This is a genomic window from Streptomyces sp. BBFR51, from assembly GCF_044591655.1.
Taxonomy (GTDB): Bacteria; Actinomycetota; Actinomycetes; order Streptomycetales; family Streptomycetaceae; genus Streptomyces.
In genome coordinates, this window is the sequence record NZ_CP172448.1 from 1,296,622 (window position 1) to 1,409,904 (window position 113,283).

Sequence of the window (113,283 nt, forward strand, 5' to 3'; positions counted from 1 at the left end):
CCTCGACGACCTCGTGGACGGCGAGTTCGTGCTGACCACCTACGGCACCATGCGTCTGGACACCGACCGGCTCTCCGCCGTGTCGTGGGGCATGGTTGTGGCGGACGAGGCCCAGCACGTGAAGAACCCGTACTCCGAGACCGCGCGGCAACTACGGGCCATCCGCGCACGCGCGCGCGTAGCGCTCACCGGCACCCCGGTGGAGAACAACCTCTCGGAGCTGTGGGCCATCCTCGACTGGGCCACCCCGGGACTGCTGGGCCGGCTCGGCACCTTTCGCCGGCACTACGCCCAGGCCGTCGAGGGCGGACAGGACCCGGCCGCGGCGGAGCGCCTGGCCCGGCTCGTACGGCCCTTCCTGCTGCGACGCCGGAAATCGGACCCGGGGATCGCACCCGAGCTGCCGCCGAAGACCGAGACCGACCACCCCGTGTCGCTGACCGCGGAACAGACCGGCCTGTACGAGGCGGTGGTGCGCGAGGCACTCGCGGAGATCGCCGGAGCCGGCAGCATGGCGCGTCGCGGCATGATCGTGAAACTGCTGACGAGCCTCAAACAGGTCTGCAACCACCCGGCGCAGTTCCTCAAGGAGGACCGGCCGAGGATCACCGGCCGCTCGGGGAAGCTGGAGCTGCTGGACGAACTGCTGGACACGATCCTAGCCGAGGATGCGAGCGTGCTGGTCTTCACGCAGTACGTGCAGATGGCCCGGCTCCTCGAGCAGCACCTGGCCGCCCGCGGCGTGCCGTCGCTGTTCCTGCACGGCGGTACGTCCGTCACCGCGCGGGAGTCGATGGTGCGGCGGTTCCAGGACGGCGAGGCCCCGGTCTTCCTGCTGTCGTTGAAGGCGGCGGGCACCGGACTGAACCTCACGCGCGCGGAGCACGTCGTGCACTACGACCGCTGGTGGAATCCGGCCGTCGAGGCGCAGGCCACCGACCGTGCCTACCGCATCGGCCAGACCCGCCCCGTGCAGGTGCACCGGCTGGTCGCCGAGGGGACCATCGAGGACCGCATCGCCGCCCTGCTGAACCGCAAGAGGGAACTCGCCGACGCCGTTCTGGGCACGGGCGAGGCGGCACTCACGGAACTGACGGACGCGGAACTGGCCGACCTGGTCGAGCTGCGAGGAGGAACGCGATGACCCGGTACGACGACGACACGGAACGGACGTTCGCCGCGCTGCCGCCCGCGCAGGGACGGGGCTTCGCCCAGACCTGGTGGGGTCGGGCCTGGCTGCAGGCCCTGGAGGACGCGGCGTTGGACAACGCTCAGGTGAAGACGGGCCGTCGGCTCGCGCGCGCGGGAGCGGTCGGCGCGGTGTCGGTACGGCCTGGGCGCATCACCGCGGTCGTCCAGGACCGGGACCGTACGGCGCATCGGGCCGATGTCCTGCTGGAGCAGTTGTCCGACGCGCAGTGGGATCGTTTCGTCGATATGGCGATCGAACGGTCCGGGCATGTCGCCGCACTGCTGGACCGCGACATGCCGCCGCATCTCGTGGAGGACGCCGCGAACGCCGGCATCGACCTGCTGCCGGGCATGGGCGACTTGGAACCGGAGTGCGACTGCGGCGCCTGGGACCACTGCGGTCACACCGCGGCGCTTTGTTACCAGGTAGCCAGGTTGCTGGACCAGGATCCCTTCGTTCTGCTGCTGATGCGGGGACGCGCCGAGGGCGCCGTACTCGACGCCCTCCAGACGTACGGCTCCGCACCCGCGGAAGAGGCCGCTTCCCGCCCGGAGGGTGTGGACGCCGCCGAGGCGTACGCCGCGGGACACCTGCTGCCTCCCCTGCCCGCGCCGCCCGGTCTCGGGCAGGGCCCGGGTGCACCGCCGTCCCTGGACACCGAGACGGCGCCCCCTCCCGGCGTCGACCCGTCCGCACTGGCCGTCCTTGCCTCCCAAACGGCGGCGGAGGCCCACCGTCTGCTCGCCGAGGCCCTGCGCAGCGGCCACGACCGGCGGGCCGCGGGCACCGAACCGACCGTGGCGCAGGACGCGGTGCGCCTGGCCGCGGAGGATGCCGGACCGGACGTACTGGACCGCCTCGCCAAGGGTTCGGGACGCACGAGGGAGGCACTGGACGCCGCCGTACGCGCGTGGGGGCTCGGCGGCGCGGCCGCTCTGTTGGTGCTCGAGGAGGAGTGGGCGGTGGAGGGCGACGCGCTCGCACGCGCGCGTGGGGCGCTGGAGTCGGCCTGGGAGGAGGACGAGCGGCCGTCGTTGCGGGCGCGGGCCAACCGGTGGAGCGTCGTGGGCGCACCGCACCAGCTCCGCCTGGACCGCGACGGGCGTTGGTGGCCGTACCGCAGGGAGCACGGCCGCTGGGTACCCGTGGGCGGCGCGACCCAGGACCCCGCGACGGCCCTGGCCTCGGCGGCGCTCGCCACGGGGGACGAGCTCTGACGCCCGACGCTGTTCTGCACCGACGGTAGGGATGTTGGGGGACGGGGTGAGTGCGGCGGAGTAGGCGGCGAGGCGGGGCGGGGCAGGCTCCGGGACGGAGACTGACGCCGGGGCAGGCGGACCCTCGCGGCATCTGCTCCCGGCGGCGGGAAAGGCCCCGCGAGCCGCCGGTTGCGGTGCGCTGACGACCGGTCGCCTCGCCCGTCCAGCACGATCGGTCGCCTCACCCGTCCAGCGCGAACGGGCGCCTCACCCGCCCGGCGCGAACGGGCGCGGCGGCTGACCGGCCCGGACGGGCTCCGGCCCCGTCCGCGAAGGAGGGGGCCGGAGCATTCACACGGGGGTCGACCGATCAGCGGGCGCCGAGGAGGTGGTCCATGGCGAGCTGGTCGAGGTGCTCGAACGCCATGCCGCGGGCGGCGGCCGCGTCCACGTCGAAGGTGTCGTAGGCGGTCGCGTCGGCCAGCAGGGCCGCGAGCCCGTCCTCGGCGGTCGGGCGGGCCAGCTCGTCCAGCCGGGCCGCCGCCAGGGCTTCCTGCACCTGCGGGTCGGCCCGGAAGGCGGCCGCCCGGTCCTTGAGGATCAGGTAGTTGCGCATGCAGCCGGCCGCCGACGCCCACACGCCGTCGAGGTCCTCGGTCCGCGGCGGCTTGAAGTCGAAGTGCCGCGGGCCCGCGTACCCGGCCCGCTCCAGCAGGTCGACGAGCCAGAACGCGGCCCGCAGGTCGCCCGCGCCGAACCGCAGGTCCTGGTCGTACTTGATGCCCGACTGGCCGTTGAGGTCGATGTGGAAGAGCTTGCCCGCCCACAGTGCCTGCGCGATCCCGTGCGGGAAGTTGAGACCGGCCATCTGCTCGTGGCCGACCTCCGGGTTCACGCCGTACAGCTCCGGCCGCTCGAGGCGCTCGATGAACGCCAGCGCGTGCCCCACCGTCGGGAGCAGGATGTCGCCGCGCGGCTCGTTCGGCTTGGGCTCGATCGCGAACTTCAGGTCGTAGCCCTGCTCGGTGACGTACTCGCCCAGCAGGTCGAAGGCCTCCTTCATCCGGTCCAGGGCGTCCCGCACGTCCTTGGCCGCGCCGGACTCCGCGCCCTCGCGGCCGCCCCAGGCCACGTAGACGCTCGCGCCCAGCTCGACCGCGAGATCGATGTTGCGGATCGTCTTGCGCAGCGCGTACCGGCGCACGTCGCGGTCGTTCGCCGTGAAGGCGCCGTCCTTGAACACCGGGTGCGTGAACAGGTTCGTCGTCGCCATCGGCACCTTCATGCCGGTCGCGTCCAGCGCCTGCCTGAACCGCTTGATGTGCGCCTCGCGCTCCGTGTCGCTCGATCCGAAGGGGATCAGGTCGTCGTCGTGGAACGTGACGCCGTGCGCGCCCAGCTCGGCCAGACGCCGCACCGACTCCGCCGGGTCCAGGGCCCGCCGGGTGGCATCACCGAACGGGTCACGGCCCTGCCAGCCGACCGTCCACAAACCGAACGTGAACCTGTCCTCGGGAGTGGGCTGGTAGTTCATTCCGCGGCTCCTCACTCGCTGCCGATCAATCGCTGCCGACTATTTCGTCATGGCGCTTTACAAATTAGTATGCACACACGGTCCTGGGAAGGGACAAGGTGTCCCCGAAGGAGATGAGTCCGGGTCCCAGGACCCGCGGAAGAGGGAGAAGCCCGATGTCAGCAGCCGAAGGTCCGCTCGTCGTCGGCGTGGACACGTCCACCCAGTCCACCAAGGCGCTGGTCGTCGACGCGGCCACGGGACGGGTCGTCGCGAGCGGCCAGGCCCCCCACACCGTCTCGTCCGGGGCCGGCCGCGAGAGCGATCCGCGCCAGTGGTGGGACGCGCTGGGTGAGGCCCTGAGTCAGTGCGGCGAGGCCGCCCGCGAGGCCGCCGCGGTGTCCGTCGGCGGGCAGCAGCACGGCCTCGTCACGCTGGACGCACACGGTGAGCCGGTGCGCCCCGCCCTGCTGTGGAACGACGTGCGCTCGGCCCCGCAGGCCCGGCGTCTGATCGATGAGCTGGGCGGCGCCAAGGCCTGGGCGGAGCGCACGGGCAGCGTGCCCAGTGCGTCCTTCACGGTCACCAAGTGGGCGTGGCTGGCCGAGCACGAGCCGGACGCGGTCCGCGCGGCGAAGGCCGTACGCCTCCCCCACGACTACCTCACCGAGCGCCTCACCGGCGAGGGCACCACCGACCGCGGCGACGCCTCCGGCACCGGGTGGTGGTCGTCCGGCACGGAGGCGTACGACGAGGAGACCCTCGCGCGCGTGGGGCTCGATCCCGCGTTGCTGCCCCGGGTGGTCCGGCCCGGCGAGGTGGCCGGGACCGTGCGCGACGGTCACGGCCTGCCGTTCTCCAAGGGCACCCTGGTCGCCGCCGGCACCGGCGACAACGCGGCCGCCGCGCTGGGACTCGGGCTGCGTCCCGGTGTTCCGGTGATGAGCCTCGGCACGTCGGGCACGGTGTACGCCGTGTCGCAGCACCGGTCCGCCGACCCGACCGGCACCGTGGCGGGGTTCGCCGACGCACGCGGCGACTGGCTGCCGCTGGCCTGCACTCTGAACTGCACGCTCGCCGTGGACCGCGTCGCGGCTCTGCTGGGTCTGGACCGGGACGCCGTCGAACCCGGCACGCAGGCCACGCTCCTGCCCTTCCTGGACGGGGAGCGCACGCCGAACCTCCCGCACTCCTCCGGGCTTCTGTACGGGCTGCGCCACGACACTACGGCCGGCCAACTGCTCCAGGCCGCGTACGACGGTGCGGTCCACTCGCTGCTGGGCGCGCTCGACCTGGTGCTCGACTCCGACGCCGACCCCGCCGCGCCGCTGCTGCTGATCGGCGGCGGCGCACGGGGGGCCGCCTGGCAGCAGACGGTACGGCGGCTGTCGGGACGTCCTGTCCAGATCCCCGAGGCGAGGGAGCTGGTCGCGCTCGGCGCCGCGGCGCAGGCGGCCGGCCTGCTGACCGGCGAGGACGCGGCCGCGGTCGCCCGGCGCTGGAACACGGCGGCCGGGCCGGTGCTCGACGCCGTGGAACGGGACGAGGCGACGCTGAACAGGATCACCGGGGTACTCTCCGACGCGGCACCGCTGCTGGAGCGGAACGCGGACTCCCGCTGAGGACGCGCTCGCACGGGCGGCGCCACCGACGGACACGGCACAGGAGGACCGCTTCCGCGGAGCGCCGCGCAGGGGGCGTGTCGGAGGCGACTACGCCCGACACGCCCCGCCGACGGAGGGAACGCGCATGGACCGCGACCAGTGGTCGCCCACCGCGCCCGTTCCGGAGTGTCCGCCCGGCCCCGCTTCGGCGGTGCCGCGGTCGACGGACCGGACCGAGCGACGACAGACCAAGGACTGACGGAGGCATGACCGCACCGCCGCACGAAGCCCACCCGGCCCGCCCCGGGCGCCCGCTGCCGGACACCCAGCAAGGCATGCGCCGCCGCAATCTCGCACGGGTGATGCACACCGTCAGCGCCGAGGGTCCGCTGTCCCGGGCCGCCGTGGCCTCACGGATCGGGCTGACGCGTGCGGCGGTGTCGACCCTCGTGGACGAACTCATCCGCTCGGGCCTGCTGGAGGAGCTGGGCCCCGAGCGTCCCGGCCGCGTGGGCCGGCCCGGCTCCGCGCTCGCCGTCAGCGCGCGGGGCCCGGCCGGCATCGGGGCGGAGGTCGGCGTCGACCATCTCGCGGTCTGCGCGGTCGACCTGCGCGGCCGGGTACGCGCGCGTGCCGTGCGGTACGGCAGCAATCGGGACCGCTCGCTGGAGCCGGTGATCGAACAGCTCACCGGCCTGGTGCGGCAGGTCGTCTCGGAGGCGGAGGCCGAAGGGCTGTGGCCGGCCGGTCTCGCGGTGGCGGTGCCCGGTCTCGTGGCACGGGACGGCCGGACCGTCGTGCGTGCCCCGAACCTGGACTGGCACGACGCGGACCTCGGCGCGCTGCTGCCCGCGGATCTGCCGCTGACCGTGGACAACGAGGCCAACTTCGGGGCGCTCGCCGAACTCTGGCTGGGTGACGGCACCCCCCGGGACTTCCTGCACGTCTCGGCCGAGATCGGTATCGGTGCGGCCGTCGTCTTCGACGGCCGGCTGCTGCGCGGTACCCGCGGGTTCGCCGGTGAGCTGGGTCATGTGCCGGTCCGTCCCGACGGGCCGGACTGTGCCTGCGGCGGGCGAGGGTGCCTGGAGCAGTACGCGGGCGAGAAGGCGGTGCTGCGCGCGGCGGGCGTGGAGCCCGGGGAAGATCGCGTCGGTCTGCTCGCCGGACGTGCCGCCGAGGGCGACGAGGACGTACGGCGTGCCCTGCGCCAGGCGGGCACGGCGCTCGGCATCGCGCTGACCGGCGCGGTCAACCTGCTGGATCCCGAGAGCGTGGTGCTGGGCGGCGCACTGGCCGGACTCGCACCCTGGCTGCTGCCGTCGCTGCGCGACGAACTGGCCCGGCGCACGGCCGGCCCCGCCTGCCCGGTAGCCGTGTCGGAGCTGGGCCCGCAGGGACCGCTGCTCGGAGCCGCCCACTCGGTGGTGCGGGCCGTCCTGGACGACCCGGCGGTGGTGGCGGAGCGGGCCTGACGCCCAGTCCGCCGCCGGCCGCGGCGTGAGCGCACACCCTCCCCCACCCCCGCGACGGCCGCGGTGGACTTGGGCGAATGCCCGTCCGGGGACGCTCCGAGGGCCCGGCCCCGCACACCCCCTTTCACTCGTTCGAGTGAGCGCGGTGTCCACAAGGCGGTGGCTGTCCACGGAACGGCGCGGCGCTCTTCTGCGCAACCCCCGCTCCCCGTACGGTGATTCACGCGGACGCACCTCGCACACAGGGCGGGCAGACGTCCGCGTCGGCGTTCTCCGCCTCAGCCGTGTCGAACAGCTGAGCGCCCACCCCCCACCGGGCCCCGGCCCCACCGACGAAAGGGCAATTCCCATGGAAAGGGAAAGGACAGCACCGGTTCCGACCAGGCGGCGGCTCCTGAAGGGCGCCGCGCTCGCCACCGTCCCGTACGCCCTGCTCTCCGGCACTCGGGCCGCCGCCGAGGCCCGCGCCGTCGACTACCCCTCCGCCGAGTGGCAGCCCGCCAGCGCGTCCAACTACAGCCGGTCGAGCCGCCCCACGGCCTACCCCGTCGACTACGTGGTCGTCCACGTCACGCAGGAGACGTACGCCGACACCCTCTCCATCTTCCGCGATCCCGAGCGGCAGGTGTCCGCGCACTACGTCGTCCGGTCCACCGACGGACACGTGGCGCAGTGTGTCCGTGAGACGGACATCGCCTGGCACGCGGGCAACTGGGACTACAACACCCGCAGCATCGGCATCGAACACGAGGGGTGGGTGGACCAGCCCGCCTACTTCACGGACGCGATGTACGAGCAGTCGGCCCGGCTCACCGCGGCGATCTGCACCAGCTACGGCATCCCCAAGGACCGCACGCACATCATCGCCCACCACGAGGTACCGGGCAGCGACCACACGGATCCGGGACCCTTCTGGGACTGGACCCGCTACATCAGACTGGTCAACTTCGCCTGACCCCTCCCCCCGACCCGCCCGGAACGCCACATTCGGGTGATCCGGCTGGTCGAAGTGGTTGTCCGCGCCCCTCCGCGGAGTGACGATGTCCCAAACCGCAACACCGCCCGGGGAGGCCGAGTTGACAGATGCATGGCTGGCTCTGGAACCGGGCACCGACCCCGTCGAGCGCGCGCGGACACTGCGTCGGGCGCACGCGACGTTCACCGAGGCGGGGACGGTGCCGCGGCCCGTGCGTGCCGTGGTGGCGGAGTCGTGGCGGCGCTCGGTCCGCGCCGGTGTCGGCCCGGACGGCACCGCGAGCGTCGAGCTGATGGACGCGGACCTCGGCGCCTACCGGGCCGAACACCCTCTGGCGCGGGTGATGCCGCTGGTCCGGGAGCTGCTGGGCACCTTCGCCGCCGACGGCGAGCATCTGCTCGCGGTGTGCGACGCGCACGGCAGGCTGCTGTGGGTCGAGGGCCATCCGGCCACCCGGCGCCGGGCGGGACGGATGAACTTCGTGCCCGGGGCCCGGTGGGCGGAGTCGGCGGTCGGGACGAACGCGCCGGGCACCGCGGTGGCGGTGGGCCGTGCGGTGCAGGTCTTCGCGGCCGAGCACTTCATACGTCGGGTCCAGCCCTGGACGTGCGCGGCCGCCCCGGTGCACGATCCCCGCACGGGACGCGTGCTCGGCGCCGTGGACATCACCGGCGGGGACGGTCTGGCGCATCCGCACAGTCTCGGGTTCGTCCAGGCGGTGGCGCGCGCCGCGGAGTCGCAACTGGCGCTGCTCACCCCTGAGCGACCCGGGACCGGGGCGGCCGAGCTGACCACGCTGGGCCGTGACGAGGCCCTGCTGAGCGTGGACGGTCGCGGAGTCCGGCTGAGCCGGCGGCACAGCGAGATCGTCGTGCTGCTGGCCCACCACCCGGAAGGCCTGACCGGCGACGCGTTGCTGTGCGCGCTGTACGAGGACGAGATGGTGCCGCCGGTGACACTGCGGGCGGAGCTGGCCCGGCTGCGCGGGATCCTGGGACCCGGCCGGCTGGCCTCACGGCCGTACCGGCTCACGATGCCCGTCGAGTGCGACGCCGTCGTCGTGGAGCGTCGGCTGCGGGCCGGGGCGGTCATGGCGGCCGCGACGGCGTACGGGGGTCCGCTGCTGCCCGGCTCCCAGGCGCCGGCGGTGGTGCGGCTCAGGCGCCGGCTCGCCGACGGTCTGCGTGCCGCTCTGATCGCCTGCGGCGATCCCGATCTGCTGGCCGACTGGGCACACGCGCCGTGGGGGGAGGACGATCTCGACGTCTGGCGCGCACTGGCGGCGGCCCGGCCCACGGCCTCGACCAGCTCCCGGCTCGCGGCGCTGGAGTCCGAGCTGACGGCACCGAACACGTGGTGACCGCGTGCCGCTGAGCCGCCCTCCGGGGGACCGGGCGGCGCCCGGCGCGCACGCAACGTCTCTGCAACGTCCCGCTTCCTAGCCTCGCGCGCAGAGCTGTCCAACGGCGGGCAGCGCTCGATGAGGGAGGCACACAGGATGACCCGTTACGCGGCGCCCGGCACCGAGGGCGCGATCGTCTCCTATCAGTCGCGCTACGACCACTTCATCGGCGGCGAGTACGTACCGCCGGCGCGCGGGCAGTACTTCGAGAACCCGTCCCCGGTGAACGGGCAGCCGTTCACGGAGATCGCGCGCGGCACGGCGGACGACGTGGAGCGGGCGCTCGACGCCGCGCACGAGGCGGCTCCGGGCTGGGGCCGTACTTCGGTGACCGAGCGTTCCGACATCCTGCTGAAGATCGCCGATCGCATGGAGGCGAACCTGGAACCCCTGGCGGTCGCCGAGAGCTGGGAGAACGGCAAGCCGGTACGCGAGACGCTGGCGGCCGACATCCCCCTCGCCATCGACCACTTCCGCTACTTCGCGGGTGCGCTCCGCGCCCAGGAGGGCTCGCTCGGCGAGGTCGACGACGACACCGTCGCGTACCACTTCCACGAGCCGCTGGGTGTCGTCGCGCAGATCATCCCGTGGAACTTCCCGATCCTGATGGCGACCTGGAAGCTCGCCCCCGCCCTCGCCGCCGGAAACGCGGTGGTCCTCAAGCCCGCGGAGCAGACCCCGGCCTCGATCCACTACTGGCTGAGCCTGGTGGCGGACCTGCTGCCGCCCGGAGTCCTGAACGTCGTCAACGGCTTCGGCGTGGAGGCGGGCAAGCCGCTCGCGTCGAGCCCGCGGGTGGCGAAGGTGGCGTTCACCGGGGAGACCACCACCGGGCGGCTGATCATGCAGTACGCCTCGGAGAACATCAAACCGGTCACGCTGGAGCTGGGCGGCAAGTCGCCGAACATCTTCTTCGACGACGTCTGGGCGCAGGACGACGACTTCCGCGACAAGGCCCTCGAGGGCTTCACGATGTTCGCGCTCAACCAGGGCGAGGTCTGCACCTGCCCGTCCCGGGCCCTCGTCCAGCGCGGCAGCTACGCCGAGTTCATGGAGGCCGCCGTCGCCCGCACCGAGCTGATCAAGCCGGGCCACCCCCTGGACACCGACACGATGATCGGCGCGCAGGCCTCCAACGACCAGCTGGAGAAGATCCTCTCCTACCTGGACATCGGCCGACAGGAGGGCGCCAAGGTACTCACCGGTGGTCAGCGCATCGAGCACGACGGCGAGTTGAAGGGCGGCTACTACGTCCAGCCGACGATCTTCGAGGGACACAACCGCATGCGGATCTTCCAGGAGGAGATCTTCGGCCCGGTGGTGTCGGTCACGCCCTTCGACGACTTCGACGACGCGATCAAGACCGCCAACGACACCCTGTACGGCCTCGGCGCCGGGGTGTGGACCCGCGACATGAACACCGCCTACCGCGCGGGCCGCGCGATCCAGGCGGGGCGCGTGTGGACGAACTGCTACCACGCCTACCCGGCACACGCCGCCTTCGGCGGCTACAAGCAGTCGGGCATCGGCCGGGAGAACCACAAGATGATGCTGGAGCACTACCAGCAGACGAAGAACCTTTTGGTTTCATACAGCCCGAGGAAACTTGGGTTCTTCTAGAGCCTCAAGCCGGCTGCCTGGAGGCGCCGTTATGCTCCGGGCAGCCCGACACCGGAGTCACTCCAGGTAAACAACATGCTGCCTCAAGTCGATGGTCGACCCGACAAGGACCGCCCCCGGACCAGTCACGGACCAGACTATCGAGTAATCGCCAAGACCTGTGGATCGGTTGATCTCACTTTCGTTCAGGTGCGTTGATCGAGACGAGTTCGGTTTCGAAGCCGTCGTCGTTCTCCAGGTGGGCGGCGCAGTACTGTCCGCCGCCGGCGTAGGGATGCCGTTCGGGGGACATCAGCTGCCAGCCGGGCTGGGCGGAGGCGGTCGTGATCTTCGCGGTGAGAGCCGACGACTGCTCGATGGCCGGGTAGGTCGGTCCGAACCGCCAGCCGCGTCCGCCTTCCCAGTTCTGGAACAGCGAATATCCCAGCACCTCCAGCAGCCGGCCGAGCGCGCGACGGAGGTCCGGCACCCACAGCTTGGAGTCGAGGACGTTGGCCGTTTTGTGGACCCAGCACGTCTGCTCGCGGGTTCGGGGAACACCTCGGCCAGGGCCTTCCAAGAAGCCCAGGGCGCCGTCGCCGACCGCGAGGACCGGGGTGCTTCGGCACGGACCCCGATAAGTACCAGGACGAGGGCTTTGGCCTCCTCCAGGCGGACGTTGAGATCGAGACGGAGATGTCCGGCCGCAGGACGGGCGCCGATATCGACCTCCACCATGGATTCCCAAACCGCGTTCCGGGCCGCTTCTTCCCGGTTCCGTGGCGCCATGACCGCGTTGCCTGCCCCGCAGTCTCGGCCCTTTCCCTCACAAGCCACCCCTCGACGGGGCCAGTTCCGCGGGCCGTCCTGATGCGGCGCCCGAAGTTGTGCACCACTGACAAAGCTCCTGGCACAAATGACAAGGTTCGAGACCAACGACGCCGCTAGGGTCCATGACCGAGGCCAGCGGAGGGAGAGCTGCGTGACGCTGCGCGTGGCGCCCTACAGGCTGCGTTCTGGGAGGGTACTGGTTCTGCTGACTTGCCAGGCGCTGAACCAGCCATCGATGAACCTTGCTCGTCAACCCGTCACGGAGCTGGTCGGGGTCTCACGCGGGGGACAACTCGACTTTTATCACAGAATGGAAGAAATCGCACATGAAGCCTTGGATACGAAAGTTCGTCGGCGTGATCGGTGCGACCGCCGCCGCTGTCACGATTCCGATGGTGGTCGCGCCGTCGGCGCACGCCGACAGTGCGTACCGTTGCAACTACCCCGAGGTTTGCTTCTACGCCGATCCGAACGTGCAGTCCTCGATCGTCGCTCGCTTCCAGGTGGTGACATCTTCCTGGCAGTACTTGAAGTACCCGAACACCGGCTACGCCGTCGTGAACACTCGCAACGACGATGTCGCGTACGTCCTGCAGAGTGACGGAAAGGTGTTGTGCGTGAAGCCGAACGGAAGCTTCGGCTCTGGGGAGAGAGTTGTAGCCGTTCGCATCGACTCACGATCCACCTGCTGAAGACGGTCACTCCTGGGCATTTCCGTACGAGAGTGGCCCGACTTCCCCGGACATAGGCCGGGGGAACAGGGCCACTCTCTCGTGACGGATTGTGTCGCTCAAGAGGTCCTGCGAAGGTTGAAGAGTAATTGTCAATCCCTGTGGATCAGTTGGTCTCAGGTTCCTTCGGGTGGACTGATCGCGACGAGTTCGGCCTCGAAGCCGTCGTCGTTTTCCAGGTAGGCGGCGTAGTGCTGTCCGCCGCCGGCGTAGGGATGCCGTTCGGGGAACATCAGGCGCCAGCCGTGCTGGCCGGCCTCGACGGCCGGCTTCTCGACAGCGGCGGCGTCCTCGATGTGGAACGCCAGTCCCGCCGGCGCGCCTGCCCACCGCCCTGCCGCGCCGCCTCACCGGCTGAGGTTCGGATGAGATGTGTGTGTGAACCGAACGGTGATGGACAGGCCGCCTTCGGGGGGTGCAGCGGTGGTGAGGGTGGCGTGGTGGGCCTGGGTGCCGGCGTTGACGACGGCGAGACCGAGACCGTAGCCCTCGCGGTGGCCGTTGCGATTGGGTGCCAGTTTCTCGAAGGGGTGAAAGAGTCGCTGGATCCGGTTGTCGGGGATGACCGGCCCGCTGTTGGTGACCGTAAGGGCAACCTGGGTGCCGGAGTTCTGGGTGGTGATCTCCACGTGCCCGTGTGGGTGGTTGTGGCGGATGGCGTTGTCGACGAGGTTGGCGACCAGGCGGTCGAGGGCGGCGGTCCCGTCCAGGACGACGTCGACGGCCATGCCCTCATGGCGCAGCCCGGTTCCGATGGAGCGGGCGAGGACCTCGAAGTCCTCGACGACGAGGACCCTCACCGCCCCTCACCGCCGGTTGTCGTGCGGGCGGGGCGGGCGAACCGGCCCCCGGGGTCGAGGTGGCATGCGTCAACGATGCCAGATCCCAGGTCTCAGCCGGGTCGCAGCGGCTGCGACCGGGCTGGAACCGGGCGCCGCGTACAACCGTTGGCATGAATCCATTTCGAACCGTGAGCTCGCCACGATGAGCGCCCCAGGGATCGTTGTCGCCGGACTGCGCAAGCGGTATGGCCGTCCTGGCACTCGACGGCATGTCCTTTGTCGTCCGTCCGGGTGTGGTGACCGGCTTCGTGGGACCGAACGGGGCCGGGAAGTCCACCACGATGCGGGTGATCCTGGGCCTGGACGCGGTCGATGAGGGCACCGCACTCATCGAGGGCCGGCCGTACCACAGCCTTCGGCATCCGCTGAACCATGTCGGTTCACTACTGGACGCCGCGGCGCTGCACCCCGGGCCGCAGCGGGCGTAACCACCTGCTGTGGCTGGCGCACGCGCAGGGCCTGGCCGCGCGGCGGGTGGACCAGGTGATCGAGCAGGTCGGCCTGACCCCGGCAGCCCGGCGCAAGGCCGGCGGTTACTCGCTCGGCATGCGGCAGCGGCTCGGGGTCGCCGGGGCTCTGTTGGGCGACCCACCGATCATCATGCTCGACGAGCCGTTCAACGGCATGGACCCCGACGGCATCATCTGGATGCGCAGATTCCTGCGGTCGTTGGCCGCTCAGGGCCGCGCCGTGCTGGTCTCCAGCCACCTGATGAGTGAGGTGCAGGAATCGGCCGATCATCTCGTCGTGGTCGGGCGCGGCAAGGCCGTCGCCGTCGCCGACATGGCCGACCTGATCGCGGCCGCCTCGCAGAATCGGGTGGCCCTGCGGACCACGGCCGGGACGGACGCGATGAGGGTGCTCGCGCACGCCGGCGCTTCGCGGTGACCGCAACGCTCACGCCGTCCCATTCCGGGCAGCAGGCCGGGCGGAACGGCCTTGCTCATGTAGTGCACGCGGAGTGGACCAAGTTCCGAACCGTCCGCGGCTGGGTGACCGGCGTGATGGCGGCGGCACTGATGATGGTGCTGTTCGCCCTGTTCGTCGGGGTCAGCGGCAACCGGAAGGGCTCACCACCCGTTCCGATCGGGGATCTTCGTACCCAGGGGGGCTGGGCCGATGGCGACTGGGCAGGCGATCAAGTGGGAGCCAAATCCCCCAGCTTCGCCGGCTACCCGGAGAACGCCTCGGGTTCGTTCAGGGGATCCGACGCCCGGTTCACGGTGACCGGTGCCGGCGACATAGCGCCTGCTGTCCGCGACAGCCTGCCGACCGGCGGCCACCTCCGGGGCCTCCTCGCCGGCACGTTCGCCGCGCTGACCGCAGTGATCGTCGTAGGGTCGCTGTTCATCACCGGTACTACCCGCCGGCGCCATGGGCCGGGTTCGCCGTCCTGGCCGGCTACGCGGTGGCGAGCCTGGCCGTGGCCGCCGTCCTTCTCAACAGGAGGGACGCATGAAACCGGCCCTGCACGCGGAATGGACGAAGATCCGGACCGTTCCCAGCCCGCTGTGGCTGCTGCTCGGTACCGTCGCGGCGACAGTGGCCCCGAGCGCCGGGGCCGCCTTGGTGGTGAGTTGCACGTCCACCGGCTGCGGCGGCGACATGACCAAGGTCAGCCTCATGGGTGTCTGTCTCGGCCAGGCGCTGGTCGCCGTCCTGGCCGTACTGGTCATCAGTGGCGAGTACCGCTCGGGCATGATCCGCACCACCCTAACGGCGGTGCCGCAGCGGGCCACCGTCCTCGCAGCCAAAGCCATTACGCTCACCGGCGTCGTGGCCGCCGCCGGAACCGTCGCTGTCTTCGGGTCGCTACTTGCCGGGTGCCGCATCCTGGCCGGCCCCGATGACCAGGCCCTGTCCCTGGCCGACGGGCCGACGTTGCGCGCGGTCGTCGGGGCGGTCCTCTACCTCGTTTTGATCCCTCTTTTCAGCCTCGGTATCGCGACCGCCGTGCACGACTCCGCCACCGGCATCGGGGTTGTCCTCGGCCTGCTCTACATCCTGCCCATCGTCTCCCAGACCATCAACGATCCGCACTGGCAGAGCCTGCTTCAGAAGATCGCGCCGATGAGCGCCGGGCTTGCCATCCAAGCCACCACTGATCTCTCTGGCCTTCCCATCAGCCCTTGGGCCGGCCTCGGCGTGACCGCCGGGTGGGCCGCCGCGGCGCTGTTGGTCGGCGGCCTGTTGCTGCGCATGCGCGACGCCTGAACGCCCTCTCCGGCCAGTCAACCGCTCGTCGCGCGCGCTGTACATCACCGGCACCGATCTGCTCGTCGACGGTGGGCAGTAGTCGGCAGAGATCGCTGGAGACCCACACGTCCCCCAACCGTCGAATCCGATGACGGCGAGAGCCTCCGGTTCCCGCAGGCCGATGTGCCGCAGAGCGGCGAGTGTCACGAGTGCGAGCATCGCCTGGCGCAGGGCTCTGCCGCTGAGGCTCTGCATCCATCCGGGTTGCTGGGAGTGCCAGGCCAGGGTGTGGCCGCGCACCTGCTTGCCGTTCTGCACCGCCTAGTTGTAGACGCGGTCGGCGGAGCTGAAGTTGAACTGGCCCCGCTGCGGTTCGGTGGCGTCGATCTTCATCTCGTTCTCGGCCGTCACCATGTTGAACTCGCGGCCCGCGATCGACGTGTACGTCGAGTCGCCCAGCCTGCCCGAGGCGATGGCGGTGCCGAAGTAGCGGCCGCTCTGCGCCGCCGCGGCGCCGAGGGTGCTCTCGGCGGCGTGGGCGGGCGGTGGCGCCACCAGTGCGGTGGCAGTACCGAGGACGCCGACGACCAGTGCCAGGAGCAGGCCGCGTGCCTTCAGGCGTATATCGGGTCTGTGAAGGGCGTAAGAGCCCATGACTCCCATGACTTTGCCTCCAAGGTGTTACCTTGTTCGACATGTCGAACTGTGGCCGGTTGCCCAGACAGGGATGTTCGAGGCATCGACGACGCAGCCCCAACTCCGGTGGTGACTACGGCCTCCTGTCCTACCGTCCAGGTCTGCTGACCCTCCAGCGCTGACGGCGTGACACGAGTCCGACCCCGACAGTGCCCAGACGCCGCCGTCAGCGCCCAGGCGCCGCCGTCGAGGCGCGTACCACCAGTTCGGTGGCGAGCTCGATGTGGTGGGACTCGACCTTCTCGCCGTTGGCGAGTCGAAGGGCGGTGCGCAGAGCGGCACCGCCCATCTCCCGCAGTGGCTGGCGCACGGTGGTGAGGGGAGGTGAGGCCATCTGGGCGAGGCTCGTGTCGTCGAAGCCGACCACGCTCAGGTCTTCCGGGATGCGCAGACCTCGGGTGCGGGCGGTCTCGATGACACCGACGGCGATCTCGTCGTTGCCTGCGAAGATCGCCGTCGGTGGCTCTTGCAGGCCCAACAGCGCCGCGGCTCCGAGCAACCCGGTCTCGTAGGTGAATTCTCCCGGCCGGACATAGGCCTCGGGCACCTGGGCTCCCGCCGCCTCCATGGCGGCGCGGTAGCCGTGCATACGTGCCTGGTTGCATACGGCCATGGTGGGTCCGCCGAGATAGGCGATGCGGCGGTGCCCCAGGGAGAGCAGGTGCTGGGTCGCGGCCAGGCCGCCGGCGAAGTTGGTGGCCCCGACGCTGTTGACCCGGCTGTCGGGCAGGTGCATCGGGTCCAGCACGACCAGCGGCAGCCCGGACCGGGCCAGTTCGTTCAGGTGTGCCGTGGTGTACACGCTGGTGACCGCGATGACGGCGCGACGCCCGGCCGAGACCAGGTCCCGGGCCCAGTGTGGGGCACGGGAGGCCTTGCTGATCACCACCGAAGCCCCCAACTCGGAGGCGGAGTCGATGATCCCTTCCAGGGTTTCGGCAACGTAGGACTTCAGTCCGCCCTTGAACTGCACCTCGATGGTCGGGCTTTCGACAGTCTCGGTGTGGCGGAACACAGGGGCGAGGTAGTCGTGCTGGTGCAGCAGTTCCTGCACCCGGGTGCGGGTCTGCGGCGCCACGTCACCGCGGCCGTTGACCACTTTGGACACGGTTGCGACCGAGACCCCGGCCGCTTGGGCGATGTCCGCCAAGGTGGTGCGCCTGGCGTTCGGTCGCATCGGTTCCTCCCACGTGTACGTCCACCGGTGTGGTGAGTCGCCGGTCGCGCCGGCAACGCGGGTGGAACCGGTCAACAGTACGGCAACCCGTCACCGGGCTTGTCCGGGTAGGCACCGACAAGGCCTTCAGCCCCACCTTTCGAAACATTTTCGGATCTTGCCCACGACCTCATGGGTGTCGATGAAGCCGGGCGCCACACCGTTGATCGCGTCCAGTGACCCGCTCGTGCACATACCTTGACAGGGCATCAGCTCGAAACCTAATTTGCACGCACAGAGCTCGGAGAAGGTTGTTTCGAAAATCTTTCACCATGACTCACGAGATGCCGGTGGCTCTCGAGTGCGGAGAAAAGACATGGCGATCTCCCGACGTACCCTCCTCGGCCTGGCCGCCGGTGTGCCGGTCTCCGCGGCGCTGGCGGCCTGCGGCTCGTCCGGACCCGGCAAGAGCGATGGTGGGGCCACGTACTGGTACCTGAACGGCCAGCCGCAGGAAGGCGTCCGGGCCGGCGCGGTGGACGCGTTCAACAAGGCCCATCCCGACGACCAGATCAAAGACACCACCTTCCAGAACGACGCGTACAAGACGAAGATCAAGACCGCCATAGGCGCCGGGCAGGCGCCCACCATCATCTGGGGATGGGGCGGCGGGACGCTGCGCACCTACGCGGAAGCAGACCAGGTCGAGGACCTCACCTCGTGGTTCGACGAACACTCCGAGGTCAAGAAGGCGCTGTTTCCGGCCTCATTCGGCGCGGCGACCGTCGACGGCAAGATCTACGCGATGCCGTGTGAGACCGTGCAGCCGATCATCCTCTACTACAACAAGAAGGTCTTCGACCAGGTCGGCGTGAAGCCACCGGAGTCCTGGGACGACATCATGGCGCTGGTGCCCAGGTTCAACGCCAAGGGCATAGCTCCGTTCTCCCTCGGTGGCCAGTCCCGGTGGACGAACATGATGTGGCTGGAGTTCCTGTTCGACCGCATCGGCGGTCCCGAGGTGTTCCAGGCCGTCATCGAGGGCGAGAAGAACGCGTGGTCCAACCCGGACGCCATCACCGCGCTGACCAAGGTGCAGGAACTGGTCAAGGCCGACGGGTTCATTAAGGGTTTCTCCTCCATCACCGCGGACTCCAACGCCGACCAGGCGCTGCTGTACACCGGCAGGGCCGCGATGATGCTGCACGGCGCATGGTCGTACGGCATCCAGCAGACCGACGGCGGGGACTTCGTCTCCGGCGGCGGGCTGGGCTACATGAACTTCCCGCCCGTCGACGGCGGCAAGGGTGATCCGAGCAACGCGGTCGGCAACCCCGCCCAGTACCTGTCCATCTCCTCGAAGGCCACCGCCGAGGAGAAGAAGATCGCCAAAGACTTCTTCGCGACCGGTGTCCTCCAGGATGCCGAGGTGAAGGCCTGGATCGACAACGGGTCGGTTCCGGTCCGGCTGGGCACGGAAAAGCTGCTCGCCGCCTCCAAGAGCGCCGACTTCCTCCAGGTCAATTACGGCATCGCCAGCAAAGCCGAGACGTTCGTTCAGTCCTGGGACCAGGCGCTCAGCCCCACGGCCGCCGAGACCCTGCTGGACAACATCGTCAAGTTGTTCCAACTCTCCGTCTCACCCCAGCAGTTCGCCGACAACCTCAACGCGGTCATCGGCAAATGAGCTCACTCACCGGCCGTCCGCCGCGTCGCCCACCGCGCAGCATCCTGCCGTGGCTGGCGGCACCGGCACTGGTGGTCTTCGTCGGCTTCGCCGTGATTCCACTCGTCGGTGTCTTCGCGCTGAGCTTCACCACCTGGGACGGAATCGGCACGATCCACCAGTCGGGGCTGACCAGTTGGCGTGCGGTGCTCACCGACCCCGGGCTGCCGCACGCCCTCTGGGTGACGTTCATGGTGATGGCCGTGTCCTGGGCCGTTCAGACACCGCTGAGTATTCTGCTCGGCACGTTCCTGGCGGGCCGGCAGCGCTACCGTGCGGTGCTGGGCGTGGTGTACTTCGTACCCCTGATGCTCAGCTCCGCTGCCATCGCGATCGCGTACAAGGCCCTGCTGGACCCCAACTTCGGGCTCGGGGCCGGGCTGAAGCTTCAACTGCTCAGCCAGGACTGGCTGGGGCGGCCCGGGCTCGCGTTCGGCATCGTCGTCTTCGTCGTCTCCTGGCAGTTCATCCCGTTCCACTCCCTGATCTACCAGGGTGGCGTCCAGCAGATTCCGAAATCCCTCTACGAAGCAGCCCAGTTGGACGGGGCCGGACGGATCCGGCAGTTCTTCAGCATCACGCTGCCGCAGCTGAGATACACCATCATCACCTCGTCCACGCTGATGGTGGTCGGGTCGCTGACCTTCTTCGACCTCATCTTCGTCCTGACCGAGGGCGGTCCCGGCGACGCCACCCGGGTCCTCGCACTGGACATGTACAAGCGGGGATTCCAGGCCAGCCTGATGGGACCGGCCAGCGTCATCGCGGTCATCCTGGTCCTGGTGGGTCTTGCCCTCGCCCTGCTGCTGCGCCGGCTCGGAGGCCGGGACGCCGGCGCGAGCCAACTCGAGGGAGCCTGAGGTGACCACCACGCCGCCCGAGGCGCGACGACCGCACAGGACCGGCCAACACGAGCGGCAACGCCGCTCCCCCCAAGCGGCGCGCCGCCGCAACTGGGTCGGCGGCCTGGCCGGATGGTTGTGGCTCGTCGTAGTGGCCGTACCCCTGTACTGGACCCTCATCACCAGCCTCAAGGCCCAGAGCCGCTACTACGCGAGCAACCCACTGGTGCCTTCGGCCGACCCGACACTGGACAACTACCGGCTGGTCATCGAGTCCGACTTCCTTCGCTACTTCGTGAACAGCGTCGCGGTCACCGCCGGCGCCGTGGTGCCGGCGGTCGTGTTCTCCTTCATGGCGGCTTACGCGATCGTCCGAGGCCGGCGCATGCGGGTCCTCCGCGCGATGAACGGGCTGTTCCTCATGGGTCTGGCCATCCCGCTGCAGGCAACGGTGATCCCCGTCTACCTGATCATCATCAAACTGCATTTGTACGACAGTCTGCTGGCGCTGATCCTCCCGTCGATCGCCTTCGCCATCCCTCTGTCGGTGCTGGTGCTCGCCAACTTCATCCGCGACGTGCCCAAAGAACTGTTCGACTCGATGCGGGTCGACGGCGCCACCGAATGGACGACGCTGTGGCGGCTGGCGGCACCGCTGACCCGACCGGCCATCCTCACGGTGACCATCTTCAACGCACTGACCATCTGGAACGGATTCCTGTTGCCACTGGTGCTCACTCAGAGCCCGGAGCGCCGGACCCTGCCGCTCGCGCTGTGGACCTTCCAGGGCCAGTACGGGGTCAACGTCCCCGCCGTCCTCGCCGCCGTCGTCCTCACCACACTGCCCGTCCTGATCCTGTACGCGTTCGGTCGCCGCCAGCTGTTGAGCGGTCTGACCGCCGGATTCAGCCGTTGATCGACGCCGACGCCGACGGCGGAGCCCTGCTTGCCGGGCCTCACCGCGCCCTGGGAGGAAAATGAACGCCGAAGTGGCCGAAGAGAAGACCCCGACAGTCCCCCTCTGGAACGACCCCGCCGTTTCCGTCGCCGCGAGAGTCGATGCCCTGATCGAAGCGATGACCCCCGAGGAGAAGATCGCCCAGCTGTACGGAGTCTGGGTGGGTGCCTCCGCTCAGGGCGGTGAAGTGGCCCCGCATCAGCACGACATGGAGGAGGCGGTCGACCTCGACGCACTCCTGCCCACCGGCCTCGGCCAACTCACCCGGCCCTTCGGCACCGCCCCGGTCGACCCCGCCCTGGGTGCGCTCTCCCTCATGCGCACGCAGGCCCGGATCGCCGCCGAGAACCGCTTCGGCATTCCGGCCCTCGCGCATGAGGAGTGCCTGGCCGGTTTCGCCGCCTGGGGGGCGACCGCCTATCCGGTCCCGCTGTCCTGGGGCGCCACCTTCGATCCGGACCTGGTCCGGCGGATGGCTGCCGCCATCGGCCGTGACATGCGGTCCGTCGGCGTCCACCAGGGACTCGCGCCCGTCCTGGACGTGGTGCGCGATGCCCGCTGGGGCCGGGTCGAGGAAACCATCGGCGAGGACCCGTACCTCGTCGGCACCATCGCAACGGCCTACGTGAAGGGTCTCGAGTCGGCCGGGATCGTCGCCACCCTCAAGCACTTCGTCGGCTACTCGGCCTCCCGCGCCGGACGCAACCTGGCCCCCTCCTCCGTCGGCCCGCGCGAACGCGCCGACGTCCTGCTGCCCCCCTTCGAGATGGCGATCCGCGAGGGCGGCGCCAGGTCGGTGATGCACGCCTACACCGACACCGACGGCATCCCCTCCGCGGCCGACGAGGACCTGCTCACCGGACTGCTGCGCGACACGTGGGGCTTCGACGGAACCGTCGTCGCCGACTACTTCGGCATCGCGTTCCTGAAGACCCTGCACGGCATCGCCGCCGACTGGGCCGGCGCCGCCGGGGCCGCACTGCGGGCGGGCGTCGACATCGAACTGCCCACCGTCAAGACGTTCGGGCCGCCCCTCGCCGAAGCCGTCGCCGACGGCCGTGTCCCGGAGGGCTTGGTCGACCGGGCGCTGCGCCGGGTACTCACCCAGAAGGCGATGCTCGGACTGCTCGACCCGGACTGGAACCCCATGCCCTCCGCGCTGCAGGACAGCGACCCGGGCGACCCGGACGCCCTGCGCGGCCGGATCGACCTGGACGGCCCCGCCAACCGGGAACTGGCCCGCACGGTCGCCGAGGAAGCGGTCGTGCTGCTCAGCAACGACGGCACCCTCCCCCTCGACAGGCCCCGCCGCATCGCCCTGATCGGCCCCAACGCCGACGAACCCACCGCCGTACTGGGCTGCTACTCCTTCCCCCAGCACATCGGCGTCCGACACCCCGAAACCCCGCACGGCATCGAGTTGCCCACCCTGCGCGACACCCTCGCCACCGAGTTCCCCGACGCCGAGATCACGGTCGCTCGCGGCACCGGCATCGACGACGGGGATCTCACCGGTCTCCCCGAGGCCACACGGGTTGCGGGCGCGGCCGACGTCGCCCTGGTGGTGCTCGGGGACCGCGCCGGGCTCTTCGGGCGCGGCACCAGCGGAGAGGGGTGCGACGTCGAGTCGCTGGCGCTGCCCGGCGCGCAGCAGCAGCTGCTCGACACGCTCCTCGACCTGGAGACACCTGTGGTCACCGTGCTCCTCGCGGGACGACCGTACGCCGTCGGCCGCGCTGTGGAGGAGTCCGCCGCTATCGTGCAGTCGTTCTTCCCCGGCGAGGAGGGCGCTCACGCGATCGCCGGGGTGCTCAGCGGCCGTATCAACCCCTCCGGACGTCTTCCGGTCAGCGTGCCGCGCGGGCCGGGCTCCCAACCGGCCACCTACCTCGGGGCGCGGCTCGCTCACGTCGGCGAGGTGTCCAACATCGACCCGACACCCGCGTTCGCCTTCGGTCACGGCCTGTCCTACACGCGGTTCGACTGGACCGACCTGACCGTGGATGTCCGGGAGGCGCCCACGGACGGCGAGTTCACCCTTACCTTCACCGTCCGCAACACAGGCGGACGGTCCGGAACCGAGGTCGTCCAGCTCTATGTGCACGACCCGGTCGCCTCCGTCGTCCAGCCGGTGCAGCGCCTCGTCGGCTACGCCCGCGTCGAACTGCAGCCGGGCGAGGCCCGGCGCCTGCGTGCCACGGTCCCGGCCGACCTCGCCTCGTTCACCGGACGCGACGGGCGGCGTGTGGTCGAACCGGGCGGGTTGGAGCTGCGGTTGGCCGCCTCCAGCGCGGATCCGCGCCTGACCGCCAGGGTCACGTTGACCGGAGCCGAACGCCACGTGGACCACACGCGGCGCCTGCACTCCGTGGTCGGGCAGGAGCCGGTCTCCCGGTCGTGAAGCGGGCGGGCCGTCCCGGCGGCCGGTTGTGGTGCTGCGGCGCCGGGGGCCCTGCACACCGGGCGAGTTCAGGTGCAGCACCCTGGCGGTGTCACGGCCGGTGTCTCACAGCACGCCGCGCCGGGCGAGGTTGCGCGTCAGCGCTCGTACGCCGAATGTCCACGGCGCGGCCTGCTCGCTGGGGACGACCGTGTTGACCAGTGCGCCGAGTCGCGGGCTGGAGATCCGCACGACGTCGCCGTACTCGTGGGTGAAGCCCGCGCCGGGTGCCTGTCGGTCCTCGGTGGGGGCGAACAGCGTTCCCGTGAACAGCACGAAGCCGTCCGGATACTGATGGTGCGGACCGTGCGTGGCGGCCACCAGGTCCAGTACGTCGCGGCTGATCTCGCGCATGGAGCTGCTGCCATGCAGTACGTAGCCGTCCGTGCCGTCGATCCGCAGGCCGACGTCGAGCCCGCGTACGGTGTCGAGGTCGAAGCCGTCGTCGAACAGGCGGATGAACGGGCCGATCGCGCAGGAGGCGTTGTTGTCCTTCGCGCGGGCCAGCAGCAGGGCGCTGCGTCCCTCGATGTCGCGGAGATTGACGTCGTTGCCGAGCGTCGCGCCGCGTACGCGGCCGCGTGAGTCCACGACGAGGACGACCTCGGGCTCGGGGTTGTTCCACACGGAGGTGCCGAGCACTCCGATGTCGGCTCCGGGGCCGACCGCGGACAGTACCGGGGCCTTGGTGAACACTTCCGGGTCCGGCCCGATTCCGACCTCGAGGTACTGCGACCACAGTCCTTCGGCGACGAGCAGTTCCTTGGCCTTGTCCGCCTCGGGCGATCCGGGACGGATGCCGTCGAGCGCGCCGCCCACCAGCTGCCCGACGCGGGCCCGCACCCGCGCGGCCTGCGCGGGGTCGCCGCCCGTGCGCTCCTCGATGACGCGTTCCAACAGGCTCCGGGCGAAGGTGACTCCGGCGGCCTTGATCACCTGTAGGTCGACGGGGGCGAGCAGATGGGGAACGTCACGGCGCCCGGTCGGTGCTTCGAGCAGTTCGTCCAGGTGCCAGGTCCGTCCTCCGTCGGCCTCGCGGACGACTGCCGCCGCGTCGTCGCGCTCCATGAGGTCGCAGACGGTGGGAACGATGGACGTCAGGTCGACGACATGCTCGCCGCGAACCGCGGCCACACACGGCCCGTCGCATTCCGGGGCATGCACGCGTGCGACGAGGGCGGCACGGTCGGCGTCCTCCGGCAGGACGGAGCCGGTGGTGAGGACCGGACGAGGGTTCGCTGCTGCCGGTTCCACGATCGGTGCTCTCCCGGGTTCGAGGGCGTGCGGTGACTTCTGGGGCGGACTCAGTGGGAGTCGCGCGGAACCTCGTGTCCACGGGTTCCGCGCAGGAACCCGAAGTCGGCGCCCTGGTCGGCCTGTTCCACGTTCTGCGTGTACAGCCAGGTGTAGCCGCTGTCGTACCGCTCGGCGGGTGCCCTCCACGCCTGCCGGCGTCGGGAGAGCTCGGCGTCGTCCACGTCGAGGCGCAGAGTGCGGTTCGGGACGTCGAGGACGACGGGGTCCCCGTCGTGCACCAGGGCGAGGGGGCCGCCGACGGCGGCCTCGGGCGCCACGTGCAGGACCACCGTCCCGTACCCGGTGCCACTCATCCGGCCGTCGCAGACGCGCACCATGTCCTTGACGCCGGCCTTCAGCAGCTTGGCGGGAAGCGGGACGTTGGAGACCTCGGGCATGCCGGGGTAGCCCTTGGGGCCGGCGTTGCGGATGACGACGACGGTGTTCTCGTCGATGTCGAGTTCCGGGTCGTCGGCCACCTCGTGGTAGGCCTCCGGGGAGTCGAAGACGCGCGCGGGGCCGCGGTGGGTGAGCAGGTGCGGTGACGCGGCGGACTGCTTGATCACGGCGCCGTCGGGGCACAGGTTGCCGCGCAGGACGGCGATCCCGGTGCCGGCCGGCTGGAAGGGGGCGTCGAGGCGGGTGATGACGTCGGAGTCGAGGCGTTCTGTGTTCCCGGTGGTCTCGGTGTTCTCGGCGACGGTGCGTCCGGTGACCGTGATCTGGTCGCCGTGCAGCAGCTCGCCGCCGAGCAGCTCGGCCAGGACGGCGGGCAGGCCGCCCGCGTAGCAGAAGTCCTCCATGAGGTACTTGCCGCTGGGCATCAGGTTGACCAGCGTCGGCACCTCTCGGGCCAGCTCGTCGAAGTCCGGCAGGCTCAACTCGACGCCGACGCGACCGGCGAGGGCGGTGAGGTGGATGACGGCGTTCGTGGAGCCGCCGATGGCCGCGTTGACCCGGACGGCGTTCTCGAACGCCTCCCGGGTCAGGATCCGCGAGGGGCGCAGCTCTTCCTCCACCATGCCTACGACGCGCTGCCCGGCCGCCTGCGCGGTCTCCATCCGCCGGGAGTCGACCGCGGGCCAGGCCGCCGAGCCCGGCAACTGCATGCCGAGCGCCTCGGCCATGCAGGCCATCGTCGAGGCGGTCCCCATGGTCATGCAGTGCCCGTTGGAGCGGGCCATGCAGCCTTCCGCGAAGAAGCACTCCTCCTCGGTCATCCGGCCGGTCTTCAGGTCTTCCTCGAACTTCCACACGTGGGTGCCGGATCCCACGTCCTGGCCCCGGTACTTGCCGTTGAGCATCGGTCCGCCGGTGACCATGACGGCGGGCAGGTCGACGCTGGCGGCGCCCATGAGCATGGCGGGGGTCGTCTTGTCGCAGCCGGACAGCAGCACGACACCGTCGAGCGGGTTGGCCCGGATCAGCTCCTCGACCTCCATGGCCATCAGGTTGCGGTACAGCATGGCGGTGGGGCGCATCAGGGTCTCGCCGGTGGCCATGGTGGGGAACTGCAGTGGCAGGCCGCCCGCCTGCCACACGCCGCGCTTGACGGCTTCGGCGACGCGGGTGAGATGGGCATTGCACGGGGCGAGTTCGGAGGCACTGGTCGCGATGCCGATGACAGGACGCCCGTCGAACACCTCGTGCCCGAACCCCTGGTTGCGCATCCAGGAGCGGTACAGCATCCCGCTGCGGCCCTGTGCGCCGAACCAGGCCTGGCTGCGTCGGCTCGTCTTCCGACCGTCGGTCATGCGGTCACTCCCGTGGCTGTGGCGTCGTCCGCTTCGCGATGGGGCGTTTTCGGGTGCGGACCCGCAGGTCGTACCCTGGTGACACAATCATTAAATGATTCGATGAATGGCGTCCAGGGGGCGAACAGAGATCGTGGTGCACTTCCTGACCATGCACCAGCGCGTGGTCGACGAACTCGGGCAGCGCATCGTGGGTGGCGCCTGGGAGCCGGGGGACGCGTTGCCGGTCGAGGACATGCTCGCGGCCGAGATCGGCGTCAGCCGGGGGGTGTTGCGGGAAGCGGTCAAGGCGCTGGTGGCCAAGGGGATGCTGCACGTACGCCCGCGCACCGGCACGCGCGTGCTGCCCCCGGAGCACTGGAACCACCTGGACCGTGACGTACTGCGCTGGAAACAGGCCCGGGACGCCACGGCCCTGCTGCGCGACACGGGTGAACTGCGCCGGATCGTCGAGCCCGAGGCGGCCCGACTCGCCGCCGACCGGGCCGGGCCCGACGACGTACGCGTCCTGTACGACTCACTGGCGGCCATGGAGGCCGCGGCGGCGACACCCGGCCGCAGCGGCTACGTCGAGGCCGACATCGCCTTCCACCGGGCCCTGCTCGACGCCAGCGGCAACCGTCTCCTCGGCTCACTGGGCCGCGCTGTGGACATCGCACTGGAACACAGCTTCCTGGTCAGCACGCGGACCCCCGGCGCGGTGGAGGCCTCGTTGCCCGGTCACCGTGCCGTCGTGCAAGCCGTCGAGGCCCGCGACCCCGCGGCCGCGGCAGCCGCCGTACTGTCCATCATCGAAGCCGCCGAACAAGAAATCACCCGGTCACCCGGAATGCCGAGCGCCACCCCGGGCGATGCCGTATGACCGGGTATCCGTCTCACGCGCCCAGGACTTCGGTGTTCTGGCAGGCGTGCAGCAGCCAGCGTCCGTCGTCCTGCTTGGTCATGACGTACAGCGGGGCGCCCTCCGTGTCGCCCTCCGCCGAGTGGTAGACCTGCCGGACCTTGACCGCCGCCACGTCGGGCCGCAGGAACTGCGTGTGCACCACCTCGTAGGTGACCTCGCCGTCGAAGACGGCGTTGGGCAGCACCTCGCGGGTGAACGCGCCGATCGCGTCGAGGCCCACAAGGACCTTGCCGTGGGCGGTCGTCCACAGCGCGTCGGGGTGGAAGAGGGCGAGGAATCCCTCGGCGTCCCTGGCACGCTGGGTGCGTTCGACGGTGGCCACGACGCGTTCCAGGGCCCTGAGGTCGGCGGCGTCGGCAGCGGCCTGCCGGGGTGAGTCGTCGGTGTTCACGGGTGAGGCATCGGCCTCGTTGGGTGAGCCCTTTGTGTTCATGCGGATCACCGTGACACCTCAAGCGCGCTTGACGTCAAGGACCGAGGGCCACGGCGGGGGCCGGACGGGCGGGGCGGCCCAGACGGACCGGGACTCCGGGTGAGTACAGGACGCTGACCGGGGCGTCCGTCGGGGCCGGTAGCCCGGCCCCCACGACCAGGTCCTCGTCGCACGAGATGAGCTCGGCCCGGTGCAGGGGCCAGCGGGGATGGTGGTTGGGGAGGTACGCCGCCCCGCCGAAGAACATGTTGTGCATGCCCCAGCGGGCGGTGAGGAAGTGCTCCAGGCCGGTGGGCTCGTGGATGGGTTCACCGGTCCGCAGGGTGATGCGGCTGTAGGCGCCGCGCGGGCCGGGCCAGCGACGGGAGCTGGTGTAGGTCACCGTGTCGCCGCTGGAGCGGACGGTCATGCGGGACCACAGGTAGGGCAGCCGGAAGCCGACCCGCCCCATCACCACCGGTATCAGCCGCGAGGCGTCCATCGACCGGAAGACGACGCCGCGTCGCCCGTGCGCGTCCACGCTGTACAGGCGCACGTTGGTCTCGGGGAACGAGCCGAAGTACGGGATCCCGGGCAGCCGGAACCATCCCACCCGGTGCATTCGAAAGGCGACGAGCCCGACGTACGTCAGCCCCTCGTGGGTGTCGGGAACGGTGCCGCGCGGCATCAGCCCCGCGACGGCCGCGGGCTCGACGGCCCAGTGGATGAAGGCAAGGTCGAGCCACTCCTGGGTGAGAAGCGGCATCCGTATCGCCGCGGGGGCGTCGGGGGTGACGGCGCTGGGCTGGTGCACGGCGCAAGAATGGCAGACCGGCGGGGCCGGAGGCGTGCGGGGTACGTCGATGCGAGGAGGATCACGGCGGGTGACGGACGGGACATGAGGTCCGGTCGGGGCGGCCGGGATTGACCCTCGACCTGGTCGAGGGCACAGGGTTTTGGACGTGGAGAGCGAGATGCACAGCATTGGGGAGACGGCCCGCGCCAGCGGACTGGGCGTGAGCGCCCTGCGGTTCTACGACCGTGCCGGTGTACTGGTCCCCGCCCGGGTCGATCCGGTGAGCGGCTACCGCTGGTACGCCCCGGAGCAGGTCGACGAGGCCAGGCTGCTGGCCCGGCTGCGGCGGGCCGGCATGCCTTTGGCGGACATCCGGCTGGTGCTCGCCGGCTGGTCCGGCGCGGACACCGACCTCGTGCGAGGGCTTCTTCAGGCGCACCTGCGCCGTCTCGAACTGGGGCTGGCCGGGGCCCGCAGCGAGGTCTCCGCACTCCGAGCGCTACTCGATCACAGGGAGAATCCCATGACCGCTTCGCCGCGTACCGCCGCCGTCCGACTGTCCCTCCACGCCCCCGAACTGGCGGCCGCGCTCGGCGCGGTCCGCTTCGCCGCCGGCGGCGACCCCGAGCTGCCGATGCTCGGCGGGGTCCTGTTCGACGTCGAGGGCGACGCGCTCCACGTCGTGGCCACCGACCGGTACCGGATGGCCGTCGCGCGCATGACTGCCGCCGGACACGGTGGACCGCGTGAACAGGTCATCGTGCCCGCCCCGCTCGCCGACGCGATGCGCGCGCTGCTGAGCGACGACGGGCCGGCCCGCTTCACCGTGGAGGGTGACCGCGTGACGCTGGAGGCAGGAGAGCGCCAGGCGTCCGGGCAGCGCCTGGCATACGACTTCCCCGACTACCGCCGCCTCGTCCGGCTTCCGTCCGGGCGGCGGGCCGTCGTCGATGTGCCCGCCTTCCGGGAGGAGTTGGAGTCCGGTCCGGTTCGCGTGGGTGAGCCGGTCCGGCAGGACGGCACCGCGCAGGACGTCAGCGTGCTCCGGGTGGCCGACGACGGCTCGGTGACGGTCTGCGGGGACGGCGAGGCCGGCGAGGACGACGCCGGCGACGTCGGCGTCGGCGTCGACCGCGGGTTCCTGCTGGACGCGCTCGCCGCAGCGGACCGGGACCGGCTGGTCCTGGAGTTCGGCGCACCCACGGCACCGCTCGCGATCCGCCGGACGGACGACGAGGGGACGTTCTCGCTGCTCATGCCGGTCCGCCTGGACGACTGACGGCGAGCCGCCCGCCCTCCCCCACCGCCCTGTCCCCAGGGCCCACGGCATTGTCAGTGGGCTCGCCTAGAGTCGTCAGCACTTGATCACTGCGGTGCGGGGAGGCACTCATGGGGTGGGTGACGGCCGGGGACTACGAGGTCGCCCTGGACGACGGGAAGGTGGTGTGCCGCAACGCCGCCGGACGGCGGCTGAAGTCGGTGCCGGCCAAGCTCGCGGACGATCCCGCGGTGGTGGGACTGCGGCAGCTCGCCGAGTGGCTGGAGCGGCACGAACGCCAGTGCCTGACCGACGTGGAGCGGTGGATGGTGCGGTCACTGCCCGTGCCGCTCGACGTTCTCACCCGGGTGTGGCCCGACCCGGCCTGGCGGTCCGCCCTGCGCGACCTCGTGGTCACCGGCGCCGACGGCGAGGTCGCGGGCTTCCTGCGGGACGCGGACCCCGAGCGGGGCCTCGGCCTCGTCGACCTCGACGGGGACACGGTGCGCATCGCCCCCGACCTCGTCCGTCTCCCGCACCCCGTGCTCCTCGAGGACCTGGAGGAGCTGCGGGAGTTCGCCGTCGAGCTCGGCGTCGAACAGCGGGCCCAGCAGCTCTTCCGCGAGGTGTGGCACCGCCCCGCCGCACTCGACGCCGAGGCCACCTCGGTCGACGAGTACGCCGGTGGCGTCTTCAAGGAACTGCGCTTCCTGCACGGGCGGGTCACCCAGCTCGGCCACCGTGTGCGTGGCGGATACGCCGTCTGCTCCGCGTGGGAGGACGGCCGGGGCGTGGAAGCCCGTGTCTGGGTCGGCGACTACGACGGATACGAGGAGACGGAGACCGGTTCCCTGATGTGGACCGACGCCGCCGGGCAGGTGCTGAGGCTGGGCCGGATCGGGCCGGTGGCCTGGTCGGAGGGCATGCGCATGGCTGCCGCGCTGTACGCCGGTCGCGACATCGAGGACGAGGAGCGGGCCGCGTGAGCGCCATGAACACCACAGCCGCGACCGAGGGCGCCACCGGCGCGCGTGAGGCCGCCGGCCCCGACGACGCCACCGCCGCCGCCCTGCTCGAAGCCGGCGCGCTGCTGCCGCCGGGCAGCACCGGCCGGGAGGACGCCGACACCCTCACCGTCCGTACGTACACCCATGCCTCGCTGGGTGGGCGCAGCGTCGTGCGGCTGGTGCCGGGCACCCTCGGGGAGGCGGAGGATCTCGCTCTGGACTTCCTCGGACTCGTGCGGGACGCGGAGACCCCCGAGGTCGGGCAGGTCAGGCGGGAGACCCTCGGATTCCCCGCCTGGGCGCTGGTCAACGACCCGGCCAACGGGCATCACGCGCTGAACCTGGTCAAGGACGTCGAGCGGCTCGCGCGACAGGCCAAGTCCCGTCCCGGCACCGCCAAGGAGGGCTTCGAAGAGCTCGGCGAACGGCTCGGCCGGGCCGTGCCGCACTTCCTGCCCACCTTCTACGAGCAGGCCGCCCGGATCTTCCTCCGGTTCGACAACACCACGTACGCCGCCGCCTTCTTCGGCAAGGCCCGTGACGCCGAGCGGGTGCACGCGCTCGGCGTCGACGAGCAGCGGCAGCGTGCCGTGTTCCTGGAGTTCGCCTTCGCGGGGGCGCTGACGGTCAAGGCCCTCAAGCAGCACGTGAAGGATCTCTCGGCCCGGCTGGACGCGGCCGAGGCATGGGCCCAGTTCCGTCAGCTGGCGGTCGAACGCGGTGCGGCCGGCATGCCGCCGTACGCGTCACTGCCGCAGGACGCGCGCGTGCTGATCAAAGCGGCCGGGCTGCCCAGGATGCAGGCGGAGTGCGACCTCGTCGCCGACCTGGTCGCCTCACCCGCCGCCGTCCGGGCGCCGGCCTCCTTCTGGACCGCCTACCGGGAGACCCTGAGCGTCCTCGCCGACCAGCGGCCCGCCGTGCGGGAGCGGCTGCTGGAGATCATGCCGGCGGGGCTGGACCACGGCGTCAAGAGTGACGAGTTCTGGTTGGCGCTGCTGACCGAATGCGGCGCCGACCGGCTGCTGACAGGCGAGGCCGACAGGACCGACAAATCCCACACGGCCCACACGGCCCGCACGACCCACACGGCTGCCAGGACCGATGACGCCGACGCGCACGGCACGGACCCCGGGGGCGGGACGGCGGCCGCGAGCCACTCGGCGAGTGAGGCAGCGGGCGGTGTCGACGCGGCGGACTGGCTGAGCCGTTGGGCCGCCCACCGCAAGCGTGGCGCCACGGTGTGCGACAGTTCGCCGGCCACTCTCGGCCTCGTCGCGCGGATGGCACCCCGGTTGCGCGCGGGTGGACGGGCCGTCGACCTGTTCGCCGGCCGCAGGCACGTGGGCGTCGACATCGACCTGCTCGACCTGTGCGCGGCGCGGAACGTCCCCCTCGCCGTGCCTGACCCCGACGCGGAGGTCCATCTCGGACTGGACCGCTGGGCGCACGACACCCGGCCCGAGCGGCGTGATCTGGCCGCCGTCGCGGCGGACCCGCGGCTGCGCCGCCTGCTTCTGCGCGCCGTCGGTGCCGCGGGGCACGAACGGCGCTCGGGCGAGCTGCTGGATCACCTCGCCGACCATCCCGTACTCAGCGGCGTTCTGCGCGAGTGGCTGGACGGCGCCGTGGGCGAACTCACCGACGCGGTGGGTCTGCCCGGGGCCCGCGAGGCACTGCACCGGCTGAGCCCCTTCCGGTCGGTGGCGCCCCGGGCCAACCCCGAGGCCGTCGCACGCGCCGCCGGGTACGAGACCGCCCCGCTGCTCGGGCGGACCCTGCGGGCGGGCATCCTCGACGAACTGGGCTGGCCCGCCCTCGACGAAGCCCTGCGTCTGCTGGACGCCGAGACCCGGACCCGGACCCGCGGTGGGACCCGCCAGGACCGGGACACCGCGCTGACGGTGAACGAGGCGTGGCCCTGCCTGGTCCTGAGCCGCGGCCACAAGGCGGTCGTCGTCGGCCCCGAGGGGATACTGCTCGAACACGACCTGCGGCTCCCGGCCGACCTGGACCGCTGGCAGCGCCCCCAGTTCCGCTACACCGACGGGGAACTGCTCGTGGTGTGGTGGCACGACGGCAAGCAGCGCGGCTACTGGTCCACCCGGCCGTCCGAGGTCGTCACCCTCACCGGCGAGCAGATCTCCCACTGGTGGCGCAACGACGACGCGGGCGCTCCGTCCGTCCCGCTGCCCGGCGGCGGCCGGGCCACCGGCGGGCGCACCCTGCACGCAGGCGACACCGTCCTGCCCGCGAGCCGGCCCGTCATCGGGGACGGCACGCTGTACTGGCGGCAGGGCAGGCAGGGGCGAGAGCACGTGTGGCTGGAGTACGACCCGGCGACGGGCTCGCACGGTCGCGCGTCCCTGCCCGCCTTCCTGCGCTCCGGCATCAGCGAGGGCGCGACGCTGCTCCAGGACCGGTGCGAGGTACTGCCGCTGCAACCAGGCCTGGAGCAGAGCCCGTTCGGCACCGACGGGGCCGTACTCGGACGCTGGGTGCGCGCCCAGGACGAGGCCGGCGAGACGCTCACGTCGACGGGAACGCCCGACGGCCGCGTCGTGACGCTGCGCACGTCCGGGCACGGCGAACGGGTCGCCCCGCTCGGTGCGCTGCGGCTGCCCGGGGGTGCCGCGCCCGTCGTGGGCCGCACCGGACGCCGGATCGCGCTGTTCGCGCGGGACGTCGGTACCGGGGCGGGCGTACTCGGCCGAGTGACGCCGAACGAAAGGGGCGGGGAATTCGCCGCGGGCACGCCGCTCGTCCCGCCGGTCGCCTTCTGGCACGCACTGCGTCCCCGCGACGAGCGCGCGTCGGCCGTGTTGCGCGCCGTCACCGACGAGGGGGCGGCCGATCTGCTGCGCGCGGCGGCGCGGGCACTGGCCGAGCGCCAGGCACGGGTGACCGCCGCCGCCCGCGTGGACGGAGCGGCGGGTGATCCCGGAACGGACACCGCGTCGGACACCGCGACGGACACCGCGGCCGCCACCTCCGACGGCGGGCCCGCGGTGCCTTCGGCCGAGGAGGTCGTACGGCAGACCGTGTCCCGGTCGCTTCCCGGGCTCACCGACGAACGGCTCCTCGTGGGCGTGGCGGCCCTGGTCCGCACCACGCTCCAGATCGCCGACACCGTCACCCGCTTCGTCACGCCGCCGGTGGAGTCGCCGAAGCCGGAACGGAAGCGGACCGAGGGGATGTTCGCGGATTACCGCCCGGTGCATGGCGACGACCACACCCTGCACACCGCCGCCAAGGGTCTGGCCAACATGTGGGGGTCGTGGGGCGGCACCGGCCACTGGACCGGGCTCCGGCAGATCCGCGCCGTCAACCACGTCCTGTCGGGCGAGCCCGCCGACGGCAGGCAACTGCCCGACCGCACCCGCCTGGCCGCCCTCGGCGACGGGTGGCACAGCGACGAGCACACCGTCCCCCGCCTCGGCCTGGTCTGGCCGGCCCTGCTGGGCGCGCTGCGGCCGCTCGCCTACCGGGCCGCCGCACCGACCCTGCCGGAGGCCGAACGGGAGGCGTTGCTCCTGCTGTTCGAGGCGCTCGCCGAAGGGCCGCTCGCCGCTCCGGGGCACGGCCTTCGGGAGATCGTTTTGAGCGAGCCGCACGACAAGGACCGGCAGCACGAGCGTGCGGGTCAGGTGCTGCGACGGGACGGCCGCACCGTCGTCGTCCTCGGCTGCCAGAACATCGACTACGGCCGTGAGCGCGTCAACTGGCTCGCCCTCGACCACGATCCGGCAGGCGTGTTCGGGGCCGTCGCCCACTTCACGCTGGAGCGGGAGACCCGGCACGTCCCGGGGCTCCCGGCCGACGCCCTCTCCGCGGTGTTGCGGCTGACCCGGGACAAGGGAGCCGCGCCCTGGCAGCCAGAGGCGCCCGCCGCCCTCGCGACGGCGACACGCATGGGCCTGGGGCCGCTCCAGGCCACGGTGCTCCTCGCCGGGCAACCGGAGAGACTCGACGCCGCCGCACTCGCCACGACCGGGCTCAAGCCGCGTCAGCTGGACGCGGGCAACCGCATGCTGCACTCGCTCCCCGCCACGGACCGCGCGGCGCTCATCGGCGCCCTGCTGCCCGAGGATCCCGCCGAGCTGTGGACGGCGGGGCCCGACGCGGGTGCCGTGGGCCGGGTGTGGGCCGAGCGCCTGGGCGCGCTCGTCCGCGTGCCCGAGGATCTGGCAGCCGCTCTCGACGGCCTGCCGGCCTGGTCCGCCGAGGCCGTTCTCAACCCGGCGCGCACCCCCTGGCTCAGCCGCACCACGGTCCAGCGGCCCGACAAGAAGGGCCGGCTGGCGGCGGAGGACCCTGCCGCGGTACCGAAACGCAGTGCGCTGGCCGACGCGGTCGACGCCCTCGCCTCGCTCGCCTACGCCCTGCCCCACGGCCATGCCCTGCGCGCGGCCCTGCCGGAGGGCCTGGCCGCGCTGCGCCGCCGCCTCGCCGACCCGGGACTGCTGCTGGACCTGGCTGTCGAGTGGACGGAGCAGGGAGGCGCCACCGCCGCCGAACTCCGCAAGGCGTACGGACTGCCCGCCACCGGCGGCGCCGACGCGGACGGCACGACGCGAGTCGGTGAAGCCCTCGTCCTGCGTCCCTGGCACGGTGACAAGGAGACCGTGCTGGTGCGACCGGCCGGCCTCACCGGTCCGGACGACGCCGTGTTCGGGCTGCTGGAAGGGCTGGTGGGTGCCGCGCGCGGCGGCGGCATGCGGGCCCTGCGAACCATCCTGGGAGACGAACTCGCCCGGGCCCTCACCGTCGGTGCGGATCCTGCCGGGGCCGGCGGCTCCGCTCAGGACCCCACCGTCAGTGTTCCGGCACTCGTCACCGAGGTCGCGGTGGCCCACGGTCTGGGCGAGGACGCGGCGGCGCTCTACCTGCAACTGCTCGCCCTGCCCGATCCCACGGACCGCAACTGCGCCCGCTGGACCGGCTGGAGGCCCGCCCGGCTGAAGAAGGCCCGGGCCGAACTCGCCGCCACCGACCTGGTCGTCGAGGCCAAGCGACCGCGCGCCGGCCGTTCCCTGTTCCTGCCCTGCGGCTGGCGTGACCTCAAGTCGCCCGCCCTGCCGGTGGAGACGTGGAAAGAGGGCCTCTATCCCGTTCGCGAAGGCATCCGCGCCGTTCCGCTGCTCCCGGTGCCCGAGCTGTTCACCCGTGCCTGGGAACGGGTGCGGGCCCAGGACGCACCCGCCTACGAGGAACTCACCACCCGCGCCACGCGCAAGGGCCGCCGCCGATGACCGTGGCCGATGACCGCCGCCCGACACCACCGGAAGATCCGTCGATGACCACCACCCTCTCCCCCGACACCTCCCGCCAGATCGTGCCGCCCGAGGACAGGTACGCCACCGAACTGGCCTTCCTCGCCGCCTACGACGACGGTCCGCGCCCGCCCGCCTGGCGGCTCACGCCCCGGGCCGTGGTCACGTTCGTCATGGGCAGCGACGGCCGTGCCCTGCGGCTGCCCGAGGACGCCGAGGCACCCGAGGGGGTGCCGCGCCGGCTGGTGGTGGAGGGCAAGTTCGTCGGCGACCGGGCGCTGGTCGAGCGGTGCGTCGTCACCCTCGCCGGGGAGCGCGGACTGCTGCTCGTCGGCGAGCCCGGTACGGCCAAGTCCATGCTGTCCGAGCTGTTGTCGGCGGCCGTGTGCGGCACCAGCGGCCTGGTGGTGCAGGGCACGGCGGGCACGACCGAGGACCAGCTCAAGTACGGCTGGAACTACGCCCTGCTGCTCGCCCAGGGCCCCAGCCGGGCCGCACTCGTGCCCTCCCCGGTCTTGACCGCGATGACCCGGGGCGGCATCGCCCGCGTCGAGGAGGTGACCCGCTGTCTGCCGGAGGTGCAGGACGCCCTGGTCTCCCTGCTCTCCGAGCGGCGCATCGCCGTCCCCGAACTCTCCGGCAGCGAGGACGCCCTGGCGCATGCCACGCCCGGGTTCAACCTCATCGCCACCGCCAACCTCCGCGACAAGGGCGTCTCCGAGATGTCCGCCGCTCTCAAGCGCCGTTTCAACTTCGAGACCGTCGGCCCCATTCCGGACCTCGACGCCGAGACGGCCCTGGTGCGCAGCCAGGCGCGGGCATCCGTCGAGCGGGCGGGCGTGCCGTTCCGGGTCGACGAGGCCGTCCTGGAGGCGCTGGTCGTCGCCTTTCGCGACCTGCGCGAAGGCCGTTCGGCGGAGGGTTGGGAGGTCGAGCGTCCCTCCACGGTCATGAGCACGGCGGAGGCGGTGTCCGTGGCGGGCGCGCTCGGGCTGGCCGCGGCGTACTTCCCCGGGGACCGCGACGTGCTGGGGCTGCTCCCGGGGCATCTCCTCGGTGTGGTCCGCAAGGACGACCCCGCCGACGCGGCACGGCTGCGCGGGTACTGGGACGGTCCGGTCCGGCGCCGGGCCGAGCAGGGTTCGGCCACCTGGCGCACCCTGTGGGACCTGCGCACGGTTCTGGAGGGCTGACACCCGTGTCCCGCTCCTCGCCGCCCTCCCCCGGTTCCATGCCCTCTCCCGGTTCCTTGCCCTCCGCCGGCTCCGCGTCCCTGTCTCCCGACGAAGCGGTCGAGGCGCTCACCGGTCCCGCGGCGCCCTTCCTGATCGGCGTACGGCATCACGCGCCGTCGCTGGCCGCGGCAGTGCCCGCGCTGCTGGACGGGGCCGCTCCGGACGTCCTGCTGGTGGAGTTGCCCGCCGAGATGCAGGAGTGGTTGCCCTGGCTGGGCCACGAGGAGACGCGGGCACCGGTCGCGCTGGCCGCCGCCTGCACGGAGGAGGGGGCGGGGCCGGCCTTCTATCCGTTCGCCGACTTCTCCCCGGAGCTCGCCGCCGTGCGCTGGGCAGCCCGGCGGGGCGTCCCGGTCGTCGCCTGCGACCTGCCGTTGGCCGACCGGGCGCGGCGGGAGCGGAACGGCTCCGCGACACCCACCGCGCGCACCGTACCCGTCGGACGCACCGCGGCGCCCCCGGCGCCCCCGGCGCCCCCGGCAACCCCGACGAACGCGGAGACCACGGCCCCGGTGCCTTCGGCCCCCTCGGCGGAGCACGACCGTTCCGGGCTGTCCTGGGCTCTCCGGGCGCGGCTCACCGGTCGGCCGGGCGAGGATCTGTGGGACCGCCTCGTCGAGGCCGCCGCTCCGGGATCGCCGCCGGAGGCGCTGCGCCGTGCCGCGCTCCTGACCGGGTGGGCGTTGCGCGAGGAGGCCGTCGGGTCCGGAGGCGTACCCGAGCTGGATCTACGGCGTGAGGCGTGGATGCGCTCCCGTCTGGCCGCCGCCACCGCGGACGGTGCGCGGGCCGCGTTGGTCGTGGGCGCCTTCCACGCGCCGGCGCTGGTGTCTCCACCCGCCACGGCCGAGCCCGGGCGGGACGGTTCCGGCGACCCTGCGGGCCCTTCCGGCGACCCGTCGGGCCCGGCCGACCACCTCGCCGACCACCTCGCCGACCTCCCCACCGGCCTCCCCATCAACCTGCCGACCCACCGTCCAGGTTCCGCCGCTCGTCACAGCGGCGGTGTCGACCGGCCCGAGTGGATCACGTCCCTCATCCCGTACACGTACGCCCTCCTGGACGAGCGGTCCGGGTACCCCGCGGGCATCCGGGACCCGGAGTGGCAGCATCTGGTGCTGCGGGCGGCGGGTGATCCGAGCGCACTGGAGGAGGCGCTGACGCACGCTGCGGTACGGGTGTGCGCTGCACTGCGCGGCCTCGGGCATCCGTCGGGACCCGCCGACGCACGCGAGATCACGCGGCTGGCCTCGGACCTGGCACGGCTGCGCGGGCTGCCCGCGGCAGGGCGGGGGGAACTGGTCGAGGCGGTGCAGACGGTTCTCGCGCAGGGCGAGCCGTACGGCAGGGGCCGGGCCGTCGCAAGGGCGATGGAACAGGTCCTCGTCGGGACCCGCGGCGGACGGCCCGCCCCGGGTGCGCCGCGCAGCGGCCTCGCTCCGGCGGTCGAGGCCGAGTTGTCGGCCCTGGGGCTGCCCGGCCCGGCGTCCACCGGCCCGCCGGCGACAGGGGTGGGCGGCACGGGACCGGGGACCACCGCGCCGGCCACGACCGCCCGGGATCTGCGTCTGGACCCGCTGCGATCCGACCTCGACCGCGCGCGCGACCTGCTGCTGCGCCGCCTGACGGTGTGTGGCGTGCCGTACGCGCAGGCGCGGGGCGTCGTCGGTGCGGGCGGCGCGGATGCGTTGACGACACGGTGGGAGGTGCGCTGGACGCCGGCCACCGAGGCCATACTGTCCGCGGTCGGCGTTCACGGTGTCACGGCCGCCCAGGCCGCCCAGGGTGTCCTGCGTGAGCGATGGCGGACGGAGCGGGACGAGGGCGGGCCCACCGCCGCACAGAACCTGGACGGGCTCCGGCAGGCGGCCGAGTGCGGCCTGCCGGACCTGACGGACGCGCGGCTCGCGGAGACCGCCGGCGTACTGCCCGGTGCCGCCACGCTGCCCGAACTCCTCACCGGCCTGGGGCTGCTGGACCGGTTGCGGGCGGGGCACGTCCCGGGGCTCGGCACCGACAAGTACCGGGCGGTGCGGGCCACCGCCGTGGCCGAGCTCCTCACCGCCGCGGCGGTGCGCCAGGTGGACGGGCTCAGCGGTGCCGAGGACCCGGCGGACGCGCACGCCCTGCTGGAGCTCGCCCACCGCGCGGACGTGCTCGGCGGCGTCCGACTGACCGACGCCCTGGCCCGGTTGGCGCACGAGGGCTCGCCCCTGATGCGCGGCGCCGCGGGAGCCGTCCGGGTGCTCCTCGGGCACGAGGACCCCGAGGTGCTCGGCGGGCGCGTGGCGTCCTGGGTCGACTCGGCGCACGATCGCGCGACCCGCTCCGCGCTCACCGCCCGGCTCACGGGGCTGCTGACGGCCGCAGGTCCACTGCTGGAGTCGGCGGCCCCGGCGCTCGAGCCGCTTCTCGACCGGGTGTCCGAGTTGCCCGACCGGGAGTTCCTCGACCGGCTGCCGGCGCTGCGCGGCGGCTTCGACACGCTCAGCCCGGCCGCCCGCGACCGTCTCCTGTCCACCGTCGAGGAGCGCCTGGACACCCGTCGGCTGGCCGACACGGGCGGGGCGGCTCCTGACGCCCTGGCCCTGTGGACCGGCGCGGACCTCACGGCCCGGGCCACTCTCGGCAGCCTCGGGTTGCTGCCCCCGGCCCGCACCACGACCGCACCCGAGACCCAGACCCCAGCCCCAGCCCCAGCCCCAGCCAACGAGGCGGGCACTACCGAGCGCACGGCCACGGCGACGGACACGGACACAGCCATGGCTGCCGCCGCCCCGCACGTCGTCGCCGCGGATCACCACCTCGCCCCCGCCGACCGCTGGCGGCTCGTGCTCGGCCGCCGTACCGACCGGTTGCCCCCGGCGGCGGCCGCGCCGGCCACCGCGCTGGACGAGTTGTACGGCAGCGGGCGCGGCGAGGGCAGCCGGGGCGATCTGACCGGGCACGGGCGGGGAGGCGGCGGACGCGAGGCTTCCTACCCGAGTGCGCGGGAGTGGTCGGAGGACCTGGCGGCGCTGTTCGGGCCGGGCGTCCGCGAGGAGGTCCTGGCGGCCGCGGCCTCGTCGGGCCGGCCGGACGTCCTGGCCGAACTCGATCCGGACAGCGTGCGGCCCTCCGTCGATCTGCTGCGCACCGTGCTCCTGCATGCGGGGGGCCTGCCGGAGGCACGCCTGGCCGCGCTCCGGCCGCTCGTGCGGCGCCTGGTCGAGGCACTGACCCGGGAGTTGGCCACGCGGTTGCGCCCCGCGCTGCACGGCACCGTTGTGCCGCGTCCCAGCCGTCGCCCGGGCGGTGGCCTCGACCTGGCCCGCACCCTGCGGGCCAACCTGGCCTCCGCGCGCCGGGGTCCGGACGGCACGATCGTGGTCGTCCCTGAACATCCCGTCTTCCGCACCCGGGCCAGGAGGACGGCCGACTGGCGGCTGATCCTGGTGACCGACGTGTCGGGGTCCATGGAGGCGTCCACGGTCTGGGCCGCCCTCACCGCATCGGTGCTGGCCGGGGTGCCCGCGCTGTCCACGCATTTCCTGGCCTTCTCCACGGAGGTCATGGACCTCACCGACCACGTCGACGACCCGTTGTCCCTGCTGCTCGAGGTCAGTGTGGGCGGCGGCACCCACATCGCCGCGGGGCTGCGGCACGCCCGCGAGCTGGTCACCGTGCCGTCCCGCACCCTCGTGGTCGTCGTCAGCGACTTCGAGGAGGGCTATCCACTGGGCGGACTGCTCGCCGAGGTCCGCGCCCTGGTCGGGGCCGGCTGCCACGTACTGGGCTGCGCGAGCCTCGACGACGCGGGCCGCCCCCGGTACTCCACCGGAGTGGCGGGGCAGCTCGTGGCCGCGGGCATGCCGGTCGCCGCCCTCAGTCCGCTCGAACTCGCCCGCTGGGTAGGGGAGAAGATCGCATGAACCCTCACCTTCCGCCGGTCGACCCGTCGGTGACCGCCCAACTCGTCGCGGCACTCAGCCCCAGACTGCGCAAGCGGCTGGACTCGGGTGTCACCAAGGTCGCGGCGCGGCCCGCGGTCCGGGAGGGCGACATCGTGCGCGTCGCCGTCGACGACGACACCGACCTCGAACTGCACGCTCCCGGCGGGACCGTGACCAGTGCCGAGGCAATCCGCTGCGGTTGTCTGCTCGCGCCGGACTGCCTGCACCGGGCCGCCGCCGCATCGGCCGCCCCGGTCGCCGATCCCACGGATGCACCGATCGCGGAACCGCCACTCACGCAGCCACCGCAGACGCCCCGTCCGACCACAGCACCACCACGGACGACCCCACCGGTCACAGCACCAGCGCAGACGGCACCAGCAGCCACAACACCCCCGCAGACGGCATCCCCAGCCACAACACCCCCGCACACGGCGCCTCCGGCCACGGAACCGCAGGCCACGGCCCAGGAACCCGGCCCCGAACCGGCCACCCCCGACCAGCGCGCCGCAGCGGCCGCCCTGCACGACGCGGCGGCCGCCGTCCTGGAGGCCGGTACCGACGGTGCCGGCGCCGTACTTCAGGCCGAGCTGCTGCGGGCGGCGCACACCGCGCGACTCGCTGGGCTCCCCCGGGCGGCCGGGCGAGCCGTCGCCGTGGTCACGGCGCTGCGCGCGGCCCGCGAAGCCGACCCCGCGTACCGCCTCTCCGACCTCACCGCCGCCCTGCGCGACGTCCTGCTGCTCGCGCACCGCCTCCAGGACGCCGCCGGGCCGGAACTCGCCGGGCTGCGCGGCAGCGTACGGCAGCCGTACACACCGGACGGGTCCCTTCGCCTGTACGGGCTCTTCGCCGAACCGATCCTCACGGCGACCGGATACGCGGGCACCGTCACGTGGACCGTCGACGCTGCGGGACGGCTCTACACCGTTTCGGACGTGGCCCCGGGTGGCGTCGACCGGGCCACGGGTTCGGCGGACCGCGCCGTACGCATCGGCGACACCGCCCTGACGCACCGTGAACTCTCCCGCGCGGGACTCGCCCTGTCCGGGGCGACCGTGTCCCCGGCGGGGCGTCTGGGGGCGGGAGCGGCCGTACGGGCCGTGCGCGCGTCCGGCGCCTCGTGGCACGCCGAGCCCCTCGACGGGCTGTGGGCGGTGCCGGTGGCCGAGCAGGTGTCCCGGGCCCTGTCGGGCGACGGGGACGTGCCGGACGGACAGAGCGCGCGTGACGGCCGGGACCTGCTGTTCCTCGACGTCACGCTCATCGGCACGGTCCGCGAGGCGGCGGGTGAGTGTCTGGTGGCCGACTGCGGCGGCCTGGCCGTCCGGCTCGCCGCCGCCCATGACGACCCCGCGCTGCCCGACCGTGCGAACCTCCGCCTCCTCGCGTCGGCGCGCGGCGCCCGACTGCGCGTCGTCGCCCGGCTCACGCCGGCCCCGCTCCCCCGTGCGTTGCTGCTGGCGGCGAGCCATCCCACCGATCCCGGCACGCGCGTCGGCCTCGGTCTCGACCGGCTCCGCCGCGCGGACCTGCCCGGGACGCCGACGTCCGGGACCGCACAAGACGCTCACACCGCACCGGCCGTACAACAGGAGGCCGCCGTCGACGAGGCTCCCGTGCATCTGCTGCGGCGCCGGGTCCACCAGGCGGCGTCCGGAGGCCGCCGGGTGCTCGCCTTCCCCGGCAGCCGGGACTCCGAGGTCACGCGGTTGCGTCGGTACGGGCTCGGCACCGCCGGTGAGCTGCTGGCCGAGTTGCACGCCACCGCCGCGCAGCGGGCACGCGACCCCTTCGGCCGACTGCTCCCGGCCGACACCGGGCGCTTCGCCCAGGCATGGCTCGGCGCGGCCGTGTACACGGAAGAGGTCGACCGCTCCCTGTGCGCCGCCGCGTGGGGCGCGGATCTCCGTCCGGCGAACGCCACGGGACAGGCCGACCGACAGGCCGACCGGCCGACGCCACCCTCACGATCGCTCTGCTGAGCGGGGGCGGGTAGCCGTAGTATCGGATGATCTCTTGGGGGAAGGCGGGCGGACATGGGCAGGCAGCGTCCTGGTACGCCGACGCTGGAGGAGGTGGCCGCCCTCGCCGGTGTGGGGCGGGGAACCGTCTCGAGGGTCGTCAACAACGCGGCCGGCGTGCGGGATTCGACGCGTCGCGCCGTCCAGCGGGCCATCGCCGAACTGGGGTACGTCCCGAATCTGGCGGCCCGTTCCCTGGCGGGGCACCGGGCCGACGCCGTCGCGCTGGTGATGACGGAGCCGGACTGGCGGCTGTTCGGCGAGCCGTTCTTCACCGAGGTCGTCCACGCGGTCGGCGACGCGCTCACCGACACCCCGGTGCAGTTGCTGCTCACGCTCGTCCGTACCGACACCGAGCGACGGCGCTTCGTGGAGTACGCGCGCGGCGGCCGGGTCGACGGTGTCCTGCTGATGTCGGTGCACGCCGAGGATCCGCTGCCGGACATGCTGGCCAAGGCGGGACTGCCCACCGTCATGCTGGGGCGGCGTTCCGGCGACGAGAGCGTCACCTACGTCGACGCCGACAACGCGGGCGGCGCGCGCGGCGCGGTCACGTATCTGCTGGAGGGCGGCCGGACCACGATCGGGGCCATCAGCGGACCGCTCGACATGTACGTCGCCCAGTGCCGGCTGCGCGGGTACCGGGAGGCCCTGGAGCTGGCGGGCGTGGCGGACAGGCCGTCGCTGGTCGTCGAGGGGAGCGACTTCACGGAGGAGAGCGGGCGCCGGGCGATGACCGGCCTGATCGGCCGTCACCCGGAACTCGACGCCGTCTTCGCCGCCTCGGACACGCTGGCCGCCGGGGCGCTCAACGCGCTGCGCGCCGCGGGCCGGCGGGTGCCGCAGGACGTCGCGGTGATCGGCTTCGACGACTTCCAGCCGGCCCGGCCCACGGACCCGCCGCTGACGACGGTGAGGCAGCCGCTGGAGGAGATCGGCCGCGCGATGGTGCGGCTGCTGCTGGAGGAGATGGAGGACTCTCCCGTCGCCTGGCGGCACGTCATCCTCCGCACGGAGCTGGTGATCCGGGACTCCGCCTGACCGACAGGTCCGTCGGGAGCGCTCCCGGCGACACACCGCTCACCTGGGGCTTCGAGAATCCTTCGACAACTCTGGCGCGCACAGTCTTGTCAGGAACATGAACCGCTTCTACAGTCCCCAATCAACCGGTAAGTGGGAGCGCTCCCATCAGTGGGGAGTTGGGAGCGCTCCCGCGCCGGCCCCCTCCTTCCCCCGCACCCACCCGGAGAGGCCCCCATGCGAACGTTACGGCCCCAAGTCCGCGCCTGGCACGGCCTCTTGGGCGTTCTGATGGCGACCTTCGCGGTCTTCGCCGTCGTCGCGTCGCTCGTGACCGCGGCGGCGCCCGCCCGGGCGGACACCACGATCTGCGAACCCTTCGGCACGACGACGATCCAGGGACAGTACGTCGTCCAGAACAACCGCTGGGGCTCCAGCGCCACCCAGTGCGTCACCGCCACCGACACCGGCTTCCGGGTCGCCCAGGCCGACGGCTCGGCGTCGACCAACGGGGCACCGAAGTCGTACCCGTCGGTCTTCAACGGCTGCCACTACACGACCTGTTCGCCGGGCACCAACCTGCCCGCCCGGCTCGACACCGTCTCCGGGGCACCGTCGAGCATCTCGTACGGCTTCGTCGACAACGCGGTCTACAACGCCTCCTACGACATCTGGCTGGACCCGACTCCGCGGACCGACGGGGTCAACCAGACCGAGATCATGATCTGGTTCAACAGGGTGGGCCCGATCCAGCCCATCGGCTCACCGGTGGGCACGGCCACCGTGGGCGGCCGGACCTGGGAGGTGTGGAGCGGCGGCAACGGCTCCAACGACGTGCTGTCGTTCGTGGCCCCCTCCGCGATCACCGGCTGGAGTTTCGACGTCCTGGACTTCGTGCGGGCGACGGTCGCGCGCGGACTCGCCGAGGACGACTGGTACCTGACGAGCGTCCAGGCGGGCTTCGAACCCTGGCAGAACGGCGCCGGGCTGGCCGTGAACTCGTTCTCCTCCACCGTCGAGACCGGCGGCACCCCGGGCAACCCGGACCCCGACCCCGGCGACCCGGGCGACCCCGGCGACGCGCCGGCCTGCGAGGTGTCGTACGGCACGAACGTCTGGCAGGACGGCTTCACCGCGGACGTCACCGTCACCAACACCGGCACGACTCCCGTCGACGGCTGGCAGCTCGCCTTCACCCTGCCCTCGGGTCAGCGCATCACCAACGCCTGGAACGCGTCGGTCACGCCCTCCACGGGCAGCGTCACGGCGACCGGCGTGGGGCACAACGCCAGGATCGCCTCCGGCGCAAGCCTGTCGTTCGGCTTCCAGGGCTCCTACAGCGGCACGTTCACCGAGCCGACCGGCTTCCGCCTGAACGACGCCGCCTGCACCACTGCGTGACCGCCGAGCCCGCCCCACGACTCCTCGCCCGTCCGGTCGAAGCGCCCGCCCCGGACGGGCGAGGGTTCCATCGCAGGCCCGATCGACACCCATCCCCCATCTCCCATGAGTGAACGGAAGACCCGGCCCCGGAAACAGGAGAACCCTATGGCTCGACGCAGCAGATTCCTCACTTTAGCGGCGGTACTGGCCACCCTGCTCGGCGCGCTCGGCGTGAACCTCCTGCTCGGGCAGGGGCGGGCCGAGGCGCACGGTGTGGCGATGATGCCCGGCTCCCGCACCTACCTGTGCCAGCTGGACGCCAAGACCGGCACCGGCGCCCTCGACCCGACGAACCCGGCCTGTCAGGCCGCCCTCGACGAGAGCGGCGCGACGGCGCTGTACAACTGGTTCGCCGTGCTCGACTCCAACGCCGGTGGCCGCGGCGCCGGTTACGTGCCGGACGGCACCCTGTGCAGCGCCGGCGACCGTTCCCCGTACGACTTCTCCGGCTACAACGCCGCCCGTGCGGACTGGCCTCGGACGCACCTGACGTCCGGGGCGACGATACCGGTGCAGTACAGCAACTGGGCGGCCCACCCGGGTGACTTCCGGGTCTACCTGACCAAGCCCGGCTGGTCGCCCACGTCCGAGCTGGGCTGGGACGACCTGGAACTGATCCAGACGGTGACCAACCCGCCGCAGCAGGGCTCGCCGGGCACCGACGGTGGCCACTACTACTGGGACCTCGCGCTGCCCTCGGGCCGCTCGGGTGACGCGCTGATCTTCATGCAGTGGGTGCGTTCGGACAGCCAGGAGAACTTCTTCTCCTGCTCGGACGTCGTCTTCGACGGTGGCAACGGCGAGGTCACCGGCATCCGCGGTTCGGGCAGCACCCCGGACCCCGATCCGACACCGACCCCGACCGACCCGACGACTCCGCCGCCCACCCACTCCGGTTCCTGCATGGCCGTGTACTCCGTGGAGAACTCCTGGAGCGGTGGTTTCCAGGGCTCCGTCGAGGTGATGAACCACGGCACGGAGCCGCTGAACGGCTGGGCCGTGCAGTGGCAGTTGGGCAGCGGGACCACGCTCGGCGGCGTGTGGAACGGCTCGCTGTCCAGCGGCACCGACAGTACGGTCACGGTCCGCAACGTGGACCACAATCGCGTCGTGCCACCGGACGGCAGCGTGACCTTCGGCTTCACCGCCACTTCCACGGGCAACGACTTCCCCGTGGGCACGATCGGCTGCGTGGCGCCCTGACAGGTCGGGGTGAGCCCTGACGCGGTGGAAGAGGTCGGTGGGGCCCTGCGAGGGGTCCCACCGACCTCACGTGCCGGTTACAAATCGCTCAACCCCTGGTTGCGACGCGGTGATCGGGCCACGATGGGGCCATGACTCTGGCCCAGCGCGCCTTCGAGCGGCTGCAAGCCTGGCCCGACCTGTCCGCAGGTCCGGCCAGTTGCGGAACCGGACGGGCGCTGCACTCCGTTCGTGTCGAGATCGTCCACTTCCACTCGGGCCGGGACGTGGACCTCCACCTCACCCTCCGGGCCATCCAGCGTTTCCAGTACGACTTCGGCGGCTCCAGCGCCATCCGGCTGGTCCCGGGCTCCCGTTGGGTGACCGTGCACCTGGACTGCGACACGGACGTCGACCTGCTGCTGAGCCTGGTGAGCATCGCACTCAAGGCCCATCAGAGCCGGCCCCCCACCGACCTGCCCTCGGGGTGCAACTTCCACCGCGTCACGGTGCTTCCGCGCTCCGCGGCCGGGGAGGCCTGAGACCGACCGCGGCGAGGGCCGCGCCGAGCACGCAGAGAACGCCGGTGACGATCACGGCCACGTGGACACCGTTCATGAACGCCTGCCCGCTGCCTTCCACCACGGCGGCCCGCAGCCCGGCCGGCATGTCGCCGGAGACGGGCGACACGCCCATCGCGACGGCGTCCTTGGCTTCGTTCAGACCGTGGGCCACGGCCGGGGGCACACCCGCGTCGGTCAGTTCGCCGGTGAGGCCGGCACCGGCCTTCGCGCTGATCAGGGAGACCAGCACGGAGGTGCCGAGCGCGCCGCCGATCTGCAGCGTGGTCGCCTGGAGACCGCCGGCCACGCCGCCGTCCCGGACGGGGGCGTTGCCCACGATGGCGTCGGAGGAGGCGGACATCACCATGCCGACGCCCAGGCCGAGCGCGACGAACGGCGGCCACATCGTGGCGTAGGAGGAGTCGGTCTGCCAGGTGAGCATGCCGAAGCAGGAGACCGCCTGGAGCAGGGTGCCCAGCGGCATGGTCAGCCGGGGTCCGAAGCGCTGGGTCAGCGCCGCGCCCAGGGGCGAGGCGACCAGCGAGGCGAGGCTGAGCGGAAGCGTCCGCACGCCCGCCTCGACCGGCGTGAGACCGCGCACGTTCTGCAGGTACAGCATGACGAAGAAGATCACGCCGAGCATGACGAAGAAGTTCAGCGCGGTGATGACCGCGCCGATCGTCAGCGCACGGCTGCGGAACAGGCGCATCGGCAGCAACGGGTGCTCGACGCGGGTCTCGTACCGGCCGAAGACGAGCAGGAGCACGAGACCGGCGGCGACGGAGCCGAGGGTGCCGGCGGAGGTCCAGCCCCAGGTCTCGCCCTTGACGACGCCGAAGACCACGGCCAGCAGGCCGAGGGCGAGCAGGACCAGGCCGGGTATGTCGAAGCGTTCCCGGCCGGCGGCGTTGCGGCTCTCCGGCAGGACGAGGGCGCCGAAGACGATGGCGACGACCCCGATGGGGGCGTTGATGTAGAAGACCGACTCCCAGTCGACGTGCTCCACGAGGAGGCCGCCGACGATGGGCCCGAGGGCCGTCGCGACGGCGGAGACCATGGCCCAGATGCCCACGGCCATGCCGAACTTCTTCGGCGGGAACACGGAGCGCAGCAGTCCGAGGGTGTTGGGCATCAGCAGTCCGCCGAAGACGCCCTGGAGCGCGCGGAAGACGACGACGCCCTCGATCGAGCCGGACAGTCCGATGGCGACGGAGGCGAGGGTGAAGCCGGCGACGCCCACGAGGTAGTAGGTGCGCCGGCCGAACCGGTCGCCGAGCTTGCCGCCCAGGATGAGGGTGGCGGCGAGCGCGAGCAGGTAGGCGTTGGTCACCCACTGGAGTTGGGCGGTCGACGCGTGCAGGTCGCTGCCGATCCGGGGGTTGGCGATGGCGACGACGGAGCCGTCGAGCTGGACCATGAACAGTCCGAACGCGACGGCGAGGAGGGTCAGCCACGGGTTGGACCGCGGCCGGCCGGCCGCCGGCGGGGCGGTCTCGGCCGCGGGCATGGTGGGGTGATCCACGGACGTGGACGGCATGGGTGAGCCTTCTTTTCCGGATTCAGGGGTGGCGCGGGGAGAGGCAGGGCGGCCCGCGGGGGCACGGCGATGTGCCGGCGGCCGACGGGGACGCCTGGGCCGCCTGGGCCGCCTGGGCCGCCTGAGAGCTGCCCGGCCCGTCAGCGGGCGGCGGGGTGGAGGTGCCGCGTCAGCGCGTCGAGGGCGTCCAGGGCGGAGCCGAGCGCGCCCTGCTGGCCCTCGGTGAGGGAGGTCAGGGCGTCGCGGATGAACGCCGTCTCCAGTTCCCGCACCTCGGACAGCCGCTCGCGGGCCGTGGCCGTCAGGTGGAGGTGGGCGACCCGCTTGTCGGCGCTGTCCTGCCTGCGTTCCAGATCGCCCTGCTCGGTGAGCTGGGAGACCAGGGCGCTGACGTTGTTGGGCTTCATCAGCAGGGCCTCGGCGGCCTCGCGCACCGTGGCGCCCTCGTGCCGCGCGACGAACCGCAGGAGGGCGAGCTGGCCCTCGGGGGGCTTGGGGTGCGGGTACCGGGCGGCGACCTGTCGGTCCAGCGCCCGGTGCAGCGCGGGAAGGCACGCCGCGAGGCCGGAGGCCACGCGGTCGATGTCCCGGCGAGGGGCGTTGGAGTCGGTCACCCGCGCACAATAGATATGAGCAGATAGGTATGTCAAAGGAGGTGTCGAAGGAGGTGCCAAGGGAGGTAATACGCGGCCACCACCACTGCCAACGCCCGAGCCGCGCGCAGGCGCGCAACGCACTCGCAACCTTCCCTGTGCTGGCATGCGCGGTATGGGCGACACATACGAGGAGACCCCGCGCGTCGAGCTGACCCCCGAGGCCTCCGTACTTCTGCGGCGGCTCCGTGAGGCGCACGGTCCGCTGATGTTCCACCAGTCCGGCGGCTGCTGCGACGGCAGCGCCCCCATGTGCTATCCGGCCGGCGAGTTCCGCACCGGCGCCGCGGACGTCCTGCTCGGCGAGCTGGCCGTCGACGGCGTCGACGAGCCCGTCGAGTTCTGGATGTCGCGCAGCCAGTACGAGGTGTGGAGCCACACCCGGCTGATCGTGGACGTCGTCGCGGGCCGGGGCAGCGGCTTCTCGCTCGAGGCACCCGAGGGGGTGCGCTTCCTGATCCGCTCTCGCCTGATCGACGCCTAGAGCCGCCCGGTTACGGTCTGAGGCTGCCCACGATGTCCGCCGTGGCGGTCAGGCCGCTGCTGATGGTCGGGGCGATGCTGGTGCTCGCCAGGTAGAAGCCGAGCAGCAGGCACACCAGCGCGTGCGAGATCTTCAGCCCGCCGTTGCGCAGGAAGATCACCGCCAGGACGGACAGCAACAGCACCACAGAGATGGAAACGGCCATCGTGAACCTCCTCCGCCACGTCCACTTCGCGGCGTTCGGCCGTAAGTGTGGCGTAGCGGAGGGTTCGTCCGGGCGGCTGACCTGTCCTCCGAACGAGTGGTGTTCCGGCGGTGCCCTACGCGTCCCGGTGGGCGTCGAGGAACGCCTCGAGACCCGCGAGGTCGTCGGTGTTGAGATGGTCGACCCCGGCGGCGAGCAGTTCGGCCCACACGGCGTCCCGGGCGGGACCCGCCACGTCGGGCGTGGCCCACAAGCGCACCCGCTGCCCGCGGGCGTGTGCGGCGCCCACGATCTCCCGCAGCCTGCGCCGCTCGGCGGCCGGGAAGGTGCCCACGCCCTGCCAGGTGAAGTTGAGCGTCCAGTTGTCGCTGATCAGCGGGACGAAGGAGGCCGGTGCGGCGGTGCCGAGGTCGGTGAGGCGGCCGTCGTAGAAGGCCCGGCGGGTGCGCTGGGCCTCCATCGGCGCGCGGGCGGCGCGGTCGCCGGAGATCACGGCGGTGACCGCGCCGGGGAACACCCGTCCGTGGGCGTAGGAGGTGAACAGGTGCCGGTAGGGGCGCAGTCGGCGGTCGAGTTCGAGGTACGTCGACTCGCCCTCGGTCTTGATGTCGATCAGGAGTTGCAGGGAGCCGCGGTCCCGCCGGTACACCCGGCCGTGCCCCGCGCGGACGCGGGCGGCGAGCGGGTCCAGGTAGAGCGACTCCAGGGTGCGGGACGGGTCCAGGTCCTCGGGGTCGTGGGCGACCAGGAGTTGGCCGTCGACCAGGTAGATGTCGGCTTCGACGCTGCCGAAGCGGTGGTCGAGGGCGTCCAGGAGCGGACGGGTGTGTTCGTAGTCGTTGTGGGCGTGGGCACGCCACAACGGGCGCGGCCCGCGCCTGCCTTCGTTCGCCAGCGCGGTGCCGGCGGGCAGGGCGACCGCGCCCGCGAGGGCGGCGCCGAGGGTGGTGAGGGCTCTGCGTCGGGTGGTGAGGGCCATGCTCTGCCTCCCTGGAAGTGCCGTACGGGACGCCTGTGAGTATGGGGGCCCGGTGGCCTCGGGGAGCAGAGCCGTGCGGTGAGTTGGCCGGACCGCCGCCGGTCGTTCACTTCGCCGGCGCGCGGGTGGCACGGGAATCCAGCACGGGAAATGCCCGCCCCCTGGGGGACGGGCACTTCCCGGTCGGGTGGACGGCTCGTCAGGGGGCCCGCAGGTCGACCAGTTCGGCCAGCGCCTCGCGGTGGGTGCCCGTCGCGCCGTAGGCGATCGAGTCGGCCTTGGCCCGCTTGAGGTAGAGGTGGACCGGGTGTTCCCACGTCATGCCGATGCCGCCGTGCAGTTGCAGCGCCTCCTCGGCGGCGTGGACGGCGACCTGGCCCGCGTAGGCCTGGGCCACGGCGACGGCCACGTCGGTGTCCGCGCCGGTCGCCAGGGCGTCGGCCGCGCCCCGGGCGGCGGCGCGCAGGCCCGCCACCTCCAGCCACAGCCGGGCGAGCCGGTGCTTGAGCGCCTGGAAGCCGCCGACCTGGCGGTTGAACTGCTTGCGCTCCTTGAGGTAGCGAACCGTCTCGGTCAGCAGCCAGTCGGCGAGGCCCAGTTGCTCGGAGGCGAGCAGTCCGGCACCGGCCCGCAGGGCGCGGCGCACCGCGGGTCCGGCGTCGCCGAGCCGGCGCCCGGCCACTCCGTCGAGGGTCACCCGCGCCACCGGCCGGGTGAGGTCGAGCGACGTCTGCGGGACGACGGTCACGTCGGCCGAAGGTACCGCGTACAGGCCCCCGTCGTCCGCGGGCACGAGCAGCACGTCGGCGAAGGACGCGTCGGCGATGCCCGTCAACTCGCCGTGCAGCGCGCCCGCTTCGACTCGCGCGCGCACAGCGGCGCCGCCCGGCGCGACGTGCAGCCCGACGGCCAGCGCGGCGACGGTCGTGGCGGACGCCAGCTCGGCGAGCAGGTCGTCGGCGCCGCAGGCCAGCAGCGCCTCGGTGGCGACGACGGCGCTGGTCAGATACGGCACCGGCGCGACGGCGCGCCCCAACTCCTCCAGGACCACGGCCGCTTCCCGGTGGGTGGCGCCCTGACCGCCCAGCTCCTCGGGGATCAGCAGGCCCGCGAGGCCCATCGAGTCCGAGAGGGCCTTCCACAGCGGCACGTCGTGCGCGGCGCCCGACTCGGTGCGGGCGATGACGCCCGCCGGGTCGCAGTGGTCGGTGAGCAGGTCCCGGACGGCGGCGCGCAGTGCCGCTTCCTCCTCCGAGTAGAGCAGAGCGGGTTCCGGCTGTGCGCTCATCGGGCGAGGTCCTTCCATGCGACGTCCTTGTCGGTGCGCGGTTCGGCGGGCAGGCCCAGGACGCGCTCGGCGACGATGTTCAGCAGGACCTCGCTGGTCCCGCCCTCGATGCTGTTGCCCTTGGAACGCAGGTAGCGGTACCCGGCGTCGCGGCCGGTGAAGTCCACCAGCTCGGGGCGGCGCATGGTCCAGTCGTCGTAGAGCAGGCCCTCCTCGCCGAGGAGTTCCACCTCCAGGCCGCTGATCTCCTGGTTGAGGCGGGCGAAGTTCAGCTTCATGCCGGCGCCCTCGGGACCCGGCTGGCCGGCCACCAGCTGCTGACGCAGGCGGACGCCGGTGAGGCGGGCGACCTCGGCCTCGACCCACAGGCCGAGCAGCCGCTGGTGCAGGTCGTGGGTGCGCAGGTCGGGGCGGTCCCGCCAGGTCGCGGCGACCTTGCCGATCATGCCGCCCTCGCGGGGGATCGGGGTGCCGCCGATGGCGACGCGCTCGTTGTTGAGCGTGGTCTGCGCGACCCGCCAGCCGTCGCCGACCTCGCCGAGGCGGCGGGAGTCGGGAATGCGGACGCCGGTGAGGAACACCTCGTTGAACTCGGCCTCACCCGTGATCTGGCGCAGCGGCCTGACCTCCACCCCGGGGTCGGTCATGTCGCACACGAAGTACGTGATGCCCCGGTGTTTGGGCAGGTCCGGGTCGGTGCGGGCGATGAGGATGGCCCAGCGGGCCAGGTGCGCGCTGGACGTCCACACCTTCTGCCCGTTGACGACCCAGTCCTCGCCCTCCCGGACGGCCCGCGTGCCGAGCGCGGCCAGGTCGGACCCGGCACCCGGCTCGCTGAACAGCTGGCACCAGACCTCCTCGCCGGTCCACAGCGGGCGCAGCAGCCGGCGCTTCTGCTCGTCCGTGCCGTACTGGAGGATGGTCGGGGCGGCCATGCCGAGGCCGATGCCGATGCGCCGGGGGTCGTTGTCGGGCGCGCCCGCGGCCGCCAGCTCGGCGTCCACGACGGCCTGGAGGGAGCGGGGGGCGCCGAGCCCGCCGAGCCCCTCCGGGTAGTGCACCCAGGCGAGTCCGGCGTCGAAGCGGGCCCGCAGGAAGTCCAGGCGGTCCGTGGCGGCCGGTGGGTGAGCGGCCAGCAACTCTTTGGTGCGGGCGCGCAGTTCGGTCGCGTCGGTCATGCGGCGGCTCCCCTCTCCGGCTTCTCCAGCTGCTCGGGTACGACGGCCACCCGGCCGGTCGTCCTGCCGTCGGCGACGCGCTGCACGGCGTCCGCCGCCCCGGCGAGCGGCACCCGTTGGCTCACCAGCGGCTTGACGGCGCCGCGCGCGGCCAGCTCGGTGAGCTGCTCGTGGCAGTGCCGGACCAGCTTCGGGTTCTTGGTGTTGTAAAGGCCCCAGTGCAGACCGAGGATCGCGTAGTTCTTCACCAGGGCGTGGTTCAGCGCGGCGCTGGGGATCGTGCCGCTCGCGAAGCCGACGACGACGATCCGGCCCTCGAAGGCGACGACCTTGGTGGACTGGGTGTACGCCTCGCCGCCCACCGGGTCGTAGACCACGTCGGCGCCCCGGCCGCCGGTGGCCTCCTTCACGGCCGCGATGACGTCCTCGCCGCGCCGGTCGACGACCACGTCGCAGCCCAGCTCGCGGGCGACGGCGGCCTTCTCCGGGCCGCCGACCACGCCGATGACGGTGGCGCCGGCCGCCTTGCCGAGCTGCACGGCGGCGCTCCCCACGCCGCCCGCGGCGGCGTGGACGAGCAGGGTCTCGCCGGCCTCCAGCCGGGCCCGGCGGTGCAGGCCGAACCAACCGGTCTGGTAGCCGATGTGCAGGGCGCCGGCCTCGGCGTCGTCCAGGGCGTCCGGGGCGGGCAGCAGGGCGCGGGCGTCCGCGAGCGCGTACTCGGCGAAGCCGCCGTGGGGCAGCGCCGGGTTGGCGAGTACACGCCGCCCGTCCTCGGTCTCGCCGCAGATCTCCACGCCGGGCGTGAACGGCAGCGGCGGCCTGACCTGGTACTGGCCCCGGCACATCAGGGCGTCCGGGAAGTTGATGTTCGCGGCGCGGACCCTGAGCAGGACCTGGCCCTCGCCGGGCGTCGGCGGCGCCACGTCCACGAGGCGCATCACCTCGCCCGGCTCGCCGTTCTCGTGCACCTGCCATGCCTGCATGCGGGGCCTCCACCGACTGCGTCGTCCGACCGGGTCACTCGCATACTAAGCGGTCGCTTGCTCTAGGGGGAACAGTTCACGGCCAGTCGTCCCGTCAGGACCCTGCTTCCCGCGACGACCGCGCGGCGGGCCGCGCCCGTACGTGCATCCGCTCCCCCTGCGGCCCGAAGAGGCTGAGGAACTCGGCCGGCCCCTCCCCCGTCGACCCGAACCAGTGCGGCACCCGGGTGTCGAACTCGACGGCCTCCCCCGCCGACAGCACCACGTCGTGCTCGCCGAGCACGAGCCGCAGGCGGCCGGAGAGGACGTAGAGCCACTCGTACCCCTCGTGGGTGCGCGGGTCCGGCTCCTCCCGGCGCCGGGGCTCCAGCACCTTGAACGCCTGGAGCCCGCCCGCCTGGCGGGTGAGCGGCCAGTGGGTGCGGCCGTGGCGCACGATCGGCTCGGACCGCACCCGGGGGTCGCCGACCGGCGGGGCGCCGACCAGTTCGTCCAGCGGCACCTGGTGGGCCTGGGCGATCGGCAGCAGCAGTTCGAGGCTCGGTTTGCGCAGCCCCGACTCCAGCCGCGACAGGGTGCTCACCGAGATGCCGGTCGTCTCGGACAGGGCCGCCAGGGTCACCTCCCGCTCCTTGCGGACCTGGCGCAGCCTCGGTCCGACACCGGCGAGTACATCGTCAGCAGTCGTCATGTGCTTATTGCAGAACCGGCAAATATGTTTGTCAATCCCGAGATGCCGAGCGACCTTCTACGTGGAGGTGGTCACCATGACCCAGCACAAGGATCCGCAGGACCTGTCCGGGAAGTACGACGTGGTCGTCGTCGGCGGCGGCGCGGCCGGGCTCTCCGCCGCGCTCGTCCTGGGCCGCTCACGGCTGCGCACCCTGGTCGTCGACGCCGGTGAGCCGCGCAACGCGCCCTCGGCCCACATGCAGGGCTACCTGACCAGGGACGGCATGTCCCCCGCCGAGTTCCTGGCGCTCGGCCGCGAGGAGATCGCGCGCTACGGGGTGGAACTGGTCCGCGACCGTGCGGTGGACGTGTCCCGGCGCGAGTCCCGGGGCGAGTCCCGGGGCGAGTCCCGGGGCGAGTCCCGGGGCGAAAACTTCGCCGTGGAGCTGGCCGGCGGACGCACCGTCCACGCCCGTCGGCTGATCGTCACCACCGGGCTCGGGGACGAGCTGCCGACGGTGCCCGGGGTCGCGGAGAGGTTCGGGCGGGACGTGCTGCACTGCCCGTTCTGCCACGGCTGGGAGGTGCGCGACGAGCGTTTCGGCGTCCTCGCCACGACCCCGCTCAGCGTGCACCAGGCGCTGATGGTGTCCGGCTGGTCGGACGACGTGACCCTCTTCCTGCACACGGTCGCCGAGGACGAACTGTCCGACGACGACCTGCGCCGGCTCGCCGCGGCCGGCGTGAAGGTGGTGCCCGGCGAGGTCGCGGGCCTGCGGGTCGAGGAGGACCGGCTCACCGGGGTCCGGCTGGCGGACGGCACGGTGCACGAGCGCTCGGTGGTGTTCGTCGCCCCGAAGCCCGTACCGCGGACCGGTCTGATGGAGCGGCTGGGCGCGGAGCTCCAGGAGTCCCCGTTCGGCGCCTACCCGGTGGTGGACCCGACGGGCCGCACCACGGTCCCCGGTGTGTGGACCGCCGGCAACGCGATGGGCTTCGGCGAGCAGGTCGTGCACGCGGCGAGCGGCGGCTACCGGGCGGCGGCCGCGATCGTCGGCGACCTGATCATGTCGGACCTGGACGCGGCCGTCGCGGGGTGAGGGCCACCGGTCCGCCGAGCCCGCGGGGTGTGCCCGGGCCCGCTGCGGTGCACCATGACTGCATGCTGCTTGCCCGGTTGGCCCAGGTGTCCCGGGAGGTCGCCGCCACGTCGGCGCGGTCCCGCAAGACCGTCCTGCTCGCGGAGCTGTTCCGCGAGGCGGAGGCGGAGGACGTACCGGTCGTCATCCCCTATCTGGCGGGACGGCTCCCCCAGGGCCGGATCGGGGTCGGCTGGAAGGTGCTGAGCCGCCGGGTCGCCCCGGCCGCCGAACCGTCCCTGACCGTGCGGGAGGTGGACGCACGGCTCACCCGGCTCGGCGCGGTGTCCGGCGCCGGTTCGCAGGCCGAGCGGGCCCGGCTGGTCGGCGAGCTGATGGGCGCGGCCACCGAGGACGAGCAGCGCTTCCTGATCGGTCTGCTCACCGGGGAGGTCCGGCAGGGCGCCCTGGACGCGGCCGCCGTCGAGGGCCTGGCCGCGGCGACCGGGGCACCACCGGCGGACGTGCGGCGGGCGGTGATGCTCGCCGGCTCGCTCCAGACGGTGGCCGAGGCCCTGCTGGCCGACGGACCCGGCGCACTGGAGCGGTTCCGGCTCACCGTGGGCCGCCCGGTCCTGCCGATGCTGGCGCACAGCGCCTCCTCGGCCGCCGAGGCGGTCGGCAAGCTGGGCGCCGCGGCCGTGGAGGAGAAGCTGGACGGCATCCGCGTCCAGGTGCACCGCGACGGCGACACCGTGCGGCTCTACACCCGCACGCTGGACGACATCACCGGACGGCTCCCCGAGGTCACCGCGGCGGCCCTCGCGCTGCCCGGCGAGCGGTTCATCCTGGACGGGGAGGCGATCTCCCTCGACGAGAGCGGACGCCCCCGTTCCTTCCAGGAGACCGCCGGACGGGTCGGCTCCCGTACGGACGTGGCGACGGCCGCGCGGTCGGTCCCCGTCTCCGTGGTGTTCTTCGACGCGCTGTCCGTCGACGGCCACGACCTGCTAGACCTGCCGCTGACCGAGCGGCACGCGGAGCTGGCCCGGCTGGTCCCCGAGCCCCTGCGGGTGCGGCGCACGCTGGTGCACGGGCCCGAGGAGACCGGCGCGGCGAAAGAGTTCCTCGCCGAGGCGCTGAGGCGGGGCCACGAGGGCGTCGTCGTCAAGGGGCTAGACGCCGCCTACAGCGCGGGCCGGCGCGGCGCGTCCTGGCTGAAGGTCAAGCCCGTCCACACGCTCGACCTGGTCGTGCTGGCCGCCGAGTGGGGCCACGGCCGCCGCACCGGCAAGCTCTCCAACCTGCACCTGGGCGCCCGCACCGCCGACGGCTCCTTCGCCATGCTCGGCAAGACCTTCAAGGGCATGACCGACGCGCTGCTGACCTGGCAGACCGAGCACCTCCAGGAGTTGGCGGTCGAGGAACACCCCTGGGGAGTGGAGGTGCGCCCCGAACTCGTCGTCGAGATCGCCTACGACGGCCTCCAGCGCTCCACCCGCTACCCGGCCGGCGTCACCCTGCGCTTCGCCCGCGTGGTCCGCTACCGGGAGGACAAGCGCCCCGAGGACGCGGACACCGTCGACACCCTGCTCGCCGCGCACCCCGGGGTCGCCCCGTGAGGCGCAGCGCGGGCCTGCTGCTGCACCGGGGCGGCCCCGGCCCAGAACTCCAGGTGCTCCTCGGTCACATGGGCGGCCCGTTCTACACCCGCCGGGACGCAGGCGCGTGGACGGTCCCCAAGGGCGAGTACGAGCCGGAGGAACCGGCCTGGGAGGCGGCCCTGCGCGAGTTCGAGGAGGAGCTGGGGCTGCCGCCGCCCACGGGCGGGGCGGTCCCGCTCGGCGAGGTCCGGCAGGCGGGCGGGAAGGTCGTCACGGTCTGGGCCGTCGAGGCCGACCTCGATCCGGCGACGGTCGTTCCGGGGACCTTCCGCATGGAGTGGCCGCCGAAGTCCGGCCGCATGCAGGACTTCCCCGAGCTGGACCGGGTGGCGTGGTTCGCGGTCGACCGGGCGCGCGAGGTGATCGTGAAGGCGCAGACCGCGTTTCTCGACCGCCTGGCTGAGCACTCGCACTGACGACGACATACGACGGAAGGCGACGCGCTCCGACGAGGGCTGCCGCGTTGCGGCACCGCACGGCGCGCGCCAAGGTCGAAGCACGAGTCTGCACCCAGGGAGGTCGGCCATGCCCATCGCGACGGTGAACCCGGCGAACGGCGAGACGCTCAGGACGTACGAGGCCATGGGCGAGGAGGAGATCGAGCGCCGGCTCGAGCTCGCGGAGGCCACCTTCCGCACGTACCGGACCACGGGGTTCTACGAGCGGGCCGGGCTCATGCGCCGGGCCGCCGATCTTCTGGAGGCGGACCAGAAGGAGATCGGCAGGGTCATCACCACCGAGATGGGCAAGCCGGTCAAGCAGGCCCGCGCGGAGGCCGCCAAGTGCGCCAGGGCGATGCGCTGGTACGCCGACCACGCGGCGGAGCTGCTGGCCGACGAGGAGCCCGCCGAGTCCGACGTGAAGGACTCCGGCGCCTCCCGGGCCCTGGTTCGCTACCGGCCACTGGGTCCGGTGCTCGCGGTGATGCCGTGGAACTTCCCGCTCTGGCAGGTGATCCGGTTCGCGGCGCCCGCGCTGATGGCGGGCAACGTCGGGCTGCTCAAGCACGCCTCGAACGTGCCGCAGACCGCCCTGTACCTGGAGGACCTGTTCCACCGGGCGGGGTTCCCCGAGGGCTGTTTCCAGACCCTCCTCGTCGGTTCCGCCGCGGTCGACGACATCCTGCGCGACGAGCGGGTGCGGGCCGCCACCCTCACCGGCAGCGAGCCCGCCGGCCGCGCGGTCGCCTCGACCGCCGGGGAGATGGTCAAGAAGACGGTGCTGGAGCTGGGCGGCAGCGACCCGTTCGTCGTCATGCCGTCCGCCGACGTCGACCGGGCCGCGCAGGTGGCGGTGACCGCGCGCACGCAGAACGCGGGGCAGTCGTGCATCGCCGCCAAGCGGTTCATCGTGCACACGGACGTGTACGACTCCTTCGTCGAACGCTTCACCGAGGGCATGAAGGCGCTGAAGGTCGGCGACCCGATGGAGGAGGACACCGAGGTCGGTCCGCTCTCCAGCGAACAGGGCGTGAACGACGTGGTGGAGCTGGTCGACGACGCGGTGCGCGGCGGCGCGAGCGTGCTGTGCGGCGGCGAACGCCCGGACGGGCCCGGCTGGTACTACCCGCCGACCGTGCTGGCCGACGTCACCCGCGAGATGCGCATCCACCGCGAGGAGGCCTTCGGCCCGGTCGCCACGCTGTACCGGGTGGCCGACCTGGACGAGGCGGTGCTGATCGCCAACGACACTGACTTCGGGCTCAGTTCCAACGTGTGGACGCGCGACGACGCCGACGTGGACCGCTTCGTACGGGATCTGGAGGCGGGCGGCGTGTACGTCAACGGGATGACGGCCTCCCATCCGGCGTTCCCGTTCGGCGGGGTCAAGCGGTCGGGCTACGGGCGTGAGCTGTCCGGGCACGGAATCCGCGAGTTCTGCAACATCACCACCGTATGGCACGGAGCGTGAGCCTTCCGCGACTACGATCCCCTTTGTGAACCGCGAAGTGACCCTGCCTCTGATCGTCGACGACCGCGGCACGCTCCAGGTCGCCGCGTCCGACGTGAGCAAGCTGCTGCGCACGGTGGGCGGACGGTGGCTGCGGCTGGTGGAGAGCGGCGAGGAGAGCCTGGACGAGGACACGGTCGCGGCCCTCACCATCGAGCTGGCCAAGCTGGCCGACCGGATCGACGTGGCGTGCATCGCCCACAGCAGCGGCCCCTCCTCGTGAGGCCCTTCCCCGAGACGGAGTAACCCGGCGAGAGATCGCCGTGCCGATGGGTGATCGTGGACGGGCACCCCTGAAAAGGTGCGGCACTTTCCAGCCGGGGGGCGCAAGCCTTCCGCGAGGCGAAAGCAGGCACGGTTCATGGCGACTTTGTGCAGACCCTCGGTGTCCGTCCCGGAGCACGTGATCACGATGGAGGAGACGCTGGAGCTGGCGCGCGAGCGCCACACCGACCATCCCCAACTGCCGCTGGCCCTCCGGCTGATAGAGAACACCGGGGTCCGCACCCGGCACATCGTGCAGCCCATCGAGGAGACCCTGAGGCACCCCGGCTTCGAGGACCGCAACCGGATCTACGAGCGCGAGGCGAAGGCCCGCGTCCCGGCCGTGGTCCAGCGGGCCCTCGACGACGCGGAGCTGCTCACCACGGACATCGACGTGATCATCTACGTCTCGTGCACGGGCTTCATGATGCCCTCGCTCACGGCGTGGCTGATCAACGAGATGGGCTTCGACAGCACCACGCGGCAGATACCCATCGCCCAGCTGGGCTGCGCCGCCGGGGGTGCGGCGATCAACCGGGCCCACGACTTCTGCACCGCCTATCCGGAGGCCAACGCGCTCATCGTGGCCTGCGAGTTCTGCTCGCTGTGCTACCAGCCCACCGACATCGGTGTGGGCTCCCTGCTCTCCAACGGCCTGTTCGGCGACGGCATCGCCGCGGCCGTGGTCCGCGGCCGGGGCGGCACCGGCGTGCGCCTGGAACGCAACGGCTCGTACCTGATCCCCAAGACCGAGGAATGGATCATGTACGCCGTGAAGGAGACCGGTTTCCACTTCCTCCTGGACAAGCGGGTGCCGGCCACCATGGAGCCGCTCGCACCGGCGCTCAAGCAGCTGGCGGGCGAACACGGTTGGGACGCCTCCGACCTGGACTTCTACATCGTGCACGCGGGCGGTCCCCGGATCCTGGACGATCTCAGCAAGTTCCTCCAGGTCGACCCGCACGCGTTCCGGTTCAGCCGGGCCACGCTCACCGAGTACGGCAACATCGCCAGCGCCGTCGTCCTGGACGCGCTGCGCAGGCTCTTCGACGCCGGCGGTGCCGAGGACCGGGCACGCGGGCTGCTGGCCGGTTTCGGTCCCGGCATCACCGCGGAGATGTCCCTGGGCTGCTGGCAGACCGCGGACGTGCGGCGGGGCGTGCGGCAGGACGTGACACGGGGCGTGGCACGGGGCGTGACGCGGAGTGTGAGGCAGCCATGAGCGAAGAAACGATTCCTCAGACCGTGCCGCCGGTACGGGACTGGCCGGCCGTCGACCTGCCCGGCACCGACTTCGACCCGGTGCTGACCGAGTTGATGCGGGAGGGCCCCGTCACCCGTGTCTCACTGCCCAACGGCGAGGGCTGGGCCTGGCTGGTGACCCGGCACGACGACGTCCGCCTGGTCACCAACGACCCGCGCTTCGGCCGCGAGGCGGTCATGGACCGGCAGGTCACCCGGCTGGCGCCGCACTTCATCCCGGCGCGCGGCGCGGTCGGCTTCCTGGACCCGCCCGACCACACCCGGCTGCGCCGCTCGGTGGCCGCGGCCTTCACCGCCCGGGGCGTGGAGCGCGTGCGCGAGAGGTCCCGCGGCATGCTCGACGAACTGGTCGACGCGATGCTGAGGGCCGGCCCGCCCGCCGATCTCACCGAGGCCGTGCTGAGCCCCTTCCCCATCGCGGTGATCTGCGAGCTGATGGGCGTCCCGGCCACCGACCGGCACTCCATGCACACCTGGACCCAGCTCATCCTGTCCTCCTCGCACGGCGCCGAGGTCAGCGAGCGGGCCAAGCAGGAGATGAACGCCTACTTCGCCGATCTCATCGGGCTCCGCTCGGACAGCACCGGCGAGGACGTCACCTCGCTGCTGGGCGGCGCCGTGGGCCGGGGCGAGATCACCCTGGAGGAGGCGGTGGGGCTCGCGGTCCTGCTCCAGATCGGGGGCGAGGCGGTCACCAACAACAGCGGGCAGATGTTCCACCTGCTGCTGAGCCGCCCGGAGCTGGCCGAGCGCCTGCGCTCCGAACCGGGGATCCGCCCCCGGGCCATCGACGAACTGCTGCGCTGGATTCCCCACCGCAACGCCGTCGGGCTGTCCCGGATCGTCCTGGAGGACGTGGAGATCAGGGGCGTGCGGCTCCGCGCGGGCGACGCGGTCTACGTGTCGTACCTGGCCGCCAACCGCGACCCCGGGGTCTTCCCCGACCCGGACACGATCGACTTCGACCGCAGCCCCAACCCGCACGTCTCCTTCGGCTTCGGCCCGCACTACTGCCCCGGCGGCATGCTGGCCCGCCTGGAGTCGGAGCTGCTCGTCGACGCGGTCCTGGACCGGGTGCCCGGGCTGAAGCTCGCGGTGCCGCCCGAGGACGTGCCCTTCAAGAAGGGTGCGCTGATCCGTGGGCCCGAGGCACTGCCGGTGACCTGGTGAGCGGGCTCGTGGCGGCGGCGGAGGGCCTGCTGGTGCCGCCGGGCCACGGCCGGGTGGTGCAGGCGCCGGCCCAGCACGTGACCTTCAAGGTGACCGGTTCGCACTCGCGCATGGCCTCCACCTTCGAGGTGATCGTGCCACCGGGCTTCGACGTCGGCGCCCATGTGCACACCCGCAGCGAGGAGCTGTTCTACGTGCTCGAGGGCGAGCTGGACGTGCTCGCCTTCGAACCGCGCATCCGCACGCCCGACAACTGGCGGACGTGGGAGTCGACTTCGGGCAACCGGGTGGTCCGCGCCACCCCGGGCACGGTCATCGTCGTACCCCCCGGCTGCCCCCACGCCTTCGCCAACCCGACGGACGAACCGGCCAAGATGTTCTTCCAGGCCAGCCCGCCCCCGGACCACGAGCGCTACTTCGAGGAACTGCTGGAGATCCTGGGCGACGGGGGGCCGCCGGACCACGAGGCCATCGAGGCGCTGCGGGCCAAGTACGACATCGAGCAGCTCACGCCCCTGCGACACGGTTAGCGGATCGGCATGCCCGCCAACGTGCGCGCGATCACCAGCCGCTGGATCTCGCTCGTGCCCTCGAAGATCGTGTAGATCGCGGAGTCGCGGTGCATCCGCTCCACCGGGTACTCGCGCGTGTAGCCGTTGCCGCCCAGGATCTGGATCGCCTGGGCGGTCACCTTCTTCGCGGTCTCGCTCGCGAACAGCTTGGACATCGATCCCTCGGCCGCCGTGAACGGCTTGCCGTTGATCGCCATCCAGGAGGCCCGCCACACCAGCAGCCGCGCCGCGTCGATGGACGTCCGCATGTCGGCGAGCTGGAAGGCGATGCCCTGGTTGTCGATGATCGGGCGTCCGAACTGCTCCCGCGTCTGCGCGTACTCCAGCGCCACCTCGTACGCGGCCCGGGCGGTGCCCACCGCCATCGCGCCGACCGCCGGGCGGGACGCCTCGAAGGTGGCCATCGCGGCGTTCTTCACCCGCTCGCCGCCCTTCTTGGCCTTCTCCCGGGCGCGGGCCAGGCGGGCGTCCAGCTTCTCCTTGCCGCCGAGGAGGCAGGAGCCGGGGACGCGCACGTTGTCGAGGACGACCTCGGCGGTGTGCGAGGCGCGGATGCCGTGCTTCTTGAACTTCTGCCCCTGGGACAGTCCCGGGGTGGCCGGCGGGACGATGAAGGAGGCGTGGCCCTTGGAGCCCAGCTCCGCGTCGACGACCGCGACGACGACGTGGACGTTGGCGATGCCGCCGTTGGTCGCCCAGGTCTTGGTGCCGTTGAGGACCCACTCGTCCTTGGCCTCGTCGTACACGGCACGCGTGCGCATGGAGGCCACGTCGGAGCCGGCGTCGGGCTCGGACGAGCAGAAGGCGGCGACCTTGACGTCGTTGGCGTCGCCGTACATCTGGGGGATCCAGGTGCCGATCTGCTCCTCGGTGCCGTTGGCGAGGACGCCGACGGCGGCGAGGCCGGTGCCGACGATCGACAGGGCGATGCCCGCGTCGCCCCAGAACAGCTCCTCCATCGCCATGGGGATGCCGAGGCCGGTGGAGTCGAAGTACTGCTGGGCGTAGAAGTCGAGGGAGTAGATACCGACCTTGGCGGCCTCCTGGATGACCGGCCAGGGAGTCTCCTCGCGCTCGTCCCATTCGGCGGCCGCGGGGCGGATGACGTCGGCCGCGAAGCCGTGCAGCCAGTCCCGGACCTCCTTCTGTTCGTCGCTCAGCTCCATGGTGAACTCGGCCATGTCCCCTCCAGTGACGCACGTGCATGTTACTTGCGGTAACCTCGAGTCTGTTACCGGCGGGTAGGAAAAGTCAACTCCCGGGACCCCCTCGCCCTCCCGTTCGATGTCACGTGCCCTGTGAGTGTTAGTTTGCGCAGGCGTCACCGAAACAGCACGGGTGGGGAGAGCACATGAACACCACACAGCGGACCGATCAGCAGACGTCCGCCGACCGCAGACGGCGCGAGCTGCTCGAGGCCGCCGACCGGGTGGTGCTGCGCGACGGTCCGCACGCCTCGATGAACGCCATCGCCGCCGAGGCCGGCATCACCAAGCCGATCCTGTACCGCCACTTCGGCGACAAGGGCGGACTCTACGCCGCCCTCGCCGTCCGGCACACCGACGCCCTCCTCGCCTCGCTGCGGGCCGCCCTGGACGCCCCGGCCCAGCGGCGCCAGCGCGTCGAGGCCACCCTGGACACCTATCTGGCGGCCATCGAGGCACGCCCTCAGGTGTACCGCTTCCTGATGCATCCGGCGGAGGGCGTCACCACACCCGCCGACCAGGCCGACCAGGGCTTCGACGTCGGCAAGCACTCGGCGCCGCTGCTGCGCCGCATGGGCGAGGAGCTGGCCCAGGTCATCGAGGAGCGCCTCGACGTCGGACCGGGCACGCAGCAGCTGGCCCGGGTGTGGGGGCACGGGATCGTCGGCATGATGCACGCCGCCGGGGACTGGTGGCTGGGCGAACGCCCCTGCCCCCGGGAGGAATTGGTCCGCACCCTGGCCGACCTGCTGTGGGGCCGCCTCGCCGAGGCCGGCGACAAGGCGGGCGGCCCGGGCTTCTGACCCCCCGGTCGCTCCGCGCCCCGGTTCTCGTCGGTGGTCCCGCTCAGCGGTGCCAGGACGCCCGTGCCACCTGTCGCATCAGCTTCCGGTGGCGCCGGCCGGTAAGGCGGTCGGCGTAGACCCGCCCCTCCAGGTGATCGCACTCGTGCTGGAGGCACCGGGCGAAGAACCCCGTCCCGCGTACGGTGACCGGTTCCCCGGTCACCGTGAAACCGGTCACGACCGCCTCGTCGTGACGCTCGGTCCCGGCCTCGAGGCCCGGCAGCGACAGACAGCCCTCCGGCCCGCGCACCACCACCCCGCCGGTCTCGACGAGCCGCGGGTTCACCACGTGCCCGAGGTGCCGCTCGTCCTCGTCGTCCGGGCAGTCGTACACGAAGACGCGCACCGCCTCGCCGATCTGGTTCGCGGCCAGACCCACGCCGTGGGCGGCGTACATGGTCGCGAACAAGTCCTCCACGAGCGCCGCGAGTTCCGGTCCGAAGTCGGTCACCTCGTCGCAGGGGGCGTGCAGGACGGGATCGCCGAGGAGGCCGAGGGAGCGGACGCGCCCGTGGGCGCCCGGGATGGAGCCGTGTCGCATGACGGTCAGAGTAAGGTCCCTGTGTTCCCCGGCGGCTCGCGCCCACCGCCAGAACCTCGTGGCCGGTGCCGCGATTCGGGAGTGCGAACGGATCTCGATAGGCTGAGGTCCACACCACGTGGCCGTCAGGCTTCAGGCGCGGCGCGTACGCAAGGAGGATCGAGAACTGATGGCAGGCAACTCGGACCCGCTCTCGCCCCGGGCCAAGATCGCCGTTACCGCGGGCAAGGCGGTCGCGGCGGCATCTCGCGCCGCGGGGCGCGGCAGCGGTTCGGTGATCGGCGGCAAGGTCGCGCTGAGACTCGATCCCGACCTCCTCGCCCGGCTCGCCCAGCACCTGGACGTGACCCTGGTCTCGGCGACCAACGGCAAGACCACCACCACCCGGCTCATCGCGGAGGCGCTCAAGGCGGCCGGTCCGGTCGTCTCCAACGCGCTCGGCGCCAACATGCCGGCCGGGATCACCTCGGCCCTCGCGAGCGGTTCGGAGTCCCGCTACGGGGTCATCGAGGTCGACGAGAAGTACCTCGTCGGCGTCGCCCAGGCCACCGACCCGAAGTGCATCGCCCTGCTCAACCTCTCCCGCGACCAGCTGGACCGCGCCGCCGAGACCCGCATGCTCGCCGAGAACTGGCGTGAGGGCCTGGCCGGCTCGAAGGCCGTGATCGTCGCCAACGCCGACGACCCGCTGGTGGTGTGGGCCGCGTCCTCCTCCCCCAACGTCATCTGGGTCGCCGCCGGGCAGATGTGGAAGGACGACGCCTGGTCCTGCCCGTCCTGCGGCGGCGTGATGCAGCGCCCCGGCGACGACTGGTTCTGCGGCGAGTGCGGCTTCCGGCGCCCGACGCCGAGCTGGGCGCTCTCCGGCGACCACGTCCTCGACCCGCACGGCTCCGCCTGGCCGATCCACCTGCAGCTGCCGGGCCGCGCCAACAAGGCCAACGCCGCCTCCTCGGCCGCCGTCGCCGCCGTCTTCGGGGTGCCGCCGCAGGTCGCCCTGGAGCGCATGTACCAGGTGCAGGCGGTCGCCGGACGCTACGACGTCGTGCAGTTCCAGGGCCGTGACCTGCGGCTGCTGCTCGCCAAGAACCCGGCGGGCTGGCTGGAGACCTTCTCCCTGATCGACCCGCCGCCGACCCCGGTGATCCTCTCGGTGAACGCGCGCGGCGCCGACGGCACCGACACCTCCTGGCTGTGGGACGTGGACTACACCCGGCTGACCGGTCACCCGATCTGCGTGATCGGCGACCGGAAGCTGGACCTCGCGGTGCGCCTGGAGGTCGCGAACCAGCAGTTCCAGGTGTGCGAGAACCTCGACCAGGCGGTGCAGCAGTGCCCGCCCGGACGCATCGAGGTCATCGCGAACTACACCGCCTTCCAGGACCTGCGCCGCCGCGTCGGCAACTGACCGCGAGACCTCAGGGGACTTTCGTGAGCGACAACCAACTGCGGATCGTCTGGATCTACCCGGACCTCCTCAGCACCTACGGCGACCAGGGCAACGCGCTGGTCGTGGAGCGCCGGGCCCGCCAGCGCGGCCTCGACGTGGCCAGGCTCGACGTGCGCAGCGACCAGCCGATCCCGACCTCCGGCGACATCTACCTCATCGGCGGCGGCGAGGACCGGCCGCAGCGGCTCGCGGCCGAGCGGCTGCGCCGCGACGGCGGCCTGCAACGGGCGGTGGAGAACGGTGCGATCGTCTTCTCCGTCTGCGCCGGCTACCAGATCCTGGGCCACGAGTTCATCAACGACCTCGGCCAGCGCGAGCCGGGCCTCGGCCTGCTCGACGTGGTCTCGACCCGCGGCGAGGGCGCGCGATGCGTCGGTGACGTCCTCGGCGACATCGACGCGCGTCTCGGCCTGCCCCCGCTGACCGGCTTCGAGAACCACCAGGGCGTCACCCACGTCGGGCCCAACGCCCGCCCGCTCGCCCAGGTCCGCTTCGGCAACGGCAACGGCACGGGGGACGGCACGGAGGGCGCGTACAACGACACGGTCTTCGGCACGTACATGCACGGTCCCGTGCTGGCCCGCAACCCGCTGATCGCGGACCTGCTGCTCAAGCTGGCCCTCGACGTGAACGCACTGCCGCCGACCGACGACCGCTGGTACGAGGCGCTCCGCAACGAGCGCATCGCGGCTGCGCAGCAGCCTGCGTAGTCACAGTTGCGCAGCAGCCTGCGTAGTCACAGTTGCGCAGCAGCCTGCGTAATCACAGCTGTGCAGTGCCTGCGTAATCACAGCTGCGCAGTGCCTGCGTAGTCACAGGTGCGCGGCAGCCCGTCTGATGGCTCATCCGCACAGGTGAGCGGGCTCGTCCAGTAGGCGGACGCACGGTTCGGTCCCGCCCCCCGATGCCGCTAGGGTGGCGGGAATCGAGCCGGACAGCGCGGTCCGGACCCGTGCCACGTTGAGAAGGTATTTCGGGCTATGCGCATTGGTGTCCTCACGTCCGGCGGCGACTGCCCAGGCCTGAACGCCGTCATCCGGTCCGTCGTGCACCGTGCCGTCGTCGACCACGGCGACGAGGTCATCGGCTTCCGGGACGGCTGGAAGGGCCTCCTGGAGTGCGACTACCTCAAGCTGGACCTCGACGCGGTCGGCGGCATCCTGGCACGCGGCGGCACCATCCTCGGCTCCTCCCGGGTCCGTCCCGAGCATCTGCGGGACGGCGTCGAGCGGGCCCGGGGGCACGTCGAGGAACTCGGCCTCGACGCGATCATCCCGATCGGCGGCGAGGGCACGCTCAAGGCGGCCCGGCTGCTGTCCGACAACGGCCTGCCGATCGTGGGCGTGCCGAAGACGATCGACAACGACATAGCGGTCACCGACGTCACCTTCGGCTTCGACACGGCCGTGACCGTGGCCACCGAGGCCCTGGACCGGCTGAAGACCACCGCCGAGTCCCACCAGCGGGTGCTGATCGTCGAGGTCATGGGGCGCCACACGGGCTGGATCGCGCTGCACTCGGGCATGGCGGCCGGCGCGCACGCCGTCGTCGTCCCGGAGCGGCCCTTCGACATCGACGAGTTGGCCGCGAAGGTCGGCGAGCGCTTCTCGGCGGGCAAGCGGTTCGCGATCGTGGTGGCCGCGGAGGGTGCCAAGCCGAAGGCCGGCTCCATGGACTTCGACGAGGGCGGCAAGGACGTCTACGGTCACGAGCGCTTCGCCGGGATCGCCCGCCAGCTCTCGATCGAGCTGGAGGAACGGCTCGGCAAGGAGGCCCGGCCGGTGATCCTCGGACACGTCCAGCGCGGCGGCACGCCGACGGCGTACGACCGGGTACTGGCGACGCGGTTCGGGTGGCACGCGGTGGAGGCCGTGCACCGCGGGGAGTTCGGGAAGATGACGGCCCTGCGCGGGACGGACATCACGATGGTGTCGCTCGCCGACGCGGTGGAGTCTTTGAAGACGGTGCCGGATGAGCGGTACGCGGAGGCGGAGTGCGTGCTCTGAATCTGCGAGGCCGCTGAGAGCTCGGGCGTACTGGTTCGTCGCGGGCGTGTTCGCAGCCCCCGGTCGCAAGCGCGGCCGGGGGCGGTTCTACGCTTGCTTCGGACAAGCGGCGTTCAACCGCGCTCAACCCCCACGAAACAGGAGCCGGCGGATGGATCACAGCGGGCACGGCATGACGATGGATCTGCCGCCGTTCACGCTGGGGCGGGGTCTCGCCTGGTCGGCGGATCCCTTCTTCCTGATCGCGTGTCTCCTGGGTCTGGCGCTCTACGGCTGGGGCCTCGTCCGGCTGACCCGGCGCGGCGACAAGTGGCCGGTCGGCCGGACCGTGTCCTTCGTGGCCGGTGTGCTGAGCATCGCCCTGATGATGTGCACGAAGCTCAACGACTACGGCATGGTCATGTTCAGCGTGCACATGGTCCAGCACATGGTGATCAGCATGGTGTCGCCGATCCTGCTGCTGCTCGGCGCCCCGATCACGCTGGCCCTGCGCGCGCTCGCCCCGGCGGGCCGCGGCCGCAAGGGCCCCCGCGAGATGCTGCTGATGCTGCTGCACAGCCGCTACATGCGGTTCATCACCCACCCCGCGTTCACCATCCCGCTGTTCATCGCGAGTCTGTACGCCCTGTACTTCACCCCGATCTTCGACGCCTTGATGGGCTCCCAGGCCGGGCACATCGCGATGATGGTGCACTTCCTCGCGGTCGGGGTGGTGTTCTTCTGGCCGATCATGGGCGTGGACCCCGGACCGCACCGGCCTGGTTACCTCATGCGGATGCTGGAGCTGTTCGCGGGCATGCCGTTCCACGCGTTCTTCGGCATCGCGCTGATGATGGCGTCCTCCCCGATGGTCGAGACGTTCGAGAACCCGCCCGCCTCGCTCGGCATCGACGCGCTCTCCGACCAGAACGCGGCCGGTGGCATCGCCTGGGCCTTCAGCGAGGTCCCGTCCGTGCTGGTGCTCCTCGCGCTGCTCTTCCAGTGGTACGCCTCGGAGGAGCGGCAGGCCCGGCGCAGCGACCGGGCGGCCGACCGCGACGGCGACAAGGAACTCGCGGCGTACAACGCCTACCTGGCCTCACTGAACACACGCGGCGGCTGAACGCAACCGGGCACGCATCTCGTCGTCCGCCTCCCTGCGGAGCCAGAACCGGGGCACCATAGGGGGGAGCGAACCACGAGGAGGGTGTTGCGATGCCCGGTTCCACGGACAGTTCGACGAAGACGATGGGGGCGCTCACCATCGGCGGCCTCGTCGCGGTGACGGCGTACACGGTGGCGCTCGGGAGCAACGGCTGGCTGTGGTTCGGCTGGGTCGTGCTGGGGCTGATCACCCTGGGGCTGGTGGCCACGCGCAGCGCCTGAGCCCCGTGCGGGGCGCACCAGGAACCACTCGCCGGGCGGCTCACTCACGGCCGAGCCGGCCCGCCGAGTGCACGCCCGGCTGGTATTTCGGCAGCCGGACCGTGATCTTCATGCCCGCGCCGACGGCCGTCTCGATGACGAGGCCGTGGTCGTCTCCGTAGACCTGGCGGAGGCGGTCGTCGACGTTGGACAGCCCGATGCCGCCCGACGGGCTGACCTCGCGCGCCAGGATGCGGCGCAGCAGGCCGGGGTCCATGCCCGCGCCGTCGTCCTCGATGACGACCAGCGCCTCGGCGCCCGCGTCCTGGGCGGTGATCTGGATGCGGCACCGGTCGGCCTTGCCCTCCAGACCGTGCTTGACGGCGTTCTCGACGAGCGGCTGGAGGCAGAGGAAGGGCAGCGCGACCGGCAGCACCTCGGGGGCGACCTGGAGGGTGACGGCGAGGCGGTCGCCGAAGCGGGCCCGCACCAGCGCCAGGTAGTGGTCGATGGCGTGCAGCTCGTCGGCGAGGGTGGTGAAGTCGCCGTGCCGGCGGAACGAGTAGCGGGTGAAGTCGGCGAACTCCAGCAGCAGCTCGCGGGCGCGCTCGGGGTCGGTGCGCACGAAGGACGCGATCACCGCGAGCGAGTTGAAGATGAAGTGCGGGGAGATCTGGGCCCGCAGCGCCTTGATCTCGGCCTCGATGAGCCGGGTGCGGGACTGGTCGAGGTCGGCCAGCTCCAGCTGGACCGAGACCCAGCGGGCCACCTCGCCGGCCGCCCGGACCAGGACGGCGGACTCGCGGGGCGCGCAGGCGACGAGGGCGCCGTGCACCCGGTCGTCGACGGTGAGCGGGGCGACGACGGCCCAGCGGACGGTGCAGTCGGGGGTGTCGCAGGTGAGGCGGAAGGCCTCGCCCCGGCCGCTCTCCAGCGGTCCGGCGAGGCGCTCCATGATCTCGGTGCGGTGGTGGGCGCCGATGCCGTCCCAGACCAGGACCTCCTTGAGGTCGGTCAGGCACAGCGCGTCCGTGCCCAGCAGGGAGCGCAGCTTGCGGGCCGACCTGCCCGCGGTCTCCTCGGTCAGGCCGGCCCGCAGCGGGGGCGTGGCCAGGGAGGCGGTGTGCAGGGTCTGGAAGGTGGCGTGCTCGACCGGGGTGCCCAGGCCGCCCAGGTTCTGCGGGCGGGCCGTGCGCCGCCCCAGCCAGAAACCGGCGGCCAGCAGGGGGAGCACGGCGACGACCAGGCCCGCCAGGAAACCACTCACCGAGCCGCTCACGAGGTCGCCTCCTCGCGCGGGTCCCCCGCCTGCGGGCCCTCCGCCCCCGGACGGCCGACCCGCGGGCCGCCCGTCTTCAGATCGTCCGCGCGCATGTTGTCCACCCGCATGTCGTCCGCGCGCACGTCCTCCGCGCGCAGCTCTTCCGTTCCCAGCTCCTCCGGCAGGTGGAAGCGCGCCAGGATCGCCGCCGTCCCGGCAGGTACCCGGCCCGGGGTGGCCAGGGAGACCAGCACCATGGTGAGGAAGCCCAGCGGTACCGACCACAGGGCGGGCCAGGCCAGCAGCGCGTGCAGGGCACCGCCGCCGCCCGGGAAGCCGCCCATGGTGGCGGCGACGGCGAGCAGCGCGGAGCCGCCTCCCACGAGCATCCCGGCCGCCGCACCGGGCGGGGTCAGCCGCCGCCACCAGATGCCGAGCACGAGCAGCGGGCAGAAGGAGGAGGCGGAGACGGCGAAGGCGAGGCCGACGGCGTCGGCGACCGGCAGACCGCCGACCAGCGCGCTCGCCGCCAGTGGCACCGCCATGGCGAGGAGGGTGCCGAGCCGGAAGTGCGGCACCGCGCGGGACGGCAGCACGTCCTGGGTGAGCACGCCCGCGACGGCCATGGTCAGCCCCGACGCGGTGGACAGGAACGCGGCGAACGCACCGCCCGCGACCAGCGCGCCGAGCAGGTCGCCGCCCACTCCCCCGATCATCCGGTCGGGCAGCAGCAGGACGGCGGCGTCGGCGTCGCCGGTGAGGGTCAGTTCGGGGGCGTAGAGGCGGCCGAGGGCGCCGTAGACGGGTGGCAGCAGGTAGAAGGCGCCGATCAGGCCGAGGACGGCGACGGTGGTGCGGCGGGCGGCCACGCCGGTCGGGCTGGTGTAGAAGCGCACCACGACGTGCGGCAGGCCCATGGTGCCCAGGAAGGTCGCGAGGATCAGGCCGTACGTGGCGTACAGCGGGCGTTCCGTGCGGCTCTCCGCCCGCGAGGGCGACAGGGCGTCGTCGGCGCCGCGTCCGGCGGCCGGGACGGGGGTGTCCTTGGCGAAGGTGAGCCGGGTGCCGGCCTCGATGTGATGGGTGCCGGCGGGCAGGTCGAGCCGGGTGCCCTCGTGGGCGCGGCCGTCCACGGTGCCGTCGACGGTGACCGTCAGGGGCCCCTCGAGCTTGAGGGTGAGGCTGTCGTCGACCCGGACGGAGCGCTGCTCGCGGAAGGTTGCCGGTTCCTCGAAGGGGCGGCCGGGGGCGCCGTCGCTCTGCCAGGCCAGCATCAGGAAGAGGGCGGGGACGAGCAGGGCGGTGAGCTTCAGCCAGTACTGGAAGGCCTGGACGAAGGTGATGCTGCGCATGCCGCCGGCGGCGACGATGGCGGTGACGACGACGGCGACGATCACCCCGCCGAGCCAGTCGGGCGCCCCGCTGAGCACGGTCAGCGTCAGTCCGGCGCCCTGGAGCTGGGGCAGCAGGTACAGCCAGCCGACGCCGACGACGAAGGCGCCCGCGAGCCGCCGTACCCCCTGGGAGGCGAGCCGGGCCTCGGCGAAGTCGGGCAGCGTGTAGGCCCCGGAGCGGCGCAGCGGGGCGGCGACGAAGAGCAGCAGGACCAGGTAGCCGGCGGTGTATCCGACCGGGTACCAGAGCATGTCGGGGCCCTGGACGAGGACCAGCCCCGCGATGCCGAGGAAGGACGCGGCGGAGAGGTACTCGCCGCTGATGGCGGCGGCGTTGAGGCGGGGGCCGACGGCGCGGGAGGCGACGTAGAAGTCGGAGGTGGTGCGGGAGATGCGCAGGCCGAAGGCGCCGACGAGGACGGTGGCCACGACGACGAGGGCGACGGCGGGTATGGCGTAGCTGGAGTTCATGGCGCCTGCACGGCCCCGTCCCCAGCCCTGTCCCCGTCCCTGACCTTGTTCTCGTACTCGTCCCCGGCCGGCGAGGTCATCGGTCCTCGACCAGGCGTACGAAGTCGCGTTCGTTGCGCTCGGCGCGACGCACGTACCAGCGGGCGAGGAGGACCAGCGGGGCGTACAGGCCGAAGCCGAGGACGGCCCACTCCAGGCGGCGGGCGCCGGGCACCGCGGCGAACAGCAGCGGCAGCGGCGCCACGAGGAGCCCGAGGACGGCGAAGGCGGCGAGGCCGGCGCGCAGCTGGCTGCGCATCAGGGAGCGGACGTAGGTGTGGCCCAGGGTGGTCTGCTCGTCGATCTCGGTGCGCGGCCGGTAGTAGCCGGACGCGCGCCGGGTACGCCTGGGCGGGCCGGTGACGGTGACGCGGCGTTCGGTCGGGTCCTGGGGCACGACTCACGGCCTCCGCATGAGCAGGTCCCGCAGTTCGCGCGCGTGGCGCCTGCTGACCTGGAGTTCCTCGGTGCCGACCAGGACGCTGACGGTGCCCGCGTCGAGCCGGAGTTCTCCGATGTGGCGCAGGGCGACGAGGTGGCGGCGGTGGATGCGGACGAAGCCGCGGGCGCGCCAGCGCTCCTCCAGGGTGGACAGGGGGATGCGGACGAGGTGGCTGCCCCGGTCGGTGTGCAGTCTGGCGTAGTCGCCCTGGGCCTCGACGTGGGTGATGTCGTCGACGGGGACGAAGCGGGTGACGCCGCCGAGTTCCACGGTGATGTGGTCGGAGTCGGGTTCGTGCACCACGGGTATGCGCGGGGCGGACGCGGCGGTGGAGGCGGAGGCGGCGGTCGCGGTGCCGCGCCGTTCGGCGGCGCGGCGGACGGCCTCGGCGAGCCGTTCCCTGCGGACGGGTTTGAGCACGTAGTCGACGGCCTTGAGGTCGAAGGCCTGGACGGCGAAGTCCTCGTGCGCGGTGACGAACACGACCAGCGGCGGCCGGGCGAAGCCGGTCAGCAGCCGGGCGAGGTCCAGTCCGTCGAGGCCGGGCATCTGGATGTCGAGGAAGACGACGTCGATGGCGTCCGGACCGTCGGGGCCCGACTCCAGGGCCCGGTTGATGCGGCGCAGCGCCTCGGTCGCGTCGCTCGCGCCCTCCGCCGTGCCGATGCGGGGGTCGGCGTTCAGCAGGTACACGAGTTCCTCGAGCGTGGGGCGTTCGTCGTCGACAGCAAGGGCGCGCAGCATGAACGTGGAGTGTAGGAGTAATCCGTGCGCCTGCACACGCCTGCGACGTGGACCTATCCGCTGGATACAGTGCCCGCATGAACAGCAGGCCCGTTTCGTTCGACGAACTCGACCGGAAGATCGTCACCGCGCTGATGGCGAACGCCAGGACGTCCTTCGCCGAGATCGGGGCGGAGATCGGACTGTCCTCGACGGCGGTCAAGCGCCGGGTGGACCGGCTGCGCGAGAACGATGTGATCACCGGGTTCACGGCGACGGTCCGGCCCTCGGCGCTGGGGTGGCGCACGGAGGCGTACGTGGAGGTGTACTGCGAGGGCGCGGCGCCGCCGAGGCGGCTCGCCGAGGTCGTGCGCGGCTACCCGGAGATCACGGCGGCGATGACGGTGACGGGCGGCGCGGACGCGCTGCTGCATGTGCGGGCGCGGGACGTGGAGCACTTCGAGGAGGTGCTGGAGCGAATCCGTGCGGAGCCGTTCATTCGGAAGACGATCAGTGTGATGGTGCTGTCCCACCTGCTCCCGGACAGTTCGGAGGCGGGAGCCGCCCTGCTCGCTCCGGAAGGCGCAGCAGACGTGCGCTGACCAGGTGAAGAACGCAGCGATCCTGCGGGAACACGCAGCTTTTGTCGCTTGTCGGGCTCGGGTGTCACTTCTTACCGTGGTGTCAACACCCCGTCACACACCGTGAAAAGCGGAGGTACCCCTCTGTGCCCGAGTCCCGTGTGCCGCGCCGGCGGCGATTCGTGGTCTGCGAACCCAGACACTTCGCCGTGCAGTACGCGATCAACCCGTGGATGAACACCGACCGACCCGTCGACGTCATCCGCGCCCTCGACCAGTGGCAGGCACTGGTCGACACCTACCGTGCCCACGGTCACACCGTGGATCCCGTCGGGCCGGTCCCGGGTCTGCCCGACATGGTCTTCGCCGCGAACTGCGCGGTCGTGGTCGAGGGCCGGGTCTTCGGCTCGCTCTTCCACGCGCCCGAGCGACGTCCCGAGTCCGTGCCCTTCGAGGCGTGGTTCAAGACCCGCGGCTTCGAGGTCCACCATCCCGAGTCGGTCTGCGAGGGCGAGGGCGACCTGGTGCCGGCCGGCCGCTGGATCCTGGCCGGCACGGGGTTCCGCACCACCCGTGAGGCGCATCGCGAGGTGCAGGAGTTCTTCGGCGTGCCGGTGATCTCGCTGACCCTGGTGGACCCGTACTTCTACCACCTGGACACGGCGCTGTTCGTGCTCGACGACGGGGCCGAGAGTTCCGGGACCGGGACCGGAAAGGACGGGAACATCGCCTACTACCCCGGGGCCTTCTCCCCCGGCAGCCGTGAGGTGCTCGAGCGGCTCTACCCGGACGCGGTGATCGCCACCCGCGAGGACGCCATGGCGTTCGGGCTCAACTCCGTGTCCGACGGACGGCACGTGTTCATCGCGCCCGGGGCCCGGGCGCTGGCCGACCGGCTCGCGGGTCTCGGCTATGTGCCCGTCCCCGTCGACCTGTCCGAGTTCCACAAGGCCGGTGGCGGCATCAAGTGCTGCACCCAGGAGATCCGGGAGACCCGCTCATGACCGCACCCGCCCGCACCACCCGCGACTCCGGGGAACTGATCCGCGCGGAGGAGCCCGTCCTCGCGCACAACTACCATCCGCTGCCCGTCGTGGTGGCCCGTGCGGAGGGCGCCTGGGTCGAGGACGTGGAGGGCCGCCGCTACCTGGACATGCTGGCCGGCTACTCGGCGCTCAACTTCGGCCACCGCCACCCGGCCCTGGTCGGGGCGGCCCACCAGCAGCTGGACCGGCTCACGCTCACCTCGCGCGCCTTCCACAACGACCGGCTCGCGGGCTTCGCCGAGCGGCTGGCCGCGCTGACCGGCACGGACATGGTGCTGCCGATGAACACCGGCGCCGAGGCGGTGGAGAGCGGCATCAAGGTGGCCCGCAAGTGGGCCTACGACGTGAAGGGCGTCCCGGCCGACCGGGCGACGATCGTGGTCGCCGCGGACAACTTCCACGGCCGTACGACGACGATCGTGAGCTTCTCCACCGACGAGACGGCCCGCGCCGGCTTCGGCCCCTTCACGCCCGGCTTCCGCATCGTCCCGTACAACGACCTGGCGGCGCTGGAGGCGGCGGTCGACGAGACGACGGCGGCCGTGCTGATCGAGCCGATCCAGGGCGAGGCGGGGGTGCTGATCCCGGACGACGGCTATCTGGCCGGCGTGCGGGAGCTGACCCGGCGCGAGGGCTGTCTCTTCGTCGCGGACGAGATCCAGTCGGGTCTGGGCCGCACGGGCCACACCCTGGCCGTCGAGCACGAGTCGGTCGTGCCGGACGTGGTGCTGCTGGGCAAGGCGCTGGGCGGCGGCATCGTCCCGGTGTCGGCGGTGGTCGGCAGTCGTGAGGTGCTGGGTGTGCTGCACCCGGGTGAGCACGGTTCGACGTTCGGCGGCAATCCGCTGGCCGCCGCGGTCGGCACGGCGGTGGTGGAGCTGCTGGAGACGGGCGAGTTCCAGCGCCGGGCGGCCGAGCTGGGCACGGTGCTGCGCGAGGGCCTGGCCGCCCTGGTCGGCAAGGGTGTCGTCGGCTTCCGGGCGCGGGGGCTGTGGGCGGGCGTCGACGTGGACCCGGCGCTGGGCACCGGGCGTGAGATCAGCGAACGGCTGATGCGCGAGGGTGTCCTCGTCAAGGACACCCACGGCTCCACGATCCGGCTGGCCCCGCCGCTGACCGTCACGGGTGAGGAGCTGGCGGGCGCCCTCGGAACGCTGGAGAAGGTCCTGACCTCCTAGCGTGCCGTCGCGGCGGTCCTTACGGAGCGGTTCGGCCCCGGTCGAGCCGCTCCACCAGCGTCACGTTGTCCAGGTCCTCGGCGTCGCTGCTCGGCGCGCCCGCGAACCAGGCGTCGAGGATCTCCCGCAGCAGCGGCGCGGACGTCAGCCGCAGGCTCAGCGCGAGCACGTTGGCGTCGTTCCAGCGGCGGGCCCCGTCCGCCGTGTAGGCGTCGGCGCACAGGGCCGCGCGTACGCCCGGCACCTTGTTCGCGGCGATCGACGCGCCCGTGCCGGTCCAGCAGCACACCACCGCCTGGTCGGCCCGGCCGTCGGCGACCTCGCGGGCGGCCAGCTCCGAGCACACCGCCCACCGGGCGTCCGCACCCGGGCTCAGGGCGCCGTGCGCGCGCACCTCGTGACCGCGGCCGCGCAGCTCCTCGACGAGGAGGCGGGCCACGGGTTCGTCCATGTCGGCGGAGACGGAGATACGCATGTGCGGAAGCGTACTCACCCGGGCGTTCACCTCATCGGCTCAACCACATGACTGAAGTCACGACCATACCCAGCATGATCGGGGGAACGGGTACGACCTGACAGACGTACGACCGAGCAGCGCTCCGCCCGGAGTGTCTGCGCGTGGAAAGGGAGGCCGCCACGTCCCCCACCGAGAACGGCCAGGAAACCGACGCCGCGGCGGTCCGCCGCCACCCCGCCCTGTTCCGGGCGATCAAGCGTCGGCAGAACCCCCGACTGCGCCGGTCCGACATCACCATCACGGACGAGGCCGCGATCAAGCGAGCCGTGAAGGCGGCCTCTCTCGGCAATGCCATGGAGTGGTTCGACTTCGGCATCTACGCCTATCTGGCGGGCACCATCGGCCGCGTGTTCTTCCCCTCCGGGAGTGACACCGCGCAGCTGCTGTCGTCGTTCGCCACGTTCGCCGTGGCGTTCCTGGTGCGCCCCATCGGCGGCATGGTCTTCGGACCGATGGGTGACAAGATCGGCCGTAAGAAGGTCCTCGCGCTGACGATGATCCTCATGGCGATCGGCACCGCCGCCATCGGGTTCATCCCCAGCTACGACTCGATCGGCTTCTGGTCCCCGCTGCTGCTGATCCTCTTCCGCCTGCTCCAGGGCTTCTCCACCGGCGGCGAGTACGGCGGCGCGTCCACGTTCATCGCCGAGTACGCGCCCGACAAGCGGCGCGGCTTCTTCGGCAGCTTCCTGGAGCTGGGAACGCTCGCCGGGTACACGGCCGCCGCCAGTCTCGTCACCGCCCTGACCGCCATTCTGGGCAGCGACGGCATGGACTCGTGGGGCTGGCGCGTACCGTTCCTCGCCGCGGCTCCGCTCGGCATGATCGGTATCTACCTGCGTCTGCGGCTCGACGACACGCCCGCGTATCTGAAGCTGGAGGACTCCAACGTCCACATCTCGGAGGCCGCGACGGCGGTGGAGACCACCGCTCGGGGCGACCTCGCCAAGATCTTCCGCACGCACTGGCGGTCGCTGGTGCTGTGCATCGCGCTGGTCGGCGCGTACAACATCACCGACTACATGCTGCTGTCGTACATGCCGACCTACCTGTCGGACGAGCTGGACTACAGCGAGAGCCACGGACTGATGATCCTGGTGGCGACCATGGTGCTGCTGATGCTGATCATCAACCAGGTCGGCCGGCTGTCCGACCACTTCGGCCGCAAGCCCGTCCTGATGACCGGCATGATCGCGTTCCTCGTCCTCTCCGCCCCGGCGTTCCTGCTGGTGCAGGAGGGCAGTCTGATCGCCGTCTCGGGCGGCATGCTGATGCTCGGCCTGTCGCTGGTCTGTCTGCTCGGCACGATGTCGGCGGCGCTCCCGGCGATGTTCCCCACCAACGTCCGGTACGGGTCCCTGTCGGTCGGCTACAACCTGTCGGCCTCCCTGTTCGGTGGCACCACCCCGCTGGTGATCACCGCGCTGATCAGCGTGACCGGCTCCGACATGATGCCCGCCTACTACTCGATGGCGGCGGCGCTGGTCGGCATCGTGGCCGTGGCCTGCATGAAGGAGACGGCGCAGAAGCCGCTCGCGGGCTCCCCGCCTTCGGTGCAGACCGAGGAGGAGGCGGCGGAGATGGTCGAGGCGCAGGCCCCGACGCCGAAGTTCTGAGCACCTGACCGACGTGTGTGCGGGGCGGTGGGGTACGTGTGTTGCGTACCCCACCGCCCCGTCGGTCTGTCAGATGTGGGTCACACGCGCCCCCACAGGGCGGGAACGTTCGGCGGCTCCCAGCCGGGGTAGGCGGTGTGGCCCTGGATGCACCGGTAGCGGACGCCGTCGTAGGTCACCACGTCACCGGCCGCGTAGGTGGCTCCCAGCTGCCAGGTGGTCTCGCCGCCGCCGTCGCCGGACACGGTGAGGGTGTACGTGGTGGTGTGGGTGACCGTGCCGGTGCCCGTGAGGGTCAGGGTGTAGGTGCCCGCGACCGTTCCGGCCGCGACCGCGACGGTGGCGGTCGAGGACTGCCCCGAGGTGACCGAGTCAGGGGTGAAGGTGACGCTCACGCCGGCGGGCGCGCCGGACGCGGACAGCCGCACGTTCTGTGCGTCGCCGCCGGTGGTGGCCGTGTTCACGGTGACCGTCGACGAGGTGCCGGGGTCGACCGTGCCCCCGGAGGGGTCGGCGGAGATCGAGAAGTCGTCCCTCGGGCTGGGCTCGTCGCCCACGGCGGTCTTCCAGATCGTGTAGGCGACGCCGTCGGCGCTGCGGTCGAGCGCGGTGGCGTTGATGTTGGCGGTGGTGTCGCAGGCGGAGTGGTAGCACGGGTCGTAGGAGCGGCCCGCGGTGCCGCCCCACTTGGCGGCCTCCGCGGACGACTTCACGGCGGAGGCACCGGTGGCGTAGCCGGAGGTGGGGATGCCGACCTGCTGGAAGGAGTAGTCGTCGGAGCGGCCCTGGCCCTCGACGTTCTCCTGCGGGGCGAGGCCGAGGGAGGTCCAGTACTCCCGCATCGGCGCGGAGGCCGAGGAGTTCAGGTTGTTGATGAAGTAGCCGCCGTTGACGGAGGCGACCATGTCGAAGTTGTAGTACGCCTTGATCGTGGCGCGCTCGGTCGTGGAGAGCGTCCGGGCGTAGAAGTCCGAGCCGTTCAGGCCCTGCTCCTCGTCGGTCCACCAGGCGAAGCGGACGCGGTTCTCCATGGTCGGGTTCTGCTCGGCCAGGGTGAGCGCCGTCTGAAGGAGCGTGGCGGAACCGGAGCCGTTGTCGTTGATGCCGGGCCCGGCCGAGACGCCGTCGAGGTGGGCGCCGAACATGTAGACACTGTTCGCGTCGCCCTTCGGCCACTCGGCGATCAGGTTGTTGCCCGCGCCGGCTGAGCAGCCGGAGGTGCAGGTCTGCTCGCTGACGGTGTAGCCCGCCGCCTGGAGCCTGCCCTTCACGTAAGCGAGTGAGGCGTCGTACCCGGAGCCGGTGGACCGCCGGTTGCCGCCGTTCTGCGCGGCGATCGAACCGAACTGCGCCAGGTGGGCCCGCACCTGGGCGACGTCGACGTCGGGCGGCGTGCCCGGGTTGGTGCCGCCGCCCACGGTGAGGGTGTACTGGGCGGTGTGGCTCTTGCCGCCGGCCGTGCCCTTGACCGTGATCGAGTAGGTCCCGGCGGCCGTGCCGGACGTGGTGGCCACTCGCATGGTCGAGCCGGCGCCGGAGGTGACCGTCGACGGGCTGAAGGTGACGCTCACGCCGGACGGGGCGCCGGTGGCCGTCAGGGACACCTGCTGGGCGCTGCCGGTGACGGTGGTGGTGTCGACCGTGGCGTTGACCGCGGAGCCGGCCTCGACGTCGCCGTTCGCGGGGCTGAGCGCCAGCGAGAAGTCGGCCTGCTGCCGGGTGCAGGTCGGGTCGCCGCCCTGGGCCGGGATGTCGATCGCGTTCCAGGCCGCCTTGGTGGCGTCGAACAGGTCGCAGGAGGCGTCCAGGTTCTTCGCCGCGGTGAGGGTGGCGGTGCGGTACCGCTTGTAGGTCATGCCGCTGGTCTTGAGCAGCATTCCGCCGTAGAAGATCTTTCCGGCGTTCTGGATGCCGATGCCGGTCACCCGGCTGCCGTCGCAGGTGGGGCTTGCGGGCCTGCCGCCGCCGGGGCTGGAGCCTTCGGCCAGCAGGTAGAACCAGTGGTTCATCGGCCCGGCGGCCGCGTGCTCCTCGGTGTTCGGGATGGAGGCGGAGTAGCAGTTGGGGTGGTTGCCGACCTGCCGCGGGTCGTACATGTTGCGGATCGGGCCGCGGCCCTGCAGGTCGATCTCCTCGCCGACGGTGTAGTCGGGGGTGTCGTACGGAGCCGGCTGGTTCGCGTAGGCCTCGGTCAGGGCGCCCATGATGTCGCCGGTGGCCTCGCCCAGGCCGCTCTCGTGGTTCGCGCCGCCGGGGGTGTAGCTGTCGAGGCCGTGGCCGAACTCGTGGCCCACCACGTCCATGCCGGCGATCCACTTGCCTGCGCTGTTGTGGCCGATGGTGACCCGTGAGCCGTCCCAGTAGGCGTTGAGCTGGTTGAGGCCGACGAGGACCGGCCAGCTGCCGCCGTTGCCGTTGTGGCCGTTGCGGCCGAGCCAGTCGCGGAGCATGTCCGACTCCTTCTGCGCCGCGTACATGACGTCGACGCAGCCGGTCTCGCGGCTGGAGGCGTTGCCGGTGCCCCAGTCGTCGTCCGGACCGGTGAAGAGGCCGCCGTTGTAGTCCGAGCACTGCAGGCCGGGCCGGGTGGTGTCGCGCAGGGCGTACTGGCTGCCCGAGCGGGAGGTGTCGATGGTCAGCGGGTTCGGGCCGTTCCACTCGCTGTGGCCGGTGCCGGCCTTCACGTCGTCGTAGCTGTCGACGACCTTGCCGGTGCGGGCGTCCACGAAGACGTGCAGCCTGCCGGGCACGTGGTCCTTGGTCGTGCCGACCAGCACGGTCTCCCAGGCGAGGGTCTGGACGTCGTCCTTGACCCGGACCACCAGCCGCTTGGAGTCGACCTCGTCGACGTCGGCGAGCCGCTTGCGGCTGGTCTTCACCGCCTGCTCGGCCTTGATTCCCGCCTTGGTGGGCACCGCGATCGCGGCCCCGGTGGCGGACTGGACGGCGCGGACCCTGCCCTTGCCGTCGGCGAGGACGACTGCGTCGCCGCCGACCACGGGCAGACCGTTGTAGGTGCGCTCGTAGGCGACGGAGAAGAGGCCCTTGTCCCAGGGGGTGACCTGGTGACGGTCGTACTGCTCGTCGGGGCCGCCGTCGGCTAGGGCGTCCAGGCCGCTGCGTACGGCCTGGTCGGCCGCGGCGACGGCCCTCTCGACGGGGGTGGGTTCCGCCGCGGGGGGCGCGGGCCGCTCCGAGGCCGAGGCGAGGGAGGCCGGTACCACCACCCCTGCGAGTGTCATGGCCAGGACTGTCCCGGCCACCGCGGTCTGTCTGAGCATCGTGGCTCCTTGTGAGAGTGGGGAGGCTCCTGTCGGGCCGGCCCGGCCGTGACATGCCGGACGCGCACCTCGGGGTGCCGAGACGCGTCCACTGGGGGTGTCATTTGCATGTCATGTCGCGGGCTGGCGGAACCCTCACACCCCGCCGCACCGGAATCAACGGCTCCGCGGCAGTGGTCCAGTCCTGTCAAATTCCGGCAAGCGGGAGAGCGGCGCCCTCGCCTCCCTCCCCCGCGTCCAGCAGCCGCTCCCGGTACTCCCTGACCTCCGGCAGGTCGGCCCACTTCGTGGCGAGCCGGCTGTGCAGTCCGCGCAGTTCGGCGACGACCATCGACTCGCGCGAGCGCACGGCCTCGGGCAGGACCCCCGAGGCGAGGGGGACGGCGGCGCCGGGATCGCCCGCGCACGCCCAGCTGTCCGCCAGGCGCAGGGTGAGCAGCAGCCGCGCGCCCCGCATCTGGGGCGGCACCTGCGCGCACGACCGCGCGGTGGCGTCGACCGCGCGCCGGGCCGCGGCCCGGTCCCCGGTCACCACGGCGAGATCGCGCAGGGCGCCGCCGATCGCCGAGTCGAGCCGCATCCCGCCCTCGGCGCCGGCCAGCCAGGGCGCCTCCAGGTGGTCCCGCCGGTCGAGGCGGGCGAACCCGCGCCGGGCCAGGGTGATGTGACGGCGGCACTGGGCCGCGTCGCCCGCCAGGGCGTGGCCGCGCGCCTGGTAGAGGTCCGAGAGGGTGGCCGTCCACCGGCGCCGCCCGTCCACCGCGCCGATGCCCTCCGCGTACCCGAGCATCAGCGAGGGGTCCCCGTCGAGCCGGACCAGGGTGCACATGTCGCTGAGCAGGGTCGCGCGGGCCGAGGCGTCCTGGACGGCGTCCGCCCAGCGCAGTCCGTGCCCGAACCAGGCCATCGCCACGCCGCTCTGCCCGCGCTCCATCCGCAGCCGCCCGGCGACCTGGGCGTACTGCGCGCCGAGCCGCAACTGCCCGTAGGGCAGCCGCCCTTCGGAGTTGATCTCGTCGGCCCAGTGCGCCACGGCCCGCAGCAGCCCCTCGACGGCCCTCACGCGGCCCTCGTGCCGGAACGCCTCGCGGATCAGACAGGCCAGGACGGCGGTGAGGCCGTGCAGCAGTTCGGCCTCGGCGGCCACCGCCTTGCCGCCCGCTCCCCACGCCGCGGCCGGACCGCCCCACGGACCCGGACCGTCGAGCAGGGCCGGCAACTCGCCCGGATCGGGCACCGCGCACCCCGCGGTGCCGTGCAGCGGGCACGCCAGCCCCTCGGCGGGCAGCCGCGCGGGCCACATCCGGGGATCCGGCGCCCCCTGCCCCTCGGTGACGTCCGCGCCGGGCAGTGGCACGAACAGTGCCGGGTCGACCGGGAACCGGCCCGGCCGTCGCGGCACTTCGCGCGGCGCGGCGACGATCGCGGCCAGCTCGCCGCCGGTCTCCAGCACCGCGTCGAGCCGGCGCACCAGCCCGACGGGCGGCTCGCGCAGACCGGCCTCGAGTTTGCTGACGGCGGAGTGGTGGTAGCCCACCCGCAGACCGAGCTGCAGCTGGGTGAGCCCGGCCGCCCTGCGAAGGGAGCGCAACTGCCGCCCGAACTCCGCCCACGCGGCCCCGGCCGCCCGTGCCGATCCAGCGGTCATCCGCCCTCCCCCGGGTCGCGCCCCCGCCGCGGGCCGTTCGCCGCCCGGGCTTCGCGCCTTCCGCCACCGGACAGCACAGAGGAGGGAGCAGGCCGCGTCAATCGGGTTGACCGAAGAGCGGCCGAACCGGTCCCGGCCGGTTTCGGCGCGGCCGGGCTACGATCGATCACCGGACGCGGACGACCGGCCGAGGGCCCGGAGAACTGGGAGACACACCGTGTTCTACTACGTGCTCAAGTACGTACTGCTGGGCCCCCTGCTGAGGGTCGTCTTCCGCCCCCGGATCGAGGGCCTGGACCATGTGCCGGGGTCGGGGGCGGCCATCGTCGCGGGCAACCACCTCTCGTTCTCGGACCACTTCCTGATGCCCGCCGTGCTCAGACGCCGCATCACCTTCCTCGCCAAGGCCGAGTACTTCACCGGTCCGGGCCTCAAGGGGCGGCTGACCGCGTACTTCTTCCGCAGCGCCGGGCAGATCCCCGTGGACCGCTCCGGCAAGGAGGCGGGACAGGCCGCGATCCGCGAGGGGCTCGGCGTGCTGGGCAGGGACGAGTTGCTCGGCATCTATCCGGAGGGCACCCGCTCGCACGACGGCCGGCTGTACAAGGGCAAGGTGGGCGTCGCGGTGATGGCGCTCAGGGCCGGGGTGCCGGTCGTGCCCTGCGCGATGATCGGCACCTTCGAGGCGCAGCCGCCGGGCCGGAAGATCCCCAAGGTGCACCCCGTGGTGATCCGGTTCGGCGCGCCCCTCGACTTCTCCCGCTACGCGGGCATGGAGGGCGAGAAGGCCGTCCTGCGCGCCATCACCGACGAGATCATGTACGCGATCCTCACGCTGTCCGGGCAGGAGTACGTCGACCGGTACGCCGCGGACGTGAAGGCCGAGGAGGCTCAGAAGGCGGCGCAGGGGCGGAGGTTCCCCCGGCTGCCGCACCGCTAGGGTCGCGGCGCCGGGGTTCCCGCGCTGGCGTCAGAGTCCCCGCGCCGGAGTCGGGGTTCCCTCGTCTGCCGTCGGCAGAAGGGCGTGGCCGGTGGGCGGCGGTGCGCCTACGGTCGCCGTATGACACGTGCAGTGGTGATCGGGGCGACGGGACAGATCGGTCGGGTGGCGGTCGGTGCCCTGGCCGGGGACGGCTGGGAGGTGACGGCCCTCTCGCGGGGCGGCGACCGGGACGCGGGCTGGCCGCGGGACGTACGGGTGGTGCGGGCCGACCGGGAGGACGACGCGGCGCTGTCGGCGGCGGTGGGCGAGGGCTGTGACGTCCTGGTGGACATGGTGGCCTACGGGGAGGCGCAGGCACGGCAGTTGCTCTCGCTGGCCGGGCGGGTCGGCTCGGCTGTGGTGATCTCCAGCCTGTCGGTGTACGAGGACGACAGGGGCCGCAACTTCGACACCCAGACCGAGCCCGACGGCTTCCCCGAGTACCCGGTGCCGCTCACGGAGGCGCAGCGCACGATCCGGCCGGGCGACGCCTCGTACAGCACCGGCAAGGCGGCGCTGGAGCGCGAACTCCTCGCGGCCGGCGACCGGTTGCCGGTGACGCTGCTGCGGGCGGGCGCGATCCACGGCCCGTACTGCCGGACGCCGCGCGAGCTGTACTTCGTCAAGCGCAATCTCGACGGCAGGCGCCGGCACGTGCTCGCGTACGGCGGGGAGAGCCGCTTCCACCCGGCGAGTGTGCACAACATCGCCGAGTTGGTCCGGCTGGCCGCCCCGCGGCCGGGCACGCGCGTCCTGAACGCCGTGGACCCGGACGCCCCGACGGTGGCGGAGATCGCGGCGGCGATCGACGCGGTGATGGGCGTGGAGGTCGAGCATGTCCTGGTGGACGGTCCGCCGCCGGCCGACGGCGTGGGCGACACCCCGTGGTCCGTGCCCGCCCCGGTGGTGTGCGACATGAGGGCGGCGCAGGACCAGTTGGGCTACCGCCCGGTGGTCCGGTACGCCGACAGGCTGCCGGAGACGGTGGCGTTCATCGAGGAGCGGCTGGCCGGGCGGGACTGGCGGGAGGCGTACCCGAAGATGTACGAGGCGTACGGCGACCTCTTCGACTACGCGCCGGAGAACGCCTGGACGGCGACTGCGCGGCAGGGCTGAGCATGCCGAAGGGGCGACCGGTCGGACCGGCCGCCCCTCCCTCTTGTCCGCCGGGGGTTACGGCTTGGGTGTGGCGTGCGGCGCGCAGGTCACGTCGCGGGCGTCCACCTTGCCGGTGAGCAGGTAGGCGTCCACCCGGTCGTTGACGCACGGGTTGACCAGCCCGGTGACGCCGTGCGATCCGGCGTCCCGCTCGGTGATCAGGCGCGAGCCCTTGAACCTCTGGTGCAGTTCGACGGCCCCGCCGTAGGGGGTGGCCGCGTCCCGCTCGGACTGGACGATCAGCACCGGCGGAAGTCCCTTGCCGGTCTTCACGTTCAGCGGGGTCTGCTGCTTGACCGGCCAGGTGGCGCACGGCAGGTTCATCCAGGCGTTGGCCCAGGTCATGAACGGGTGGTCGCGGTGGAGCCGGGTGTTGTCCCGGTCCCAGGTGCGCCAGTTCGTGGGCCACTTGGCGTCGGTGCACTCGACGGCCGTGTAGACGGCGTTGCCGTTCTCCGCGGAGGCGTTGCCCGCGGTGTCGGACGGGTCGGGGGCGGCGGCGTCGACGAGCGCCTGGGTGTCACCGGCGGCGTACTGGCTGAAGATCTCCGCGGTGGGGGCCCAGGCGGAGTCGTAGTACGGGGCGCTCTGGAAGAAGGAGATCAGCTCGGCCGGTCCGACGACACCACCGAGCGGCGCCTTCTCGGCGGTGGCGCGCAGCTTCAGCCACTGGTCCTGGACCTCGGCGCGGGTGTCGCCGAGGTGGTACGTCGCGTCGTTCTCGGCGACCCAGTCCTGCCAGTCCTTCCAGCGCGACTCGAAGGCGACGTCCTGGTCCAGGTTGGCCTGGTACCAGATCTTGTCGCGGGACGGGTTGACGACGCTGTCGACGACCATGCGGCGGACGTGGCCCGGGAAGAGGGTGCCGTAGACCGCGCCGAGGTAGGTGCCGTAGGAGACGCCGAGGTAGTTGAGCTTCCTCTCGCCGAGCGCGGCGCGGATGACGTCGAGGTCGCGCGCGGTGTTCGGCGTGGTCATGTGCGGCAGCATCTCGCCGCTGCGCTCGTGGCAGCCCTCGGCGTACTCGCGGGCGAGCTTGCGCTGGGCGCGCTTGTCGGCCTCCGAGCCGGGCACGGGGTCGGCCTTGGGCGCCTTGACGAACTCCTGCGGGTCGACACAGGAGATGGGCGCGGAGTTGCCGACGCCGCGCGGGTCGAAGCCGACGAAGTCGTAGGCCTTGGCGGCGTTCGCCCACACCGCGCTCTTGCCGGTGACGCGGGCCGGGAAGCGCAGGCCGGAACCGCCGGGGCCGCCGGGGTTGTAGATGAGGGCGCCCTGGCGCTCGCTCTTGGTGCCGGTGTTGCCGATGCGGTCGACGGCGAGCTCGATCTGCTTGCCGAACGGCTTGGCGTAGTCGAGCGGCACCGTGACGTAGCCGCACTGGATGGGCTTCGGCAGGTTCCAGTCGGCGGGGCAGTCCTGCCAGTCGACGCCGGCCTTCGCGGCCCGGGCGGCGGCGATGACGGCACCGCGGGCTTCCCGGTCCCAGCCCTGCCCGTGTCCGTGGCCGCCGGCCGGGGCGGCGCTCGCGACGGGTGCCGAGACGGCACCGGCTATCAGCGTGGCGGTGACCAGCGCTCCGGCCGAGCCGAACGCCGTCGCCCTCCGCCGCATGGTGCTCTTCCTCAAGTGGCCCTCCCCGTACGTGTTCGCGACAAGTACGGGGATCCTCGCGGCTGTGGGTTTCCTGAGAACAGAGTCAGTAGTACTTCTTTGCCAATCCGATAAACGGAGAAAAGCGTTCGGTCGGCGGAATCCCAGCCCGGCGAGCGGCAGCCCTGTTGACTACCCTGCGCCCTCGACGGTCTCCCGCATGCTCAACAGCCCCCGCATGCCTGCCCGCAGGGCCTCGGGAGGAAAGCCGCCGAAGAGCGCGTACTGGGCTCCAAAACCCTGTGCGGTGGCCACCAGCGTCCGGGCCACGGCATCCGGGTCGACGTCGTCGCGCATCATGCCCGTCTCCTGATAGCGGACCACGACCTTCGCCCAGGCCGCGCTGACCTTGGCGAAGCCCTCACGCAGGATGGCGGACAGCTCGTCGTTGCGCAGTGTCTCGGTCCAGACCTGGATCATGAGCCGCGGGAACAGCCACTCGCCGTCCTCGGACACGGCCGAGCGCTCCCGCGTCATGTGGGTCAGGGTCCGGACGATGAGCTCGTCGGGCAGCGGCGGCGGGCTCTCCAGCGCGGCACGCTCGTACATGTCCCGCACCGTCTCCAGCACCTCGGCGACGATCGCCGAGATCAGCTCCTCCTTGCCGCTGAAGTAGCGGTAGACCGCGCCCGCGGACAGGTCGACCTCCTTCAGGACGTCCTGCATCGACGTGGCGTGGAAGCCGTTGCGGGCGAAGCAGCGGGCGGCGCCGTCGAGGATCTGCCGGCGGCGGGCGTCGAGGTGCTCCTGGGATACGCGGGCCATGGCGGCCAACCTAAAACGAACATTCCTTCTTGACAAGCGTCGAGGGTCGCCGCACGGTGGGACCAGATCTAAAACGAACGATCCTTCTTTTTTAGTGGAGTACTCATGTCCGGCTCCTCCCCCACGCGACTCCCCACCCCGCCCACCCCGCACGGCCGCCGCGTGATGGCTGTCGTCGTCCTCGTTCCCGCGCTGGTGGCGCTGGCCCTGTGGGCCTTCGCCTGGCCCGCCGCCCGCACGGCACCCCGCGACCTGCCGCTCGGCGTGGCGGGACCACCCGCGGCCGCCGCCCAGGTGGAACAGCGGCTCACCCGGCCCGAGGGCGCCTTCGACATCCACCGCTACGCCGACGAGGCCGCGGCCCGGCACGCCGTCGAGGACCGGACCGTGTACGGCGCCGTGGTCACCGGCGACGGCGGCCCGAGGCTGCTCACGGCATCCGCGGCGAGCCCGGCCGTCGCTCAGATGCTGCGAGAGGCGATGGCCGAGCAGGCATCCGCCGGAGGGACCCCGGTCCAGGTGGTCGACGTGGTGCCCGCGCCGACGGCGGATCCGCGCGGCGCGGCCCTGAGTGCGAGCGTGCTGCCGCTCGCCCTGGCCGGCATGGCGGCCGGCGCCGTGGTGACCGTGCTGGGGCTGCGCGGCGTCCGCGCGGCGGGGGCGCTGGTCGGCGCGGCCGCGGCGGCGGGCCTGGTCGCGGCGGGGATCGCGCACAGCTGGCTGGGGGTGGTCACCGGCGACTGGTGGACCGTGGCCGGGGTGTTCGGGCTGTCGACCCTGGCGGTGGCCGCGGGTGTCGCGGGGCTCGGGGCACTGCTCGGTCGGCCGGGCCTCGCGGCGGGCGCGGTCCTGATGACGCTGCTCGGGAACCCGTTCTCGGGGGCGTCCTCGGCACCGGAGATGCTGCCGCGGCCGGCCGGGGCGATCGGTCAGTGGCTGCCGCCGGGCGCGGGCGCGTCACTGCTGCGCTCGGTGTCCTTCTTCGACGGGGCCGCGGCCACCGGCCCCGCGCTGACGCTCGCCTGGTGGGCCGTGCTGGGCCTGGGGGCGGTCCTGCTCGGCGGCGCGCTCCGGCAGCGGGCGCGGGATGCCGCGCCGGCGCCCGAGCGGACGGGCGCGCCGGCACCGGTCGCCTGAGGGCCCCGCGCGACGCAAGGCGGACCCCGGCTGCGTTGGGAGCGGGGTCCGCTACGACGGGTTCGGCCCCCGGTGCTCCGCGGCGATGCCGAAGCGGTGGTGCTCGTGGGGCGCGGAGACGGCGGTGTCGCGGACTCCGGTGACCGAGGTGATCACCTGGCCCCGCTGCGACTCCCGGAGTTCTTCCAGGAGCTCGAGGTCGGCGGCGGAGACGAGGGCGACGAGAGGCTTGCCGTGCCGCGTCACGACGACGCGCTCGCCGCCGTACACCACGCGGTTGATCAGGTCGGCGAGTTCAGCCCTGGCTTGCGTCACCGGAATCTCGTAGGCCATGGCTCCCAGCTTACGGTTCCCGCCGCGACCGCCGCCCGCGAGCGCTTCGAGGGGTCCGTGCGGGATGCCACTCGTGGGATTCGCGGGACTCACCCCTCCATGGCGTACGTCCTGTACATTTTATACAGAGGCGGCGCCGCCGAAGAGGGCTCCGCCACCGAGGAGGGGCTCGCCATGACCCGACCGTCCGCCCGCCAGGTCCTGCCCGAGTTCACCGAGCGCACGAGCGCCGGGACCCGGACGACGGACCCTTACTCGAAGCTGATGGAGGAGCGGATCGTCTTCCTCGGCACACCGATCGACGAGACGTCCGCGAACGACGTGATGGCGCAGTTCATGTACCTGGAGCACCAGGCACCGGACCGCGACATCGCGCTGTACATCAACTCCCCCGGCGGCTCCTTCACCGCCATGACGGCGATCTACGACACGATGCGTTACATCGCCTGCGACGTGGAGACGACCTGCCTGGGGCAGGCCGGTTCGTCCGCCGCGGTGCTGCTGGCGGCGGGCACCCCGGGCAAACGCGCCGTACTGCCAAGCGCCCGGGTGGTGATCCACCAGCCGGCGCTCACCGATCCGGTGGAGGGGCAGGCGAGCGACCTGGCCATCCAGGCCGACGAATTGATGCGCGTCCGCGCCCGCCTGGAGGAGATCCTCGTACGGCACACGGGCCGCAGCCCCGGGCAGGTGAGCGCCGACATCGAGCGGGACACGATCCTCGACGCCCAAGGGACCCTCGAGTACGGGCTGGTGGACCGGATCGTGCCCAGCCGCAGGGCCCCGCTCACCGCGCCCGGCACGAGGTGATCCCTCGATGCTGCCACCGGAACTGCCCCCGCTGCCCGCCCTGACCCGCGCCGAGGCCGAACTGATCGACCGTTACCTGGAGGTCGTCGACCTGCTCGGGCGCATCAACCCGGCGCTGGAGGGCGACACCTACCGCGGGCTGCGGGCCGCCCAGGCACTGGTCGGCAGGGCGGCGGCCCTGCGCGACGCGCTGGCGCTGATGCACCGCAGGGGCGAGACGGAGGTACACGCCGCCACGCTGGCCCGCGCCCTGCGGGTGCTGGACGGTGCGCGGCGGACGGCGCGGGTCGGTCTTCCGCCGCGTTGACGACAGTTGAGGAGCCCGGCGTCGAAACGGACCAAACGACGTACCCCCTTTCGGCGTAGGAACACCTCCGATTTGTGATCGGTCGAAGTTGCGGCACGCGTGTGACCGGGAGGCGGAACGAACCGCTCCGCCGCTGGTCCCGGGGGTCGTGACCGCACTGGGCGGCGGCTCGAACACAAGGGTGTCCACCCGAACGGGTGAGTGGTGAGTAACAACACAAAGGGCACGTTCCGTTGGGAATTCCCCTCGGGGCGGGACAAGATCCGTGACTGACGACAAGCCCCCGCCGCAGCGGCGGGGCGGTCCGGGCGGACGCCGAGTCCTGCCGCCGCCCGGACGACCGGTCGACAGGAAGTGGATCGGCAGGAGTGGAGGACCCAAGCACGACGGGTCGCCGGAACGTTGTCTCCATCGAGAGACGCCGTGCCGAGCGGCCCTTGGGGTGAAGCCGCACTCGTGCGGCCGGGCAACTTCGCCAGCCCGAATCCGACAGGTCATCCTTCACAGGCGGCTGACGAAGGGTTGCGCATGTCCGCGCTCAATCGTGTCCCGTCCCTGATGGCTCGTGCCGGTACGGCCTCGGCCCTCACCCTCGCCGCCGTGGGCGGCTCCGTCGTGGTCCCCGGCGTCGCCTCCGAGGCGGCCGCCGCGAGCCATGCGACGAAAGCCCTCAAGATCGCGGCCTCCAAGAAGGGCGCCCCGTACCGATGGGGTGCCACCGGACCGCACAGGTTCGACTGCTCCGGCCTGACGTTGTACTCGTTCAAGAAGGCCGGCAAGAAGCTGCCGCGTACCGCGGCCCAGCAGTACAACAAGACCCGCCATGTCTCCGCCGGCCACCGCAAGTCCGGAGACCTCGTGTTCTTCCACTCCGGTCGCAGCGTCTACCACGTCGGCATCTACGCCGGGAAGGGCAGGATCTGGCACGCGCCGAAGACCGGGGCCGTGGTGCGCCTGGAGAAGATCTGGACGTCGAGCGTCTGGTACGGCCGGGTCAAGTAGCGCGCCCGAGGGGGTGACGGCGTTCTGCCCCGCCGTCACCCCCTCGGGTGCGTCCGGCGCTCACCGCGCCGACTCCTGGCTTCCCACGCCCTGCACCGCGGCCGTGGCCGACTCGGGGCCGTCCGGCCGGCCCGGGGGCGTCCAGGGCAGTTCGATGGAGACGGTCTTGCCGCCCTCGCGCGTGGGCCGGACTCTGAGCCGGCCGCCGCACTCGGCGGTCAGCCAGCGGATGATCACCATGCCCCTTCCGTTGTCCTGCTGGACGGCGGCGGGCAGGCGCTTGGGAAAGCGCGGATGGCTGTCGGTGACACCGATGCGCAGCCGCTCGTCGCGGTCGAGGACGAGGTCCACCGTGAAGGTGGGCGACTGCCCGAGCGTGTGCTGGACCGCGTTGGTCGCCAGTTCGGAGACGATGAGCCGGACGGTCTCGGACAGGTCGGCGTCAACCGGCAGGCCCCACTCCGCCAGTGTGCCGACCACGTAGGTGCGCGCGGCGGCCACCGAGGCGGGATCGCTCGGCAGAGTGACGGATGCTTCCAGATGGTCTGCCATGGCGACGTCGTCCCTTTCTCACGGGACCGCAGCCCGACACGGAGCGGATCGAGTACGGTCCCGGACTGGTGCTTCGCCGCCAGACTGCCATCACCAGGGCCGTGAAGGACGGCGATCCACCAAGATATGCATATATCTGTCGCTCGAAGCGGTGAACTCTGCGACGGCAGAGCGTATTTGGGCGACTCGTAAGGAGTAGGGGGGTTGGCCCATGCAGCACGGTCCCGTGGTGCGCCGCCGGAAGCTGGGCGCGGAGTTGCGCGCCCTGCGCACCTCGGCGGGCATCACCAGCGGCGAGGCAGCCCGGCTGGTGGGCTGGCACCAGTCGAAGGTCAGCCGGATCGAGACCGGCACGAGCGGGGCCAAACCGGCCGACGTGCGGTTACTGCTGGACGCCTACGGCGTGCACGACGAGCAGCTGCGGGGGCTGCTGGTGATGCTGGCGCGCTCCGACGACGCGGGGGGCCGCAACCACTGGTGGCACGCCTACCGCGGGGTACTGCCGCCGACCTACCGCGACTTCATCAGCCTGGAGTCGCAGGCCGGCGCCATGCGCACGCTGGAGACCACGGTGGTCCCCGGCCTGCTCCAGACACCGGAGTACGCCCGCGAGGTGACCCGGGCCGCCGTGGACGGAATGCCGGAGGAACGGCTGGACACGCTGGTCGAGGTCCGGCTGGCCCGGCAGGACGTGCTGCGCGGCGAGCCGCCCCTGGAGCTGAGCGCGGTCCTGGACGAGGCGGTGCTGCGCCGGGAGGTGGGCGGGCCCGGGGTGATGGCCCGTCAGCTGGCGAGACTGGTCGAGGCCGCGCGGCTTCCCCATGTCCGGCTCCAGGTCCTGCCCTTTGCCGCCGGGGCGCACATCGGCGTCACCGGCCCTTTCGTAATCTTCTCTTTTTCGAGCACTTCTGATCTGGACGTGGTTGTTCTCGACCACTTGACGAGTAGCCTGCACCTCGAACGGAAAGAAGACCTAGAGGCCTACACCGAGGCCTTCAACGCCCTTCTGATCCATGCCCTTTCGCCCGAGGACTCGTTGGACTTCATCGCCGCGACAGCGGCAGGCGCGTAAGGAGGCACCATGTCAGGCTCGACGTCCGAACTCTCCCGGAACATCCCTGTCAGCACCGATCTGCCCGACGTACGGTGGCTGCGCAGCAGCTACAGCACCGGAGCGAACAACTGCGTGGAGACGGCCCGGCCGTCGGCCGGCCCCTGGACCGGACTGCTCGCGGTGCGCGACTCCAAGAACCCGGCCGGACCCGCCCTGCTCTTCTCCCCCGCGAGCTGGACGACGTTCACGGCCTGCGTCCACCGCGACTGACCCCGCGGGGCACCGGACGACGCACGGCCGTGTCACGCCGACTCATGGTCGCGTCTCGCCGATCACCCGTACAGCGCGCTCGATCTGTTCCCCGCCAAGGTCCCCACGAGCGGTCAGCCTGAGCCGTGAGACGCCGTCGGGCACGGAAGGAGGGCGGAAGCAGCCCACGGACAGACCGGCCGCACGGCAGTCGGCCGCCCACCGCACGGCAGCCTCGGGCGAGGGCGCGCGCACCGAGACGACCGCGGCGTCCGGACGTACCGCGTCCAGACCCGCGGCCGTCAGGCCCGCGTGCAGTTCCGCGGCGACGGCACGGGCCCGCGCGGCACGCTCCGGCTCGCGGCGCAGCAGGGTGAGCGCCGCCAGGGCCGCGCCGGCCGCGGCGGGGGCGAGGCCGGTGTCGAAGATGAACGTGCGGGCCGCGTTGACCAGGTGGGCGATCACCCGGGCCGGCCCGAGCACGGCGCCGCCCTGGGCGCCGAGCGACTTGGACAGCGTGACGGTCGCGACGACGTCCTCGCGGCCCGCGAGTCCCGTGGCGTGCACGGCGCCCCGGCCGCCGTCGCCGAGGACGCCGAGCCCGTGGGCGTCGTCGACGACCAGTCCGGCGCCGTGCTCTCGGCACGCCTCGGCGAGTGCCCCGAGGGGCGCGGCGTCGCCGTCGACCGAGAAGACCGTGTCGGAGACGGCCACCGCGGGCCCGTCGTGCGTCGCCAGGGCCTTGCGCACGGCGTCCGGGTCGGCGTGCCCCACCACCTGGGTGGTGCCGCGCGCGAGCCGGCAGCCGTCGATCAGTGAGGCGTGGTTGCCCGCGTCGGAGACGACGAGGCTGCCGTGGGGGGCCAGCGCGGTGACCGCGGCGAGGTTGGCCGCGTAGCCGGAGGAGAAGACGAGCGCGGCCTCGAAGCCGCAGAAGTCGGCCAGTTCGCGTTCGAGTTCGGTGTGCAGCTCGGTCGTGCCGGTCACCAGCCGCGAGCCGGTCGCGCCGCCGCCCCAGGTCCGCGCGGCCAGGACCGCGCCCGCGACGACCTCCGGGTGCCGGGCCAGCCCGAGGTAGTCGTTGCTCGCCAGGTCCAGCAGCGGCGACACGGCCGGACGGGGGCGCAGAATCCGCACGAGTCCGGCCCGGCGGCGTACCCGGGCCTGCTCGTCGATCCAGCCGAAAGCCATCGCTCGGTCCTCCGGAGTTTTGTAGGCAGTGGACAGACATTAGCGGCACGGCCACCCCCGCGAGGTGTGGCAATACCCACACGGTGATCTGTCAGTGTTGTGCAAAGTCTCCTTGGCCGCGGGCGGCCCCTTACGACAGGATCGGCTCTCATGGACCTGCTGAACACGCTGGTGGACAAGGGGCTTCGGCGCGAGTCGCCGACCCGCGAGGAGGCTCTTGCCGTCCTCGCCACTTCCGACGACGACCTGCTCGATGTGGTGGCCGCGGCCGGCAAGGTGCGCCGCCACTGGTTCGGCCGACGGGTGAAACTCAACTATCTCGTCAACCTGAAGTCGGGCCTGTGCCCCGAGGACTGCTCCTACTGCTCGCAGCGGCTGGGCTCCAAGGCGGAGATCCTCAAGTACACCTGGCTCAAGCCCGACCAGGCCTCGGCGGCCGCCGCCGCGGGAGTGTCCGGGGGCGCCAAGCGGGTGTGCCTGGTGGCCAGCGGACGCGGTCCGACCGACCGGGACGTGGACCGGGTCTCGGACACCATCAGGGCCATCAAGGAGCAGAACGAGTCCGTCGAGGTGTGCGCCTGTCTGGGGCTGCTCTCCGACGGCCAGGCGGAGCGGCTGCGCGACGCGGGCGCCGACGCCTACAACCACAACCTCAACACGTCCGAGGCGACGTACGGGGACATCACGACCACGCACACGTACGCCGACCGGGTGGACACGGTGAACAAGGCGCACGCGGCCGGGCTGTCCGCGTGTTCGGGTCTGATCGCGGGCATGGGTGAGAGCGACGAGGACCTGGTCGACGTGGTCTTCTCGCTGCGGGAGCTGGACCCGGACTCGGTGCCCGTCAACTTCCTGATCCCGATGGAGGGCACTCCGCTGGCCAAGGAGTGGCACCTCACCCCGCAGCGGTGCCTGCGCATCCTGGCGATGACGCGGTTCGTCTGCCCGGACGTGGAGGTGCGGATCGCGGGCGGGCGGGAGGTCCATCTGCGCACGATGCAGCCGCTCGCCCTGCACCTGGCCAACTCCGTCTTCCTCGGCGACTACCTCACCAGCGAGGGCCAGGCGGGCCACGCGGACCTGGAGATGATCGCGGACGCGGGCTTCGAGGTGGAGGGCGCCGGTGAGGTCACCCTGCCGGAGCACCGCGCCGCCCTCCGGGGCGGCGGCTGCGGGACACACGAGGACGGTGGCGGCTGCGGCGCGCACGAGGGTGCCGACGCCGGCGAGGGCTGCGGCTCGCACGCGGGGGGCGGATTGTGCGGCCACGCGCCCGCGGCACGCGCCGAGGAGCCCCGTACGGACCTGGTGGCGGTACGCCGCCGCGGCGCCGGAACGGACCTCGCGCCCAATGCCTGAGCCCGCCCTGTCCGTGGACGAGCTGCTGGCCCTCGACCGGCGGCACGTCTGGCACCCGTACGGCCCGATGCCCGGCCGGCAGGACCCGCTCGTCGTGGAGTCGGCGAGCGGGGTGCGGCTGCGGCCGGCCGACGGTTCGGGGGAACTGGTCGACGGGATGTCCTCCTGGTGGTCGGCGATCCACGGGTACAACCACCCGGTGCTCAACGAGGCTGCGCGGGAGCAGCTGGAGCGGATGAGCCACGTGATGTTCGGCGGGCTCACCCACGAGCCCGCCGTACGGCTGGCGAAGCTCCTTGTCGACATGTCGCCCGAGGGTCTGGAGCACGTGTTCCTCGCCGACTCCGGGTCGGTGTCGGTCGAGGTCGCCGTCAAGATGTGCCTGCAGTACTGGCGTTCGCTGGGCCGTCCCGCCAAGCGCCGCCTGCTGACCTGGCGCGGCGGCTATCACGGCGACACCTGGCAGCCCATGTCGGTGTGCGACCCCGAGGGCGGCATGCACGAGCTGTGGTCCGGCGTCCTGCCGCGCCAGGTCTTCGCGGACGCGCCGCCGGCGGAGTACGAGGAGACGTACGCCGACCAGCTGCGGTCACTGATCGAGCGGCACGCCGACGAACTGGCCGCGGTGATCGTGGAACCGGTGGTGCAGGGCGCGGGCGGGATGCGGTTCCACTCCCCCGCGTATCTGCGGGTGCTGCGCGAGGCGTGCGACGCGCACGGCGTGCTGCTGGTGTTCGACGAGATCGCCACGGGCTTCGGGCGCACCGGCGCCCTGTTCGCGGCGGAGCACGCGGCGGTGACACCGGACGTGATGTGTGTGGGCAAGGCGCTGACCGGCGGCTATCTGACGATGGCGGCCACGCTGTGCACGGCGCGGGTGGCCGAGGGCATCTCCCGGGGCGAGGTGCCGGTGCTGGCCCACGGGCCGACGTTCATGGGCAATCCGCTGGCGGCGGCCGTGGCGTGCGCGTCGATCGGGCTGCTGCTCGGCCAGGACTGGCTCGCGGAGGTCAAGCGGATCGAGGCGGGCCTGGTCGACGGGCTCGCACCCGCCGCCGGGCTGCCGGGCGTGCGTGACGTACGGGTGCTCGGCGCGATCGGGGTGGTGCAGCTCGATCACGCGGTCGACATGCAGGCGGCGACGGAGGCGGCCGTGCGCGAGGGCGTGTGGCTGCGGCCGTTCCGCGACCTGGTCTACACGATGCCGCCGTACGTCACGGGCGACGCGGACGTGGCGCGCATCGCCCGCGCGGTGTGCGTGGCGGCACGGGAGGGATGACATGCCGGTACTGGTGATCACTGGCACGGGCACGGAGGTCGGCAAGACGGTCGTGACCGCCGCCGTCGCCGCGACGGCCCTGGCGGGCGGCCGCTCGGTGGCCGTGCTGAAGGCCGCGCAGACGGGCGTGGGGCCGGACGAGCCGGGGGACGCGCAGGAGGTCGCGCGCCTCGCGGGGCCCGTGACGGTGGCCGAAGTGGCCCGGTTCCCCGAGCCGTTGGCGCCGGGCACGGCCGCGCGCCGGGCCGGGCGGGCGCCCGTGCGCCCGGCGGAGGTGGCCGAGGCCGCGGACAAGCTGGCCACCGAGCACGACCTGGTGCTGGTCGAGGGAGCGGGCGGGCTGCTGGTCCGCTTCGACGCGGACGGCGGGACGCTGGCGGACGTCGCCGGTCTGCTGGGCGCACCGGTGCTGCTGGTGGCCTCGGCGGGACTGGGCACGCTGAACACCACGGAACTGACGGCGCGTGAGCTGCGTTCTCGTGGGCTGGAGCTGCCGGGTGTGGTGATCGGCAGCTGGCCCGGGACCCCGGACCTGGCCTCGCGCTGCAACCTCGCGGACCTCCCGGACGTATCCGGCGCCCCCCTGCTGGGCGCCGTGCCCGCCGGGGCGGGCTCCCTCGCCCCGGCCGCCTTCCGTTCGGCGGCATCGCACTGGCTGGCAGCCCGGCTGGAGGGCACGTGGAACGCGGACACGTTCCGCACCCGGCAGGACCCCTGACGTCCGGCGCGGTAGGGCGTCGGCGCCGCGGGCGTGGTCTCCCTTCGCGGTGGGTGGGTGCGTGGCGCCGATACGGGGGACAATCGCGGTAAGGCACCACCTCGTGAGGGAGGTCCCATGCCGCTGCGATCCGCCCGTGACCGCGGGGTGCCGCGGGACGCCGTGCACCATCCGCTGTTCGCCCGCTACTACGCCCGGATCAGTGTGGGCGCCGAGACCCGCATGGGCATGGCGCGGGTGCGCGAGCGGCTGCTCGCCGGGCTGTCCGGGCGGGTGATCGAGGTCGGCGCGGGCAACGGGCTGAACTTCTCGCACTACCCGGGCACCGTGTCCGAGGTCGTCGCCATCGAACCGGAGCGCGTGCTGCGGCAGTTGGCGGTGGAGGCGGCGTTGCGCGCCGAGGTGCCGGTGGACGTGGCGCCTGGTGCGGCGGAGGCCCTGCCGGTCAAGAGCGAGGCCTTCGACGCGGCCGTGGTCTCGCTGGTGCTGTGCAGCGTCCACGACGTGCCACGGGCCCTGGGGGAACTGCGGCGGGTGCTGCGGCCCGGCGGACAGGTGCGGTTCTTCGAGCACGGCCGGGGCGGCGGGCGGGTGATGACCTTCACGCAGCGCGCGCTCGACCGGACGCTGTGGCCCCCGCTGTCCGGCGGCTGCCACCTGTCCCGCGAACCGGTCGCCGCGCTGCGGGACGCGGGGTTCGCGCTCGGACCCTACCGGCGGCTGATGATGCCGGAGAACGGTCCGGCGCTGCCGAGTTCGTACTGTGTGCTCGGCACGGCCTGGCGTCCGCCCGGAACCCCGGGGTAGTCACGCGCTCCAGCGGCGCAGCTCGTCCGCGATCTCCTCGACCGAGGCCTCGCCCCTCTTCACCAGCAGCGCGAGGTCCCGCACCTGCTCGGGCGTGGTCGTGACCTCGACCCCGCCGGCCACCAGGTAGGCGTAGGCGACCGCGGAGGCGAACAGGGCGTTGGAGCGCTCCAGCGCTGGAACGTGGATCAGCAGCTGGAGCAGCGCGGCGGCGCGGGCGTGCGGGGTGGCGTAGACGGGGGTGTCGAATATCTCGGCCCGGTGGCGGGCGACGGCCGCCACGAGTGCTCCCCAGTCGGTGACCCGCGGGTCCCCCGGAGTGCGCTGTTCGGCGAGCATCAGCAGCCAGGCGAGATCGATGGTGAGGTCGCTCATCCGGATGCGCCGACGGCTCAGCCGCGGCCCTCGCCGACCTCCTCGGCGAACACCTTCTCGTACTGCCGCATGAAGTCGGCGGCGGCCTCCACGAAGGTGTGGCCGGCCTCACCGGTGTCCTGCCGCACCAGTTCCTCGATGTAGCGGTTGACGCTCATCCCCCGGGCCAGCGCCTTGTCGCGGGCCGCCCGGGCGGTGCCCTCGTCCACCCGCACGTTCAGCTGGGCCTTCTGGGTCTTCGCCATACCTCGAAGCTAGCGCCGAAACGCTAGCAGTGGCAAGGGCGGTATTAGGTGCTGGCGGGCATCGCACACGAGTGATTGACTCCTGTGACCGGCAAAGACCCCCGCGTGCGAGGAGAGTTCATGTCGCGTCCGTTCCGCTTCGGCGTCAACCTCACGACCTCCGCCCCGGCCGACGAGTGGAGCGCCAAGTGCCGGCGGGCCGAGGAACTCGGGTACGACGTGATCCTGGTCCCGGACCATCTCGGCATGCCGGCGCCGTTCCCGGCCCTGGTCGCGGCGGCCCGGGCCACCGAGCGCCCACGGCTGGGCACGTTCGTGCTCAACGCGGGCTTCTGGAATCCGGCGCTGCTGGCCCGCGAGGTGGCCACCACGGACGCCCTGACCGACGGGCGCCTGGAACTCGGTCTCGGCACCGGCTACCTCCGGGAGGAGCACGACACGGCGGGGCTGCCCTTCGGCTCGCCGGGTGAGCGGGTGGACCGGCTGCGGCACACGGTCGAGGAGCTGGAGCGGCTGCTCGGCGACGAGGAGTACCGGCCGCGCCCGGTGCAGGAGCCCGGGGTGCCGCTGCTGATCGGCGCGAACGGCGACCGGATGCTGGAGCTGACGGCCCGGCACGCCGCCGTCGCCGCGTTCACCGGCGGGCGCACGGTGCCCGGGACCGGAGGGCTGACGCCCATCACCGCCGAGGAGCTCGACGGGCGCGTCGCGCGGTACCGGGAGCTGGCGGCGGGCCGCGCGGAACCGGCCGAGCTGAACCTGCTCATCCAGACGGTCGTCGTCACCGAGGACCGCGAGGCGGCGGTCCGCCCCTACCTGGAGCACGTGCCGCAGCTGACCGCCGGACAGCTGCTGGAGCTGCCCGTCCTCCTGGTCGGGACGCTGGAGCAGCTCACGGCGCAGGTGCTGGAGCAGCGCGAGCGGTACGGCTTCACGTATCTGAGCGTGCTGGAGCCGTCGATGGAGGCCTTCGCCCCGGTGATGCGGGCGCTGCGCGGCGGCTGACGGTCCGCATGCCGGAATTCCCCCGGGTCCGCCCGCCGCGCGTGGTGGGATCACTGCATGAATGATCTGCGGATACGGCCCGCCGGGGCCGAGGACCTGGACACGGTGCTGGCCTTCTGGAAGACGGCCGCCGAGGGGACGAGCATCAGCGACGACCGCGACGGCGTGGAGCGCCTGGTGGCGCGCGACCCCGAGGCGCTGATCCTGGCCGAGCGCGGCGGGGACCTGGTGGGCACCGTGATCGCGGGCTTCGACGGCTGGCGCTGCCATCTGTACCGCCTGGCGGTGCATCCCGACCAGCGGCGCCAGGGCATCGGCTCGGCCCTGCTCACCGCCGCCGAGGAGCGGTTCGTACGGCTCGGCGGGCGCCGCGGGGACGCGATGGTGCTGCGGCGCAACGAGCGGGCCCAGCATGCCTGGCGGGCGGCCGGGTACGCGCCCGAGGAGCAGTGGCGACGCTGGGTGAAGCCCCTCACCGACTGAACCGAGTGAACCGACTGAACCGACGAAAGGTTGAGCACCGGCGCATGAGCGAGTCCCCGACGGCGGTTCTCCCGGCGCCTTCCCCCGGCGCGCGTCCCCGCGCACGCCCCGACGCCCGTCCCGGCGCCTCCCCCGGCGCACGACATCGGGCGAACCTCCGGGTCCTGGCCGATCATGGATCCGAGGTGACCCGATGACCGAAGTGCTCCTGCTGCTGGTGGCGATCCTGCTCTCGCTCGCGTGCGGCGCGTTCGTCGCGGCCGAGTTCTCGCTGACCACCGTCGAGCGGGGCGAACTGGAGCGGGCCGCGGCACGTGGCGAACGGGGCGCGGCGAGCGCCCTCAAGGGCGTACGCAACCTGACCTTCCAGCTCTCCGGGGCGCAGCTCGGCATCACCGTCACCAATCTGGTGGTCGGCATGCTCGCCGAGCCCTCGGTCGCGGCGCTGATCGCGGGCCCGCTGGAGGACATGGGGGTCTCGCGTTCGGCGGCCTCGTCGCTGGCGCTGGTGCTGGGCACGGCCCTGTCGACGGTCTTCCTGATGATCGTCGGTGAGCTGGTGCCGAAGAACTGGGCGATCTCCTCGCCGCTGCCCGTGGCCAAGCGGGTGGGCGGCCCGCAGCGCCTGTTCAGCTCGGCCTTCCGGCCCTTCATCAGCCACCTGAACAACACCGCCAACCGCGTCGTGCGCCGCTTCGGCGTGGAGCCCGCGGAGGAGCTGGCGTCCGCGCGCGGGCCGCAGGAGCTGGCGGCGCTCGCCCGGCACTCGGCCAAGGAGGGCGCGCTGGAGGCCGACACCGCCGAGTTGTTCGTGCGCACCCTGAACCTGGCCGACCTGACGGCGCAGCAGGTGATGACCCCGCGCGTCCAGGTCGTGGCCCTGGAGGCCCGGGCGACGTGCGAGGACGTGGCGAACGCGACGCGGGCGACCGGACTGTCCCGGTTCCCCGTCTACCGGGACACCCTCGACGCCGTGGTCGGGACCGCACACATCAAGGACGTCGTGGCGCTGCCCGCCGAGCGGCGGCCCGGGATCCCGGTCGCCGAGCTGATGCGCGAGCCGCTGCTGGTCCCCGAGTCGCTGACCGTGGACCGGCTGCTCGACCGGCTCTCCGGGCGGCGCACCATGGCCGTGGTGATCGACGAGTACGGCGGGACGGCGGGCGTCGCCACGCTGGAGGACATCGTCGAGGAGGTCGTCGGCCAGGTGCGGGACGAGCACGATCCGCACGAGACGCCCGAACTGGACCCGGCCGGCACCGACGAAGAGGGGCACGCGCTGTACTGGGCGGACGGCTCGGCGCGCGTGGACCGGCTCGAACGGCTGGGGCTGCGCGTGCCCGAGGGCCCCTACGAGACGGTCGCGGGGCTGGTCGCGGCCGGCCTGGGGCACATCCCCGCCGTCGGTGACAGCCTCGATGTCGCCGGCTGGCGGCTGGACGTCGTGGACGCGACGGGGCGCAGGGCGGCCCGGGTGCTGCTGCACGCACCGCTGGACGACGCGCGCACCGCCTTCGACCAGGAGAACGAGGGGACGAACGAGGGGAAGGCCGGCCGGTGACCGCCGTACAGCTGCTGATCGGTCTGGCGACGCTCGTCGTCAACGCGTTCTTCGTGGCCGCCGAGTTCGCGCTGATCTCCGTGCGCCGCAGCCAGGTGGAGCCGTACGCCGAAGAGGGCGACGCCCGTGCGAAGCGCGTGCTGTGGGGTCTCGAGCACGTGTCGGCGCTGATGGCGGCGGCGCAGCTCGGCATCACGCTGTGCACGCTGGTCCTCGGTGTGGTCGCGGAACCGGCGATCGCGCATCTGCTGGAGCCGGTGTTCCACGCGGTGGGCGTGCCGTCGGGGGCGGGGCACGCGGTGTCCTTCGTGATCGCTCTCGCGGTGGCGACCTATCTGCACATGCTGCTCGGCGAGATGGTGCCGAAGAACATCGCGCTGGCCGAGCCGGTGCGCAGCGCGCTGATCCTCGGACCGCCGCTGGTGGCGCTGTCCCGGGCGCTGCGCCCGGTGATCTTCACGGTCAACGCCTTCGCGAACGCGCTGCTCAAGCTGCTCAGGGTCGAGGCGAAGAACGAGGTGGCGGCGACCTTCACGGACGCGGAGCTGGCGGAGATCGTCAAGGACGCCGGCGAGGCCGGGCTGATCGACGACCGGGCCCGGGAGCGGCTGCACGACGCCCTGGAGCTGGGCCGGCGGCCGGTGCGGGACGTGGTGCTGCCGCTGGAGCGCGTCGTCCACGCGCGCGTGGACACCACGCCGGAGCAGCTGGAGCGGCTGTCGGCCGAGTCGGGGTTCTCCCGCTTCCCGGTGGTGGACGACGGACGGCGGATCGTCGGCTACCTGCACGTGAAGGACGCGCTGGACGCCTCGCCGCGGGACGTGCCGTTCCGGCCGCGGGACATGCGGCCCATCGCCCGGGTGCGGGAGCGCACCCCGCTGGACGACGTGCTCACCGCGATGCGGCGCAGCCGTACGCATCTGGCGGCGGTGCTCGGCTCCGACGGGCGGCTGGCGGGTCTGGTGACCATGGAGGACGTACTGCGGGAGCTGTTCGGTCAGCCGACCTGAGCCCGCGCGGCCCGGCGGAGGGCGACCGACCGTCGGGTATGTGCAGGGGCTACCATTTCTGTCGCCATGCAGACGAACCCCGCGTACACCAGTCTCGTCGCCGTCGGCGACTCCTTCACCGAGGGCATGTCGGACCGGCTGCCCGACGGCTCGTACCGGGGCTGGGCCGACCTCCTCGCCGCACGGATGGCGGCCCGCGCCCCCGACTTCCGGTACGCCAACCTCGCGGTGCGCGGAAAGCTGATCGGGCAGATCGTCGACGAGCAGGTGGACGTGGCTGCGGCCATGGGGGCCGACGTGATCACGCTGGTCGGCGGGCTCAACGACACGCTGCGGCCCAAGTGCGACATGGCCCGGGTGCGCGATCTGCTGACGCAGGCCGTGGAGCGGCTCGCCCCGCACTGCGAGCAGCTGGTGCTGATGCGCAGCCCCGGCCGCCAGGGCCCGGTGCTGGACCGGTTCAGGCCCCGCATGGAGGCCCTGTTCGCCGTCATCGACGACCTGGCCGGGCAGCACGGCGCGGTGGTCGTCGACCTGTACGGGGCCCAGTCGCTGGCCGACCCGCGCATGTGGGACGTGGACCGGCTGCACCTGACCGCCGACGGCCACCGCCGGGTCGCGGAGGCGGTGTGGCAGACGCTGGGCCACGAGCCCGAGGATCCCGAGTGGCACGCGCCGATCCCGGTGACGCCGCCGCCGGGATGGATGGCGCGCAGGACCGCGGACGTCCGGTTCGCCCGGCAGTACCTGCTGCCGTGGATAGGCCGCAGGCTGACGGGCCGCTCGTCCGGGGACGGCCTGCCGCCCAAGCGCCCGGAGCTGCTGCCCTACGAGGATCTCGCGCGGTGATCGCCGAGGTCACGGGTCCTTCGTAGGTTCCGACGAAGAACCCCGCGGCGGCGACCTGCACGAATCGCCCAGTAGAATCCGTCCACGTGACTTCCGCTCCCGCCAAGCCCCGCATCCCGAACGTCCTCGCCGGACGCTACGCCTCCGCCGAGCTCGCCACGCTCTGGTCGCCCGAGCAGAAGGTGAAGCTGGAGCGGCAGCTCTGGCTCGCCGTGCTGCGGGCCCAGAAGGACCTGGGCATCGAGGTGCCCGACGCCGCGATCGCCGACTACGAGCGCGTCCTCGACCAGGTCGACCTGGCCTCGATCGCCGAGCGCGAGAAGGTCACGCGGCATGACGTGAAGGCGCGGATCGAGGAGTTCAACGACCTCGCCGGGCACGAGCACGTGCACAAGGGCATGACCTCCCGGGACCTGACGGAGAACGTCGAGCAGCTCCAGGTGCGGCTCTCGCTGGAGCTGGTCCGCGACCGTTCGGTGGCCGTCCTGGCCCGCCTCGGCAAGCTGGCCGGCGAGTACGCCGAGCTGGTCGTGGCCGGCCGCTCGCACAACGTGGCGGCGCAGGCCACGACGCTGGGCAAGCGCTTCGCCACCGCCGCCGACGAGCTGCTCGTCGCGTACGGCCGGGTGGAGGAGCTGCTCGGCCGCTACCCGCTGCGCGGCATCAAGGGCCCCGTCGGCACCGCCCAGGACATGCTGGACCTGCTCGGCGGGGACGCGGGCAAGCTCGCGGAGCTGGAGCAGCGGATCGCGGTACACCTGGGCTTCTCGCAGGCGTTCACCTCGGTCGGTCAGGTCTACCCGCGCTCGCTGGACTACGAGGTCGTCACCGCGCTGGTGCAGCTGGCGGCGGCGCCGTCCTCGCTGGCGAAGACCATCCGGCTGATGGCCGGGCACGAGCTGGTCACCGAGGGCTTCAAGCCCGGCCAGGTCGGCTCGTCCGCGATGCCGCACAAGATGAACACCCGCTCCTGCGAGCGCGTCAACGGCCTGATGGTGATCCTGCGCGGCTACGCCTCGATGACCGGCGAGCTGGCGGGCGACCAGTGGAACGAGGGCGACGTGTCCTGCTCCGTGGTGCGCCGGGTGGCCCTCCCCGACGCGTTCTTCGCGCTCGACGGGCTGCTGGAGACCTTCCTGACCGTGCTCGACGAGTTCGGTGCCTTCCCGGCCGTCGTGGCCCGCGAACTGGACCGCTACCTGCCGTTCCTCGCGACCACCAAGGTCCTCATGGGCGCGGTCCGGGCCGGCGTCGGCCGCGAGGTCGCGCACGAGGCGATCAAGGAGAACGCCGTGGCCTCCGCGCTGGCGATGCGCGAGCGGGGCGCCGAGCGCAACGAGCTGCTGGACAAGCTGGCCGCCGACGAGCGCATCCCGCTGGACCGCACCGCTCTGGACGCCCTGATGGCCGACAAGCTCTCCTTCACCGGCGCCGCGGCCGACCAGGTCGGTGTCGTCGTCGGCCGGATCGAGGAGATCGTCAAGCAGCACCCGGCGGCCGCGGGATACACCCCCGGAGCCATCCTCTGACCCGCTTCACCCGGGCCGAGCTGGAGACCGCCCGCGACCGTCTGGTGCCGGACGTCGTCGCGGACGGCCTTCGTGTGCTGTTCTGCGGCATCAACCCCGGCCTGATGACGGCGGTGACGGGCCACCACTTCGCCCGGCCCGGCAACCGCTTCTGGCCGGTGCTGCACCTGTCCGGGTTCACCCCGCGGCTGCTGAAGCCGTCGGAGCAGGACCTGTTGCCGTCGTACGGGCTCGGGATCACGAACGTCGTGGCGCGGGCCAGCGCGCGGGCAGACGAGCTGACCGCCGAGGAGTACCGCGAGGGCGGACGGCTGCTGGCACTGAAGGTGGCGCGGCTGCGGCCGGCTTGGCTGGCGGTGGTGGGGGTCACCGCGTACCGGGCGGCGTTCGACGACAGGAAGGCCCAGGTGGGGCCGCAGGAGCGGACGTTCGGCAGCACGCGGGTGTGGGTGCTGCCGAACCCCAGTGGGCTCAACGCGCACTGGACGGCGCGGACGATGGCGGAGGAATTCGCCCGGCTTCGGGACGCGGCCCGGGCGGAGACGGGGTCGTAGGCCCGGGCACGGGTCACGGCGGTGCCTCCTGCGTGACCACGGCCAGCAGTTGCACCTCGTCCGTCTCGTCCCGGTCGGCGACGGCCACCGCGACCCAGCGGCCGGTGCCCTCCGCCTCCCAGAGGCAGGCCACTCGCGCGCGGGCGCTCAGAGCGGCCCACGGCTCGGGTATCTCCTCCCGCTCGGTCCGCAGCAGGACCGTCTGCAGGTTCCACGGGGCGCTCTCCCCCCAGCGCGGGGCGAACCTCTCGTAGAGGGCGTCCCGCACCTTCTCGTACTGCTCCACCGTCACCGCCCGCTCGACCGGGTCGCGGCCGCGCAGGCCGTGGCTGCTCTCCAGCACCGCCGTGAAGTGCCCGGGAGCCGCTGTGCCCTCGTCCGACGGGCCGTGCTCCGCCGGGAAGGGCCGGAAGCACAGCTCGTCGATGAGGGCGATGTGCTGCGCGATGTCCATGCGTCCAGTAAACCGGCCGCCACTGACAATTGGCGGGGCGTCAGCCCACCCGCCGGGTCAGGCGTCCCGGCGGTGCAGCCGCCAGGCTCCCGCGAGGAGGGCGGCCGCCGCCCACAGCGCGGTCACCGCGAGCCCCGTCCAGGGCCCCAGTGTCCCCTCGTGCGTCTGGTACAGGACGATCTGTCCGGCCTGGTCCGGCAGGAAGTCGGCGGCGCCGCCCGCCGCGTCGCCGATCACGAAGGAGACGATGAGGATGAACGGGATCAGCGTGGACAGGGTGGCCACTCCGCTGCGGAACAGGGCGGTCAGACCGGCCGCGAACAGGGCCATCAGCATGAAGTAGATCCCGCAGCCCACGACGCCGCGGACCTGCTGGCCGACGGTGAGCGCGTCCGCCGCCGGACCGAGGACGGCGCGGGCCGTGACCAGGGCGGTGAGCGCGGTGACCAGCCCCACGACGAGGGCCGGTACGGCGACGACCGTCAGCTTCGCCGCGAACCAACGGCCGCGCTGCGGAACGGCGGCCAGGGAGAGCCGGATCCCGTTGCCGTGATACTCGCAGGAGACGGCCAGGGCCCCGAAGGCGATCGCGGCGATCTGGCCGGTCCAGACGCCGGACAGGGCCGTGAACAGCGGGTCGAAGTCCGGGTCGGAGGTGTCCGAGGCACCGGCAAGCGCCGAGAACGCGGTGGTGACCACGAACACGGCCAGCAGGGTGCCGCACAGGGAGCGCAAGGTGCGGACCTTGAGCGCCTCCGCGCGCAGTACGGGCGTGAACGGCATGGTCAGGCCTCCTGGTGCGATGCGGTGAACTCGGTCTCGGCGGCCGTCAGGTCGAGGTATGCCTCTTCCAGGGTCCCCTCGTCCGAGGTGAGTTCGAGGACCGGTACGCCCGCGCCGGACATGACGCGGCCGATGTCTGCCATGCTCGCGTGCCGCACGGTCCAGTAGCCGTCGGCGTGTTCCACGGCGTCGTGGCCCTGCCCGGCGAGGGCCGCCTTCAGGGCGGTGGCGTCCGAGGTGCGCACCCGCACGCGCGGTTCCACCCGGGCGTCGATGAACTCCCGCATCGGGGTGTCGGCGAGCAGCCGGCCCCGGCCGAGGACGACCAGGTGGTCGGCGAAGGACGCGGTCTCGTTCATCAGGTGGCTGGAGACCAGCACCGTGCGCCCCTCGGCGGCGAGCCGGCGCAGCAGTTCGCGGATCCAGATGATGCCCTCGGGATCCAGTCCGTTGGAGGGCTCGTCCAGCATCACCACTTCGGGATCGCCCAGCAGTGCGGCGGCGATGCCCAGGCGCTGGCGCATGCCCAGGGAGTACGTCTTCACCCGGCGGCGGGCCACCGACGCGATGCCCGTCTCCTCCAGCACCTCGTCGACCCGGCGCGAGGGGACGCGGTTGCTCGCCGCCAGGACGCGCAGGTGGTCCCGCGCGGTGCGCGAGCCGTGGGCGTAGTGCGCGTCGAGCAGGGCGCCGACGTGCCGCAACGGTTCCTGGAAGTCGGTGTAGGCGCGGCCGCCGATGGTGGCGGTCCCCGAGGTCGGCCGGTCGAGGCCGAGGACGAGCCGCATGGCGGTGGACTTACCGGCGCCGTTCGGGCCGAGGAAGCCGGTGACTCGGCCGGGGCGCACGGTGAAGGTGAGGTCGTCGACGGCTCGTCGGGTGCCGTACTCCTTGGTGAGGTTCCGGACGTCGATGCTGGTCATGACAGCAGCGTCGCCGAACGGACGGCGCCGTGACCTCCCCCGCCGGTGGACGGTGCCTCCCCCGTGCGGGGGAGCGTCGTTGTCGGTGCCGGGTGACACGATGACGGGATGGTTCGCCTGCTGCGCCCGCTGGTACGCGGGAGGACGTACACCCGGCTGCTGCACCTGTGGGTGCCGGTGGCGGCGCTCAGCGTGTGGTGGTGGGTCGAGCCGGAGCTGCCCTGGGTGCCGCTGGTCGTGCTGGTCCCGGTGGGTCTGATCCCGGCGGTGCGGGTGGGCGAGGGGATGCAGGCGCGGCTGCTGCTGACGCCCGGGGAGGCCGAGCCCGACTTCTCCGTGCGGCCCGCCACGGCCTGGCGGGACCGCTGGCGGACCGTGCTGTGGCTGGAGGTGCGGATGCTGCTGGGCGGGGTGGCCGCGTACGCCACCGTCTGGCTGCCGATCGTGTCGTACGCCGTGGCCGCGCGCGCGGTGGGGCACGAGACCGAGGACCTGCCGGCCGTGGCGGGCGAACGGCAGTGGGCGTACGCCCTGTTGACGCCCCTTTCGCTGATCGTGCTGTACGCGGTCCTGGTCGGCCTCGGCGAGCTGGTGACCGCCGTCGCGCGGCGGCTGCTCGGCCCGTCGGCCGCCGAGCGTCTCGTGGCCCTGGAGGAGCGCACCGACCAACTCCTCGAGCGCACCCGCATCGCGCGCGAGCTGCACGACTCCATCGGTCACGCCCTGACCCTCGCCGTCCTGCAGGCGGGCGCCGCCCGGACGGCGGACAGCCCCGAGTTCACCGAACGGGCGCTGGCGGCGATCGAGGAGACCGGCAGAGCGGCCCTGGAGGACCTCGAGCGGGTACTCGGCGTGTTGCGGGAGGCGGAGCGGCCGGTGAGCGCCAGACCGACGCTCACGGACGCCGGCCGGCTGCTGGAGTCGGCCCGCGCCTCCGGGGCGAAGGTCGACGCCGAGGTCACGGGCGCGCTGGAGACCCTGCCGGGCCCGGTCTCCCGCGAGGGCTACCGCATCCTCCAGGAGGCGCTGACCAACGTGCTGCGGCACGCGGGCACGGTGCCGGCCCTGGTCCACGTCCGGGTCGCGGACGGTGCGCTCACCCTCGAGGTGCGCAATCCGCTGCCGGACGAGCGGGCCGCGCCCGGCCGCGGGAGCGGGCTGCGTGGCATACGTGAGCGGGCCGCGCTGCTGGGCGGGCGGGCGCACACGGGACCGGACGGCGCCGGAGACTGGCAGGTGCGCGTCGAGCTGCCGCTCGGCTGATCTACGCTGGGCGGATGCCGGTCAGAGTGCTCCTCGTGGACGACGAACCCCTGGTGCGCGCCGGTCTGCGGGCCGTGCTGGAGGCACAGCCGGACATCGAGGTGGTCGGGGAGGCCGCCGACGGGGCTGCGGTCATTCCGCTGGTGCGGCAGGTGCGGCCGGACGTGGTCGCCATGGACGTCCGGATGCCGCTCCTTGACGGGATCGAGGCCACGCGCGCGTTGCTGCGGACGGTGACCGACCCGCCGAAGATCCTCGTGGTGACGACCTTCGAGAACGACGAGTACGTGTACGAGGCGCTTCGCGCGGGCGCCGACGGCTTCCTGCTCAAGCGGGCCCGCCCGGCGGAGATCGTGCACGCGGTGCGGCTGATCGCCGAGGGCGAGTCCCTGCTGTTCCCCGCCTCGGTGCGGCAGCTGGCCGCCGAGTACGGAGACGGCGGCGGGAACCGGGCGGCCCGGGCCGAGTTGGAGCGCGCCCGGCTGACCGAGCGGGAGGGCGAGGTGCTGCGGCTGATGGCGCGCGGGCTGTCCAACGCGGAGATCGCCACCCGGCTGGTCGTCGGTACGGAGACGGTGAAGTCGCATGTGAGCGCCGTACTGGCGAAGCTGGGGGCGCGGGATCGCACCCAGGCGGTGATCACCGCGTACGAGTCGGGATTCGTGGCCCCGGGGTGAGGCACGGTCGCGGGCCGGCAACGGGCGGACCGGAACTCGCCGGGGTCGAGCGGGCCGAGTACCATCCGGCCCACACGCGCACGAGCTGGGAGGACCGACCTTGGCAGGCCTGACCGGCGGGGATCCGTCGCTGTTGCGGAGGATCAACTCCGCTGTGGTGCTGCACGCGTTGCGTGCGACGGACTGCGCGACGCTGACCGAGATCACCCGGGTGACGGGGCTGTCCCGGCCGACCGTCGAGGGCGTGGTGGAGGGGCTGATCGAGGCCGGTCTCGTCGTCGAGGCGGCCGCCGACGAGGGCACGGCCCGGCGGCAGGGGCGACCCGCGCGACGGTTCCGGTTCAGGGCGGAGGCCGGGCACCTGCTGGGCCTGGAGATCGGCCCGCACCGGGTCGCCGCGCTCCTGTCCGACCTGGACGGCCGGGTGATCGGTGCCCAGGCCAAGGACGTCGACGAGAGCGCCCCGGCCGACGAGCGGCTCGAGCGGCTGCGCACGGCCGTCGCCGAGCTGCTGCGCCGGGCCGGTGTCGCGCGCGGCTCGCTGCGGGCGGTCGGCGCGGCCACCCCCGGGATCGTCGAGGCGGACGGCACGGTGCGCCTGGGCACGGCGCTGCCCGGGTGGACGGGTCTTGGCCTGGGCGAGCGGCTGAGCCGTTCCTTCAAGTGTCCGGTGCTGGTCGAGAACGACGCGAACGCGGCGGCGGTCGCCGAGCACTGGAAAGGCACCGCCACCGAGTCCGACGACATCGTGTTCGTGCTGGCCGGGCTCAGTCCCGGGGCCGGGGCCCTGATCGGCGGGCGGCTGCACCGTGGGTACGGCGGAGCGGCCGGGGAGATCGGCGCGCTGCACCTGCTGGGCCGGGACGTGACGCCGGAGACGCTGCTGTCCACCACGGACCAGCCGCTGCACCCGCTGGACGAGCAGGCGGTCGCCAAGGTCTTCGCCGAGGCCCGGGAGGGCGACGACGGGGCCCGCGCGGCCGTCGAGCGTTTCATCCAGCGGCTGGTGCACGACGTGGCGGCACTGGTGCTGGCCCTCGACCCCGAGCTGGTCGTCATCGGCGGCTGGGCCGCCGGTCTGGACGGCGTACTGGAGCCGCTGCGCCGGGAGCTGGCCCGCTACTGCCTGCGCCCGCCCCGGGTCGCCCTCTCCCTCCTCGGCGAGGCCGCCGTGGCGACCGGCGCCCTGCGACTGGCCCTCGAC

100 protein-coding genes, 3 pseudogenes and 1 riboswitch (2 of these 104 cut by a window edge) are annotated in these 113,283 nt (G+C 72.3%); of the genes and pseudogenes, 66 read left to right on the forward strand and 37 right to left on the reverse strand.

The features are described 5' to 3' along the window. Both ACGH7X_RS05770 and ACGH7X_RS05775 read left to right on the forward strand, forming a co-directional pair. A protein-coding gene (locus ACGH7X_RS05770; RefSeq protein WP_399882276.1) for a DEAD/DEAH box helicase crosses the window boundary here: on the forward strand, nt 1-1,144 show its end. The gene continues 1,514 nt to the left of window position 1, outside the view; only the last 1,144 of its 2,658 coding nucleotides appear in the window; the start codon falls outside the window, past its left edge; it ends in the stop codon at nt 1,142-1,144. Next, nucleotides 1,141-2,409: an SWF or SNF family helicase gene (locus tag ACGH7X_RS05775; protein WP_399882278.1), complete on the forward strand. Its 1,269-nt coding sequence runs from the start codon at nt 1,141-1,143 to the stop codon at nt 2,407-2,409. Before ACGH7X_RS05770 ends, ACGH7X_RS05775 begins: the two co-directional genes overlap by 4 nt. 352 nt (nt 2,410-2,761) lie before the next feature. Here the strand turns inward: ACGH7X_RS05775 and xylA are convergent, their stop codons facing one another. Further along, nucleotides 2,762-3,925, reverse strand: a complete 1,164-nt coding sequence (gene xylA / locus ACGH7X_RS05780; protein ID WP_399882280.1) for a xylose isomerase — start codon at nt 3,923-3,925, stop codon at nt 2,762-2,764. A gap of 155 nt (nt 3,926-4,080) precedes the next feature. Between xylA and xylB the strand changes: the two genes are divergently transcribed. From xylB to ACGH7X_RS05805, 5 genes are all read left to right on the forward strand, one after another. Next, complete coding sequence (gene xylB / locus ACGH7X_RS05785) at nt 4,081-5,526, forward strand: xylulokinase (protein ID WP_399882282.1); 1,446 nt, start codon at nt 4,081-4,083, stop codon at nt 5,524-5,526. A 248-nt stretch (nt 5,527-5,774) separates the two neighbouring features. Next, nucleotides 5,775-6,983 (forward strand): ROK family protein, encoded by a 1,209-nt coding sequence (locus ACGH7X_RS05790; protein ID WP_399882284.1) that lies wholly within the window; start codon nt 5,775-5,777, stop codon nt 6,981-6,983. A gap of 349 nt (nt 6,984-7,332) precedes the next feature. Next, nucleotides 7,333-7,938 (forward strand): N-acetylmuramoyl-L-alanine amidase, encoded by a 606-nt coding sequence (locus ACGH7X_RS05795; protein WP_399882286.1) that lies wholly within the window; start codon nt 7,333-7,335, stop codon nt 7,936-7,938. A 121-nt stretch (nt 7,939-8,059) separates the two neighbouring features. Next, nucleotides 8,060-9,319: a GAF domain-containing protein gene (locus ACGH7X_RS05800; RefSeq protein WP_399882288.1), complete on the forward strand. Its 1,260-nt coding sequence runs from the start codon at nt 8,060-8,062 to the stop codon at nt 9,317-9,319. A gap of 138 nt (nt 9,320-9,457) precedes the next feature. After that, nucleotides 9,458-10,981, forward strand: coding sequence for an aldehyde dehydrogenase family protein (locus tag ACGH7X_RS05805; protein ID WP_399882290.1), 1,524 nt, complete (start codon nt 9,458-9,460; stop codon nt 10,979-10,981). A gap of 175 nt (nt 10,982-11,156) precedes the next feature. On the opposite strand, the gene ACGH7X_RS05810 is transcribed toward ACGH7X_RS05805, so the two are convergent. Both ACGH7X_RS05810 and ACGH7X_RS05815 read right to left on the reverse strand, forming a co-directional pair. Continuing rightward, a complete protein-coding gene (locus ACGH7X_RS05810; RefSeq protein ID WP_399897758.1) occupies nt 11,157-11,450 on the reverse strand; it encodes a glyoxalase in 294 nt (97 codons plus the stop codon). Nucleotides 11,451-11,462: 12 nt separating this feature from the next. Beyond that, nucleotides 11,463-11,597, reverse strand: a pseudogene (locus ACGH7X_RS05815) (IS256 family transposase); the annotation flags it as partial. Between the two features lie 520 nt (nt 11,598-12,117). Between ACGH7X_RS05815 and ACGH7X_RS05820 the strand changes: the two are divergent. Then, nucleotides 12,118-12,483, forward strand: coding sequence for a hypothetical protein (locus ACGH7X_RS05820; protein ID WP_399882292.1), 366 nt, complete (start codon nt 12,118-12,120; stop codon nt 12,481-12,483). A gap of 386 nt (nt 12,484-12,869) precedes the next feature. Here the strand turns inward: ACGH7X_RS05820 and ACGH7X_RS05825 are convergent, their stop codons facing one another. Beyond that, a complete protein-coding gene (locus ACGH7X_RS05825) occupies nt 12,870-13,322 on the reverse strand; it encodes a sensor histidine kinase (protein ID WP_399882294.1) in 453 nt (150 codons plus the stop codon). A gap of 184 nt (nt 13,323-13,506) precedes the next feature. Here ACGH7X_RS05825 and ACGH7X_RS05830 point away from each other — a divergent pair. Together ACGH7X_RS05830 and ACGH7X_RS05835 are read left to right on the forward strand one after the other, a co-directional pair. Then, nucleotides 13,507-14,246 (forward strand): annotated as a pseudogene (locus ACGH7X_RS05830) (ABC transporter ATP-binding protein); the annotation flags it as partial. A gap of 573 nt (nt 14,247-14,819) precedes the next feature. After that, on the forward strand, nt 14,820-15,578 hold the full coding sequence (locus ACGH7X_RS05835) for an ABC transporter permease (protein WP_399882296.1): 759 nt from the start codon (nt 14,820-14,822) through the stop codon (nt 15,576-15,578). A gap of 195 nt (nt 15,579-15,773) precedes the next feature. On the opposite strand, the pseudogene ACGH7X_RS05840 reads toward ACGH7X_RS05835, so the two are convergent. After that, nucleotides 15,774-16,214: pseudogene (locus tag ACGH7X_RS05840) on the reverse strand (endo-1,4-beta-xylanase); the annotation flags it as partial. 208 nt (nt 16,215-16,422) lie between these two features. After that, a complete protein-coding gene (locus ACGH7X_RS05845; protein ID WP_399882298.1) occupies nt 16,423-17,433 on the reverse strand; it encodes a LacI family DNA-binding transcriptional regulator in 1,011 nt (336 codons plus the stop codon). A gap of 355 nt (nt 17,434-17,788) precedes the next feature. On the opposite strand from ACGH7X_RS05845, the gene ACGH7X_RS05850 reads away from it, so the two are divergent. The 4 genes from ACGH7X_RS05850 (at nt 17,789) to ACGH7X_RS05865 (ending at nt 23,339) form a co-directional block, all read left to right on the forward strand. Further along, nucleotides 17,789-19,099: an extracellular solute-binding protein gene (locus tag ACGH7X_RS05850; protein ID WP_399882300.1), complete on the forward strand. Its 1,311-nt coding sequence runs from the start codon at nt 17,789-17,791 to the stop codon at nt 19,097-19,099. Beyond that, complete coding sequence (locus tag ACGH7X_RS05855) at nt 19,096-19,998, forward strand: carbohydrate ABC transporter permease (protein ID WP_399882302.1); 903 nt, start codon at nt 19,096-19,098, stop codon at nt 19,996-19,998. Before ACGH7X_RS05850 ends, ACGH7X_RS05855 begins: the two co-directional genes overlap by 4 nt. Before the next feature lies 1 nt (nt 19,999). Then, the gene (locus tag ACGH7X_RS05860; RefSeq protein WP_399882304.1) at nt 20,000-20,896 is read left to right on the forward strand and encodes a carbohydrate ABC transporter permease; all 897 of its coding nucleotides are present in this window, start codon (nt 20,000-20,002) and stop codon (nt 20,894-20,896) included. Between the two features lie 61 nt (nt 20,897-20,957). After that, nucleotides 20,958-23,339 carry a beta-glucosidase gene (locus ACGH7X_RS05865; protein ID WP_399882306.1) on the forward strand — a complete coding sequence of 794 codons (2,382 nt, stop codon included), beginning with the start codon at nt 20,958-20,960 and terminating at the stop codon, nt 23,337-23,339. Between the two features lie 105 nt (nt 23,340-23,444). Here the strand turns inward: ACGH7X_RS05865 and ACGH7X_RS05870 are convergent, their stop codons facing one another. Next, the gene (locus ACGH7X_RS05870) at nt 23,445-24,632 is read right to left on the reverse strand and encodes a fumarylacetoacetate hydrolase family protein (protein WP_399882308.1); all 1,188 of its coding nucleotides are present in this window, start codon (nt 24,630-24,632) and stop codon (nt 23,445-23,447) included. A gap of 50 nt (nt 24,633-24,682) precedes the next feature. Next, nucleotides 24,683-26,428: an IlvD/Edd family dehydratase gene (locus tag ACGH7X_RS05875; RefSeq protein WP_399882310.1), complete on the reverse strand. Its 1,746-nt coding sequence runs from the start codon at nt 26,426-26,428 to the stop codon at nt 24,683-24,685. A 106-nt stretch (nt 26,429-26,534) separates the two neighbouring features. On the opposite strand from ACGH7X_RS05875, the gene ACGH7X_RS05880 reads away from it, so the two are divergent. Further along, complete coding sequence (locus ACGH7X_RS05880; RefSeq protein ID WP_399882312.1) at nt 26,535-27,290, forward strand: FadR/GntR family transcriptional regulator; 756 nt, start codon at nt 26,535-26,537, stop codon at nt 27,288-27,290. Between the two features lie 13 nt (nt 27,291-27,303). Here the strand turns inward: ACGH7X_RS05880 and ACGH7X_RS05885 are convergent, their stop codons facing one another. Together ACGH7X_RS05885 and ACGH7X_RS05890 are read right to left on the reverse strand one after the other, a co-directional pair. Next, the gene (locus ACGH7X_RS05885; protein WP_399882314.1) at nt 27,304-27,774 is read right to left on the reverse strand and encodes an SgcJ/EcaC family oxidoreductase; all 471 of its coding nucleotides are present in this window, start codon (nt 27,772-27,774) and stop codon (nt 27,304-27,306) included. Between the two features lie 25 nt (nt 27,775-27,799). Beyond that, nucleotides 27,800-28,558, reverse strand: coding sequence for a YqjF family protein (locus ACGH7X_RS05890; RefSeq protein WP_399882316.1), 759 nt, complete (start codon nt 28,556-28,558; stop codon nt 27,800-27,802). Between the two features lie 160 nt (nt 28,559-28,718). Between ACGH7X_RS05890 and ACGH7X_RS05895 the strand changes: the two genes are divergently transcribed. The 10 genes from ACGH7X_RS05895 (at nt 28,719) to ACGH7X_RS05940 (ending at nt 47,456) form a co-directional block, all read left to right on the forward strand. Continuing rightward, the gene (locus tag ACGH7X_RS05895) at nt 28,719-29,819 is read left to right on the forward strand and encodes a MerR family transcriptional regulator (RefSeq protein ID WP_399882318.1); all 1,101 of its coding nucleotides are present in this window, start codon (nt 28,719-28,721) and stop codon (nt 29,817-29,819) included. Between the two features lie 110 nt (nt 29,820-29,929). Continuing rightward, on the forward strand, nt 29,930-30,784 hold the full coding sequence (locus ACGH7X_RS05900) for a DUF4132 domain-containing protein (protein WP_399882320.1): 855 nt from the start codon (nt 29,930-29,932) through the stop codon (nt 30,782-30,784). 5 nt (nt 30,785-30,789) lie between these two features. After that, on the forward strand, nt 30,790-36,057 hold the full coding sequence (locus ACGH7X_RS05905) for a hypothetical protein (RefSeq protein ID WP_399896809.1): 5,268 nt from the start codon (nt 30,790-30,792) through the stop codon (nt 36,055-36,057). Between the two features lie 44 nt (nt 36,058-36,101). Further along, the gene (locus ACGH7X_RS05910) at nt 36,102-37,271 is read left to right on the forward strand and encodes an AAA family ATPase (RefSeq protein ID WP_399882322.1); all 1,170 of its coding nucleotides are present in this window, start codon (nt 36,102-36,104) and stop codon (nt 37,269-37,271) included. A gap of 38 nt (nt 37,272-37,309) precedes the next feature. Next, nucleotides 37,310-41,224 carry a DUF5682 family protein gene (locus tag ACGH7X_RS05915; protein WP_399882324.1) on the forward strand — a complete coding sequence of 1,305 codons (3,915 nt, stop codon included), beginning with the start codon at nt 37,310-37,312 and terminating at the stop codon, nt 41,222-41,224. Further along, entirely contained in the window at nt 41,221-43,230 is a 2,010-nt protein-coding gene (locus ACGH7X_RS05920) for a hypothetical protein (protein ID WP_399882326.1), read from the forward strand. Before ACGH7X_RS05915 ends, ACGH7X_RS05920 begins: the two co-directional genes overlap by 4 nt. A gap of 54 nt (nt 43,231-43,284) precedes the next feature. Continuing rightward, the gene (locus tag ACGH7X_RS05925; protein ID WP_399882328.1) at nt 43,285-44,310 is read left to right on the forward strand and encodes a LacI family DNA-binding transcriptional regulator; all 1,026 of its coding nucleotides are present in this window, start codon (nt 43,285-43,287) and stop codon (nt 44,308-44,310) included. Nucleotides 44,311-44,526: 216 nt separating this feature from the next. Further along, nucleotides 44,527-45,690 carry a cellulose binding domain-containing protein gene (locus tag ACGH7X_RS05930; RefSeq protein ID WP_399882330.1) on the forward strand — a complete coding sequence of 388 codons (1,164 nt, stop codon included), beginning with the start codon at nt 44,527-44,529 and terminating at the stop codon, nt 45,688-45,690. Between the two features lie 147 nt (nt 45,691-45,837). Continuing rightward, nucleotides 45,838-46,935, forward strand: a complete 1,098-nt coding sequence (locus ACGH7X_RS05935; protein WP_399882332.1) for a lytic polysaccharide monooxygenase — start codon at nt 45,838-45,840, stop codon at nt 46,933-46,935. A 131-nt stretch (nt 46,936-47,066) separates the two neighbouring features. Continuing rightward, nucleotides 47,067-47,456, forward strand: coding sequence for a luciferase family protein (locus tag ACGH7X_RS05940; RefSeq protein WP_399882334.1), 390 nt, complete (start codon nt 47,067-47,069; stop codon nt 47,454-47,456). Here ACGH7X_RS05940 and ACGH7X_RS05945 read toward each other — a convergent pair. Continuing rightward, a complete protein-coding gene (locus tag ACGH7X_RS05945; RefSeq protein ID WP_399882336.1) occupies nt 47,419-49,014 on the reverse strand; it encodes an MFS transporter in 1,596 nt (531 codons plus the stop codon). The two genes, ACGH7X_RS05940 and ACGH7X_RS05945, sit on opposite strands and share 38 nt — an antisense overlap. Before the next feature lie 140 nt (nt 49,015-49,154). Next, nucleotides 49,155-49,628, reverse strand: coding sequence for a MarR family winged helix-turn-helix transcriptional regulator (locus ACGH7X_RS05950; RefSeq protein WP_399882338.1), 474 nt, complete (start codon nt 49,626-49,628; stop codon nt 49,155-49,157). 154 nt (nt 49,629-49,782) lie between these two features. Between ACGH7X_RS05950 and ACGH7X_RS05955 the strand changes: the two genes are divergently transcribed. Further along, a complete protein-coding gene (locus ACGH7X_RS05955) occupies nt 49,783-50,151 on the forward strand; it encodes a DUF779 domain-containing protein (protein ID WP_399882340.1) in 369 nt (122 codons plus the stop codon). Nucleotides 50,152-50,161: 10 nt separating this feature from the next. Here the strand turns inward: ACGH7X_RS05955 and ACGH7X_RS05960 are convergent, their stop codons facing one another. The 6 genes from ACGH7X_RS05960 to ACGH7X_RS05985 all read right to left on the reverse strand — a co-directional run bounded on the left by ACGH7X_RS05960 (nt 50,162) and on the right by ACGH7X_RS05985 (nt 55,478). Beyond that, nucleotides 50,162-50,356 carry a hypothetical protein gene (locus tag ACGH7X_RS05960; RefSeq protein WP_399882342.1) on the reverse strand — a complete coding sequence of 65 codons (195 nt, stop codon included), beginning with the start codon at nt 50,354-50,356 and terminating at the stop codon, nt 50,162-50,164. A gap of 115 nt (nt 50,357-50,471) precedes the next feature. Beyond that, nucleotides 50,472-51,335 (reverse strand): phosphatidylinositol-specific phospholipase C/glycerophosphodiester phosphodiesterase family protein, encoded by an 864-nt coding sequence (locus ACGH7X_RS05965; RefSeq protein ID WP_399882343.1) that lies wholly within the window; start codon nt 51,333-51,335, stop codon nt 50,472-50,474. 199 nt (nt 51,336-51,534) lie between these two features. After that, a complete protein-coding gene (locus ACGH7X_RS05970; RefSeq protein WP_399882345.1) occupies nt 51,535-52,623 on the reverse strand; it encodes an acyl-CoA dehydrogenase family protein in 1,089 nt (362 codons plus the stop codon). After that, on the reverse strand, nt 52,620-53,801 hold the full coding sequence (locus tag ACGH7X_RS05975; protein ID WP_399882347.1) for an acyl-CoA dehydrogenase family protein: 1,182 nt from the start codon (nt 53,799-53,801) through the stop codon (nt 52,620-52,622). The genes ACGH7X_RS05970 and ACGH7X_RS05975 overlap by 4 nt, the downstream gene beginning before the upstream one ends. Next, nucleotides 53,798-54,787, reverse strand: coding sequence for an NADPH:quinone oxidoreductase family protein (locus ACGH7X_RS05980; RefSeq protein WP_399882349.1), 990 nt, complete (start codon nt 54,785-54,787; stop codon nt 53,798-53,800). Before ACGH7X_RS05980 ends, ACGH7X_RS05975 begins: the two co-directional genes overlap by 4 nt. 94 nt (nt 54,788-54,881) lie before the next feature. After that, a complete protein-coding gene (locus ACGH7X_RS05985; RefSeq protein ID WP_399882351.1) occupies nt 54,882-55,478 on the reverse strand; it encodes a helix-turn-helix domain-containing protein in 597 nt (198 codons plus the stop codon). 76 nt (nt 55,479-55,554) lie between these two features. Here ACGH7X_RS05985 and ACGH7X_RS05990 point away from each other — a divergent pair, with 76 nt between their 5' ends. The 8 genes from ACGH7X_RS05990 to ACGH7X_RS06025 all read left to right on the forward strand — a co-directional run bounded on the left by ACGH7X_RS05990 (nt 55,555) and on the right by ACGH7X_RS06025 (nt 63,379). Then, nucleotides 55,555-56,559: an NAD(P)/FAD-dependent oxidoreductase gene (locus ACGH7X_RS05990; RefSeq protein ID WP_399882353.1), complete on the forward strand. Its 1,005-nt coding sequence runs from the start codon at nt 55,555-55,557 to the stop codon at nt 56,557-56,559. Between the two features lie 62 nt (nt 56,560-56,621). Next, nucleotides 56,622-58,160 carry an ATP-dependent DNA ligase gene (locus tag ACGH7X_RS05995; protein WP_399882355.1) on the forward strand — a complete coding sequence of 513 codons (1,539 nt, stop codon included), beginning with the start codon at nt 56,622-56,624 and terminating at the stop codon, nt 58,158-58,160. Next, the gene (locus ACGH7X_RS06000) at nt 58,157-58,618 is read left to right on the forward strand and encodes an NUDIX domain-containing protein (RefSeq protein WP_399882357.1); all 462 of its coding nucleotides are present in this window, start codon (nt 58,157-58,159) and stop codon (nt 58,616-58,618) included. Before ACGH7X_RS05995 ends, ACGH7X_RS06000 begins: the two co-directional genes overlap by 4 nt. A gap of 109 nt (nt 58,619-58,727) precedes the next feature. Next, complete coding sequence (locus ACGH7X_RS06005; protein ID WP_399882359.1) at nt 58,728-60,113, forward strand: NADP-dependent succinic semialdehyde dehydrogenase; 1,386 nt, start codon at nt 58,728-58,730, stop codon at nt 60,111-60,113. Between the two features lie 25 nt (nt 60,114-60,138). Beyond that, nucleotides 60,139-60,375 (forward strand): DUF6213 family protein, encoded by a 237-nt coding sequence (locus ACGH7X_RS06010; RefSeq protein WP_399882361.1) that lies wholly within the window; start codon nt 60,139-60,141, stop codon nt 60,373-60,375. 78 nt (nt 60,376-60,453) lie between these two features. Next, a complete protein-coding gene (locus tag ACGH7X_RS06015) occupies nt 60,454-61,638 on the forward strand; it encodes a type III polyketide synthase (RefSeq protein WP_399882363.1) in 1,185 nt (394 codons plus the stop codon). Continuing rightward, nucleotides 61,635-62,849, forward strand: coding sequence for a cytochrome P450 (locus ACGH7X_RS06020; protein WP_399882365.1), 1,215 nt, complete (start codon nt 61,635-61,637; stop codon nt 62,847-62,849). The genes ACGH7X_RS06015 and ACGH7X_RS06020 overlap by 4 nt, the downstream gene beginning before the upstream one ends. Beyond that, the gene (locus ACGH7X_RS06025; RefSeq protein WP_399882367.1) at nt 62,846-63,379 is read left to right on the forward strand and encodes a cupin domain-containing protein; all 534 of its coding nucleotides are present in this window, start codon (nt 62,846-62,848) and stop codon (nt 63,377-63,379) included. Before ACGH7X_RS06020 ends, ACGH7X_RS06025 begins: the two co-directional genes overlap by 4 nt. On the opposite strand, the gene ACGH7X_RS06030 is transcribed toward ACGH7X_RS06025, so the two are convergent. Further along, nucleotides 63,376-64,602, reverse strand: coding sequence for an acyl-CoA dehydrogenase family protein (locus tag ACGH7X_RS06030; RefSeq protein WP_399882369.1), 1,227 nt, complete (start codon nt 64,600-64,602; stop codon nt 63,376-63,378). The genes ACGH7X_RS06025 and ACGH7X_RS06030 overlap by 4 nt on opposite strands. A 170-nt stretch (nt 64,603-64,772) precedes the next feature. Here ACGH7X_RS06030 and ACGH7X_RS06035 point away from each other — a divergent pair, with 170 nt between their 5' ends. Further along, nucleotides 64,773-65,429, forward strand: coding sequence for a TetR family transcriptional regulator (locus ACGH7X_RS06035; RefSeq protein WP_399882371.1), 657 nt, complete (start codon nt 64,773-64,775; stop codon nt 65,427-65,429). Between the two features lie 43 nt (nt 65,430-65,472). Here ACGH7X_RS06035 and def read toward each other — a convergent pair whose 3' ends face one another. Beyond that, entirely contained in the window at nt 65,473-66,012 is a 540-nt protein-coding gene (gene def / locus ACGH7X_RS06040) for a peptide deformylase (protein WP_399882373.1), read from the reverse strand. A gap of 169 nt (nt 66,013-66,181) precedes the next feature. Here def and ACGH7X_RS06045 point away from each other — a divergent pair, with 169 nt between their 5' ends. From ACGH7X_RS06045 to ACGH7X_RS06065, 5 genes are all read left to right on the forward strand, one after another. After that, a complete protein-coding gene (locus ACGH7X_RS06045) occupies nt 66,182-67,420 on the forward strand; it encodes a MurT ligase domain-containing protein (RefSeq protein ID WP_399882375.1) in 1,239 nt (412 codons plus the stop codon). Nucleotides 67,421-67,443: 23 nt separating this feature from the next. Further along, entirely contained in the window at nt 67,444-68,172 is a 729-nt protein-coding gene (locus ACGH7X_RS06050) for a type 1 glutamine amidotransferase (protein WP_399882377.1), read from the forward strand. Between the two features lie 270 nt (nt 68,173-68,442). Further along, entirely contained in the window at nt 68,443-69,468 is a 1,026-nt protein-coding gene (locus tag ACGH7X_RS06055) for a 6-phosphofructokinase (RefSeq protein WP_399882379.1), read from the forward strand. Between the two features lie 151 nt (nt 69,469-69,619). Further along, complete coding sequence (locus ACGH7X_RS06060) at nt 69,620-70,570, forward strand: cytochrome c oxidase assembly protein (protein WP_399882381.1); 951 nt, start codon at nt 69,620-69,622, stop codon at nt 70,568-70,570. A 92-nt stretch (nt 70,571-70,662) separates the two neighbouring features. Then, nucleotides 70,663-70,833, forward strand: a complete 171-nt coding sequence (locus tag ACGH7X_RS06065) for a hypothetical protein (protein ID WP_016325678.1) — start codon at nt 70,663-70,665, stop codon at nt 70,831-70,833. A gap of 40 nt (nt 70,834-70,873) precedes the next feature. On the opposite strand, the gene ACGH7X_RS06070 is transcribed toward ACGH7X_RS06065, so the two are convergent. The 4 genes from ACGH7X_RS06070 to ACGH7X_RS06085 all read right to left on the reverse strand — a co-directional run bounded on the left by ACGH7X_RS06070 (nt 70,874) and on the right by ACGH7X_RS06085 (nt 75,163). After that, complete coding sequence (locus tag ACGH7X_RS06070; RefSeq protein WP_399896812.1) at nt 70,874-72,079, reverse strand: sensor histidine kinase; 1,206 nt, start codon at nt 72,077-72,079, stop codon at nt 70,874-70,876. A gap of 8 nt (nt 72,080-72,087) precedes the next feature. Next, nucleotides 72,088-73,938: a cation acetate symporter gene (locus tag ACGH7X_RS06075; protein ID WP_399882383.1), complete on the reverse strand. Its 1,851-nt coding sequence runs from the start codon at nt 73,936-73,938 to the stop codon at nt 72,088-72,090. Between the two features lie 76 nt (nt 73,939-74,014). Continuing rightward, nucleotides 74,015-74,374, reverse strand: a complete 360-nt coding sequence (locus ACGH7X_RS06080) for a hypothetical protein (protein WP_399882385.1) — start codon at nt 74,372-74,374, stop codon at nt 74,015-74,017. Nucleotides 74,375-74,377: 3 nt separating this feature from the next. After that, nucleotides 74,378-75,163, reverse strand: coding sequence for a LytR/AlgR family response regulator transcription factor (locus ACGH7X_RS06085; protein ID WP_399882387.1), 786 nt, complete (start codon nt 75,161-75,163; stop codon nt 74,378-74,380). A 77-nt stretch (nt 75,164-75,240) separates the two neighbouring features. Here ACGH7X_RS06085 and ACGH7X_RS06090 point away from each other — a divergent pair, with 77 nt between their 5' ends. The 3 genes from ACGH7X_RS06090 (at nt 75,241) to rocD (ending at nt 77,947) form a co-directional block, all read left to right on the forward strand. Further along, on the forward strand, nt 75,241-75,744 hold the full coding sequence (locus ACGH7X_RS06090) for an Lrp/AsnC family transcriptional regulator (RefSeq protein ID WP_399882389.1): 504 nt from the start codon (nt 75,241-75,243) through the stop codon (nt 75,742-75,744). Nucleotides 75,745-75,869: 125 nt separating this feature from the next. Continuing rightward, nucleotides 75,870-76,727, forward strand: a complete 858-nt coding sequence (gene ddaH, locus ACGH7X_RS06095) for a dimethylargininase (RefSeq protein WP_399882391.1) — start codon at nt 75,870-75,872, stop codon at nt 76,725-76,727. Next, a complete protein-coding gene (rocD, locus tag ACGH7X_RS06100) occupies nt 76,724-77,947 on the forward strand; it encodes an ornithine--oxo-acid transaminase (RefSeq protein WP_399882393.1) in 1,224 nt (407 codons plus the stop codon). Before ddaH ends, rocD begins: the two co-directional genes overlap by 4 nt. 19 nt (nt 77,948-77,966) lie before the next feature. On the opposite strand, the gene ACGH7X_RS06105 is transcribed toward rocD, so the two are convergent. Further along, nucleotides 77,967-78,422 carry an RpiB/LacA/LacB family sugar-phosphate isomerase gene (locus ACGH7X_RS06105; RefSeq protein ID WP_399882395.1) on the reverse strand — a complete coding sequence of 152 codons (456 nt, stop codon included), beginning with the start codon at nt 78,420-78,422 and terminating at the stop codon, nt 77,967-77,969. A 143-nt stretch (nt 78,423-78,565) separates the two neighbouring features. Here ACGH7X_RS06105 and proP point away from each other — a divergent pair, with 143 nt between their 5' ends. Then, the gene (gene proP / locus ACGH7X_RS06110; protein WP_399882397.1) at nt 78,566-80,080 is read left to right on the forward strand and encodes a glycine betaine/L-proline transporter ProP; all 1,515 of its coding nucleotides are present in this window, start codon (nt 78,566-78,568) and stop codon (nt 80,078-80,080) included. A gap of 80 nt (nt 80,081-80,160) precedes the next feature. Here the strand turns inward: proP and ACGH7X_RS06115 are convergent, their stop codons facing one another. Both ACGH7X_RS06115 and ACGH7X_RS06120 read right to left on the reverse strand, forming a co-directional pair. Further along, nucleotides 80,161-83,361, reverse strand: coding sequence for a M28 family peptidase (locus tag ACGH7X_RS06115; protein ID WP_399882399.1), 3,201 nt, complete (start codon nt 83,359-83,361; stop codon nt 80,161-80,163). Nucleotides 83,362-83,548: 187 nt separating this feature from the next. Continuing rightward, nucleotides 83,549-85,009 (reverse strand): helix-turn-helix domain-containing protein, encoded by a 1,461-nt coding sequence (locus tag ACGH7X_RS06120; protein ID WP_399882401.1) that lies wholly within the window; start codon nt 85,007-85,009, stop codon nt 83,549-83,551. A 217-nt stretch (nt 85,010-85,226) separates the two neighbouring features. Between ACGH7X_RS06120 and ACGH7X_RS06125 the strand changes: the two genes are divergently transcribed. Both ACGH7X_RS06125 and ACGH7X_RS06130 read left to right on the forward strand, forming a co-directional pair. After that, nucleotides 85,227-85,949, forward strand: a complete 723-nt coding sequence (locus tag ACGH7X_RS06125; protein WP_399882403.1) for a lysophospholipid acyltransferase family protein — start codon at nt 85,227-85,229, stop codon at nt 85,947-85,949. A 120-nt stretch (nt 85,950-86,069) separates the two neighbouring features. Next, nucleotides 86,070-87,107, forward strand: coding sequence for an NAD-dependent epimerase/dehydratase family protein (locus tag ACGH7X_RS06130; protein WP_399882404.1), 1,038 nt, complete (start codon nt 86,070-86,072; stop codon nt 87,105-87,107). 57 nt (nt 87,108-87,164) lie between these two features. On the opposite strand, the gene ACGH7X_RS06135 is transcribed toward ACGH7X_RS06130, so the two are convergent. Continuing rightward, complete coding sequence (locus ACGH7X_RS06135) at nt 87,165-88,778, reverse strand: alpha/beta hydrolase (protein ID WP_399882405.1); 1,614 nt, start codon at nt 88,776-88,778, stop codon at nt 87,165-87,167. Nucleotides 88,779-88,934: 156 nt separating this feature from the next. After that, nucleotides 88,935-89,567, reverse strand: a complete 633-nt coding sequence (locus ACGH7X_RS06140) for a TetR/AcrR family transcriptional regulator (protein ID WP_399882406.1) — start codon at nt 89,565-89,567, stop codon at nt 88,935-88,937. Nucleotides 89,568-89,672: 105 nt separating this feature from the next. Between ACGH7X_RS06140 and ACGH7X_RS06145 the strand changes: the two genes are divergently transcribed. Continuing rightward, nucleotides 89,673-90,704 carry an ABC transporter permease gene (locus tag ACGH7X_RS06145; protein WP_399882407.1) on the forward strand — a complete coding sequence of 344 codons (1,032 nt, stop codon included), beginning with the start codon at nt 89,673-89,675 and terminating at the stop codon, nt 90,702-90,704. A 51-nt stretch (nt 90,705-90,755) separates the two neighbouring features. Here the strand turns inward: ACGH7X_RS06145 and ACGH7X_RS06150 are convergent, their stop codons facing one another. After that, nucleotides 90,756-91,037 (reverse strand): type II toxin-antitoxin system Phd/YefM family antitoxin, encoded by a 282-nt coding sequence (locus ACGH7X_RS06150; protein WP_399882408.1) that lies wholly within the window; start codon nt 91,035-91,037, stop codon nt 90,756-90,758. Between the two features lie 174 nt (nt 91,038-91,211). On the opposite strand from ACGH7X_RS06150, the gene ACGH7X_RS06155 reads away from it, so the two are divergent. The 3 genes from ACGH7X_RS06155 (at nt 91,212) to ACGH7X_RS06165 (ending at nt 93,156) form a co-directional block, all read left to right on the forward strand. Further along, complete coding sequence (locus ACGH7X_RS06155) at nt 91,212-91,847, forward strand: ATP-dependent Clp protease proteolytic subunit (RefSeq protein ID WP_399896815.1); 636 nt, start codon at nt 91,212-91,214, stop codon at nt 91,845-91,847. 7 nt (nt 91,848-91,854) lie between these two features. Then, nucleotides 91,855-92,154: a hypothetical protein gene (locus ACGH7X_RS06160; protein ID WP_399882409.1), complete on the forward strand. Its 300-nt coding sequence runs from the start codon at nt 91,855-91,857 to the stop codon at nt 92,152-92,154. A gap of 303 nt (nt 92,155-92,457) precedes the next feature. Beyond that, nucleotides 92,458-92,679: riboswitch (cyclic di-AMP (ydaO/yuaA leader) on the forward strand. A gap of 3 nt (nt 92,680-92,682) precedes the next feature. Beyond that, nucleotides 92,683-93,156, forward strand: a complete 474-nt coding sequence (locus ACGH7X_RS06165; RefSeq protein ID WP_399882410.1) for a C40 family peptidase — start codon at nt 92,683-92,685, stop codon at nt 93,154-93,156. 60 nt (nt 93,157-93,216) lie between these two features. Here the strand turns inward: ACGH7X_RS06165 and ACGH7X_RS06170 are convergent, their stop codons facing one another. Continuing rightward, nucleotides 93,217-93,708, reverse strand: coding sequence for an ATP-binding protein (locus ACGH7X_RS06170; RefSeq protein WP_399882411.1), 492 nt, complete (start codon nt 93,706-93,708; stop codon nt 93,217-93,219). A gap of 211 nt (nt 93,709-93,919) precedes the next feature. Between ACGH7X_RS06170 and ACGH7X_RS06175 the strand changes: the two genes are divergently transcribed. Continuing rightward, nucleotides 93,920-94,780, forward strand: a complete 861-nt coding sequence (locus ACGH7X_RS06175) for a helix-turn-helix domain-containing protein (RefSeq protein ID WP_399882412.1) — start codon at nt 93,920-93,922, stop codon at nt 94,778-94,780. Between the two features lie 9 nt (nt 94,781-94,789). Beyond that, on the forward strand, nt 94,790-95,032 hold the full coding sequence (locus ACGH7X_RS06180; protein WP_399882413.1) for a DUF397 domain-containing protein: 243 nt from the start codon (nt 94,790-94,792) through the stop codon (nt 95,030-95,032). Nucleotides 95,033-95,074: 42 nt separating this feature from the next. On the opposite strand, the gene ACGH7X_RS06185 is transcribed toward ACGH7X_RS06180, so the two are convergent. Next, nucleotides 95,075-96,202 (reverse strand): 8-amino-7-oxononanoate synthase, encoded by a 1,128-nt coding sequence (locus ACGH7X_RS06185; RefSeq protein ID WP_399882414.1) that lies wholly within the window; start codon nt 96,200-96,202, stop codon nt 95,075-95,077. A gap of 150 nt (nt 96,203-96,352) precedes the next feature. Between ACGH7X_RS06185 and bioB the strand changes: the two genes are divergently transcribed. The 4 genes from bioB to ACGH7X_RS06205 all read left to right on the forward strand — a co-directional run bounded on the left by bioB (nt 96,353) and on the right by ACGH7X_RS06205 (nt 100,368). Continuing rightward, complete coding sequence (gene bioB / locus ACGH7X_RS06190) at nt 96,353-97,564, forward strand: biotin synthase BioB (protein ID WP_399882415.1); 1,212 nt, start codon at nt 96,353-96,355, stop codon at nt 97,562-97,564. Then, on the forward strand, nt 97,557-98,843 hold the full coding sequence (locus ACGH7X_RS06195; protein WP_399882416.1) for an adenosylmethionine--8-amino-7-oxononanoate transaminase: 1,287 nt from the start codon (nt 97,557-97,559) through the stop codon (nt 98,841-98,843). The genes bioB and ACGH7X_RS06195 overlap by 8 nt, the downstream gene beginning before the upstream one ends. 1 nt (nt 98,844) lies before the next feature. Next, nucleotides 98,845-99,561, forward strand: a complete 717-nt coding sequence (gene bioD, locus ACGH7X_RS06200; RefSeq protein WP_399882417.1) for a dethiobiotin synthase — start codon at nt 98,845-98,847, stop codon at nt 99,559-99,561. Between the two features lie 117 nt (nt 99,562-99,678). Then, on the forward strand, nt 99,679-100,368 hold the full coding sequence (locus ACGH7X_RS06205) for a class I SAM-dependent methyltransferase (RefSeq protein WP_399882418.1): 690 nt from the start codon (nt 99,679-99,681) through the stop codon (nt 100,366-100,368). Here the strand turns inward: ACGH7X_RS06205 and ACGH7X_RS06210 are convergent, their stop codons facing one another. Together ACGH7X_RS06210 and ACGH7X_RS06215 are read right to left on the reverse strand one after the other, a co-directional pair. Beyond that, nucleotides 100,369-100,743, reverse strand: coding sequence for a fic family toxin-antitoxin system, toxin component (locus ACGH7X_RS06210; RefSeq protein ID WP_399882419.1), 375 nt, complete (start codon nt 100,741-100,743; stop codon nt 100,369-100,371). Nucleotides 100,744-100,760: 17 nt separating this feature from the next. Next, nucleotides 100,761-100,988 carry a toxin-antitoxin system HicB family antitoxin gene (locus ACGH7X_RS06215; RefSeq protein WP_217169610.1) on the reverse strand — a complete coding sequence of 76 codons (228 nt, stop codon included), beginning with the start codon at nt 100,986-100,988 and terminating at the stop codon, nt 100,761-100,763. 120 nt (nt 100,989-101,108) lie between these two features. Between ACGH7X_RS06215 and ACGH7X_RS06220 the strand changes: the two genes are divergently transcribed. The 7 genes from ACGH7X_RS06220 to mug all read left to right on the forward strand — a co-directional run bounded on the left by ACGH7X_RS06220 (nt 101,109) and on the right by mug (nt 107,979). Next, nucleotides 101,109-101,993 (forward strand): LLM class F420-dependent oxidoreductase, encoded by an 885-nt coding sequence (locus ACGH7X_RS06220; RefSeq protein ID WP_399882420.1) that lies wholly within the window; start codon nt 101,109-101,111, stop codon nt 101,991-101,993. Between the two features lie 57 nt (nt 101,994-102,050). After that, a complete protein-coding gene (locus ACGH7X_RS06225) occupies nt 102,051-102,476 on the forward strand; it encodes a GNAT family N-acetyltransferase (protein WP_399882421.1) in 426 nt (141 codons plus the stop codon). A gap of 193 nt (nt 102,477-102,669) precedes the next feature. Beyond that, entirely contained in the window at nt 102,670-104,037 is a 1,368-nt protein-coding gene (locus ACGH7X_RS06230; RefSeq protein WP_399882423.1) for a hemolysin family protein, read from the forward strand. Further along, nucleotides 104,034-105,047, forward strand: a complete 1,014-nt coding sequence (locus ACGH7X_RS06235) for a hemolysin family protein (protein ID WP_399882424.1) — start codon at nt 104,034-104,036, stop codon at nt 105,045-105,047. The genes ACGH7X_RS06230 and ACGH7X_RS06235 overlap by 4 nt, the downstream gene beginning before the upstream one ends. 66 nt (nt 105,048-105,113) lie before the next feature. Continuing rightward, on the forward strand, nt 105,114-105,896 hold the full coding sequence (locus ACGH7X_RS06240; RefSeq protein WP_399882425.1) for an SGNH/GDSL hydrolase family protein: 783 nt from the start codon (nt 105,114-105,116) through the stop codon (nt 105,894-105,896). Nucleotides 105,897-105,982: 86 nt separating this feature from the next. Next, nucleotides 105,983-107,425, forward strand: a complete 1,443-nt coding sequence (gene purB, locus ACGH7X_RS06245; protein WP_399882426.1) for an adenylosuccinate lyase — start codon at nt 105,983-105,985, stop codon at nt 107,423-107,425. 44 nt (nt 107,426-107,469) lie between these two features. After that, nucleotides 107,470-107,979, forward strand: coding sequence for a G/U mismatch-specific DNA glycosylase (mug, locus tag ACGH7X_RS06250; RefSeq protein WP_399882428.1), 510 nt, complete (start codon nt 107,470-107,472; stop codon nt 107,977-107,979). A 13-nt stretch (nt 107,980-107,992) separates the two neighbouring features. Here mug and ACGH7X_RS06255 read toward each other — a convergent pair whose 3' ends face one another. Genes ACGH7X_RS06255 through ACGH7X_RS06265 form a run of 3 tightly spaced genes read right to left on the reverse strand, consistent with a single transcriptional unit; the run spans nt 107,993 to nt 110,139 of the window. Next, on the reverse strand, nt 107,993-108,433 hold the full coding sequence (locus ACGH7X_RS06255) for a hypothetical protein (protein ID WP_399882429.1): 441 nt from the start codon (nt 108,431-108,433) through the stop codon (nt 107,993-107,995). Nucleotides 108,434-108,490: 57 nt separating this feature from the next. Then, nucleotides 108,491-109,216, reverse strand: a complete 726-nt coding sequence (locus tag ACGH7X_RS06260) for an ABC transporter permease (RefSeq protein ID WP_399882431.1) — start codon at nt 109,214-109,216, stop codon at nt 108,491-108,493. Between the two features lie 2 nt (nt 109,217-109,218). Next, nucleotides 109,219-110,139, reverse strand: coding sequence for an ATP-binding cassette domain-containing protein (locus ACGH7X_RS06265; protein ID WP_399882433.1), 921 nt, complete (start codon nt 110,137-110,139; stop codon nt 109,219-109,221). A 108-nt stretch (nt 110,140-110,247) separates the two neighbouring features. On the opposite strand from ACGH7X_RS06265, the gene ACGH7X_RS06270 reads away from it, so the two are divergent. From ACGH7X_RS06270 to ACGH7X_RS06280, 3 genes are all read left to right on the forward strand, one after another. Then, nucleotides 110,248-111,402, forward strand: a complete 1,155-nt coding sequence (locus ACGH7X_RS06270; protein ID WP_399882435.1) for a sensor histidine kinase — start codon at nt 110,248-110,250, stop codon at nt 111,400-111,402. A 14-nt stretch (nt 111,403-111,416) separates the two neighbouring features. Continuing rightward, nucleotides 111,417-112,079 carry a response regulator gene (locus ACGH7X_RS06275; protein ID WP_399882437.1) on the forward strand — a complete coding sequence of 221 codons (663 nt, stop codon included), beginning with the start codon at nt 111,417-111,419 and terminating at the stop codon, nt 112,077-112,079. A gap of 100 nt (nt 112,080-112,179) precedes the next feature. Then, nucleotides 112,180-113,283 carry the 5' portion of an ROK family transcriptional regulator gene (locus tag ACGH7X_RS06280; protein ID WP_399882439.1) on the forward strand. 51 nt of this gene lie beyond the right edge of the window, so the window shows 1,104 of its 1,155 coding nt (coding positions 1-1,104); the start codon lies at nt 112,180-112,182; the stop codon falls past the right edge of the window.

Coding starts and splice junctions, on each gene's coding strand:
- ACGH7X_RS06140 (WP_399882406.1), bottom strand. CDS start 89,567: ATGGCCCGCGTATCCCAGGAGCACCTCGACGCCCGCCGCCGGCAGATC.
- ACGH7X_RS06195 (WP_399882416.1), top strand. CDS start 97,557: ATGCCTGAGCCCGCCCTGTCCGTGGACGAGCTGCTGGCCCTCGACCGG.
- ACGH7X_RS06145 (WP_399882407.1), top strand. CDS start 89,673: ATGTCCGGCTCCTCCCCCACGCGACTCCCCACCCCGCCCACCCCGCAC.
- ACGH7X_RS06205 (WP_399882418.1), top strand. CDS start 99,679: ATGCCGCTGCGATCCGCCCGTGACCGCGGGGTGCCGCGGGACGCCGTG.
- ACGH7X_RS05980 (WP_399882349.1), bottom strand. CDS start 54,787: ATGCAGGCATGGCAGGTGCACGAGAACGGCGAGCCGGGCGAGGTGATG.
- ACGH7X_RS05775 (WP_399882278.1), top strand. CDS start 1,141: ATGACCCGGTACGACGACGACACGGAACGGACGTTCGCCGCGCTGCCG.
- ACGH7X_RS06215 (WP_217169610.1), bottom strand. CDS start 100,988: ATGGCGAAGACCCAGAAGGCCCAGCTGAACGTGCGGGTGGACGAGGGC.
- ACGH7X_RS06185 (WP_399882414.1), bottom strand. CDS start 96,202: ATGGCTTTCGGCTGGATCGACGAGCAGGCCCGGGTACGCCGCCGGGCC.
- ACGH7X_RS06020 (WP_399882365.1), top strand. CDS start 61,635: ATGAGCGAAGAAACGATTCCTCAGACCGTGCCGCCGGTACGGGACTGG.
- ACGH7X_RS06225 (WP_399882421.1), top strand. CDS start 102,051: ATGAATGATCTGCGGATACGGCCCGCCGGGGCCGAGGACCTGGACACG.
- ACGH7X_RS06035 (WP_399882371.1), top strand. CDS start 64,773: ATGAACACCACACAGCGGACCGATCAGCAGACGTCCGCCGACCGCAGA.
- ACGH7X_RS05990 (WP_399882353.1), top strand. CDS start 55,555: ATGACCCAGCACAAGGATCCGCAGGACCTGTCCGGGAAGTACGACGTG.
- def (WP_399882373.1), bottom strand. CDS start 66,012: ATGCGACACGGCTCCATCCCGGGCGCCCACGGGCGCGTCCGCTCCCTC.
- xylA (WP_399882280.1), bottom strand. CDS start 3,925: ATGAACTACCAGCCCACTCCCGAGGACAGGTTCACGTTCGGTTTGTGG.
- ACGH7X_RS05925 (WP_399882328.1), top strand. CDS start 43,285: ATGGGCAGGCAGCGTCCTGGTACGCCGACGCTGGAGGAGGTGGCCGCC.
- ACGH7X_RS06240 (WP_399882425.1), top strand. CDS start 105,114: ATGCAGACGAACCCCGCGTACACCAGTCTCGTCGCCGTCGGCGACTCC.
- ACGH7X_RS05805 (WP_399882290.1), top strand. CDS start 9,458: ATGACCCGTTACGCGGCGCCCGGCACCGAGGGCGCGATCGTCTCCTAT.
- ACGH7X_RS06220 (WP_399882420.1), top strand. CDS start 101,109: ATGTCGCGTCCGTTCCGCTTCGGCGTCAACCTCACGACCTCCGCCCCG.
- ACGH7X_RS06180 (WP_399882413.1), top strand. CDS start 94,790: ATGTCAGGCTCGACGTCCGAACTCTCCCGGAACATCCCTGTCAGCACC.
- rocD (WP_399882393.1), top strand. CDS start 76,724: ATGACCGCACCCGCCCGCACCACCCGCGACTCCGGGGAACTGATCCGC.
- xylB (WP_399882282.1), top strand. CDS start 4,081: ATGTCAGCAGCCGAAGGTCCGCTCGTCGTCGGCGTGGACACGTCCACC.
- ACGH7X_RS06030 (WP_399882369.1), bottom strand. CDS start 64,602: ATGGCCGAGTTCACCATGGAGCTGAGCGACGAACAGAAGGAGGTCCGG.
- ACGH7X_RS05965 (WP_399882343.1), bottom strand. CDS start 51,335: ATGGCCCTCACCACCCGACGCAGAGCCCTCACCACCCTCGGCGCCGCC.
- ACGH7X_RS06275 (WP_399882437.1), top strand. CDS start 111,417: ATGCCGGTCAGAGTGCTCCTCGTGGACGACGAACCCCTGGTGCGCGCC.
- ACGH7X_RS05795 (WP_399882286.1), top strand. CDS start 7,333: ATGGAAAGGGAAAGGACAGCACCGGTTCCGACCAGGCGGCGGCTCCTG.
- ACGH7X_RS06265 (WP_399882433.1), bottom strand. CDS start 110,139: ATGACCAGCATCGACGTCCGGAACCTCACCAAGGAGTACGGCACCCGA.
- ACGH7X_RS06260 (WP_399882431.1), bottom strand. CDS start 109,216: ATGCCGTTCACGCCCGTACTGCGCGCGGAGGCGCTCAAGGTCCGCACC.
- ACGH7X_RS06270 (WP_399882435.1), top strand. CDS start 110,248: ATGGTTCGCCTGCTGCGCCCGCTGGTACGCGGGAGGACGTACACCCGG.
- bioD (WP_399882417.1), top strand. CDS start 98,845: ATGCCGGTACTGGTGATCACTGGCACGGGCACGGAGGTCGGCAAGACG.
- ACGH7X_RS06085 (WP_399882387.1), bottom strand. CDS start 75,163: ATGCTGCGCGCCCTTGCTGTCGACGACGAACGCCCCACGCTCGAGGAA.
- ACGH7X_RS05900 (WP_399882320.1), top strand. CDS start 29,930: ATGGGGTGGGTGACGGCCGGGGACTACGAGGTCGCCCTGGACGACGGG.
- ACGH7X_RS06170 (WP_399882411.1), bottom strand. CDS start 93,708: ATGGCAGACCATCTGGAAGCATCCGTCACTCTGCCGAGCGATCCCGCC.
- ACGH7X_RS05855 (WP_399882302.1), top strand. CDS start 19,096: ATGAGCTCACTCACCGGCCGTCCGCCGCGTCGCCCACCGCGCAGCATC.
- ACGH7X_RS06175 (WP_399882412.1), top strand. CDS start 93,920: ATGCAGCACGGTCCCGTGGTGCGCCGCCGGAAGCTGGGCGCGGAGTTG.
- ACGH7X_RS05955 (WP_399882340.1), top strand. CDS start 49,783: ATGGGCGACACATACGAGGAGACCCCGCGCGTCGAGCTGACCCCCGAG.
- ACGH7X_RS05895 (WP_399882318.1), top strand. CDS start 28,719: ATGCACAGCATTGGGGAGACGGCCCGCGCCAGCGGACTGGGCGTGAGC.
- ACGH7X_RS05985 (WP_399882351.1), bottom strand. CDS start 55,478: ATGACGACTGCTGACGATGTACTCGCCGGTGTCGGACCGAGGCTGCGC.
- ACGH7X_RS06075 (WP_399882383.1), bottom strand. CDS start 73,938: ATGAACTCCAGCTACGCCATACCCGCCGTCGCCCTCGTCGTCGTGGCC.
- ACGH7X_RS06115 (WP_399882399.1), bottom strand. CDS start 83,361: ATGCTCAGACAGACCGCGGTGGCCGGGACAGTCCTGGCCATGACACTC.
- ACGH7X_RS05835 (WP_399882296.1), top strand. CDS start 14,820: ATGAAACCGGCCCTGCACGCGGAATGGACGAAGATCCGGACCGTTCCC.
- ACGH7X_RS05975 (WP_399882347.1), bottom strand. CDS start 53,801: ATGACCGACGCGACCGAACTGCGCGCCCGCACCAAAGAGTTGCTGGCC.
- ACGH7X_RS06150 (WP_399882408.1), bottom strand. CDS start 91,037: ATGGCCTACGAGATTCCGGTGACGCAAGCCAGGGCTGAACTCGCCGAC.
- ACGH7X_RS06210 (WP_399882419.1), bottom strand. CDS start 100,743: ATGAGCGACCTCACCATCGATCTCGCCTGGCTGCTGATGCTCGCCGAA.
- ACGH7X_RS05865 (WP_399882306.1), top strand. CDS start 20,958: ATGAACGCCGAAGTGGCCGAAGAGAAGACCCCGACAGTCCCCCTCTGG.
- ACGH7X_RS06160 (WP_399882409.1), top strand. CDS start 91,855: ATGCTGCCACCGGAACTGCCCCCGCTGCCCGCCCTGACCCGCGCCGAG.
- ACGH7X_RS06005 (WP_399882359.1), top strand. CDS start 58,728: ATGCCCATCGCGACGGTGAACCCGGCGAACGGCGAGACGCTCAGGACG.
- ACGH7X_RS06060 (WP_399882381.1), top strand. CDS start 69,620: ATGGATCACAGCGGGCACGGCATGACGATGGATCTGCCGCCGTTCACG.
- ACGH7X_RS05850 (WP_399882300.1), top strand. CDS start 17,789: ATGGCGATCTCCCGACGTACCCTCCTCGGCCTGGCCGCCGGTGTGCCG.
- ACGH7X_RS05935 (WP_399882332.1), top strand. CDS start 45,838: ATGGCTCGACGCAGCAGATTCCTCACTTTAGCGGCGGTACTGGCCACC.
- ACGH7X_RS06090 (WP_399882389.1), top strand. CDS start 75,241: ATGAACAGCAGGCCCGTTTCGTTCGACGAACTCGACCGGAAGATCGTC.
- ACGH7X_RS06165 (WP_399882410.1), top strand. CDS start 92,683: ATGTCCGCGCTCAATCGTGTCCCGTCCCTGATGGCTCGTGCCGGTACG.
- ACGH7X_RS05820 (WP_399882292.1), top strand. CDS start 12,118: ATGAAGCCTTGGATACGAAAGTTCGTCGGCGTGATCGGTGCGACCGCC.
- ACGH7X_RS06120 (WP_399882401.1), bottom strand. CDS start 85,009: ATGACCGCTGGATCGGCACGGGCGGCCGGGGCCGCGTGGGCGGAGTTC.
- ACGH7X_RS06230 (WP_399882423.1), top strand. CDS start 102,670: ATGACCGAAGTGCTCCTGCTGCTGGTGGCGATCCTGCTCTCGCTCGCG.
- ACGH7X_RS05910 (WP_399882322.1), top strand. CDS start 36,102: ATGACCACCACCCTCTCCCCCGACACCTCCCGCCAGATCGTGCCGCCC.
- ACGH7X_RS06155 (WP_399896815.1), top strand. CDS start 91,212: ATGACCCGACCGTCCGCCCGCCAGGTCCTGCCCGAGTTCACCGAGCGC.
- ACGH7X_RS05875 (WP_399882310.1), bottom strand. CDS start 26,428: ATGACCGACGGTCGGAAGACGAGCCGACGCAGCCAGGCCTGGTTCGGC.
- ACGH7X_RS05970 (WP_399882345.1), bottom strand. CDS start 52,623: ATGAGCGCACAGCCGGAACCCGCTCTGCTCTACTCGGAGGAGGAAGCG.
- ACGH7X_RS05960 (WP_399882342.1), bottom strand. CDS start 50,356: ATGGCCGTTTCCATCTCTGTGGTGCTGTTGCTGTCCGTCCTGGCGGTG.
- ACGH7X_RS05880 (WP_399882312.1), top strand. CDS start 26,535: ATGGCGTCCAGGGGGCGAACAGAGATCGTGGTGCACTTCCTGACCATG.
- bioB (WP_399882415.1), top strand. CDS start 96,353: ATGGACCTGCTGAACACGCTGGTGGACAAGGGGCTTCGGCGCGAGTCG.
- ACGH7X_RS05915 (WP_399882324.1), top strand. CDS start 37,310: ATGCCCTCTCCCGGTTCCTTGCCCTCCGCCGGCTCCGCGTCCCTGTCT.
- ACGH7X_RS05920 (WP_399882326.1), top strand. CDS start 41,221: ATGAACCCTCACCTTCCGCCGGTCGACCCGTCGGTGACCGCCCAACTC.
- ACGH7X_RS06105 (WP_399882395.1), bottom strand. CDS start 78,422: ATGCGTATCTCCGTCTCCGCCGACATGGACGAACCCGTGGCCCGCCTC.
- ACGH7X_RS05845 (WP_399882298.1), bottom strand. CDS start 17,433: ATGCGACCGAACGCCAGGCGCACCACCTTGGCGGACATCGCCCAAGCG.
- ACGH7X_RS05940 (WP_399882334.1), top strand. CDS start 47,067: ATGACTCTGGCCCAGCGCGCCTTCGAGCGGCTGCAAGCCTGGCCCGAC.
- ACGH7X_RS05945 (WP_399882336.1), bottom strand. CDS start 49,014: ATGCCGTCCACGTCCGTGGATCACCCCACCATGCCCGCGGCCGAGACC.
- ACGH7X_RS05930 (WP_399882330.1), top strand. CDS start 44,527: ATGCGAACGTTACGGCCCCAAGTCCGCGCCTGGCACGGCCTCTTGGGC.
- ACGH7X_RS06065 (WP_016325678.1), top strand. CDS start 70,663: ATGCCCGGTTCCACGGACAGTTCGACGAAGACGATGGGGGCGCTCACC.
- ACGH7X_RS05995 (WP_399882355.1), top strand. CDS start 56,622: ATGCTGCTTGCCCGGTTGGCCCAGGTGTCCCGGGAGGTCGCCGCCACG.
- ACGH7X_RS06055 (WP_399882379.1), top strand. CDS start 68,443: ATGCGCATTGGTGTCCTCACGTCCGGCGGCGACTGCCCAGGCCTGAAC.
- ACGH7X_RS06045 (WP_399882375.1), top strand. CDS start 66,182: ATGGCAGGCAACTCGGACCCGCTCTCGCCCCGGGCCAAGATCGCCGTT.
- ACGH7X_RS05790 (WP_399882284.1), top strand. CDS start 5,775: ATGACCGCACCGCCGCACGAAGCCCACCCGGCCCGCCCCGGGCGCCCG.
- ACGH7X_RS06130 (WP_399882404.1), top strand. CDS start 86,070: ATGACACGTGCAGTGGTGATCGGGGCGACGGGACAGATCGGTCGGGTG.
- ACGH7X_RS05905 (WP_399896809.1), top strand. CDS start 30,790: ATGAACACCACAGCCGCGACCGAGGGCGCCACCGGCGCGCGTGAGGCC.
- ACGH7X_RS06255 (WP_399882429.1), bottom strand. CDS start 108,433: ATGGACATCGCGCAGCACATCGCCCTCATCGACGAGCTGTGCTTCCGG.